At 71.0% G+C, this 114,801-nt stretch carries 94 protein-coding genes and 6 pseudogenes (2 of these 100 running past the window's edge); 59 read left to right on the top strand and 41 right to left on the bottom strand.

Annotation, left to right across the window (positions count from 1 at the left end; translation table 11 throughout):
- The 8 genes and pseudogenes from ACFYXV_RS06975 to ACFYXV_RS06940 form a co-directional block, all read left to right on the top strand.
- A protein-coding gene (locus tag ACFYXV_RS06975; RefSeq protein ID WP_389382227.1) for an Hsp20/alpha crystallin family protein crosses the window boundary here: on the top strand, nt 1-191 show its end. The gene continues 244 nt to the left of window position 1, outside the view; 191 of the gene's 435 nt are visible here — the last part of the coding sequence; the start codon falls outside the window, past its left edge; its stop codon occupies nt 189-191.
- 105 nt (nt 192-296) lie between these two features.
- Nucleotides 297-692 (top strand): DUF2267 domain-containing protein, encoded by a 396-nt coding sequence (locus ACFYXV_RS06970; RefSeq protein ID WP_202198236.1) that lies wholly within the window; start codon nt 297-299, stop codon nt 690-692.
- A 58-nt stretch (nt 693-750) separates the two neighbouring features.
- Complete coding sequence (locus tag ACFYXV_RS06965) at nt 751-1,194, top strand: DUF2267 domain-containing protein (protein WP_073796623.1); 444 nt, start codon at nt 751-753, stop codon at nt 1,192-1,194.
- 491 nt (nt 1,195-1,685) lie between these two features.
- On the top strand, nt 1,686-4,949 hold the full coding sequence (locus tag ACFYXV_RS06960) for an ATP-binding protein (protein ID WP_389382226.1): 3,264 nt from the start codon (nt 1,686-1,688) through the stop codon (nt 4,947-4,949).
- Nucleotides 4,950-5,167: 218 nt separating this feature from the next.
- The gene (locus ACFYXV_RS06955; RefSeq protein ID WP_079196087.1) at nt 5,168-6,454 is read left to right on the top strand and encodes a hypothetical protein; all 1,287 of its coding nucleotides are present in this window, start codon (nt 5,168-5,170) and stop codon (nt 6,452-6,454) included.
- On the top strand, nt 6,441-6,854 hold the full coding sequence (locus ACFYXV_RS06950) for a hypothetical protein (protein WP_389382225.1): 414 nt from the start codon (nt 6,441-6,443) through the stop codon (nt 6,852-6,854). The genes ACFYXV_RS06955 and ACFYXV_RS06950 overlap by 14 nt, the downstream gene beginning before the upstream one ends.
- Nucleotides 6,855-6,894: 40 nt before the next feature.
- Complete coding sequence (locus tag ACFYXV_RS06945; protein WP_389382224.1) at nt 6,895-7,446, top strand: RICIN domain-containing protein; 552 nt, start codon at nt 6,895-6,897, stop codon at nt 7,444-7,446.
- Nucleotides 7,447-7,680: 234 nt separating this feature from the next.
- Nucleotides 7,681-7,866 (top strand): annotated as a pseudogene (locus ACFYXV_RS06940) (transposase); the annotation flags it as partial.
- 73 nt (nt 7,867-7,939) lie between these two features.
- Here the strand turns inward: ACFYXV_RS06940 and ACFYXV_RS06935 are convergent.
- From ACFYXV_RS06935 to ACFYXV_RS06925, 3 genes and pseudogenes are all read right to left on the bottom strand, one after another.
- A complete protein-coding gene (locus ACFYXV_RS06935) occupies nt 7,940-8,245 on the bottom strand; it encodes a putative quinol monooxygenase (RefSeq protein ID WP_389382223.1) in 306 nt (101 codons plus the stop codon).
- Between the two features lie 172 nt (nt 8,246-8,417).
- Nucleotides 8,418-9,224: pseudogene (locus tag ACFYXV_RS06930) on the bottom strand (IS5 family transposase).
- 207 nt (nt 9,225-9,431) lie between these two features.
- On the bottom strand, nt 9,432-11,216 hold the full coding sequence (locus ACFYXV_RS06925; protein WP_389382222.1) for a PucR family transcriptional regulator: 1,785 nt from the start codon (nt 11,214-11,216) through the stop codon (nt 9,432-9,434).
- A 516-nt stretch (nt 11,217-11,732) separates the two neighbouring features.
- Here ACFYXV_RS06925 and dnaK point away from each other — a divergent pair.
- The 10 genes from dnaK to ACFYXV_RS06875 all read left to right on the top strand — a co-directional run bounded on the left by dnaK (nt 11,733) and on the right by ACFYXV_RS06875 (nt 24,365).
- On the top strand, nt 11,733-13,634 hold the full coding sequence (dnaK, locus tag ACFYXV_RS06920) for a molecular chaperone DnaK (protein WP_266494789.1): 1,902 nt from the start codon (nt 11,733-11,735) through the stop codon (nt 13,632-13,634).
- An 8-nt stretch (nt 13,635-13,642) separates the two neighbouring features.
- A complete protein-coding gene (locus ACFYXV_RS06915) occupies nt 13,643-14,251 on the top strand; it encodes a nucleotide exchange factor GrpE (protein ID WP_266494792.1) in 609 nt (202 codons plus the stop codon).
- A 6-nt stretch (nt 14,252-14,257) separates the two neighbouring features.
- Complete coding sequence (locus ACFYXV_RS06910) at nt 14,258-15,205, top strand: DnaJ C-terminal domain-containing protein (protein WP_385957561.1); 948 nt, start codon at nt 14,258-14,260, stop codon at nt 15,203-15,205.
- Complete coding sequence (locus ACFYXV_RS06905; RefSeq protein WP_389382221.1) at nt 15,205-15,612, top strand: chaperone modulator CbpM; 408 nt, start codon at nt 15,205-15,207, stop codon at nt 15,610-15,612. Before ACFYXV_RS06910 ends, ACFYXV_RS06905 begins: the two co-directional genes overlap by 1 nt.
- Nucleotides 15,603-18,242, top strand: coding sequence for an ATP-dependent chaperone ClpB (clpB, locus tag ACFYXV_RS06900; RefSeq protein WP_375970997.1), 2,640 nt, complete (start codon nt 15,603-15,605; stop codon nt 18,240-18,242). Before ACFYXV_RS06905 ends, clpB begins: the two co-directional genes overlap by 10 nt.
- Nucleotides 18,239-18,697: a thioredoxin gene (gene trxA, locus ACFYXV_RS06895; RefSeq protein WP_189733880.1), complete on the top strand. Its 459-nt coding sequence runs from the start codon at nt 18,239-18,241 to the stop codon at nt 18,695-18,697. The genes clpB and trxA overlap by 4 nt, the downstream gene beginning before the upstream one ends.
- Nucleotides 18,698-18,764: 67 nt before the next feature.
- Nucleotides 18,765-19,028: a UBP-type zinc finger domain-containing protein gene (locus ACFYXV_RS06890; RefSeq protein ID WP_189733877.1), complete on the top strand. Its 264-nt coding sequence runs from the start codon at nt 18,765-18,767 to the stop codon at nt 19,026-19,028.
- Nucleotides 19,028-20,779 (top strand): cyclic nucleotide-binding domain-containing thioredoxin-disulfide reductase, encoded by a 1,752-nt coding sequence (locus ACFYXV_RS06885; protein WP_189733875.1) that lies wholly within the window; start codon nt 19,028-19,030, stop codon nt 20,777-20,779. The genes ACFYXV_RS06890 and ACFYXV_RS06885 overlap by 1 nt, the downstream gene beginning before the upstream one ends.
- A 131-nt stretch (nt 20,780-20,910) precedes the next feature.
- Complete coding sequence (locus ACFYXV_RS06880) at nt 20,911-22,044, top strand: hypothetical protein (protein WP_189733873.1); 1,134 nt, start codon at nt 20,911-20,913, stop codon at nt 22,042-22,044.
- Between the two features lie 149 nt (nt 22,045-22,193).
- A complete protein-coding gene (locus ACFYXV_RS06875) occupies nt 22,194-24,365 on the top strand; it encodes an FUSC family protein (RefSeq protein WP_389382220.1) in 2,172 nt (723 codons plus the stop codon).
- Between the two features lie 15 nt (nt 24,366-24,380).
- Here ACFYXV_RS06875 and ACFYXV_RS06870 read toward each other — a convergent pair whose 3' ends face one another.
- Together ACFYXV_RS06870 and ACFYXV_RS06865 are read right to left on the bottom strand one after the other, a co-directional pair.
- Nucleotides 24,381-24,875 (bottom strand): phosphate-starvation-inducible PsiE family protein, encoded by a 495-nt coding sequence (locus ACFYXV_RS06870; RefSeq protein WP_301364511.1) that lies wholly within the window; start codon nt 24,873-24,875, stop codon nt 24,381-24,383.
- Nucleotides 24,876-25,086: 211 nt separating this feature from the next.
- Entirely contained in the window at nt 25,087-25,698 is a 612-nt protein-coding gene (locus ACFYXV_RS06865) for a response regulator transcription factor (RefSeq protein WP_389382219.1), read from the bottom strand.
- Between the two features lie 521 nt (nt 25,699-26,219).
- Here ACFYXV_RS06865 and ACFYXV_RS06860 point away from each other — a divergent pair.
- Nucleotides 26,220-27,539: a hypothetical protein gene (locus tag ACFYXV_RS06860; RefSeq protein ID WP_389382218.1), complete on the top strand. Its 1,320-nt coding sequence runs from the start codon at nt 26,220-26,222 to the stop codon at nt 27,537-27,539.
- A 266-nt stretch (nt 27,540-27,805) separates the two neighbouring features.
- A pseudogene (locus ACFYXV_RS06855) lies at nt 27,806-27,982 on the top strand (pirin family protein); the annotation flags it as partial.
- A gap of 581 nt (nt 27,983-28,563) precedes the next feature.
- Here ACFYXV_RS06855 and ACFYXV_RS06850 read toward each other — a convergent pair.
- The gene (locus ACFYXV_RS06850) at nt 28,564-28,974 is read right to left on the bottom strand and encodes an NUDIX hydrolase (protein ID WP_389382462.1); all 411 of its coding nucleotides are present in this window, start codon (nt 28,972-28,974) and stop codon (nt 28,564-28,566) included.
- Between the two features lie 1,213 nt (nt 28,975-30,187).
- On the opposite strand from ACFYXV_RS06850, the gene ACFYXV_RS06845 reads away from it, so the two are divergent.
- A complete protein-coding gene (locus ACFYXV_RS06845; RefSeq protein ID WP_389382216.1) occupies nt 30,188-34,600 on the top strand; it encodes a hypothetical protein in 4,413 nt (1,470 codons plus the stop codon).
- 153 nt (nt 34,601-34,753) lie between these two features.
- Nucleotides 34,754-35,362, top strand: coding sequence for a hypothetical protein (locus ACFYXV_RS06840; RefSeq protein ID WP_389382215.1), 609 nt, complete (start codon nt 34,754-34,756; stop codon nt 35,360-35,362).
- Nucleotides 35,363-35,915: 553 nt separating this feature from the next.
- Here ACFYXV_RS06840 and ACFYXV_RS06835 read toward each other — a convergent pair.
- The 3 genes from ACFYXV_RS06835 to ACFYXV_RS06825 form a co-directional block, all read right to left on the bottom strand.
- Complete coding sequence (locus ACFYXV_RS06835) at nt 35,916-36,821, bottom strand: tyrosine-type recombinase/integrase (RefSeq protein ID WP_389382214.1); 906 nt, start codon at nt 36,819-36,821, stop codon at nt 35,916-35,918.
- A gap of 298 nt (nt 36,822-37,119) precedes the next feature.
- Entirely contained in the window at nt 37,120-37,353 is a 234-nt protein-coding gene (locus ACFYXV_RS06830; RefSeq protein WP_158734305.1) for a helix-turn-helix domain-containing protein, read from the bottom strand.
- Nucleotides 37,354-37,516: 163 nt separating this feature from the next.
- Entirely contained in the window at nt 37,517-38,671 is a 1,155-nt protein-coding gene (locus ACFYXV_RS06825; RefSeq protein ID WP_389382213.1) for a tyrosine-type recombinase/integrase, read from the bottom strand.
- 94 nt (nt 38,672-38,765) lie between these two features.
- Here ACFYXV_RS06825 and ACFYXV_RS06820 point away from each other — a divergent pair.
- Nucleotides 38,766-38,930 (top strand): annotated as a pseudogene (locus tag ACFYXV_RS06820) (pirin); the annotation flags it as partial.
- A 290-nt stretch (nt 38,931-39,220) separates the two neighbouring features.
- Here ACFYXV_RS06820 and ACFYXV_RS06815 read toward each other — a convergent pair.
- The 3 genes and pseudogenes from ACFYXV_RS06815 to ACFYXV_RS06805 form a co-directional block, all read right to left on the bottom strand.
- Nucleotides 39,221-39,730 carry a hypothetical protein gene (locus ACFYXV_RS06815; protein WP_389382212.1) on the bottom strand — a complete coding sequence of 170 codons (510 nt, stop codon included), beginning with the start codon at nt 39,728-39,730 and terminating at the stop codon, nt 39,221-39,223.
- A 469-nt stretch (nt 39,731-40,199) separates the two neighbouring features.
- Nucleotides 40,200-41,222 carry a hypothetical protein gene (locus ACFYXV_RS06810; RefSeq protein ID WP_389382211.1) on the bottom strand — a complete coding sequence of 341 codons (1,023 nt, stop codon included), beginning with the start codon at nt 41,220-41,222 and terminating at the stop codon, nt 40,200-40,202.
- A gap of 25 nt (nt 41,223-41,247) precedes the next feature.
- Nucleotides 41,248-41,765: pseudogene (locus tag ACFYXV_RS06805) on the bottom strand (MFS transporter); the annotation flags it as partial.
- Here ACFYXV_RS06805 and ACFYXV_RS06800 point away from each other — a divergent pair.
- Nucleotides 41,766-42,007 (top strand): annotated as a pseudogene (locus tag ACFYXV_RS06800) (GNAT family N-acetyltransferase); the annotation flags it as partial.
- A 346-nt stretch (nt 42,008-42,353) separates the two neighbouring features.
- Nucleotides 42,354-42,887: an NUDIX hydrolase gene (locus ACFYXV_RS06795; RefSeq protein WP_266782126.1), complete on the top strand. Its 534-nt coding sequence runs from the start codon at nt 42,354-42,356 to the stop codon at nt 42,885-42,887.
- Here the strand turns inward: ACFYXV_RS06795 and ACFYXV_RS06790 are convergent.
- Nucleotides 42,857-44,158, bottom strand: coding sequence for a helix-turn-helix domain-containing protein (locus ACFYXV_RS06790; protein ID WP_389382461.1), 1,302 nt, complete (start codon nt 44,156-44,158; stop codon nt 42,857-42,859). The genes ACFYXV_RS06795 and ACFYXV_RS06790 overlap by 31 nt on opposite strands.
- Before the next feature lie 796 nt (nt 44,159-44,954).
- Here ACFYXV_RS06790 and ACFYXV_RS06785 point away from each other — a divergent pair.
- The 3 genes from ACFYXV_RS06785 (at nt 44,955) to ACFYXV_RS06775 (ending at nt 47,191) form a co-directional block, all read left to right on the top strand.
- The gene (locus ACFYXV_RS06785; protein ID WP_389382210.1) at nt 44,955-45,110 is read left to right on the top strand and encodes a hypothetical protein; all 156 of its coding nucleotides are present in this window, start codon (nt 44,955-44,957) and stop codon (nt 45,108-45,110) included.
- A 90-nt stretch (nt 45,111-45,200) separates the two neighbouring features.
- The gene (locus tag ACFYXV_RS06780; protein WP_389382208.1) at nt 45,201-46,412 is read left to right on the top strand and encodes a JmjC domain-containing protein; all 1,212 of its coding nucleotides are present in this window, start codon (nt 45,201-45,203) and stop codon (nt 46,410-46,412) included.
- A complete protein-coding gene (locus ACFYXV_RS06775) occupies nt 46,346-47,191 on the top strand; it encodes an aldo/keto reductase (protein ID WP_389382207.1) in 846 nt (281 codons plus the stop codon). The genes ACFYXV_RS06780 and ACFYXV_RS06775 overlap by 67 nt, the downstream gene beginning before the upstream one ends.
- On the opposite strand, the gene ACFYXV_RS06770 is transcribed toward ACFYXV_RS06775, so the two are convergent.
- Entirely contained in the window at nt 47,182-48,039 is an 858-nt protein-coding gene (locus ACFYXV_RS06770) for a hypothetical protein (RefSeq protein ID WP_389382460.1), read from the bottom strand. The genes ACFYXV_RS06775 and ACFYXV_RS06770 overlap by 10 nt on opposite strands.
- A gap of 95 nt (nt 48,040-48,134) precedes the next feature.
- Between ACFYXV_RS06770 and ACFYXV_RS06765 the strand changes: the two genes are divergently transcribed.
- Nucleotides 48,135-48,302 carry an SDR family oxidoreductase gene (locus ACFYXV_RS06765; protein WP_389382206.1) on the top strand — a complete coding sequence of 56 codons (168 nt, stop codon included), beginning with the start codon at nt 48,135-48,137 and terminating at the stop codon, nt 48,300-48,302.
- Nucleotides 48,303-48,331: 29 nt separating this feature from the next.
- A complete protein-coding gene (locus tag ACFYXV_RS06760; RefSeq protein ID WP_389382205.1) occupies nt 48,332-48,769 on the top strand; it encodes an NUDIX domain-containing protein in 438 nt (145 codons plus the stop codon).
- Between the two features lie 121 nt (nt 48,770-48,890).
- Here the strand turns inward: ACFYXV_RS06760 and ACFYXV_RS06755 are convergent, their stop codons facing one another.
- Nucleotides 48,891-49,325, bottom strand: coding sequence for an NUDIX domain-containing protein (locus tag ACFYXV_RS06755; protein WP_389382204.1), 435 nt, complete (start codon nt 49,323-49,325; stop codon nt 48,891-48,893).
- A gap of 278 nt (nt 49,326-49,603) precedes the next feature.
- Between ACFYXV_RS06755 and ACFYXV_RS06750 the strand changes: the two genes are divergently transcribed.
- The 3 genes from ACFYXV_RS06750 (at nt 49,604) to ACFYXV_RS06740 (ending at nt 52,532) form a co-directional block, all read left to right on the top strand.
- Nucleotides 49,604-50,011 carry a hypothetical protein gene (locus ACFYXV_RS06750; protein ID WP_385469006.1) on the top strand — a complete coding sequence of 136 codons (408 nt, stop codon included), beginning with the start codon at nt 49,604-49,606 and terminating at the stop codon, nt 50,009-50,011.
- Nucleotides 50,012-50,163: 152 nt separating this feature from the next.
- Nucleotides 50,164-51,258, top strand: a complete 1,095-nt coding sequence (locus ACFYXV_RS06745) for a PLP-dependent cysteine synthase family protein (RefSeq protein WP_389382203.1) — start codon at nt 50,164-50,166, stop codon at nt 51,256-51,258.
- Nucleotides 51,255-52,532, top strand: coding sequence for an MFS transporter (locus tag ACFYXV_RS06740; RefSeq protein WP_389382202.1), 1,278 nt, complete (start codon nt 51,255-51,257; stop codon nt 52,530-52,532). Before ACFYXV_RS06745 ends, ACFYXV_RS06740 begins: the two co-directional genes overlap by 4 nt.
- A 68-nt stretch (nt 52,533-52,600) precedes the next feature.
- Here ACFYXV_RS06740 and ACFYXV_RS06735 read toward each other — a convergent pair whose 3' ends face one another.
- The 7 genes from ACFYXV_RS06735 to ACFYXV_RS06705 form a co-directional block, all read right to left on the bottom strand.
- Entirely contained in the window at nt 52,601-53,338 is a 738-nt protein-coding gene (locus ACFYXV_RS06735; protein ID WP_389382201.1) for a DUF1775 domain-containing protein, read from the bottom strand.
- 270 nt (nt 53,339-53,608) lie between these two features.
- Complete coding sequence (locus tag ACFYXV_RS06730) at nt 53,609-54,721, bottom strand: type IV pilus twitching motility protein PilT (RefSeq protein WP_389382200.1); 1,113 nt, start codon at nt 54,719-54,721, stop codon at nt 53,609-53,611.
- Nucleotides 54,718-58,629 (bottom strand): hypothetical protein, encoded by a 3,912-nt coding sequence (locus ACFYXV_RS06725; protein ID WP_389382199.1) that lies wholly within the window; start codon nt 58,627-58,629, stop codon nt 54,718-54,720. The genes ACFYXV_RS06730 and ACFYXV_RS06725 overlap by 4 nt, the downstream gene beginning before the upstream one ends.
- Nucleotides 58,626-59,150: a type II secretion system protein gene (locus tag ACFYXV_RS06720; RefSeq protein WP_389382198.1), complete on the bottom strand. Its 525-nt coding sequence runs from the start codon at nt 59,148-59,150 to the stop codon at nt 58,626-58,628. The genes ACFYXV_RS06725 and ACFYXV_RS06720 overlap by 4 nt, the downstream gene beginning before the upstream one ends.
- Nucleotides 59,147-59,581 (bottom strand): prepilin-type N-terminal cleavage/methylation domain-containing protein, encoded by a 435-nt coding sequence (locus ACFYXV_RS06715; RefSeq protein WP_389382197.1) that lies wholly within the window; start codon nt 59,579-59,581, stop codon nt 59,147-59,149. The genes ACFYXV_RS06720 and ACFYXV_RS06715 overlap by 4 nt, the downstream gene beginning before the upstream one ends.
- On the bottom strand, nt 59,578-60,789 hold the full coding sequence (locus ACFYXV_RS06710) for a type II secretion system F family protein (RefSeq protein ID WP_385469031.1): 1,212 nt from the start codon (nt 60,787-60,789) through the stop codon (nt 59,578-59,580). Before ACFYXV_RS06710 ends, ACFYXV_RS06715 begins: the two co-directional genes overlap by 4 nt.
- A gap of 93 nt (nt 60,790-60,882) precedes the next feature.
- Nucleotides 60,883-62,724: a GspE/PulE family protein gene (locus ACFYXV_RS06705; RefSeq protein ID WP_389382196.1), complete on the bottom strand. Its 1,842-nt coding sequence runs from the start codon at nt 62,722-62,724 to the stop codon at nt 60,883-60,885.
- A 254-nt stretch (nt 62,725-62,978) separates the two neighbouring features.
- Between ACFYXV_RS06705 and ACFYXV_RS06700 the strand changes: the two genes are divergently transcribed.
- The 3 genes from ACFYXV_RS06700 to ACFYXV_RS06690 all read left to right on the top strand — a co-directional run bounded on the left by ACFYXV_RS06700 (nt 62,979) and on the right by ACFYXV_RS06690 (nt 65,011).
- Complete coding sequence (locus ACFYXV_RS06700; protein ID WP_389382195.1) at nt 62,979-63,302, top strand: type IV pilin protein; 324 nt, start codon at nt 62,979-62,981, stop codon at nt 63,300-63,302.
- 181 nt (nt 63,303-63,483) lie between these two features.
- A complete protein-coding gene (locus tag ACFYXV_RS06695; RefSeq protein WP_389382194.1) occupies nt 63,484-64,302 on the top strand; it encodes a prepilin peptidase in 819 nt (272 codons plus the stop codon).
- Nucleotides 64,303-64,459: 157 nt separating this feature from the next.
- Nucleotides 64,460-65,011, top strand: coding sequence for a PadR family transcriptional regulator (locus ACFYXV_RS06690; RefSeq protein ID WP_385469043.1), 552 nt, complete (start codon nt 64,460-64,462; stop codon nt 65,009-65,011).
- An 83-nt stretch (nt 65,012-65,094) separates the two neighbouring features.
- Here the strand turns inward: ACFYXV_RS06690 and ACFYXV_RS06685 are convergent, their stop codons facing one another.
- Entirely contained in the window at nt 65,095-67,083 is a 1,989-nt protein-coding gene (locus ACFYXV_RS06685) for an FG-GAP-like repeat-containing protein (RefSeq protein WP_389382193.1), read from the bottom strand.
- 148 nt (nt 67,084-67,231) lie between these two features.
- Nucleotides 67,232-68,380 (bottom strand): hypothetical protein, encoded by a 1,149-nt coding sequence (locus ACFYXV_RS06680; RefSeq protein WP_389382192.1) that lies wholly within the window; start codon nt 68,378-68,380, stop codon nt 67,232-67,234.
- Between the two features lie 368 nt (nt 68,381-68,748).
- Between ACFYXV_RS06680 and ACFYXV_RS06675 the strand changes: the two genes are divergently transcribed.
- The 3 genes from ACFYXV_RS06675 (at nt 68,749) to ACFYXV_RS06665 (ending at nt 71,442) form a co-directional block, all read left to right on the top strand.
- The gene (locus tag ACFYXV_RS06675; protein ID WP_389382191.1) at nt 68,749-69,390 is read left to right on the top strand and encodes a hypothetical protein; all 642 of its coding nucleotides are present in this window, start codon (nt 68,749-68,751) and stop codon (nt 69,388-69,390) included.
- A 104-nt stretch (nt 69,391-69,494) separates the two neighbouring features.
- Nucleotides 69,495-71,048 carry a prepilin-type N-terminal cleavage/methylation domain-containing protein gene (locus ACFYXV_RS06670; protein ID WP_389382190.1) on the top strand — a complete coding sequence of 518 codons (1,554 nt, stop codon included), beginning with the start codon at nt 69,495-69,497 and terminating at the stop codon, nt 71,046-71,048.
- A gap of 4 nt (nt 71,049-71,052) precedes the next feature.
- Nucleotides 71,053-71,442, top strand: a complete 390-nt coding sequence (locus ACFYXV_RS06665) for an excalibur calcium-binding domain-containing protein (protein WP_389382189.1) — start codon at nt 71,053-71,055, stop codon at nt 71,440-71,442.
- Between the two features lie 115 nt (nt 71,443-71,557).
- On the opposite strand, the gene ACFYXV_RS06660 is transcribed toward ACFYXV_RS06665, so the two are convergent.
- On the bottom strand, nt 71,558-72,259 hold the full coding sequence (locus ACFYXV_RS06660; RefSeq protein ID WP_389382188.1) for a M24 family metallopeptidase: 702 nt from the start codon (nt 72,257-72,259) through the stop codon (nt 71,558-71,560).
- A 259-nt stretch (nt 72,260-72,518) separates the two neighbouring features.
- Here ACFYXV_RS06660 and ACFYXV_RS06655 point away from each other — a divergent pair, with 259 nt between their 5' ends.
- Nucleotides 72,519-72,833, top strand: coding sequence for a hypothetical protein (locus ACFYXV_RS06655; protein WP_385469064.1), 315 nt, complete (start codon nt 72,519-72,521; stop codon nt 72,831-72,833).
- A gap of 435 nt (nt 72,834-73,268) precedes the next feature.
- Here the strand turns inward: ACFYXV_RS06655 and ACFYXV_RS06650 are convergent, their stop codons facing one another.
- A complete protein-coding gene (locus ACFYXV_RS06650; protein ID WP_389382187.1) occupies nt 73,269-74,360 on the bottom strand; it encodes a DUF1152 domain-containing protein in 1,092 nt (363 codons plus the stop codon).
- The gene (locus ACFYXV_RS06645) at nt 74,357-75,805 is read right to left on the bottom strand and encodes a coproporphyrinogen-III oxidase family protein (RefSeq protein WP_389382186.1); all 1,449 of its coding nucleotides are present in this window, start codon (nt 75,803-75,805) and stop codon (nt 74,357-74,359) included. Before ACFYXV_RS06645 ends, ACFYXV_RS06650 begins: the two co-directional genes overlap by 4 nt.
- Nucleotides 75,806-76,024: 219 nt before the next feature.
- Here ACFYXV_RS06645 and ACFYXV_RS06640 point away from each other — a divergent pair, with 219 nt between their 5' ends.
- The 4 genes from ACFYXV_RS06640 to ACFYXV_RS06625 are packed head-to-tail and all read left to right on the top strand — an operon-like array spanning nt 76,025 to nt 80,896.
- Nucleotides 76,025-77,278, top strand: coding sequence for an ATP-grasp domain-containing protein (locus tag ACFYXV_RS06640; RefSeq protein WP_389382185.1), 1,254 nt, complete (start codon nt 76,025-76,027; stop codon nt 77,276-77,278).
- A 5-nt stretch (nt 77,279-77,283) separates the two neighbouring features.
- On the top strand, nt 77,284-78,573 hold the full coding sequence (locus ACFYXV_RS06635; protein WP_389382184.1) for an acetyl-CoA carboxylase biotin carboxylase subunit family protein: 1,290 nt from the start codon (nt 77,284-77,286) through the stop codon (nt 78,571-78,573).
- Complete coding sequence (locus ACFYXV_RS06630; RefSeq protein WP_389382183.1) at nt 78,570-79,832, top strand: MFS transporter; 1,263 nt, start codon at nt 78,570-78,572, stop codon at nt 79,830-79,832. The genes ACFYXV_RS06635 and ACFYXV_RS06630 overlap by 4 nt, the downstream gene beginning before the upstream one ends.
- A complete protein-coding gene (locus tag ACFYXV_RS06625; protein ID WP_389382182.1) occupies nt 79,829-80,896 on the top strand; it encodes a peptidogalycan biosysnthesis protein in 1,068 nt (355 codons plus the stop codon). The genes ACFYXV_RS06630 and ACFYXV_RS06625 overlap by 4 nt, the downstream gene beginning before the upstream one ends.
- Here ACFYXV_RS06625 and ACFYXV_RS06620 read toward each other — a convergent pair.
- Entirely contained in the window at nt 80,856-83,117 is a 2,262-nt protein-coding gene (locus ACFYXV_RS06620) for an ADP-ribosyltransferase domain-containing protein (protein WP_385470591.1), read from the bottom strand. The two genes, ACFYXV_RS06625 and ACFYXV_RS06620, sit on opposite strands and share 41 nt — an antisense overlap.
- 160 nt (nt 83,118-83,277) lie before the next feature.
- On the opposite strand from ACFYXV_RS06620, the gene ACFYXV_RS06615 reads away from it, so the two are divergent.
- Nucleotides 83,278-84,423 (top strand): glutamate--cysteine ligase, encoded by a 1,146-nt coding sequence (locus ACFYXV_RS06615; protein WP_389382181.1) that lies wholly within the window; start codon nt 83,278-83,280, stop codon nt 84,421-84,423.
- Between the two features lie 19 nt (nt 84,424-84,442).
- Here the strand turns inward: ACFYXV_RS06615 and ACFYXV_RS06610 are convergent, their stop codons facing one another.
- A complete protein-coding gene (locus ACFYXV_RS06610; RefSeq protein WP_389382180.1) occupies nt 84,443-84,865 on the bottom strand; it encodes a YjbQ family protein in 423 nt (140 codons plus the stop codon).
- Nucleotides 84,866-85,011: 146 nt separating this feature from the next.
- Here ACFYXV_RS06610 and ACFYXV_RS06605 point away from each other — a divergent pair, with 146 nt between their 5' ends.
- Nucleotides 85,012-85,167, top strand: a complete 156-nt coding sequence (locus ACFYXV_RS06605; protein ID WP_383350596.1) for a DUF6131 family protein — start codon at nt 85,012-85,014, stop codon at nt 85,165-85,167.
- 36 nt (nt 85,168-85,203) lie between these two features.
- Here ACFYXV_RS06605 and ACFYXV_RS06600 read toward each other — a convergent pair whose 3' ends face one another.
- A complete protein-coding gene (locus ACFYXV_RS06600) occupies nt 85,204-86,094 on the bottom strand; it encodes a YihY/virulence factor BrkB family protein (protein WP_385470585.1) in 891 nt (296 codons plus the stop codon).
- A gap of 118 nt (nt 86,095-86,212) precedes the next feature.
- Between ACFYXV_RS06600 and ACFYXV_RS06595 the strand changes: the two genes are divergently transcribed.
- The 5 genes from ACFYXV_RS06595 (at nt 86,213) to ACFYXV_RS06575 (ending at nt 93,391) form a co-directional block, all read left to right on the top strand.
- Complete coding sequence (locus ACFYXV_RS06595) at nt 86,213-86,806, top strand: VanZ family protein (protein WP_389382179.1); 594 nt, start codon at nt 86,213-86,215, stop codon at nt 86,804-86,806.
- A gap of 101 nt (nt 86,807-86,907) precedes the next feature.
- Nucleotides 86,908-89,541, top strand: a complete 2,634-nt coding sequence (gene lanKC, locus ACFYXV_RS06590; RefSeq protein ID WP_389382178.1) for a class III lanthionine synthetase LanKC — start codon at nt 86,908-86,910, stop codon at nt 89,539-89,541.
- Nucleotides 89,538-89,678: a SapB/AmfS family lanthipeptide gene (locus ACFYXV_RS06585; protein ID WP_366104031.1), complete on the top strand. Its 141-nt coding sequence runs from the start codon at nt 89,538-89,540 to the stop codon at nt 89,676-89,678. The genes lanKC and ACFYXV_RS06585 overlap by 4 nt, the downstream gene beginning before the upstream one ends.
- Before the next feature lie 75 nt (nt 89,679-89,753).
- Nucleotides 89,754-91,613: an ABC transporter ATP-binding protein gene (locus tag ACFYXV_RS06580; RefSeq protein ID WP_389382177.1), complete on the top strand. Its 1,860-nt coding sequence runs from the start codon at nt 89,754-89,756 to the stop codon at nt 91,611-91,613.
- A complete protein-coding gene (locus ACFYXV_RS06575; RefSeq protein ID WP_385470577.1) occupies nt 91,610-93,391 on the top strand; it encodes an ATP-binding cassette domain-containing protein in 1,782 nt (593 codons plus the stop codon). Before ACFYXV_RS06580 ends, ACFYXV_RS06575 begins: the two co-directional genes overlap by 4 nt.
- A 15-nt stretch (nt 93,392-93,406) precedes the next feature.
- Here the strand turns inward: ACFYXV_RS06575 and ACFYXV_RS06570 are convergent, their stop codons facing one another.
- From ACFYXV_RS06570 to ACFYXV_RS06560, 3 genes are all read right to left on the bottom strand, one after another.
- Nucleotides 93,407-94,015 (bottom strand): LuxR C-terminal-related transcriptional regulator, encoded by a 609-nt coding sequence (locus tag ACFYXV_RS06570; RefSeq protein ID WP_385470575.1) that lies wholly within the window; start codon nt 94,013-94,015, stop codon nt 93,407-93,409.
- Between the two features lie 127 nt (nt 94,016-94,142).
- Complete coding sequence (locus ACFYXV_RS06565; protein ID WP_385470573.1) at nt 94,143-94,967, bottom strand: DUF1206 domain-containing protein; 825 nt, start codon at nt 94,965-94,967, stop codon at nt 94,143-94,145.
- 5 nt (nt 94,968-94,972) lie between these two features.
- Entirely contained in the window at nt 94,973-95,422 is a 450-nt protein-coding gene (locus tag ACFYXV_RS06560; RefSeq protein ID WP_389382176.1) for an SRPBCC family protein, read from the bottom strand.
- A 208-nt stretch (nt 95,423-95,630) separates the two neighbouring features.
- Here ACFYXV_RS06560 and ACFYXV_RS06555 point away from each other — a divergent pair, with 208 nt between their 5' ends.
- The gene (locus ACFYXV_RS06555) at nt 95,631-96,185 is read left to right on the top strand and encodes a hemerythrin domain-containing protein (protein WP_389382175.1); all 555 of its coding nucleotides are present in this window, start codon (nt 95,631-95,633) and stop codon (nt 96,183-96,185) included.
- Between the two features lie 106 nt (nt 96,186-96,291).
- Nucleotides 96,292-97,356, top strand: a complete 1,065-nt coding sequence (locus ACFYXV_RS06550; RefSeq protein WP_389382173.1) for a mechanosensitive ion channel family protein — start codon at nt 96,292-96,294, stop codon at nt 97,354-97,356.
- A 149-nt stretch (nt 97,357-97,505) separates the two neighbouring features.
- Here the strand turns inward: ACFYXV_RS06550 and ACFYXV_RS06545 are convergent, their stop codons facing one another.
- From ACFYXV_RS06545 to ACFYXV_RS06525, 5 genes are all read right to left on the bottom strand, one after another.
- Complete coding sequence (locus ACFYXV_RS06545) at nt 97,506-97,628, bottom strand: hypothetical protein (protein WP_260145957.1); 123 nt, start codon at nt 97,626-97,628, stop codon at nt 97,506-97,508.
- Between the two features lie 70 nt (nt 97,629-97,698).
- On the bottom strand, nt 97,699-98,163 hold the full coding sequence (locus ACFYXV_RS06540; RefSeq protein ID WP_385470564.1) for an ATP-binding protein: 465 nt from the start codon (nt 98,161-98,163) through the stop codon (nt 97,699-97,701).
- Between the two features lie 121 nt (nt 98,164-98,284).
- The gene (locus ACFYXV_RS06535) at nt 98,285-99,238 is read right to left on the bottom strand and encodes an anti-sigma factor RsbA family regulatory protein (protein ID WP_389382172.1); all 954 of its coding nucleotides are present in this window, start codon (nt 99,236-99,238) and stop codon (nt 98,285-98,287) included.
- The gene (locus ACFYXV_RS06530; RefSeq protein WP_389382171.1) at nt 99,235-99,543 is read right to left on the bottom strand and encodes an STAS domain-containing protein; all 309 of its coding nucleotides are present in this window, start codon (nt 99,541-99,543) and stop codon (nt 99,235-99,237) included. The genes ACFYXV_RS06535 and ACFYXV_RS06530 overlap by 4 nt, the downstream gene beginning before the upstream one ends.
- Nucleotides 99,544-99,551: 8 nt before the next feature.
- Nucleotides 99,552-100,487: a SigB/SigF/SigG family RNA polymerase sigma factor gene (locus tag ACFYXV_RS06525; protein WP_385470558.1), complete on the bottom strand. Its 936-nt coding sequence runs from the start codon at nt 100,485-100,487 to the stop codon at nt 99,552-99,554.
- Nucleotides 100,488-100,648: 161 nt separating this feature from the next.
- On the opposite strand from ACFYXV_RS06525, the gene ACFYXV_RS06520 reads away from it, so the two are divergent.
- Nucleotides 100,649-100,996 carry an STAS domain-containing protein gene (locus tag ACFYXV_RS06520; RefSeq protein WP_385470556.1) on the top strand — a complete coding sequence of 116 codons (348 nt, stop codon included), beginning with the start codon at nt 100,649-100,651 and terminating at the stop codon, nt 100,994-100,996.
- Here ACFYXV_RS06520 and ACFYXV_RS06515 read toward each other — a convergent pair.
- A complete protein-coding gene (locus ACFYXV_RS06515) occupies nt 100,991-101,476 on the bottom strand; it encodes an ATP-binding protein (RefSeq protein ID WP_389382459.1) in 486 nt (161 codons plus the stop codon). The genes ACFYXV_RS06520 and ACFYXV_RS06515 overlap by 6 nt on opposite strands.
- Before the next feature lie 183 nt (nt 101,477-101,659).
- Here ACFYXV_RS06515 and ACFYXV_RS06510 point away from each other — a divergent pair, with 183 nt between their 5' ends.
- On the top strand, nt 101,660-105,127 hold the full coding sequence (locus ACFYXV_RS06510; RefSeq protein ID WP_389382170.1) for a HAMP domain-containing protein: 3,468 nt from the start codon (nt 101,660-101,662) through the stop codon (nt 105,125-105,127).
- A 49-nt stretch (nt 105,128-105,176) separates the two neighbouring features.
- A complete protein-coding gene (locus ACFYXV_RS06505; RefSeq protein WP_385470552.1) occupies nt 105,177-107,600 on the top strand; it encodes a SpoIIE family protein phosphatase in 2,424 nt (807 codons plus the stop codon).
- A 108-nt stretch (nt 107,601-107,708) separates the two neighbouring features.
- On the opposite strand, the gene ACFYXV_RS06500 is transcribed toward ACFYXV_RS06505, so the two are convergent.
- Together ACFYXV_RS06500 and ACFYXV_RS06495 are read right to left on the bottom strand one after the other, a co-directional pair.
- Entirely contained in the window at nt 107,709-109,268 is a 1,560-nt protein-coding gene (locus ACFYXV_RS06500) for a mucoidy inhibitor MuiA family protein (protein WP_389382169.1), read from the bottom strand.
- 7 nt (nt 109,269-109,275) lie between these two features.
- Entirely contained in the window at nt 109,276-111,468 is a 2,193-nt protein-coding gene (locus tag ACFYXV_RS06495) for a DUF4139 domain-containing protein (protein WP_389382168.1), read from the bottom strand.
- Between the two features lie 203 nt (nt 111,469-111,671).
- Here ACFYXV_RS06495 and ACFYXV_RS06490 point away from each other — a divergent pair, with 203 nt between their 5' ends.
- The 3 genes in view from ACFYXV_RS06490 to ACFYXV_RS06480 are tightly spaced (each overlapping or abutting the next) and all read left to right on the top strand, a layout consistent with a single transcriptional unit that may run on beyond the window.
- Nucleotides 111,672-113,108, top strand: coding sequence for a uracil-xanthine permease family protein (locus ACFYXV_RS06490; protein WP_389382167.1), 1,437 nt, complete (start codon nt 111,672-111,674; stop codon nt 113,106-113,108).
- Entirely contained in the window at nt 113,105-114,553 is a 1,449-nt protein-coding gene (locus ACFYXV_RS06485; protein ID WP_389382166.1) for an amidohydrolase family protein, read from the top strand. Before ACFYXV_RS06490 ends, ACFYXV_RS06485 begins: the two co-directional genes overlap by 4 nt.
- A protein-coding gene (locus ACFYXV_RS06480; RefSeq protein WP_389382165.1) for a sulfite exporter TauE/SafE family protein crosses the window boundary here: on the top strand, nt 114,550-114,801 show its 5' portion. It continues 459 nt past the right edge of the window; only the first 252 of its 711 coding nucleotides appear in the window; its start codon is at nt 114,550-114,552; its stop codon lies off the right edge, out of view. Before ACFYXV_RS06485 ends, ACFYXV_RS06480 begins: the two co-directional genes overlap by 4 nt.

Here is a 114,801-nt window from a genome sequence, read left to right as displayed (position 1 = left end):
TGGAGCTCTCCGAGCGCCCTCTCGGTGTCTTCTCCCGTCAGATCATGCTGGCCGACACGCTCGACACCGAGCGCATCGAGGCCGACTACGACGCGGGTGTCCTGACCCTGCGGATCCCGATCGCCGAGCGCGCCAAGCCTCGGAAGATCGCCATCGGCGGCGAGGCGGGCCGCAAGCAGATCTCCGGCTGATCCGGCCGGTACCTGCGGCGGAGGACGGGGAACCCGATCCCCCTCCGGCACCCCGTCCTCCGCACCCCTTGGCCCCTTTCACCCCTCCCATGGAGGTGACGTGAGATGTCGATGCGCCGGGAAGCGTTCCTGGACCACGTCCAGGAACGCGGCGAGTACCGGACCCGGGAAGAAGCCGAACGCGCAGCCCGCGTCGTCCTCGCCCTGCTGGGCGCCCACCTGGTCGGCACCGTGCGGGCCGAGCTCGCCGCCCGGCTCCCCGAGACCTACGCCCTGATCCTCCTCAACCCCCTGCAGGCCGCGGAGCCGCTCTCCCCCGAACGCTTCGTCCGCGCGACCGCAGCCTGGATCGAAGGCGCCACCGAGACGACGGCCCTGTGGGACATCGGCGCAGTCCTCTCCACCGTGGCCGCCGCAGCCGGAGACATCCTCATCCGGGACGTCCTGCTCCAGCTCCCGCCCGGCTACGACCTCCTCTTCGGCCACCCCCAGCCCACCTGACCGGCCGACACCACCGGCCGGACACCGAACCAGCGACGAGAAGGGCAACCGCAGCACCATGTACGACCAGCCTCGACCGCACCAGGCCCACCCCGCCATGACGTTCGACCAGATGCTGGAACGCGTGCGCTACGAAGGCGCCTACCCCACCCGCGAACGCGCAGAAGAAGCCGTCCGCACCGTCCTGGCCGCCCTCGGCCGCCAGCTCGTCGGAGACGAACGCCTCGACCTCGCCCAGGCCCTGCCCGTCGAAGCCGCCCTGGCCCTGACCGCCCAGATCCCCGCCACCGAACGGCTCACCGGCTGGAGCTTCATCAAGGACATGGCCGCCCGCGCCGGCACCAGCCCGGCCGTTGCCCGCTGGGACACCGGCGCCGTACTCGCCGTCGTCACCCGCCTCACCGGCCCCGACCTCCTCACCCGCGTCCTCCACCAACTCCCCACCGGCTACGCACTCCTCTTCGGCCAGGCCGAACTTCGCCAGCCACAGCCCGCAGTGTGATGCGGTGGTTGCAGGAAAGCCCAGGCCGGCACCCCGGGCCGGCTCTCAAGGCCGCAGGTGCCGCAAGGTGAACTCCGGCGTTGCGGGGCGGCGCCCGGCTCGGGTTCAGGCCGGGCGAGCGCGAGACGGGTCCGGGCCTTCATCAGCCCGCCCGCCTCCCACCACGTCCTCATTCGCGAGCACCGTACGACGGCTTCCGCAGCCGCCCTCGTGACCTGTCATGGAGCCACCACCCGGACCGTACGGTCCTGCCACTGATTGCGTCCGGCTGTTCCCTTCCTGGCATACGTCGGCGTGTTGGGTGCAGACGCGATCCGAGGCGCGGCCGTTGGTACATTTGGCCGATCATGATGGAGGTGGGAGTTCTCGGGCCGCTCGATGTCCGGGTCGGCGGGCGGCCGGTGACGGTCGGGCGCCGACATGCGCGGACCGTCCTGGGAATCCTCCTTTCGGCCCGGGGTCGAAATGTCCCGGTCGACCGGCTCGTCGACGTGCTCTGGACGCAGCGGACACCTGCCAAGCCCACCACCTCTCTGCACTCCTACGTCTCCAACCTTCGCGGCATCCTGGAGCCGGACCGGCCCGCCCGTACCCCGTCCCGGATCCTTGTCAGCAGTCCGGAGGGGTACGCGCTGCGGCTTGACGACGACGCCGTGGACGCGTGGCGCTTCGAATCGGCGGTGCGCCGCGCCAGGGCGGTGTCCTGCGCCGAGGCCGGTCCGCTGTTGGACGAGGCGCTCGGCCTGTGGCGGGGAGACGCCTACGGGGAGTGGGGGCCCGGCTCGTGGGCGGACGGGGAGATCGCGCGGCTCGACGAACTGCTGCTCATGGCACATGAGCTGGCGATGGCGAGCAGCCTCGGGGCGGGTCGCCCGCACGAGGTGGTGCCGACCGCGGAGGCGCACGTACGCCGTCATCCCCTGCGCGAGGAGGGATGGCGCCTGCTGGCTCTGAGTCTGTGGGCGACCGGGCGTCAGGGCGACGCGCTCGCGGCGCTGCGGCGCGCGGCCGCCGTGTGCGCCGAGGAACTCGGGCTGGACCTGGGAGCCCGGCTGGTCGAGTTGGAGAGGGCGATCCTCCGCAGCGACCTGGATGTCCTGTCGGCCGCGGTTCCGGCCCCGGCCACCCCGAGCACGTCCATCGCGGTGGTCGAACGGCCATCCCCGAGAGCCGTACCCGTAGTTGGGGTCACCGGTGCGCCAGGCGTACCCGCCGCTGTCGGCAGCGGAGCGGCGCCCGCTTCGCCCGCGCCCTTCGTCGGGCGGCACCGCGAACTGGAGGTGCTGGAACAGGCAGCCGGGGCGGGCCTTGGGGGCGGAGCGGTCGCGCTGGTCGCGGGCGAAGGCGGTGCGGGGAAGACCGCCCTCCTGGCCCGTTTCGCCGATTCACTGCGGGCGCGGGGCTGGACGGTGGTGGCGGGCCGGTGTCCGGACGACGCGGGCGTCCCGGCGGCGTGGGCCTGGACGGAGGCACTGGGTGAACTGGCGCGCCTCCTTCCGCCGGAGCACGTGGGGCCGTTGTCCACGCTGATCGACCCTCTGGGCGCCACGGTCCCGCCGCACGGCGACGCTACGGCCGGCCGGTTCCGGCTGCACACCGCGTTCGCCCGATGGCTGGCTTCGGCAGCGGCGAGCTGCCCGCTCGCCGTGATCATCGACGATGTCCACGAGGCCGACGAGGAGACGCTGGCCCTGCTGGGCCGGGCCGCCGGCGTCCAGGGTGTCCCGTTGCTGGTCGTGGCCGCCTACCGGCAGGGGCATGCCGACAGTCGTCTCGCACCGACGATGGCCGCACTCGCCCGCCGTGATCCCTTCCGCGTCGTACTGACCGGACTCGACGTCACCGAAGTCCGTACGCTCGTGCGCTCGCTCTGCGGCCGGGAGGTGGACGCCGAGGTGGTAGCCGTCCTGGCGGAACGCACAGGCGGGAACCCCTTCTTCGTCGGTGAGAGCGCCCGGCTGCTGACCGCGGGCGGCGACGACGCGGCGCAGGCAGTCGCCCGCGTGCCCGACGGCATCCGCGACGTCGTACGCCAGCGGCTCGCCCGACTGCCCCAGGAAGCCGCCGATGTCGTACGGCTGGCCGCAGTCGCAGGCAGCGAAACCCATGTCGCGGTGCTGCGCGAAGCCTCCGGACTGTCACCGGCCGCGGTCGTCGGCACACTGGAGCTCTGCATCGCGGACGGACTGCTGACCGAACGGGCCCCCGGCCACGTCTCGTTCACACACCCGCTGCTGCGCGACACCGTCTACGGCGATCTCACCGGACTGCGCCGCGGCCTGTTGCACGGACGACTGGCCGACACCCTCGCCAGTCTGAGACCAGACGACCTGCCCGCCCTCGCCGTCCACTTCACCCGGTCGGGGGACCCGGCGAAGGCACGGCAGGCGGTGGCATTCGCGCTGCGTGCCGCCGAACTCGCCGAGCACCGCTACGCCCACGACGTGAGCGTCGACCTGCTCCAGCAGGCCCTGGAGGCCGCCGAACTGATACCGGCCGGCGCCGACGAACGGGCCGAGCGCGCGGTCGGCCTGCTCGGCGCCCTGCTGCGTGCCCACGTCCGGGCCGGGTCCGGTGACGCGGCCATCGTCACCCGTCACCGTGCCCTCGAGGTCGCCGAACGGGCCGGTCGTGAGGACCTCGCCGTCGCCGCGTTCACGGCGTGGACCGAACCCACGCCGTGGCTGACCCGGAGCCACCAGGGCGTGGACCTGCACGTGGTCGACACTCTGGACCGGCTGACCGTCAGGCCGGGCCTGGAACCCGCGGACCTCGCCCGGCTGCTGCAGGCGCGGGTGGACGAACTGCCCGAGGACACCGACGGAAGGGCCCGGGAAGCGGCCGAGCAGCAGCTCGGTCTCGCCCGCGGCGCAGGGGACCCGAACCTGCTCGCGGCCGCCCTCACCACGATGACGAAGCTGCTGCCGCACGAAACGCAGGCCGCTCGGTGCATCCCCGTGGTAGCCGAGTTGCGGGCACTGACCAAGAGGCACGACCTGCCCGCCCACCGGTGGGTGTGCGAGCAGGTGGACGCGATGATCTCTGCCATCGGCAACGATGCGGAAGCCGTCGAGCGCCACGCCCGCCTGGGCCTGGCCGTCGCACGCCGGTACCGCATGCCGGAGGCCGAGGCGGCCAGCCTCTCCACGCTGGCCATGCTCGCCCACGCCCGGGGCCACTTCGCGCAGGCGGAGGACCTGTACGGGCAGGTCCGGGAACGGCTGATCCGGCACAACGCCCCGCGCGCCGCCGACCTCCATGCCCGGGGCTTGATCACGATCCGGCTGAGCCAGGGCCGGGTCGCGGAGATCGAACCGCTGGCCCGTACGGTGGCCGCCGCCTGGGGCACGCGCGGCGGAGAGGCGCTGGCGCTGGTCCTCGCTCTCCAGGGCAGGTTCGAGGAGGCGCGCGCGGTCCGCTTCGATCCGGATCCCGTGAAGGACCACTTCTACGGGGTACGCCTCGGAGCCCGCGCCCGACTGGCTTGTCTGCTCGGCGACACCGAGGCGGCAGCCGCGCTCGTCCCCCTGCTGCATGCCGTGCGGAACCAGCTCGGTTCGGCCGCCACCACCGCCTTCTGCACCCGCCCCCTGGCCCTCGCGCTGGGCGAGCTGCATGCTCTGCTCGGTGACGTGGCCGCCGCGCGATCGGCCTTCCGGGAAGGCGGCGAAGTGGCCGCGATGTGGGGGTCGGAGTACGGCGAAGCGGCTGCCGCGGAAGGCATCAGGTCCCTGGCGCGGGCTCACGCAGTCTGACCGGACCAGGCGCTTGGCAATCCCGGGGCAGGGCGGCCGGGGCTGATGCCAAGCGGATGCCCAGCCGATGCCAATGCCCGAGTGCCAGCATGGTGATCAACACGGAGTCGGCTGTGCCGGGTACCCCTTGTGGACCGTTCCCGGCGGCATCGCCGGCGGCCGAACGCCCGGCACGCTCCCGCGCCGCTCCGTATCCCCGTCTCAAGGAGAGTTCCACCATGGCCCTCATCTGTGGTCACGATGCGCCTGCCTACGGCCTGCCCCTGTGCGAGCACATCCGGTCCGCCACCGCGGTCCCGCTCGACTACTACGTCCACTACACCGGTCGGGGCGTGGAGCGGCAGCGCATCTGTGGAATCTGCCGCAACGAGGCCGCCACGGCGGTGGCCGCGGCGGTGTGCGAAGACTGCTTCGACGCGACCGAGGGCTGCCCCACCGGCGTGGTTGGTCTCCCGCAGACCATCGACGCGTCCCGGCCGGTTCCGGGCATGGTGCAGACCACGCAGTTGCCCGCCGAGGCCGGCCCGGTGTCGGACATCGCGCCGACGGAGCACGGTTTCCTGCTCCTGTGCGACGACGGGCGAATCCTGCGCTGGGACACGGACTCCGGCACCTGCACCGATGCCGCCCGCAGCACGGTCACCGTGCCGGCCGACGCCAGGCCCTGGGTCGGGCGTGAACAGGCCCTGCGGCTGCACGCCTCCCGCGACGGTGCCTTCGCCGCCGTCGTCGTCGACCACGGCCGCACGGGAGAGGTCGTCGACCTGTCCACCGGAGCCGTCACCCTCTCCCTGGAGAACGACGGGTATTACAGCCACACCGTGCCGTTCTCCCTGGCGTTCACCGAGCACGGCGGACGCACCGTGGTCCTGTACCGGAGGAAGTGGAGGGTCGTCGAGGCCGCGGACGCGGCGACGGGCGCCCAGGTGACCCGGATACCGATGGTGGAACCCCACACGGCCTGGGCGGGCTACTTCCACGGGGCGCTGCACGTCAGCCCCGCGGGCACCAGGGTCGCGTCGGACGCCTGGTGGTGGCAGCCCGTCGGCCGGCCCTTCGCCTGGACCCTGGAGCGGTGGCTCACCGACGGCGAAGGCGCTTGGACCGAGGGCACCGACCGGTGGGAGCTGCCGAGGTGCGAAGACCACTGGAACCGTCCGGTCGTCTGGCTCGACGAGGAGCACCTCGTCCTCGGAGGTCTGGGCGACGACGGGCAGGAAATGGCCCCGGGTGCCCGGGTCTTCCTCCTCGGCCGTGAGTCCGGCGAGAGCACCGTCAAGGAAGTCGCGACGTTCGGCGGACCGGACGGCCGCTTCTTCGCCGCGGACGGCCTGCTGTTCTCCTCCTCGCAGGCCGGCCTGGAGATCTGGGACCCGACCAGCGGCTCCCGCCTCGGCACGCTCGCCGGTTTCCGGCCCACCCACCACGACCTGGCCCGCGGCGAACTCGTCGAACTCTCGGCCATCGGGCTGCGGCGCTGGAGCACGGCCCATGCCGCACGCTGACACCCCCACCCCGGTCCCGCGACGGCCCAGGGTCCGCCGCCGCTGGAGGGCTCCTCGGATCCCGGCACGCAGCATCACCCGCGAGCACATGGACGCCCTCCACGACTTCCTGCTCCGGCGCACCGTCTACCTCCTCGAAGCCCACTCGCCCAGCACCGAGGAACATCGGATGGCCGACACCCTGCACCGGGCCATCGACCAGACCTGGGCGGAGCTACAGGACTGCTACGACTTCTACCACCGCGGCGACGCCGACATGGAGATCGAACTCGCCGGGACCTGGAACAGCCTGCGCATGTTCGGCATCTCCTGGATGCGGGCCCCGGACTACGACGAGCGCCTCTGGCCCCCGGCCGAATACGAAAACCTCCTCATCACCTCCATCCCCACCGAACACTGAGAACGCCCCCAAACGTCGATCCGTCCATCCCGGAGCATCCATGCAGTCCCGTTCCCTGCCCTCCCACCGAATGCCGGCCGTATTCGCCGCAGCCTTCGCCGCCGTCCTCATCGCGACGGCGCCCGCCCGGGCCAATCCCGTACCGAACCACGACTACGCATTCGAAATCCGCCCGCTCCACACCTCCGGCAAGTGCCTGGAGGTCGCGGACGACCGCACCGACAACGGGGCGCCCGTCCGGCTCTGGGACTGCTCCGGCCGGCCGAACCAGCAATGGAGGATGTCCCTGGACCGCACCTTCCCGGGCCGCTACTTCATCAGGAACGTCCACAGCGGCAAATGCCTACAGATCGGATTCCTGTCGCGGGTCAACGGATCCAGCGTCAACCAGTGGGACTGCAACGGGAACCCGAACGAACGCTGGAGCCGTACCGACCGAAACCCGGACCCGATCGCGGCGGAACGGCTGAACCAGGGCCCGGCCCTCTGCCTCGACGTCGCCGACCGGCGGACCGATGACGGAGCGCCGCTCCAGGTCTGGTCCTGCCACGGCGCCGCAAACCAGCAATGGGTGTGGAACCTCAAGCTGTAGCCGTGCCCACTGCGATTTCGGTCTGCCGAAGCAGGGCCTGCGGGTCAGGAACGGACGGCAGCCCTCAGGCACAGTGCCGAGGAGCCCCGGCTCATCACCGGGACCACGCGGGCGGCGGGACGGTTCGGGGCCGTCGCCACAACAACGGCAGTGCTCCCCCGACTGGTTCGAGCGCCTACCAGCGAACTACTTTAGACCATTTCAGTTGGCTTGCTCTTTCGGCAGTCTGGGGTGATGACTGCTGCGCTTGTCGAGCGGATGGCGCCGGAAGACTTGTGGGAATTGTTCCAGCGAGTGGTGCCGCCGGCACCGGTTCGCCCGCAGGGTGGAGGCCATCGCCGGCGCGGGGACCGCGAGGTGCTCGCCGCGATCATCTTCGTGGCCACATCAGGCTGCACATGGAACAAACTGCCGCCCGGCTTGTGGCACCTCTTGTTCGGGCGCCGGCCGGGACCGGTCCGACGCGCCGGGCGTGGACAAGGCAGTTTGGTCTTCAGGGGAGTTTGTGGGCGAGGACGTCCAGTTGCTCGACGGAAGGCGGTTGGGCGAACAGTTCGCCGGCTCGTTCCGCCAGGGCGCTGCCCAGGCGGCCGTCGAGGTGGGCCTGGCGTGCGTCGTCGTGGGGGAAGGCGTCGAAGATGGCGAAGGTGGACGGGCGCAGGCGTACGGCGAACCAGGCGACGGTGCCGGGCTCCTCCTGCACGATGGCAAGGCCGTCGCGGAGAAAGGCGGCGACCTCTTCCTCCTTGCCGGGCTGGGCCTCGACCTGTACGTGTAGCGCGACGTTGATGTCAGCCATGAGGGGACTCCTTTCAGGTGCTCGGTCGCCCGGGAGCGGCCGGGCACTGCCGTGACCGGATGGCGTCGAACGGGTCTCCTGTACGGCCGCGCCGATGCCTCATATTATCCATTTTGTCACCTTTTGCGATTTAGGAGACTTTATGCATCGCTTTCTTTCTGTAGACGCCATTTCACTTGGCCGGTCTGCGGTGACATATGAGGGTTGCGGCGATGACAGCGAAGGCCAGGAAGTGTTCCGGCTTACGCTCGTAGCGGCGGTGCAGGCGTCGGCAGCCGGACATCCGGGACACGGTCCGCTCCACGACCCAGCGATGTCGTCTCCCAGGCGCTGGGACGACTCGATGCCCTTGCGGGCGAGGCGGTGCCGGATGCCGCGGGATGCCAGCCATCGCCGCAGGTGGCGGTAGTCGTAGCCCTTGTCTCCGTGCAGTTTCCCAGGCCGTCGGCGTCGCGGGCCGCGATGGGAGCGGATGGGCGGGAGGCCACGGACCGGTGGGATGAGGGCCTGGCTGTCGTGGAGGTTGGCGGCGGAGATGCCGATAGGCAGGGGCAGGCCCTGCCGGTCGACGATGAGGTGGATTTTAGATCCTTTCTTGCCGCGGTCGGCCGGATTCGGTCCCGTCAGCTGCCCCCTTTGAGGGCCCGAACGCTGACGGAGTCGATCGCATACCGCGTCCGGTCCAGCCCTGGGCGCCGAGTTCGTCCAGGACCAGGCAGTGGAGTTTGACCCATACCCGGGCTTCGGTCCACTCGGTGAACCGGCGCAAGGCGGTCACCGCAGACAGCCGGAAGCCGGGCGGCAGTTTGTTTCATGTGCAGCCTGATGTGGCCACGAAGATGATCGCGGCGAGCACCTCGCGGTCCCCGCGCCGGCGATGGCCTCCACCCTGCGGGCGAACCGGTGCCGGCGGCACCACTCGCTGGAACAATTCCCACAAGTCTTCCGGCGCCATCCGCTCGACAAGCGCAGCAGTCATCACCCCAGACTGCCGAAAGAGCAAGCCAACTGAAATGGCGTCTTACGGCACGGCTTGGATCGTCCCCGCACGACTACGAACGCCTCGGGGCCGCACCGGACGCGCCGTCTTGTCCGACCGGTTGAGGACCAGCACTGCCGGGCTGTGCAGCCGGCGTACGCGTTACTGTGGCGCGTGGACATTCGCGCACGACAGTTGCAGTGCGCTTCAGTCGGATCCGCCCAGCACGATCTTCCACACTCGGGTCGCTACCTGGAGGTTGAGCCGGTCCTCGACGTTCGCGAGGTCGTTGCCGCTGATGTCACGGATGCGCTTGAGTCGGTAGCGCAGCGTGCTGCGGTGGATCGCGAGGGATTCGGCGGTCTCGTCGTAGTTGCCGCCGCAGTCGAAGTACTGGGACAGCGTCTCCACCATGGCCGTGTGGTGCAGGGAGTCGTAGTCGATCAGCTGCCCGAGCCACTCGTGGACGAACGTCTCCAGTTCCTGGTAGTCGTTGCCGGGTCCCAGGATGCGGTAGAGGCCCAGTTCGTCGAAGAACGTCGTGCCGTAGTGCTCGCCGCGGGAGTGGCGGCGCACTTCCAGGGCTCGCTGCGCCTCCTGGTAGCGGTGGGGGATGTCGGCCAGGGAGTCGCAAGGGGCGCTCACCCCGATGGTCCCGGACCGTGTCCCGGTCTCCCGGGCGAGCGCCTCGTACAGCGCGCGGGCGTGCGGCCTGTCGTCGGTGACCAGGACCACGTGGTCGGAACGCCGGGTCAGCAGCGAGTGCATGCCCACGGCAGAGGCCGCCCGGCCCACCGTCTGCGCGAAGGGACCGTCCGCGGTCCGGTTCGACCACTGCACCACGACGACGTAGTGGCGGCGGTGCAGGTCGTGTCCGACTGCCTCGGAACGGGCGTAGGCGCTCGCCTCGTCCGTCCCTGTCAGGAGGTCGTCGGCCAGCTCACGGTGCAGCCTCGACTCCACTTCGGCCAGATTGCGCAGGTGCGCCAGCTCCGGGGCGAGCCACGCGGCGCCGTCCTGCAGTGCGCGCAGGGTGTGTTTGTCGGCCTCGCCCCGGACGTCGACGAGGGCCAGCACGCCCAGGATCTCGCCGTGCGGGCGGATCAGAGTGACCAGCCGGTCCTTCATCCGCACCGGCCCGGCCCGACTGGCGACGGCGTGCAGCATTTCGTCCTGGCGCACGGGGTCCGGTTCGGGATAGGGGTCGGGGCGATCGGGACCGGTCCAGGACCTCAGCCGCCCGAAGCGGTCCTCGACCAGCGCGGGGAGTCCGGTGAGCCCGTGCAGTGCGCGGGTGATGGCTTCCTCGCCGCCGCCCGAGACGGCGACGTCGGCCATGAGCGCGTGAACAGCCTGCTGGTACCCCAGCTCGGCCACGACGGAGATCAGCCGCCCCTGGAGGGCTGTCCGCTCCTCCCTCAGCCGGTGCAGCTCCAGCGCGTCCTCACGTCGGCGGCGGTGTGCGAAGGCGACAGACAGTGCAGCGGCGGTGTGCCGGACGAACGTGGCGAGCAGGAGGCGCTCGGCCTCGGTGGGCCGGGAGCGGGACGTCACCACGAGGTAGCCGTGGAGTCTCTCGGGCCCGCGTAGCCCCAGGGCCCGGCCCCAGGGCCAGCCGGGCACGGTCACAGGGCCGTCCGCCCCGGCCAGCTCCCGCACCCTCCGGTCCACGGCCATCGCATGGACCTGCCCGTTCCGCGGGCTGGGGACCAGGTCGCCGTCCATTTTGAGGTATCCGGCCTCGGTACTGTAGGGCCCAGCGGCGTCTATGTGGTCCATGGCCAGGCTCAGGATCTCGCCTTCGTCCAGGGTGTCGAACAGGGCGCCGGAGAGCACCATCAGCGCGTGGGGGACACGGTCGGCCGGGGTTGGATCGGGTGGGCGGGGCCCACGCCGCGCGGCCATGGGGATTCGCCTGCCGCTGCCCAGCGGAAGGCGGCTCTCCCTGTCGCAGCGGCGGCAGTACAGGTTGTGCGCCCGGCTGCTGGCCATGGGATCACTCCGTTCTCTTCGAGCCTACAGCCGAGCGGCGGTGCTGGTCGGGTCGGCTCATACGAGAGGTTCGGATTCTGCCTCTCGTACTCGTGGGGCGACCGGACCCGTGCTTTTCCGACTTGCCAGGCGCAGGCGTGGAGCCACTGGGCACGCCACCCTAGGGAGTGTTCGAAACCGTCCGCGCACCGGTAGGTAGCGCCGGGTGGTGACCGAGCAGCTCCGCAGGCCGGTTGCCCCGTACAAGACGTACTGGGACGCCGCACGCGCCGTTGACCACCTCTCCGGCCACGGGTTTCCCGTGGCCGGAGAGCCCCGGTGTCCTGCTCGGGTCGCTGTTCGGCCTGGTGAACCGGCTCGACCCCGTCGTCTCCGCCCTGCTCCTCGTCGGGGAGGTCTCCGACGAGGCCGCAGGGCTGATCGGCGGGATGCAGACCACTGGCAGAGGTCCCACCCGTACCCGAACGAACGTGATCCGGACAGTCGGCGCAGGCGCCGTACCGGGAGGAGTTCCTCATGGCCAAGGCAGTGGGCATCGACCTGGGCACCACCAACTCGGTGATCGCCGTGTGGGAGGGCGGAGAGCCATCCGTCGTGCCCAACAGCGAGGGCAACCGCACGACACCGTCCGTGGTGGGCTTCACCGACACCGGGGAACGTCTGGTGGGCCAGCTGGCCCGGCGCCAGGCGATCCTCAATCCCAAGGGCACCATCTACTCGGCCAAGCGGTTCATCGGCCGGCATTTCGACGAGATCTCCGACGAGGCCCGGGCGGTGGCGTACGACGTCGTCGAGGGCGACGGCGGGGCGGCCCGCTTCAAGGTGCGCGACAAGCTGTACGCGCCCGAGGAGATCAGCGCACAGGTGCTCCGCAAACTCACGGACGACGCCTCCAAGCAGCTCGGGGAGCGGGTCACGGAGGCGGTCATCACGGTGCCCGCCTACTTCAACGACGCCCAGCGCACCGCCACCAAGGACGCAGGCCGGATCGCGGGACTGGAAGTGCTGCGGATCATCAACGAGCCGACGGCGGCCGCCCTCGCGTACGGCGTGGACAAGAAGGAGCACGAGACCGTCCTCGTCTTCGACCTGGGCGGCGGCACCTTCGACGTGAGCATCCTCGACGTCGGCGACGGCGTGGTGGAGGTGCGCTCCACCGCAGGCGACAGCCACCTGGGCGGCGACGACTTCGACCGGCGCCTGGTGGACCACCTCGCGGACGACTTCCAGAAGGAGAACGGCATCGACCTGCGACAGGACGCGCAGGCGCTGCAACGCTTGTTCGAGGCGGCGGAGAAGGCCAAGACCGAGCTGAGTTCGGTGACGCAGACGCAGGTCAGCCTGCCGTTCATCACCGCCGACGCCGCCGGGCCCAAGCACCTCACCGACTCGATCATGAGGTCCACGTTCGAGCAGATCACCGGCGACCTGGTGGAACGCTGCCTGGGACCGGTCCAGCAGGCCATCGCCGACGCCAAGGTCGGCGAGAGCGACATCGACGAGGTCATCCTTGTCGGCGGATCCACCCGCATCCCCGCTGTCCAGACCCTGGTCCGCCGACTGACCGGCGGCAAGGAACCCAACATGAGCGTCAACCCCGATGAGGTCGTGGCCCTCGGTGCCGCGATCCAGGCAGGTGTGCTCAAGGGTGAGGTCAAGGACGTCCTGCTGCTCGACGTGACCCCCTTGTCGCTGGGCGTGGAGACACGCGGCGGAGTGATGACGAAGATCATCGAGCGGAACACCACCATCCCGGTGCGCCGCAGCGAGACTTTCTCCACCGCCGAGGACAACCAGCCGGCCGTCGACGTGGTCGTCCTCCAGGGCGAGCGCGAGCTGGCTGCCGACAACCGGGTGCTGGGCCGGTTCCAGCTCACCGACATCCGGCCGGCGCCGCGGGGCGAAGCACAGATCGAGGTCACCTTCGACATCGACGCCAACGGCATCCTCGAGGTCAAGGCCCGTGACCGGGACACCGGCAAGGAACAGGGCATCACCATCAGCGAGAGCTCCAACCTGGACCGCAGCGAGGTCGAACGCATGGTCCAGGAGGCCGAAAGCAACCAGGGCCAGGACAAGGCACTTCGCGAGGCCGTCGACGCCCGCAACGAACTCGACGCCGTCGCGTACCAGGTCGAGAAGCGTCTCGCCGAACTGGGCGACGCAGCGCCCGCGCACGAGAAGGCACGCGGCGAGATGCTCGTGTCGGACGCCCGGGCGGCGGTCAAGGAAGAGGCGGGCGTGGAACGTGTGCGCCCCCTGACCTCCGAACTCCAGCAGGTGCTCGCCGGGCTGGCGGCCCACCAGGGCGCGGCCACTACGGGCGGAGGTCCCGCCCAGGACGCCGCCACCGGCGGTCCCACGAGTGGCGGTGGCGGTGACGATGATGTCATCGACGCCGAGTTCGACAAGGGCTGAGGCGCGCCATGCCCACCTACCCCCAGGAACCCGACCGGGCCGCGCCGGATCCGGCCGAACCGGTCCCGGAAGGAGCCGGACCCCCGCCTCGCGGGGACCTGCCCCAACCGGGCCCGTCCCGGCACGGAGCGGCGAACGGCGAACCGGGACCCGATGCCGCCGGCCCCGCGTCCGCCGAGGACGAGTACACGACCGCGATCCAGGAACTGGAGGACCGTTGGCGGCGCGCACTCGCCGACCTCGACAACCTCCGCAAGCGTCACGCCAGGGAACTGGAGCGCGAACGGGCGGTGGAGCGCGCCCGCACGGCGGCCGCGTTCCTGCCCGTCCTCGACAACCTCGAACTCGCCCTGACCCACGCGGGCGCCGATCCGGGCGCGATCGTGGAAGGCATCCTGGCCGTACGCGACCAAGCGGTGAACGTCCTCGAACTGCTCGGCTACCCGCGACACGCGGAGACCGGCGTCCCCTTCGACCCCGCCCGGCACGAGGTGGTCGGCGTCGTCCAGGACCCCGACGCCGCACCGGGCACGGTCGTCCAGGTACTGCGCCCCGGCTACGGGGACGGCGAGCGGCAGCTCAGGCCCGCCGCCGTGACCGTCGCGAAGCGGGAGTGACCGGTCATGGCGCAGGACTACTACGAGGCGCTCGGGGTGTCGCGGTCCGCGAGCCAGGACGAGATCCAGCAGGCATATCGAAAGCTCGCCCGCAGGCACCACCCCGACGTCAACAAGGACCCCGGGGCGGAAGAGCGCTTCAAGGACCTCAACGAGGCATATAGCGTCCTGTCCGATCCCAAGACCCGGGCCCGCTACGACCGCTTCGGCGAGGATTTCCGCAAGATCCCGGAGGACTTCGACGAACGGGCCGCGGCGGGAGCGGGCGGCGGCTTCCGCGGTCGGACGACCGCAGGCGGGGGCGGCCCTCGGGTCCGGTACGCCGGCTTCGGAGACGACTTCGGAGCGGAGGGCATCGACATCGAGGACCTGTTCGGCTCCATGTTCGGAGCCGGAGCCGCCCGAGGGAGCGTCCCCGGAGCGGACCAGGAGGCCGAACTGTCGCTCACCGTCGAGGAGGCGTACCGAGGCGGCCGTCGCACCGTCACGCTCGCCGGTCCCACGGGGCAGCCGCGGCGGTACGAGGTCGACGTGCCGCCGGGCGTCACCGACGGGCAGCGCATCCGGCTGGCGGGCGAGGGAGGCCGGGGCAGTGGTGACGCCGCCGCGGGCGACCTGTACCTGCGCGTGCGTATCCAGCCCCATCCCCGGTTCCGGTTGGACGGCCGCGACGTGCACGTCCAGGTCCCGGTGGCCCCCTGGGAGGCGGCCCTGGGTGCGACCGTGCCGGTGCCCACCCCCGGCGGCGGCACGGCCAAGGTCACGGTGCCCGCGGGCTCGTCCAGCGGCCGTCGGCTGCGGCTGCGCGGCGAGGGCATGCCGAACCCGCGCGGCGCGAACGGCGACCTGTACGCCGAACTCCGCATCGTGGTGCCACCCACTCTCGGCGACCGGGAGCGCGAACTGTTCGCGGAGCTCGCCGCCGCCTCCTCGTACGACCCCAGGAGGACGTGATGAACGAACCACCCGCGGGAGCGTCAGGCCCCGGCCGGGCCGGCGCGGGCAGCCGTCCGGTACGAACGGGCGCCGACCTCACCGCCTCGACGGCCGTCCGGTACGCGCTCGTGCCCGCCCCCAGGCTCTCCCTCGACGCCGTGGCCCGTCGCTCGGGCCTCCACCCCGATCTGATCCGCCGGTTCGTCGCACTCGGCCTGATCGACGCCGGACGCGACGCCGCGGGACACCTGGTGTTCGACCCCACGGCCCCGGCGGTCCTCGCCCGCATCCAGCGGCTGCGCACCGGACTCTGCCTCAACTACGCATCCATCGGCCTGGTGCTCGATCTGCTCGACCGCATCAGCCTGCTCGAAGCCGCCCTGCGCGGCCGCGGCACGAGGAGTGAAACACCCCCATGGACATGAACCGTCTCACCCAGAAGTCCCAGGAAGCCCTCCAGGAGGCCCAGACCGCGGCCGGTCGCATGGGGCACACCGAGGTCGACGGGGAACACCTGCTGTTCGCACTCCTCGATCAGGAGGACGGTCTGATCCCGCGGTTGCTGGAGCAGGCCGGCAAGGAGCCGAAGGGGCTGCGCGAGGCCGTGCGCGAGGAACTCTCCCGTCGCCCGAAGGTCACCGGCCCCGGCGCGGCGCCCGGCCAGGTCTTCGTCACCCAGCGTCTCGCCCACCTGCTCGACGCCGCCGAGCGGGAGGCCAAACGCCTCAAGGACGAGTACGTGTCCGTGGAACACCTCCTGCTCGCCCTGGCCGAGGAGAGCTCTTCGACCGCCGCCGGGCGACTGCTCAAACAGGCCGGCATCACCAGGGACTCGTTCCTGAGCGCGCTCACTCAGGTCCGCGGCAACCAGCGCGTCACCTCCGCGAACCCCGAAGTGGCCTACGAGGCCCTGGAGAAGTACGGACGCGACCTCGTCCTCGAGGCTCGGTCCGGTCGGCTGGACCCGGTCATCGGCCGTGACGCGGAGATCCGCCGCGTCACCCAGATCCTCAGCCGCAAGACCAAGAACAACCCCGTCCTCATCGGCGACCCCGGCGTCGGCAAGACCGCCATCGTCGAGGGCCTGGCCCAGCGCATCGTTCGCGGCGATGTCCCCGAGGGCCTGCGCGACAGGACGGTGTTCGCCCTGGACATGGGCTCCCTGGTCGCCGGCGCCAAGTACCGCGGCGAGTTCGAGGAACGCCTGAAGGCCGTACTGTCCGAGGTGAAGGCCGCCGAAGGGCGCATCCTGCTCTTCGTCGACGAACTCCACACCGTCGTCGGCGCGGGAGCAGCGGAAGGAGCCATGGACGCGGGCAACATGCTCAAGCCGATGCTGGCCCGCGGCGAACTCCACATGATCGGCGCCACCACCCTCGACGAGTACCGCAAGCACATCGAGAAGGACGCCGCCCTCGAACGCCGCTTCCAGCAGGTCCTGGTCGAGGAGCCCAGCGTGGAGGACACCATCTCCATTCTGCGCGGACTGCGCGAACGCCTCGAGGTCTTCCACGGCGTCAAGATTCAGGACACCGCGATGGTCTCCGCGGCCACCCTCAGCCACCGTTACATCACCGATCGGTTCCTGCCCGACAAGGCCATCGACCTCGTCGACGAGGCGTGCGCCAGGCTGCGTACCGAGATCGACTCGATGCCCGCCGAACTCGACGAGATCACCCGTCGTGTCACGCGGCTGGAGATCGAGGATGCCGCTCTGTCCAAGGAGACCGACCCCGCCAGCAAAACACGCCTGGAGGAGCTGCGCAGGGAACTGGGCGACCTGCGCGGTGAAGCCGACGCCAAACGCGCCCAGTGGGAGGCCGAACGGCAGGCGATCCGCCGCGTGCAGGAACTGCGCCAGGAACTGGAACAGGTCCGCCACGAGGCCGAGGAGGCCGAACGCGCCTACGACCTCAACCGCGCTGCCGAACTGCGCTACGGCCGCGTCCGCGACCTGGAGCGCCGACTCGCCGCGGAGGAGGAGCAACTGGCCGCCAAACAAGGGCAGAACCGGCTGCTGCGCGAGGTCGTCACCGAGGAGGAGATCGCCGAGATCGTCGCCGCCTGGACCGGCGTCCCCGTCGCCCGCCTCCAGGAGGGCGAACGCGAGAAGCTGCTGCGCCTCGACGAGATCCTGCGCGAGCGCGTCATCGGCCAGGACGAGGCGGTCAAGCTCGTCACCGACGCCATCATCCGTGCCCGCTCCGGCATCCGCGACCCCCGCCGTCCCATCGGCTCGTTCATCTTCCTCGGCCCCACCGGCGTCGGGAAGACCGAGCTGGCCAAGACCCTCGCCCGGACCCTGTTCGACTCCGAGGACAACATGGTCCGCCTCGACATGAGCGAGTACCAGGAGCGGCACACCGTCAGCCGGCTCATGGGCGCACCGCCCGGATACGTCGGCTACGAGGAGGGCGGCCAGCTCACCGAGGCCGTGCGCCGCAAGCCGTACTCGGTCGTCCTGTTCGACGAGGTCGAGAAGGCGCACACCGATGTCTTCAACACGCTGCTCCAGATGCTCGACGACGGTCGCATCACCGACGCGCAGGGCCGCACCGTCGACTTCCGCAACACCGTGATCATCATGACGTCCAACATCGGCTCCGAGCACCTCCTCGACGGCGCCACCGCCGAGGGTGAGATCAAGCCCGACGCCCGCGCCCTGGTGATGGGCGAGCTGCGCGGGCACTTCCGCCCGGAGTTCCTCAACCGCGTCGACGACATCGTGCTGTTCAAGCCGCTCGGTGAGCGGCAGATCGAGCGGATCGTGGAGCTGCAGTTCGACGAGCTGCGGCGGCGGCTCGCCGAGCGCCGCATTTCCGTCGAACTCACCGACGCTGCGCGGGTGGTGATCGCCCATCAGGGCTACGACCCGGTGTACGGGGCCCGGCCGCTGCGGCGTTACATCTCCCACGAGGTCGAGACGCTGGTCGGACGCGCCCTCCTGCGCGGCGACGTCCAGGACGGTGCGACGGTGCGCGTCGACGCCGAGCACGGAGAGCTGGTGGTCACCTACGACCAGCAGGAGGACGACCGGGAAGCGAGGGCGGCGTGAACACCACCCGGACGACCACGGTGACCTGCCCGAACTGCGGTCGCGGCAACCGGATTCCCGTGGCTGCCGAGGGACGGCCCCGATGCGGCCACTGCAAGCAGCCCCTGCCCTGGGTCGTCGACGCGGGCGACGGCGACTTCGCCGAGGTCGCCGACAACGCCACGGTGCCCGTCGTCGTCGACCTCTGGGCCACCTGGTGCGGCCCCTGCCGCATGGTCAGCCCAGCCCTCGAACAGGTCGCCCGGGACCTCGCCGGACAGATCAAGCTCGTCAAGGTCGACGTCGACCAGAACCCACGGCTCAGTCGGCGGTTCGAGGTGCAGGCGGTGCCGACCCTGCTCGTCCTGGACCGGGGCGAGACGGTCGCCCGGCAGGCCGGCGCGGCACCCGCTCACGTCCTGCGCTCGTGGGTCGAGCAGGCGATGGCGGGCAGGCAGACCACTGCGGGAGGGTGAGGACGACGGCGCTGAGGAAGATCGTCGCCCGCGGCCGATCAGGCCCGTTTACGGAAGGAAAACTCTCATGGCCACGATTGTCGACCCGCACCTGGCGATGGTGCGCCCAGTGACGCCGCGTACCCCGGAGGGCTGCGAGGAGTGCCTCAGGGAGCATTCGCCGTGGCTACACCTGCGCCTCTGTCTCACCTGTGGGCACGTCGGCTGCTGCGACTCCTCCCCCCTCAAGCACGCCAGACGGCATGCGGGGAGCGTCGGTCACCCCGTCGTGCAGTCCTTCGAGCCGGGAGAGGACTGGCGCTGGTGCTACGTTCACGAGGCCCTGGTCTGATGAGCACGGCCGAGCACGAGAACGGTGCGGTCCGCGAGACACCTGATCGGTACGGGGCGTTCCCCCGCCTCACGCCGGAGCAGCTCGAGGACCTGACTGCGCACGGTGAGCGCCGCAGGACCGCCGAGGGCGAGGTGCTGTACCGCGAGGGCGAGCCGTTCCGGGAGTTTCTCGCGATCCTCAGCGGGACCGTCGAAATCCTCCACGACCAGGGCGGCCCCGACGAGCGGACGGTGGCGGTCCACGGACCCGGCAGGTTCCTGGGCGAACTCGGACTGCTGGAAGGCCAGGCGGCGTTCAACACCGCCGTGGTGCGCGAGGCCGGCGAGATCCTGGCCGTACCGGTGGAACGGCAGCGCGCCCTGGTCGGCAGCGACCCCGTCCTCGGCGATCTGATCCTCCGCGCCTACCTGGGCCGCAGGTTCCTGCTCATCGGCCTCGGTGCAGGCTTCCGGATCCTGGGGTCGTGCTACTCACGGGACACCCTGCGGCTGCGCGAGTTCGCTGCCCGCAACCGGCTGCCCCACCGCTGGGTGGATCTGGAGAGGGACAAGGAGGCCGAGGCGCTGCTGCGCCGGTTCTCCATCCGTCCCGAGGAGACACCGGTGGTCCTCTGGCAGGGGGAGCGGCTCCTGCGCAATCCGAGCAACGCCGAACTCGCCCGGCTCATCGGACTGCCCGCCCCCTCGCCCGAGAACGAACGCTGCGACGTCATGGTGGTCGGTGCGGGCCCCGCAGGACTCGCCGCCGCCGTGTACGGTGCCTCCGACGGTCTCACCACGGTCACCGTCGACGCCGTGGCCACCGGAGGCCAGGCCGCGACCTCGTCCCGCATTGAGAACTACCTCGGCTTCCCGTCCGGCATCTCCGGGGGCGAACTCATCGAACGTGCGGTGCTCCAGGCCCACAAGTTCGGCGCCCGCCTCATGGTGCCGGCGGAGGTCAGCACGCTCACCCCGCAGGACGATGAGTACGTCGTCACCTTCGCAGACGGGTCCCGGGTTCAGGCCGGCGCCGTGGTGCTCGCCTCGGGCGTGCGGTACCGCAGGCTCGAAGTGCCCGGCATCGACCGCCTGGAAGGCATCAGCGTCTACTACGCGGCGACGGTCCACGAGGCCAGCCTCTGCCGGGCGGACCCGGTCGCCGTGGTCGGCGGCGGGAACTCCGCCGGGCAAGCGGCGCTGTTCCTCGCCCACCACGCGTCCGGGGTCCACCTCCTCGTCCGGGGCAGCGACCTCAACGCGGACATGTCGCGCTACCTGGTGGACCAGGTGGAGCAGCACCCCAAGATCGAGGTGCTGCTCCACACCGAAGTACGGGGCGTCGCAGGGGAGGAGCAGCTGGAGTCGCTGACGGTGGAGGACAACGCAAGCAATGAGCGCCGTGAGCTACGGGCCGCGGCGCTGTTCGTGTTCATCGGGGCCCGGCCGCGCACGGAATGGCTCAAGGGCGTGCTGGCCCTGGACGAGAAGGGCTTCGTCCTCACCGGCGCCGACGCCCGGGCGGTGGCCGACGCGAACCGGTGGGCCTCGCTGGGCCGCGATCCGATGCTGCTGGAGACCAGCCTGCCCGGGGTCTTCGCCGCCGGGGACGTCAGGAGCGGCTCGGTGAAACGGGTGGCCTCGGCGACCGGTGAAGGCGCCATGGCGATCCGCCTCGTGCACGAGCACCGGGAAAGGAGGGGAAACCTGGTCACCGCCGACTCCGAAGGACGTCGGCCGGTAGCGGGCAGGTCCGTGCCCTCGCGCTGACCTTGTCCCTGTCGGACCCCACAGGTGGCCCAACCCGTAAGAACAGCGTGTCACCACGGCTTCGCCTTCACCCCGGGGCATCCTGTGAACCCCTGCAATCGCGGAGGGCAGCCGAGGAGGATGGTCCGGTCGTGCGGGTGTCGTCGCAGGGCGTTACGGTCGTAGCTCTCCTGGCGGATCCGGACGCGCCCACGGACATCGCTCAGCGCATCGCCCGGATACTTCCTGATCGGCTCGCCGAAAAGGCGGGCCAGGGGCGTCGGTTCGACGTCAAGGTGGTCAGTGAGCCATTCACCTCAGGGTCCGAGGACCCGCCTACTTTGATGCGCCGGATCATGGACCGCGGAAGTGCGGAGAACTGGGACATCGTGGTGGCCCTCACCGACCTTCCGCTGCACTCACACGGGCGCAAGATCGTTGTCGATCTGAGCCACGAACACGGCTTGGCGCTGCTGTCCCTTCCTTCCCTGGGGGGCTTGCGGCTGCAGACGAGGGCTCGGCGGGCGGTGGAAGAAGCCGTGCTCGGCCTGGTGGGTCCGCAGGCCACCGGGGCTGAGGGGCTTCCGCCGAGTCAGCCGCTTCTGGGTCCTTTTGCCGGTCGGCTCGCGCCTATCCATCGGGGCCAGGTCGGTGACGAGGAGACTGCCGATCTTCGATACGTCGTCAGCGGGCCGCGCGGCTACCTGCGGGTGCTCGTCGGTATGGTCCGCGCCAACCGGCCCTGGCGGTTGGTATCGGGCTTGTCGAAAGCCCTGGCGGCCGCACTCGCCACGGGGGCCATCGGCACCCTGGACTCCACCACCTGGAGCCTCTCCGGGGCCCTGAGCGCGCCACGCCTCGTGATCGCCATGGTCGGGTCCGTCGGGCTCATGATCGGCTGGCTGATCGTGGACGGGGAGCTGTGGCATCGACCGACAGAGGGCTCGCCGGAGGCGAGGCAGAGGGCGCGGCTCTACAACACCTCAACGGTTCTCACCGTCGGTATCGGGGCGCTCGTCTGCTACGCGGGATTGATGGTCATCAACTTGGTGTGGGCGCTGTTCATCCTCAACGACCGAGTGTTCGCTTCCATGACAGGAACCCCGCTGCACGCCACGGAGTACTTGACGTTGTCCTGGTTCGTCGCTTCGGTCGCCACGGTGGCCGGCGCGCTGGGATCAGGTTTGGAGAGCGACGAGGCGATCCGCGCAGCCGCCTACTCCACGCGCGAAAAGGAACGTCGCCAGATGCTCCAAGGCGACCACGGTGACCAGCTGGTGACCTGAGTCGGAGATGCGTCGGTGATCGTTCGGTTCCGAAGACGTCGCCGGTCGATCGCCGCCCCCGAGGGCCACGAGGACTCCAGCCTCATGCTCAACGGACTCGTCGGCGTGCCCGCACGAGCCGGCACGAGGGTCGGGCTAGGCTCCTGCTCGTGACCTGGCTGCGGGCCCTACGGGAAGTCGTGCGATCCGGGCTCACGATCGAGGAGGCGCGACTGGAGCCCCTGCTCGCGCTGCGCACGGCTGTCGGGGTGGCGATCGTCATCGGGCCGGCGCTGTGGCTGGCCTCCCCGGCATACGCCGCGTCCGCCGCCCTCGGTGCCTACTCCGCGGGCGCAGCTACTTTCCAGCGCACCTGGCGTCCCCGCAAAGTGATCGCGCTCGGCGCGGGCGCCGGTCTGGCGCTCAGCACCTTCGTAGGCTATCTGGCGGCGGGCCGACTCGCGATGTTCCTCCCACTGCTGGCCGTATGGGCCTTTGCCGCAGGGATGGCGTGGGCCGTCGGATCGACCGCCGGGATCGTCGCAGCGACGACGGTCGGCAGCATGCTGGTGACCGTCACCCTGCCCACGAGCGTCGGGCGGGCTCTGGAGCACGCCGGGATCATCGCGCTCGGGGGCGTGGCGCAGGCCCTGCTGATCCTGCTGTTCCCGATCCGCCGTTGGGGGGCGCATCGTGACGCGCTCGCCGACGCCCTGGCCGCCGTGGCGGACTACGCCCGCCGGCTGCGGCACGACCCGACCGCCCCGTTCGACCCGGAACCGTTGATGACGGCGCGGGACGCGGCCGCCGTGACGCCGTCGCAGGCCCGCACCCGTCCCTCCGTACTGCACGGTCCCCGGGGGCTCGCCGAGCGCATTCGGCCCGTCGTCGCCGCACTCGCCGATCCGGACGTCGGCGCCCCGGCGGAGGGGCCCGGGCGTGACCGAGCAAGGGAGTTGCTCGACGCGGCCGCCGAGGTCCTGGATGCGGCCGCCCGTTCGATCCGCCGCGGCACTCCCGCCGAGGTCTCGCCCGGAAGCACGGACGCCCTGTGCGTCGACGAGGAGCACGAGGTGCTCGAGGGCCCCGCGCGGCAGGCCGCCGAGCGGCTCGTGGAACTGCTCGGCGAGGCCTTGGAGATCGCCCGGTGCGGCACGCGCGGGAGGACACCCACGCCGCTCAACCCCGCGGACGCCCAGTTGCTGGTGCGTCCGACGATGTTCCGGCTGGTCCCGGTCGTGGCCCGGGCGGTCCGACGTGAGCTCCGCCGGGACTCACCCGTGTTCCGGCACGCCGTCCGCCTGGCGGCGGTGGCCACGCTCGGCTACCTGATCGCCGCCCGGCTACCAGTGGGCCACGGCTACTGGGCGCCCATCACCTCGGTGATGGTGATGCGGCCGGACTTCCACCAGACGTACGCGCGGGCGGTGGCCCGTTTCGCCGGGACCCTGGCGGGGGTCGCGCTCGCCACCGGGATGGTGCGGGCCCTGGGCCCGGACGCCCATGTGTTCGGCCTGCTGGCGGTGGTCTCGGCGGGCCTGTCGTACACGCTGAACCGTACCGGCTACGCATACTCCCAGTGCTTCACTGCCGCATACGTCGTTTTCCTGCTCGGCATGGGCGGCCAGGCATGGGAGCAGACGGTCCCGGAGAGGGTGGTGCTCACCCTGCTCGGCGGGGCCCTGGCCATGCTGGCGTACGTGGTGTTCCCCGCATGGGAGACGCCCCGGCTGCCGGACCGGCTTGCGGACTGGCTCGCCGCGGACGGCCGTTACGCGGCCGCGGTGTTCCGCAGCTACGCCGAACCGACCCGGGAACATCACGCCGACCTGCGCAAGGCACTCCTGGCGAGCAGGGAGGCACGTGCCGCCTGGCAGGAGACATACGACCGGGCGAGGCAGGAACCGGTCCGCCCCAGGGGCCTGACGTCGCGCGAGGCGGAGGAGGCGCAGGAGGCGCTCAAGGGGTTCGACCGGGCGGCGATGCTCATGGAGAGCCACGTCCCGCGGGCCGACAGCCGTCCTGTCCCCGAGGCGGAGCGGTTTGCCGAGGCCCTGGAGGCGGACACCGCGCAGGCGGCGGTCGACGTGCTTGAGCACAGGAGTATGGACTGGGGGCGCGTGGAGGAGGCGCTCCACGCGTGGCAGGACGCCCCTGTGGACCGGAGCCCCGTGGTGCGGCGCGGGGCGGAACTGCAGAAGCGAGCCTTGGAGGACCTTGCGACGGCCGTCAGCCGTACAGCCTTGGAACGCGACATGGGCTCTGCTCGCGAGCAGCAGCGGACGCGAACGGCCTTGGCTGCGGAAGATGACGAATCAGCACAACCGCACCGGGGTGGGTGACAGCTTCCGCGACGGTCAGTGTCGCGCCTCCGGGGGTGTGAAGTAGTCTCCCGGCCGTGTCGAGCGCCGCCACACGTACACTGCTGTCGCCATGACGAGGATCAGCCCCGCCAGGATGAGCAGTTCGATCCCTTCGACTTGCCACCGGAAGGACTTCTCCGCCTCGGCCGTCACGATGAGCACCTTGCGGACGCCGGCGATCAGGCCGACGACGAGGAACGGCTCCGCGTCGAGGGTCTGGTTCCTGATGGTGAGGCGGACGGTGTGGAGCAGCTCGGCCACGATGAAGAGCACCAGGCTGCTGTCCAATGCGGAGAGAACGATCGTCTCCTCACGGTACGGCCCCTGGATCGACTTGATGACGTCCTGGACGACCCCGACGGTCAGGAGCCCCGCGAGCAGTACGAGGAGCGCCGCAACGACGAGGTGAATGCCGTCCTCGACGAGCTGTAGGAGGCTCTGTATGCGGCCGCCCTCGTTCTTCGGGAGAATGGATCGCACAGTTCCCATGCTAGGGGCGCGGCGGTCCGCAGGCGCGGCGTGCTGCCGAACGCGCGGACGAGTGGATCCCGCACTGTTGGGGGCGTGCTGGCCGCGCCCCGGCTTCGCCAGGTCCGGATGCAATGACTGGCGTAATCGCGGAGACCATCGCCGGGCGATTCTTGGCGGAAGCGGACGTCCTGAGCGGCCAGTCACCCCCCGACCGGCGGGCGCCGCCGGGTCACAGGGCGCCGTGCCGGAAAGCGTAGGCCACCGCCTGGGTGCGGTTGCGCAGGCCCAGCCGACCCGTCACCCCGCTGATCACCTGCTTGATCGTACGCTCGGAGTAGTTCAGCCGGCGCCCGATGTCCGCGGTGTCCAGGCCCTCCGCGAGCAGCCGCAGCACCTCCACCTCCCTGATCCCCAGCCCCGAGAACGTAAGCCCGGCGGGTTCCAGCACGCTGCTACGCAGACCGAGCACCTGGTCGATGAGTGCTCCTTGGAGCCCAGACGGCAGCACGGCGTTGCCCCGGGCCGTCTCCCGGACGGCCTCGGCCACCGCATCGAATCCCGCTGCGGTGCGTGCCACCACGCTGCGCAGACCGTATTGCACGGCGGGCAGGACATACCGGTCGGGGACCTCGCCCGTCACCAGCACTGCCCCGGCTCCCGGATCGTGCGCGTCGGCGGCCAGCGAACGCAGGAGATCCAAGGTGGCGCCGGTGAACCGGTCAGCGAAGACGAGGTGCACATCGGCCCGGTGCCGCTCTGCAGCGGGCAGGGGCCGCAGCCCGGCGTAGTCGCGCAGCCGCGCCCGCGCACCCTCTGCCGTCAAGGCGTCCTCGGCGGTCACCAACACGCCCACCGGCCCGCACCGGGGGCTGCCGTGCCGGGAACCGCCGGGTGCGGACCTGCGGCTGCGCGGAGGTGCTACCGCTCCTACCCTGTCGGCGGGAACGGATGAGGTGGCCGGAGCCGGGACGGGGAGGGTGAGGAGCACGGGGGTGCACCGCCGATCTGGTGTTCGGGCCGACGGCCGGAACCGGGGCCCGCGGGAGGGGTTGTTGCGGCCGCGGCCGGTCTGCGCGGCGAACCACCACAGCCGCCGCCGAGGTCTCTCCCACCCTGCCCTGGAACGCCTGGCATCGGCTTGGCATCCGCTTGGCGTCGGCCTGTCGCGACGGGAACTGCCCCGTCCGAACATGTGGTTCCCGTCTGCGCCCGACTCTGCCCGAACGGACGCGGGAAGGCGTTCGATCAGGCCGCCGCATGCTGCACCGGGCCGGAATCGAGTATTCCGTCGGATGGAATGGGACGACCGGTGGCCGACCCTGCGGCAACCCGCCCGGAACACCACTTCGAGGAGACACCACCATGGCACTCGCCTGCGGCCACGACGCCCCCGCCTACGGCCTCCCGGTCTGCGAGCACATCCGGACCGCGACCGACGAGGTCGACTTCTCCATCCACTACACCGGGCACGGCCTCGAGCATCAGCGGATATGCGCCCTGTGCCGCGAAGAAGCCCAACACGGCCGGCCGGTCACCACCGGCCGCATCTGTGAGGACTGTTCGGACACCTCGTACGGGAGCGTGGTCGACTCCGTCGGGCGCCCTGAGACCATCGATGCCTCCCGCCCCGTCCCGGGCGCCGGACCCCTGGTCCCGTTCCCCGCGGACACGGGTACGGTCCTGGACCTCGCTCCAACCGAGCGGGGACTGCTGCTGCTCGCGGCCGACGGGCGGATCCTGCTGTGGGACGCCGAGGCGGGCTCCTGCACGCACCTGGCCACCACCGGCGTCAGCGTGCCGGCCGATGCGGAGCCGTGGAACGGGCACGACAAGGCCCTGCGGCTGCACGCCTCCCGCAACGGCCGGTTCGCCGCCGTCGCCGTCGACTTCGGCCGCACCGGCGAGGTGATCGACCTGACCACCGGAGCGGTCACCGCGGTCCTGGAGAACGACGGGTACCACAGCGAGACCGTCCCCTACTCCCTCCTGTTCACCGAGCACGCCGGCCGCGACGTCGTCCTGCACCGCACCCGGTGGAACCGGATCGCGGGCACGGACCCGGCGAGCGGCGAGCCGGTCCTCCTGATGCCGGAGTCCGAGAAGGAGGCCGCCTGGGCGCACAGCTTCCACGGCGCGCTCCACCTCAGCCCGGGCGGCACCCGCCTGGCTTCGGACACCTGGCTGTGGCACCCGCTGGGCCAGCCCGTCACCTGGGACCTCGCCCGGTGGTTCGCCGACGGGGAGTCCGCCTGGCACGGCGAGCAGCCCGCCGTCGAATTCCGGCGGCTGCCTCCTTGCGAGTACCACTGGAACCGGCCCATGGTCTGGCTGGACGAGGCGCGGATCGTCCTCGGCGGGCTCGGAGACGACGACGAGGCAGTGGTCCCCGGCGCCCGCGTCTTCGACGTCACCCGCATGGTCGACCTCGGCGTCCACGGCTCGGGGCCCGACGAGACGGCGACGTTCGGAGGCCCGGAAGGCCGGTTCTTCGCCGCCGACGGCCTGCTGTACTCGGCAGGCGGACCCGGCCTGGAGATCTGGGACCCCACCTCCGGCGCCCGCATCGGTTCCGTCCCCGGCTTCCACCCCACCCACCACGACACCGTCCGCCGCGAACTCGTACAGCTCACCGCGGACGGCGTCCGCCGCCGCCCGACGACCGAAAGCCTGCCCACCGGCTGAAGGACGGAGGCCTGTGTGCTGCGCGGACAGCCACCACTCCTGTCAGAGGGTTGCAGTCTGCCGCTGTTCAGGCGGGAGCTTGATCCGTGACTGGTCCGGAGACGGAGGCTGAGAGACCGAATCGACTACCTCGGGTAATTGTGGGGAGTCGTAACCACGTCGGGCGAGATGCCGAGCAACTCCTGGTCAGGCCCGTGGCCGTGGTGCCCTGATGCTGACTTTTGCTGACTTTGAGGGACGCGTAACGCTCTGACCTGCGGAAACGTGAAGCGATCCAATGGTTCTGGAACTGGATCGGACGGTCACACGATGATATCGCGCAAGCTCGCGAAGACTGGATGAACGGGTCCCGATTCGGTGAGGTGAAGGGCTACGACGGCCCTCCGATTCCGGCTCCCGAACTCCCGCCGACGCACCTGAAAGCTAGGGGAAGGGTGCGTTGACCTGCTGGTCTGTGTGGGGCGAGGGTCGGGTGCGGTGCTCGCTCCCGGCCCTCCGCTTTTGACTTCGCAGGGGAGGTCGTCGGACATGGTGTGAGAGCCTTCGACGCCGATGGTCGAGTCTCATGTGTTGCAGGCTGTTACCAAGTTTGGTCGAACGAATGCTGACCTTTTGCTGACTTTACTGACGAGCAGTTAGATCTGACCGCTGGCTGGTCGAGTCCTCTTACCTCCGAAGGACAGTGGTGGCCGCCGCTGCGCCGTCGGATCCTACGATCGTGCCGTCGGGCCCGGCTGGGGCGCGCGATCCGTGGATGGAGTGTGCGTGGCGGATCTTGTGCACAAGTGACAGCGCCCTCGCTTGACCAGTCCCCTCCATCAGTCTGTGACGGAACGTCGTGCGCGCCGGACGCCTACGGCTTTGAGGTGACCGGATGCTTCAGCTGAGCACCCTCTCTGAAGAATCTGGCGGGCGCGTCCATAGGTCCTGGAACCCGCCGGGGCGCGGGCCGCCGAGAGAGGGCACCACGCCCATGGGCTGCTGCTCCGGGGTGCCGAGGCATTCTCGTCCTGGGTTGCCGTGGTCAAGATCGAAGGACAACGTCCAGGTGTTGCTGGACCGGCTTAAAGAGTCCGTACGGGATGTACTGCGGGATCTCCGACAGGGTCACCCACGCAACCTCAGCGATTTCGTCAGCGTCCGCCACGTGCGCGGCCCCGCCGACCACCTCGCAGGCTGTGTAGGACACTTGCCGACTGGTGATGGGATGGACCCGCTCGCCCAGCCGAACAACGGGGATCACGTCCAGGCCGGCTTCCTCCTTCGTCTCGCGGACGGCGGCTTCGTCGCATGACTCGCCCGGTTCGACTTTGCCCGCCGGGAATTGCCACGAGAGTTGGCCCTCTGCAACTCGTCGCCGTACGAGCAGTACTCGACCCTCATGAACCACAACGGCCCCGGCAACCCGACGCTGAGGTGGAGCATTGTAATTCAGCGACGTCTCTCGGTCACTCACGGCAGCCGCCGTCGTCCGGGGTGAGGAGGAGTTTGAGCGTCGGCGGGATGCCGGGGCTTGGTGACTTTCGCGAGCCCCCCGGTGTTACTGCGGTGAGTTGCATGGGTGCGGCCCTCCGATCCTCATCCCTCGAAGAGCATTTCTTCCACTCCGGTTGGCGCCGCTGCCTCCTGCTGTGCGCGCTCGAACTCGAGCTGCCATGCCCGCGCCTCTGCGTATGCGACGTGGACCATGCTGCCCGGGCACAGCACCAGTGCCCGGGGTTCGATCTTGTGGTCCTTGACCGATCCGTACCCGATCCGTTTGGTAGGCAACAAGGCGTGCGGAACGGAGCAAGAGGGGCATGGAGCCTTCGGGAGGGTCGCCATGTCACCAGGATGGCCTAATTATTCCCGGCGCGGCAGGGAGCGCACGAGCGCGTACCGTGGCACACGGGTGAGCAGGTTCCTGTCGCCCGTCTTGACTATTTGGGCCGAGCCTAGATGACTACCAGGCTGATGGCGCCGGTGCCCGGCTTGCCGGGACCACTGCTGGCTTTGGTGACAGTTCGGCAGGTCCGGTGGTGTCGCGCCATGAGGCCTAGCCGGCGTTCGAAGCCTGAAGTTGCTCTGACAACGCGTTGTACCAAGCAGCGGGTCTGGCTGGGCGCTGGGCTCAGGCGGCGTCGCTGGTCACGGGGGGCTGCCTCCGCGAGCCGAACGTCGAGCCGAAGCTGCGACAGCGCGTCGTAGGTACGAGCAGATACGGGGCCCTTACCTCCGACCGAGTGGGGGCAAGCCTGCCCAGGGAAGGCGCTCCCGCTGGGGCTCGTTCTATCCGCGACGGCCGGTAATCACCGCAGAGCCATCCAGCGGGGTAGAAGCGCATAGGTGCCCCGCATGGCTCCCCCCGGTCCCGCAGCTGTCCCGCTAGGCGATCGGCGCTGCCCCCTCACCGCCGGCCTTGTGCTCGGGACGGACTCTGGCGCCCGTCGGGGGCATGCTGCTGCAGCTGGGGGTGGCGAGCCGAGGGCCCCCGCTTCAGCGCGGTGACGTGGTCACGGCCTGCAGGGCTGTCTGCCGTGTTCTCGCGACGTACAGCTGGTGCACTTCCGCAAGTCGGATCCTGGACGAGCGCAGAAAGAATAGGGTTCTTGGTTGTTGGCTCCTACGGGTGAGGAGTCTGTTGTCGTGTCCTGGGGAAGTGATGCGCAATGGGGTTGTCCGGTGGGTCGGCAGACAAGGCGGGTAACCGCTACGAGGACTGGTGGACCGCGCTGAGGGTGGCGGAGATCCTTCGTGGAGAAGCCTCCCGGATTCGCCTGGAGCCTCCAGGGCGGGCTGGCGAAGGCATTGAGTTCGAGATCGAGGCCAGCGACGGTACCTGGTGCGACCAGGTGAAGGACGTGCCGTCCAAGGGGCCCTGGAAGCTGCGGGCGACGGGAACGATTCTCCAGGCCGTCGTCGGGCATCTCGCGAGCGGCAAGAAGGTGAGATTTGTACTCTCGACTGGCTCGCCCGAACTGCGCGAGCTTGCCGACCGTGCCAGGGCTGCTGTCACGCTTGCTGAGTTCGAAGAGATTCTCACCAAGGCCCAGGAGCCTCACTTCACGGCTTTGCTCGGCATCTTGACTGGAGATGGCGAGCCTATAGCCCGGGAAACCGCCTGGCGGTACCTGCAGTGTGTGTATGTGGAGCACCACACGCCTGAGAACCTGCGACGGCTGGTCCACCTCACTTACGAGCAGCTGTTCGTAGGTGCTCCGGAGAGCATCGTCAGGCAGCTGAGTGGATACCTGGATGAGCACTTGCATCAGTGGCTCACCGGCCCCAAGATCCGCAGCCATTTGCTCTCACTTGACGGGGTTCGACCCCGCCGGTTGGCGGGAGACGGCAATACTCTCCATGCCTTGGCAGACACTGCAGACAGGTTCCTGCGACGGGTGCGCCGTAGCACTCCCAACTTCGGATTGGCCGCACGTCCTCACGTTGATCAGCTTTACGACCGGCTGAAGGTTGAGGGCGGCCCGCAGGTCGTGCTGTGCGAGGGACAGGCGGGCTCGGGTAAATCGACGGTTGCTGCGGATGTACTGGAGCGGCTCGCAGCCCGGGGGTGGCCGGTCGCTGCCGTCAACATGGACGCAGCCGACCCGACGGTGCAGACAGCAAGAGACCTGGGCGCGAAGATGAACCTGCAGGACTCGCCGGGGATCTTGCTGCCTGGAGTCGCAGGCGGAGGGCCAGCGCTCCTCGTCATCGATCAACTGGACGCTGTCAGCCTGTACAGCGGTCGTATGTCAGATGCTTTCGAGGCTGTGGAGGACGTTCTCGCCCAGCTCTCGGTCACGCCGAATGTCAAAGTGCTCTTGGTGGCCCGTACCGTCGACATCGAACAGGACAGCAGGTTGAGGGCACTGACTGCTGACACTGCGCGAGTGACGAGATTCCCGGTGGGGGAACTGGCTGAAGAGTCAGTGCGAGCCATCCTCGCCGCGGGTGGGAATGAGCCCGACCGCATGCGCTCGGAGACGCTGGAGCTGCTGCGCACCCCGCTGAACCTGGCGGTCTTCGGCAATCTCTCGCCTACAGCCCGTGCAGTGCCCTACCGGACATTGCAGCAGCTCTACGACGGCTACACCAATGAGGTGCGCCAACGTGTGGAAACGCAGATCGGACGACTCGACTGGATGGGGATCACGGGCACCCTGTGCGCCTTCATGAGTGAGCAGGAGAGCCTGCGGGCGCCGCTTTCCCTCCTTGACGGCTATCCGAAGAGGGAAGTCCGGGCCCTGGAGTCGCAGGGAGTTCTGGTCAGCGACGAGGAACGTACCGGGTTCTTCCATGAGACCTATTTCGACTACCTCTTCGCCCGGCCCTTCCTCACTACAGGAAGGGACGTCCACGACTTCTTGGCCGAATCAGGACAGCATCTCTTTCGGCGAGCGCAGACGCGACAAATCCTCGAGCACCTGGCTGGCACAGATCCCGATCGGTTCCGTGAGACCACTGTTCGGCTACTCAGCTCCACCCGGATCCGCTCCCACCTGCACGACGTGATCACGGCCCTCCTCGGTCAGCTCGACGCCACCCCGGTGGACTGGCTGGCCGTCGAACCGTTCGCCTGGGGCACAAGCCCGGTGGCGCGCAAGGTACGCCGGTTGCTGGCGCTGCCGGCCTGGTTCGATGCCGCAGACCACGACGGCAGGTGGGAACGCTGGCTCGGCGAAGCCGAAACCGTCGATGCCGCCTTTGCGGAACTGCTCGTCGCCGCACGGCACAGGCCACAGAGAGCAACAGAGCTGGTACGTCCCCACATTGGTACTACGCCCGAGTGGAGACAGCGCCTCCTCGCACTCGTGGAATGGTCCCTTACTCCAGGTCTGGTCGACCTGGCCGTCGACTTGATCCAGGCAGGGCAGGTCGATGAGGCACGCGGACGTATCGCGGGCAACAGTGACTTCTGGTCTTTGCTCTACGCCCTTGCCCAGACCGATCCCGTTCCGGCAGCCGCACTTGTCGGCGCCTACCTGGATCGGGCGCGAGCCCGGGCCTCCCGTGACGGCATCAACGACCCCTTCGGTGACGAGTATCTGTCGACTCATTCACAGACTGCTCCTACAGTCCTGTCGCGGATCGCTGAGGCTGCGCCCAAGGCATACACGGACAACGTTCTGCCTTTCGTCATTGGCACCGCCGAATCCGAGGATGCCTCCGATCGGCAGTCGGGCAGCCGCTGGACGTATCGCCGAGTGGGCGGCGGAAGCGTTGACTCAGAGATGCTTTCTGCCCTCGCCACTGCCTTGTGCGCGCTGCCGGCCGCTGACCCGACTGCCGCAGCCGACACCTTGTCGAAACTGAGCAGGTCTACAACTGAAATCGCGTGCTTCCTGACCTGTCGTCTTCACAGTGCCGGAAGCGCAGCCGACGCGGCGATTACGTGGCTCTACAGTGACCACCGGAACCTCAGTCTGGGCTGGGTGGACAGTCCGCGTTGGGCATCCCGCGAACTCATTGAGGTCGCCACACCCAACTGTACCGACGGCACGCTCGATCGTCTGACCGAAGTGCTTCTTGGGTACTACCCGCAGACGGAGCGTCGACGCGAAAAGGGTTGGCCCAGCCGGTGGGGCTGGGCACAGTACGAACTGCTGTCCGCCATCAGTCCCGCTCGACGCAGCGACAAGGTCCGAAGGAGGCTCGACGAGCTGGAACGGAAGTTCCAGGGCGTTACCCCGAACCCACCGTCGGGGATCGTTACCGCGTGGAGCGCTTCTCCAATCAGCGACCGCGCGGCGGAGCTCATGACCGACGAACAATGGCGCCGAGCCCTGGACAAGTACGCCCGAACTCAGCCCGATCGCTTCTGGCCGCCCCAGGGCGGCGTGCACGAGCTCGCCAACACGCTCGGCACCCGAGCAGGACAAGAGCCTTCACGCTTCGCTGCCTTCGCCCTCACTTTGGGGCCCGACTCGCCCGGGGCGTATTTGTGCGCGATCGTGCAAGCAGCTGCACCCCACCTGGACACGGCCACATGGGAAAGGCTGATCCTCCATACCCACCAGACCCTCGGGCAGGAAGCCGCGTTCACCGTCTGTCATGCCCTGCAGTCCACTCCAGACCACTACACCTCTGCCCTGCTCCCCGTCCTCACAAGCTACGCAACGGCCTCCCAACCAGAACGCGACACCAGAGAGACGGACGAGGACGGGACACGCACCGATCTGCTGACCGCTGGCCTGAACTCCACCCGCGGCCAAGCCGCACTCACGTGTGCAGCGCTCTTGTTCCACGGCGCCCACCACGTGCCCGAACTCAGACCCCTCATCCTCCGGCTGGCTACCGACCCCGTACTCGCCGTCCGTGTCTGCGCCTCCGAAGCCGTCCGCGCCCTGATGAACCACGATCCACAGACCGCACTGGACACGGCCTGTCAGCTGATGACACATCAGGATCGCAACGTCCACAACGCAAATACGTCTCAACTTCTACTCATCCACGCCCTGGCCCGCGACCCCTCGCGGTTCGCCCCATACCTCGGCGACGCCCTTGACGCTCCACAGCAGATCGCGGAACTTGCGGGGCAATCCTGGGCCGTGGCGGCACTTCAAGGAAACCTCGCGCCGGACCTGCCCGCCACCGTGCTGCACCTGCACACCGCGGCCCGCCGCGGCGCGGCCACGGTCTTTGCCGGCAACCCCGAGCACTACACGCGACTACTGCCACTGTTCGAGGACAACGACCAAGGCGTCCGTAACAACGCCTCCGCCGTGATGAGACACGCCTTCGACCTGCTGCCATATCAAGCAGACGAGCTCGTCCAGGCGTTCATCACCAGCGAGGCGTTTGCCGGCAACCTCGGGCACCTCGCCTTCGCCTTCCATGACCCGGCCGGCCCCCTGCCGGCGGTGGCACTGGACGCCTGTGAGCACATTATTGGCCAGGCAGGCACCAGCCTGTCCGACATCCGAACCCGTCACGCAGTTCACGGCCACTACATCGTCACGGCGGTTGTACGCCTGTATCGACAAGGCCCAAGCTCCATGCGCGCCCGCTGCCTGGATATCATCGACAGTCTTTCCCGCGCCGATGTTCAAGGTCTCCACGCAGCCTTGGAAGGTGAGCGCTGACTCTCGCGTTGGGCAACGCGGATCCGTTGGGGACACGGTCGCGTCCCTTCTCATGGTGTAGCTGATCATCCGATGGCGCCGGGCAGGCAGGGGTCGTAGTCAGTAGCAGGTGCGAGCATGGGCGAGAGGCAGGCATAGGACAGGGGGGCACGGATGGATCCGGAGGACTTCTTCGAGGCTCGCCCAGGTAGTTGGTTCGGCGGACATGGTTCCCTGACGCTCGACGTGCAGCTGGTGGAGGACCTACGGCGGGGGCCTCTTGCCGATCGGTCGGACCTGGAGGTGGGACTGGCCCTCACCAGGCTCCTCCATGAGGACTTCACCACCTGCGGGACAGGCGGCGGTCAGCGCCTGGACGACGAGTCCGTGATGCTTGCGATCAAGGCCCATAGGGTCGTTCTGGAACGCCTGGGAATGGAGCCTCCGCGGCTGCCGTTCCGCAACTTCTCTTCGTTCGGTGACTACTGGCGCCGAAACGGTATGTCTGGAGGCGGTGGGTGGGCCGCGCGCCGCGAGTGTGTGGAGAGCCTGCTGGGGCCAGCCCGGGATGCCCTGGAGCGGCTGGAAGAGGCCGAGTACGAAGCCCAGTTCAAGAAGGGGCCCACCGGCCGGTTCAAGAACCTCATATTCGCCGCGGACGGACCCAAACCCAAGATCGTCTTGCGGGATGCGGTCAACAACGATGTGGAGATCGTCTCGAACGCCGATAACTGCCTGGTGTTCACCGACCCGTTGTCGCCGTATGGCCTGACATGGGCATGAGCCGGACCCCGGCCGTTTCCAGCAGCGCGTCCACGGCGTCCGTGTCGGCCGCCGTTGCCAGTCGTACGCGGGTGCTCCTGGGGGCAGGCCATCCATCCCGTAGCCGACCAGCAGTCAGTCGTACGGGCCTGCTGCTGCCCTTCTTCGCCACGCGCTTGGCCACCGACAACCCCCTGGAAGCAACGAACGGGAACGGCGCTGAGCGCCACGAGGATGTTGTCCATCGCCAAGGGCGTTCAAGGAGCGTTTACCGGCCGAATGTGTACGACGTGTCGGCCAGGTAGTTCGGCACGACCGTGTCGCACAAGCGAGATCGCGGCGCGCTCGGAGCGGCAGGCGCTGACCCAGTCACGTCCTGACCTGAGCGGGCCCACCACGCTGCCCTGCTCGCAGGCGTCTGGCCCCCAGCCACAGGAAGTGCGGCACCTGGTCACCCGGTTCGGTTTCCGCCGCAGAATGAGTGCAGCGGCAGCAGACGACGTCACCGGCGCTCTCACGTGGCCGGAGCGCCGGTCTGCAGGTCTGTCTCCGCAGGCCAGCCCGGTTGGTGAGTTCAAGCTGCCAGGCCAAGGTCGAGGAGCTTCGCGGCTTGCCCGAGGGTGCCAGGCATGAGGTGTCGGTAGGTTTTGAACGTGATCTCGATGCTTTTGTGCCCCATCCACTCGGCTACATCCGTGATCGCAATGCCATGAGTTAGACAGTTCGACGCGAAGAAGTGGCGCATGCTGTAGATGACCATGCCGTCGGGGATGTCGAGAGCCTGTGCCTTACGAAGGCGCTGCCATTGGTTCTGAAAGAAATACGGCTGGAATGCTTGGGCTTGGTCTTTAGGGTGTCGAAGTAGGTAGCCGTCGGTGGTGCCGTGATTCTCGGCATGCCATTCGATCGTCTCTCTGACTCGCATCGGCAACGGGACGTCGCGATATTCGCCTTTCTTTCGATGTTTGATCGGGCCGTACTTCCGTGTGGTTTGGTTTACTTGCTCGGTGACTCGGTAGACGTCATCGGCCACGATGTTGTTCAGGTTGACCGCGGCGGCTTCGCCGTTGCGCAGGCCGCAGCCGCTCATGAGGTCTACGAGTAGGCGGAAGGAGTCGTCGCCCTGGCCGCGTAGCGATGCCAGCTGGGGTGCCGTAGGAATCACTGCGCGCGCGGGGGAGTATTGGGGATGCTGGACCCCAATGATCGGGCTTTCTTCGTAGACTCCTAGGCGGTGAGCGTCCAGAAGGATGGTGGCGAGCTTGTCGAAGGCGTTTGACTGAGCGGCTGAGCCTACGTCGTGCGCTTCCATGTGTCGCACGAATTCATCCACAACTTTGTGATCGAATGAATCCATTCGTCGACTGCCGAAGAACGGCAGCAGATGACACCCGAGAAGCGAGTCGAGTTGCCTGACGGAGGACTCTGCCAAATGTCTTTGGCCACCTCGCCATTCGGTGGCGTACTCGGAGAACGTCATCCGTCCGTATCTTGTGGCGCGTTCCGCCTTTGACTGTCTTCCCGTGCCCCTCCTTGCCCGATACGCCTCGGTGAGCCTTCTCATGGCTGCGTCTTGGGTGGCGAATCCGGACTCCTGAGTTTGGCGTCCCGAGGGGTTGCGGTATCGGATCTTGTAATCGTGGGAACACTTCGACCATCTACTCATCGGGTGGTCGCAGGATTTGAAGAAGGTTCCCATTCCCCGGGGCAGGCTTCTTGCTGTCACAACTTCTTCTATCTGGTCCTGTGTGCAGTCGGTCGTGAACGTATTGCGTCTCTCAGTTGAGTGGGACGCTCTGTTGGTCGATCCATCTTTGGACCTCGGATACGCGGAACTGCATCTTGGCGTTGCGCCCGGTGCCAAACTTGTATGCAGTCAGGCCGACTCGGGCTGCCTCGCGGTACACCCATGGAACCGACATGTTCAGGTGTTGTGCCAGTTCCCTTGCTGTCATGAACTGCGCTGGCATGCCGCTCCCTTCGTCGCGGACTGGGCGTTCTTGCTTTGCCATGGTCCGCAGAATCCCCGGTTTCGGAAACCGGGGATCGTCGGCTATGTAGGGAGGGCATCCTGCGCGTCGGGTACCTGTGCTCTTTGGAGGAAGTCTTCGACAGTGAGCGGCGTGCGGAGCGGTCGTGACCGTACCGGCTGCCGTGCCAGCGAAACGCACAGCCTCATGCGGTGAGCCCCAGGTCCAGGAGCTTGGCCGCGCTACCGATCGAGCCGGGCATGAGGTGGCGGTAGATCTTGAACGTGATCTCGATGCTGTTGTGCCCCATCCACTCGGCGACGTCGGTGATGGGGATGTTGTGCCGCAGGCAGTTCGAGGCGAAGAAGTGGCGCATGCTGTAGATGACCATGCCGTCGGGTATGTCGAGATCGCCCCGTCGTTTCAATCGCTGCCATTGGTTCTGCAGCAGGTAGGGCTGAAAGGGCCGTGTGGGGTCACGGGGGTGGCGAAGCAGGTAGCCGTTGACGTTGCCGTACGTATCGGCGTACCACTCGATGGTGTTCCTCGTCCGTGCCGGCAGCGGGACGTCCCGATACTCGCCGGCCTTCCGGTGCTTGAGGCGGTCGTACGTCTTCGTGGTCTGGTTGACCTGCTCCGTCACGCGGTAGACGTCATCGGCCACGAGGTTCCTGAGGTTCACTGCGGCCGCTTCGGCGTTACGGAGGCCGCAGCCGCTCATCAGATCCACCAGGAGCGTGAGGGTGTCGTCGCCGGCGACACGTACCGCCTGGAGCTGCTCAGGGGAGGGGATCACGGCCCGCTTGGGGTCGTACTGGGGAGGCTTGACTCCTTCGAGCGGGTTGTCGTCGAAGAGTCCCAGTCGATGTGCGTCGAGGAGGATCGACTTCAACTTGTCGAAGGCATTCGACTGGGCTGCGAGGCCGACACCGTTTCGCTCCATCATGCGGATGAACCCGTCGACGACCTTGTGGTCGAAGCTGCTCATCCTGCGGCTGCCGAGGGCCGGGAAAATGTGGTGCTGCAGGAGTGAGTCCAGGTGACTGAGGGACGCCGGCGCCAGGTGTCGCTGGCCGTCCTTCCACTCCGCCGTGTACTCCCGCAGCTGCATGGGACCGTACTTCGCGATGCGCTCGGCTTTGGCGTTGTGCCTCGGAGCAGCTTTCCTGGCCTTGTAGAGAGCGGCCAAACGGTTGATCGCCTCGTCCTCCGTGGCGAACCCCGACTCCTCGGCCTGTCTCCCGCCGACGTCCCTGTAGCGGACCTTGTAGGGGTGGAGGCACTTGGCCCACCGGGAAGGGGAGTGCTCGCACTCCTTGAAGAAGCTGCCCATGCCTCGCGGGAGCGTCTTGGCGGCCATCGCTGCGGCCTCCTCGGATTCCGATGCTGACAGTTTGCTGACCGTCAGCGATCCGGGACCCATTTGACCTGCGAAAACGCCGTGCTGCACCGAGATGTTCTGGAACTGGATTGGCCGGAGCAACGAGGAGATCGTACAGGCCCGGAAGGACTGGATGGAGGGCACCCGCTACGGCGAAGTAAAGGGCTACGACGGCCCTCCGATCCCGGCGCCTGCACTCCCGCCGGGGCCCCTGAAGGCGCGCGGACGGGTGCGCTGACCTGCGGTTTCCTGGAACGGATCGACGAGTCGAGATCAGTCGGGGCGAGGCCGCACTCCGCACGGAGATCGTTTCGGCGGCGCGGGCGACGGGGGCTCCGAAGGCTCTTCTCGGAGCCCTCGACGTTTCCCAGGTATGACCAGCTGGGGTCAGCTTTGCCAGGACCAATGCTGACCCAATGCTGACTTTGGTGATGAATCGTCAGGTGGGTGACTGTCTTGCGGCGGCCGTGAAGAAGGCGTGGCACGGGCTCGCAGATCCGGCGCGCCACCCTGTACGGAGCGTCACTGTCAGAGGTTTTGACGCATGGCTTCGATGCATGTGGCGCGTGCGGAGTTGGATCGGTCGCGGGGGTAGGCGGTCCCTAGGTTCATGCCACTGTCTGTCTCGATAGGAGGCTGTTGCCACGCCTCGCTCATGTGGACGCCAGCCTCGGAGCGCGCGGCGGCGACGAGGGCGGCGTACGGTTCGGCGACCTTGGAGGCTTCGATCTGGAGCCAGGCGTGGTGGAAGGTCATGCGGGCGAGAAGGGAACTGGCCTCGTCGGTCAGCTCCCGTCGGGCGTCTGGAGAAGTCGGCCGTCGGCGTATGCGGTACGGCATCTCCAGATATTCCTCGACAGCCGTCAGCGCTTCGGCGAACGTCTTGGAGCGGCGTTCACGCCGTGCTGCACGCTGGTTGAGGGTGAAGGTGATGTAGACGCCGACCAGTGCGATGACGGGAACGATCAAAGCGGTGGTCTGGGCCCACGTCCAGCTGCCCGCCTGCGGCGTGGCCGAGATGATGACGACGGTGCCCACGTGCTACTCCCTGGCAGGCCGTGTGGTGCGTCCTCGATGAGCCATTCGCCCCCGTTGTCTCCACCGGTGAGGCGCCACCAGTGCTCGATGAACAGATGAGTCCGGACGATCTCGAACAGGTCGAGGAGGCCCTTCGAGCTTGTCCACCGCCGCTCCTCAGGATCGTATGGCTGCCAGAGGCACAGGGCGTCGTCCGCGCCGTGCCGGTGCTTTGATGCGGCGCCGGCCTTTGCGTAGACCCGCGGAAAGTCCCGAGGGCGCTGCCCGAACGTGGGGTAGGGCGGCTCGTCGAAGAAGCGGACGGTCACTGGCACAGGAGCCGGCTCGCCGATCACGTCGAGTCCGTTCAACCGATAGGTGAGCCGACCTCTGCCGTACGCATGCCGGAGGTCGTCGCCGAAGCGATGCCGAGCGTCCCGTTCCAGTGGGGACCACCAGGCAGGCTGAACCCCGTACCAGATCCCCATCACTACGGTGCCCAGGCCCGGGTGGTGGTAACTCGAGGGCCCGCCAGCCCGAGTCCGGATGCCGCACTCCCGGTGAGGATCACGTCCCGGCGGAGGCGGGCGGCCTCTTCCTGGGTCGGGTCCGCATCCGGAACGATCTCGGGGAAGATCTTGCTCAGAACGTGCTGGGCGCTCACCGGTCGGTTCTCGGCTTCGTGCTCTATGGCGAGGTCAATGTATTCCCGGGCTGTGTCGAGCCGTTTGCGGACCTCGCCGATCGGCAGGTTGAGCGGGATGAGGCCAGCGACACCGGCCGGGTCGTCAGTCTGCCCGGATTTGAGCTTCTGAGCCGCGTGGATGAAGAAGGCTTGGAGTGCCTCGGCCAGTGGCATCGGGGTCGTGATGCATTCCAGTGCGAGCGCTTTGATGTTCCAGGAGCAGAGCGGCTTGCTGTGGGTGCAGTTCCAGTGCTTTAGCAGTCGCACCGTCCGGGCGAACGTGTTCTCTGTCTTGTCGATGGCATCCAGCACCATCTCGGTGTGCGTGATCGGATCGGCCCGGTCCCACTTGTCGGCGATCTCCATGTTGGGAATGACGAGGCCCTTGCCGGAAGGGTGCGGGATCGCGGTCATCACGTCGGCTGTGAAGTCCGGTTGGCCCGCGGTCACCGGGTCGCCAAAACGCACGAGCACGGCACGTCGTCGCCCCGCGACTTCTACGGTGAGCTTGGGGAACTCGTCGGCCAGATCCTCGCGTATCGCGTCCCGCGCGCGATCCATCAGGGAGAGTGCATCGTCGCCGTCGGGTCCGAATCCCTGCGCGTCCTCCGGGCTTAGCTTGGCGCCGAGGTCGACATCGGTCAGGGGAGTGTTGGCGTCACCGTGGGCGACACTTCCATTGAAGTAGATGGCTGAACCTGGGAAAGCACGTCCAAGTGCATTGGCCAGGAGCTGTCTTCGGCGCTTTGCCTCGGCGAGCTCGTCGTCGGTGACCTCGATCTGACGGCGGGCCTCTTCGAGGAGTTGTTGCAGAGACTTCTCTTTCATTAGTACTCCCTTCGTCTCGCCCGGGTTATCCCCAGTTACGCGCCGTCTGCACCTCCATTGGGCATATGACCGCAAGAATTGTCGAGATGGGTAACAGAGCGGCCCGGGCGGCGAAGAGGTGTGCGTAGCCGCCCAGCGGTCCGGCGAGTGCGGCGCCTGCGCATGGGGCGAGGGCTGCGGCGATGTGAGCGGGGGCGCCCAGGAGATCCGATAGGCGGTCTTAGTTCGTGGTGCCCCAGCGGTCGGCGACGGCGGTGGCCTGGAGGAGGGTGAGATTGCCGCGGACGATCCCTGCCAGGACGGCGAGGACGACCAGCATGGGCATCGAGCATGGGATGAGGGTGAGGGCGGCCGTGGTTGCGCCGCCGAGTGCGATGAGGGTGGCTGTGCGGGTCGTGACGGAGGCGCGGGCCGAGGTCTGTCCTGCTCCGCCGAGTCCTAGTGCCCAGAAGGCTGTTGACGCGCTGACGCCGCGCTCGGTGAGGAGCGGGATCAGGCCGATGACCACGCGTACATGGCGAAGCTGGAGAGGGTGAAGGCCGAGTCCACCCGGCGGCCCGCGGCCAAGGGGAAGCCCACGTGCTACTTGACGCGTTCATCGCTCGACCGAAGCGGCCGGCATCTGGACCATCCAGTCCGGCATCTTCCCCGAGAACGCCGCAAGCCTCGCCCTCCATCGGCGCGCAGGCTTCCGCATCATCGGCACCCGCGAACGCATCGGCCGCCACCAGGGCCGCTGGCGTGACGTGGTCCTCCTCGAACGACGCAGTCCCCACATCACCTGACGCGACGATGAGTGCATCGCACGAAGCCGCCGGGGTGGGGGTAGGCCGCCGTTGGAGGCGAGGAGTCGACCGGCCTGGGCCTTGGGCGGGTAGCGGCTCACCGGTGCCGAGTGCGCGGAAGCCCCGCTGGGCGGTCCCTTTCGTGGTGATCCTATTCCTGCCCTGATCTTCGGGACCTCGAACCGGACTCGTACTCTCGCTGTCTCCTTGGCCGGGTCCAGCCGCAGCGCCAGAGTGCAGACAGGACCCCGTCCATATTCGTCACTGTGACGTGAAATTGCCCGAACCAGGCTTCATTTCAAACTGGTTCTGCGATGCTGGAGGCCGATCGAGAGGGGCCGCAGCGATGCAGTGGAAGATCCACGGTGAACGTCCGATCTACGAAAACAAGTGGGTGAACCTGTGGCTCACTGATGTTGAAACGCCGGACGGGAACCGCTGGGAACACCACGTCGTCAAGCTCCGCCACCTAGCCGTGGCTGCTGTCATCAACGACCGCCAAGAGGTCCTGATGATGTGGCGCCATCGCTTCATCACGGATGCGTGGGCCTGGGAGCTGCCCATGGGCCTGGTGGAGGCGGACGAGACCCCCGGCGAGGCTGCTGCCCGTGAAGTCCTTGAAGAGACCGGCTGGCGTCCCGGCCCGATGAAGCCGCTGATCTACGCCGAACCGGCGAACGGCATCACGGACTCCCAGCACCACTTGTTCCGCGCGGACGGTGCGACGTACGACGGTCCGCCGACCGAGAAGAACGAGTCGGACCGGGTCGAGTGGATTCCGCTGGCGAACATCCGAGGCATGATCGACCGCCGCGAGATCGTCAGCAGCGGCTCTCTCGTCGGCCTCCTCTACGTCCTGATGGACGAAGGGGTCCGCTGACCCGGCGGGGGAAGCACCGCTCGTAGACGTGCCTCGAAGGCAACCGCGGCCGGCACCTCGCGATAGGGCGCAAGCTGCTCGTAGAACTCGCGAAGGTGCCCGGCCACCCGCTCGGACGACACCGCTGCGGCGGGAACCAGCGCCTCTATCGCGGTGTGGCAAGCCTGGTCGAGCTTGCCCCGCTGGAGCTGCGTACGGGCCAGCCAGAAGGCATGGAACGCCCGGCCGCGCTGGTTCGCAGGATCCTCCCGTGCCAGCGCATCCGCGATCAGAGGCTCGGCGATCGCCGCCTCGCCGAGACGGCCGTGGGCAATGCCGGTGTCCACGATGAGCTTCGGCTCATCGAAGTACGTCACCCATGCCGGGTCCGGGTCCCCGTCATGGATGCGCTCGAACTGGCTGTGGGCCTCCGAGATCGCTGTGTGCGTAGCCTTCCGGTCCCCCAAGGTCGCGTGGGCGAAGGCTTCGCGCATGGCCAGCATCGCCCGCACCCTCGGCGTCGTCCCCCTAGCGGCGCGGGCTTGGTCTTGGGCAGCAGACACCAATGCCAGCGCATCCGCAGGCTTGTCCTGGTAGGTCGCTTGCAGGCTCATGCAGGCCAGCACGTTGGCCATGAAGGGATGGTCGTCAATCTCCCGGGCCAGTTGCAGAGCTTCCGAGAAGTACGCGCGGGCCTGGTGGTACTGCCGAGCATCGAAGTACGTCCACCCGGTCAGCCGCGCCAGCTCCGCCGCGACGCCGTACAGGCCGTGCTGTATCGGCGTCGGCCGGCGGTCCTTCAGTAGCCCCTCGACGTATCGGAGCTGGCCGACGACGGCCGGTCGAAGGGTCTCCCCTCCGTGCTCGTCGTCGCGTCGCCAGTAGTCCTCGATCGACGACCGGAGCGCTTGGAGAGTGGAAGGGCTCGGGCTGCTCCCGGCCGCCATGGCAAGGATGCTGTCCACGTCGACCCCAGGTAAGGCCGCAAGGCGCCGGGGTTCAGCGGGCGGGTGCACGGGCTCCGTTGGTTCCCGCTCGGCGACCGTGAGCACGGCCGGCGTTTCCCACTCTCGTCGGGCAAGCCCGAGCATGTGCCCCGGGATGCGCAGGCCGTCGGCAATCCGCTCGATCACGTCCATGTGGAGGAGCTGCCGCCGGCCCGCGATCACTTCACCGACCCGGCTCGGCGTGAGCTCGCAATGGCGCGCGATCATCGACGGGTAGATGCCTGCACGAGCCTTGACCAAGCGAAAGACCTGAGCGAAGTCACGTACCCGGCACGCGTCGATCATCTCGGGATCGGTGAGCAGAGTCGCCGGGAGTTCCTTCGTGCGACGTGACTCGGGCAACGGGCACGCTCCGGAGGAAGACTACGGATCGCTTCAAGGTCTCAACGGACGGTGATGTTACCCAAGTTGGGTAATCCACTGGGCCTTTCTGCCGCATCGCACTGATCGCGATCCTTCTGCACATGGCGAAGCGACCGAGGATGACCGCCTTGAACGATTCGGCGGGCACCCCTGACACCGAGCGAACGGCCCTCAGTGAAACCTTTGACCTGGGCATAGAGCCCCGCGTCCTGATGAGCATCCGGGTGTCGCGGGACTCGGGCCGGACGTGGTCGCCGGGCACAAGGGTCCTGGAAGGTGACCCGTTCGACATCCTCTCCAATCCCGGCCGATACCCCCCATGTGAGTGCCCGCGCTGTGGACGGAAGGCGTCGTCGGCGCGTGCCCTTCGGCCGGCATCCATCGTGCCGGGGGCGGCGTAGTGACCGCCTTCCGACAGTGATGGCCCCCTTAGAGCGGGAGACCCGGGTGCGTGGTCGAGCACGGCGGGGCTGGCGCGAACAGCTCGCCGTACTCCTCTGCGCCGTTGCCGTCACTGTCTTGGTGGTCGCCCTGGCCATCGCCGGTGATCCCAGACGCTGACCGTCGACGGGCCTCAGGGAGAACCCGTTCACTCGACCGTGGCCTCGCGCCACCTCCATCTCCTCGCAGGCCCGAAACAGCAGGGCTGGTGAGGCACGCCCCATCGGGGCTGGGCCGGCACCCGTCGGCCCTGGAATTCCAGGAAGTGGAGACACACATGGCAGCGCAGAAGGAAGACCTGCTGGTCGGCGTCGCGAGCCTGATCAAGGTCCAGGACCGCTTCACCGCTGCGGCGGCGGAGTCCGACTCCACCGGCACCTCCGCGGGCGACGACGGCGAGAACCGCGACGGCCTGAACCTCCCGCAGGAGTAGCACCACCAGCACGCCAAAGCACCAACCGGGGGTTCGTCATCCACGGCGGGCCCCCGGCCCTCACGCCCATCACGCAGACCGGAGGAACACGTGGACCACCACTTCGTCACCGCGATGGAGAAAGCCCTCGGCTGGGACGGCCCGAGGGAACTCGGAGCCGCCTTCGCCCGGGGAGCGATCGAGGATCTCAATCTGCTCGATCGCCTGCTCAACCCCAGGAAGCTGCTGGACCTGGTGATGCGCCGCAGCGTTACCACCCCCCAGTTCCGCATCTTCCAGGACGGCGCCGAACTGCACCCTGGCCGCTACATCCACCCCTCCGTCACCCGGCGGGGACAGGCCATCCCCATGGCCGACATGCACCGTGTCGGTGCGCTGATGCGCGAAGGCTGCACCATGGTTCTGGACGAAGTCGACTTCTTCGACCCGGCCATGGAAGCCACCTGCCGTGCGCTCCAGTGGTGGGCCCGTGAGCTGGTTCAGGTCAACGCCTACCTGACGACCCAGGACGCCAGCGGCTTCAAGCTCCACTGGGACGACCACGATGTCGTGATCGTCCAGCTCGCCGGCCGAAAGAGTTGGGAAGTCCGCGGTAGCTCGCGCAAGGCTCCGATGTATCGCGACTCCGCCCCCAACTCTGAGCCCAGTGACGAGATCGTCTGGCAGGGCGCCATGGAGCCGGGCGACGTGATGCACATCCCGCGCGGCTTCTGGCACCAGGCCACCCGGGACGACCAGGGCGACGGCTACAGCCTGCACGCCACCTTCGGCATCGTGAAGCGTGTCGGCGTGAACTGGCTGGCCTGGCTCGCCGACCAGGCCCGCACGAAGGAGCTGTTCCGGTACGACCTGGACCGCTGGAACTCGCCCGGCCAGTGGGATGGGCAGCAGCGGCTCTTGGCCGACGCCGTCGCCGAGATGGCTACGAAGCTGACCCCACAGGACTTCCTGGATGCCCGCGAGCGCGAACGCCTTGCCGCTCGGCACGTCCCGGCCACCGGTCTGTTCGGCAAGCCTGCGGCCGTCGTGTGCGTCACCGACTTCGAGCCCGTGATCGAGCAGCGCCGCGACACCGTGGACGTGCTCGCCGCGGGAAAGAAGCTCACGTTCACCGGCAAGGCGTACCCCGCCCTTGCGCTGCTGCTGAGCGGCCATCCCGTCGATATCGCCGGCGCCGCCGAGAAGACCGGCCTGGACGTGGAACAGCTCGCCGAGATCCTGCTGAAGGAGGAACTGTGCACGGAACTGACCCCCGCCTTGTCCTCGGCCTACACCGGTCTCGTCACCACCGGGACATCCTGACGGCCGCGCTCGAGCTCGGCGTCACCGCCCTGGACACCGCGGCTCCCTACCTCGGCTTTCGCTCGCACTCGGTGCTGGCAGAGACGGCGGCCGATCTGCTGCCGAAGTTCACCCTGTCCACGAAGGTCGGCTTCTTTCCAGGTACTGAAGGTGCAGAGCACTCCCTAGACCCGGTGCGGCTGCGCGTCGCCGTCGAGAAAGCTGCCCGGGAGCTCGGCAGGGAACCCGACACCGTGCTCCTCCACAACCCGGAGCGGAGCCTGACGGGCCAGTCTCCGGCCGATGCTCACGCCCTTCTCGGCGATGCCTGCACCACCCTGGCCGACGCCGCCCGCGACGGTCTGTGCCAGAACTGGGGTGTGGCTTCCTGGGATCCCCGGCTGGTCAGCGTGGTCCGGGTGGACGACCTGCCATCTCCGGATGTCCTCATGGTCCGAGCAGGGTTCTTCGCAGGGATAGACCTGCTCGACGACACGGCCGTCCTACGCGATGTCTGGAGAGCGGGCGAGACCTGGGGCATGAGCCCCTTCGGCGGCGGTCACGGGAAGGTGTGGGAGGAGTTCGACCCTCGCCCGTTCCTGCGACCGCATCACGGGAACCTGTCCCGCATACAGGCGGCGTTCCGGACCGCGTTCCACCTGCCCAGCGCAAGTGCGGTGGCCGTCGGCACCGACAACCCCAGACACCTGGCTCAGCTGGTCCAAGCCCTGGGCGCCGAGGTGGACACCGCCGCCGTCAGCCGCTACCTCCGCGCCCTCCACTCACACCGTCAGAACTGAAGCTCGGCCACCAGCCGCTCGGCCTCCTTCCGGGCCGGTGCCAGCAGCGGATCCTCCTCGTACGCGTGAGGGCCGACGATCTTCGACAGGAAGAACAGGGACATCAGCTTGCCGTCCCGGCTCTCCAAGTCCGCACGCCGCTCTCGGTGAACGCGGTCCGCGAGCGCCGGGACGGCCAGCGCGTTGCCCCACAGCGTTGCGGCGTCCAAGCCCCGGGGCGCCATGCCCCAGTCCTCCCAGTCGATGATGGAGAACTCCGGTCCCATCACGTTGGCCCAGGTCAGATCCGCATGAGCCGGCGCCCACTGCTCGATCTGCGTATCGGCGATGCCGGGGAAGACCTCCCCGAGGGTCTGCGTCACCTCCTCCTGCGTGATCGTCACTGTGTCCGGGGTCGCGATCCGCGGCGTCTGCTGTGCGGCAAGGGCGTCCAGCGAAGAGGTCAGCGCCTCCCACCACGCATCCGGCAAGCCCGGGTCTGCGAGCACCAGGGCACCCTTGCCGACAGGCGGCGACGCAGTCAGCTCCAGCTCATCTGCGCGCCACATCACCGGCTCGCCCGGCTCGCGCCACGCCACGCCCTGGTACCACTCAGGCATCGCGATCCCTTGCAGCACCGCGGCGGCCTCGGTCCCGTTCCAGCCCTGCGCGCCGATCCGCTCGAACCCCCGCCGCTCGATGCGCACCCATGTACCCCGCTCCGTACGACCGCCCAAGGAACGGCGCTTGCGTACCAGAGTCTGCCGATCCAATTCCACACGCAGAGCCGCTTCTACGCGCTCCAGCACGTCTTCCACCGGCTGACGGCGCAGATCCGCCTGGGCAGCAACGGGCAGGGAACCAGTCATCACGACCTCCTTGGCGAACGGATGACCGTAGCAGAAGGAAGCCCACTGGAACGATTCGTCCGTCAACACAGAGAGCTTCAACCTCACTCTCGTCGATGCCCGTTGGAAGTACGCGGCCGGAGGACCAGATCAAGCGCCAGTGCGTCCCCCGCCGTGGCCGGCCCGAAGACGTCGCGGCCCTGGTGGCGTTCCTCGCGGGCCCCTCCGCCTCGTTCATCACTGGCCAATCCGTCCACGTCGACGGAGGCTGGCTGCTGCACTGAGACGCCAACAAGCAAGGAGACAGACCGAGATGAAGGAACGAGTCCGCGCCGTCCTCGTCACCGCTGACGACACGATGCTGGTCATCCGCCGCACCAAGCCCGACATCCCTGAGTACTGGGTGCTCCCAGGCGGGGGCGTCGAACCCAGTGACGAGTCGAGGGAGGCCGCACTCCATCGGGAGATCCACGAGGAGATCGCAGGGAAGGCCGACATCGTCCGGCACCTCCACACGATGCAGACGGACGGCGAGCGTCAGCTCTTCTACCTTGCCCGCATCGTCACCTGGTCCTTCGAGGACCGCACCGGGCCCGAGTTCAGCGGCGAGGGCCGGGGCGAGTACGCGCTGGAGGAGATCCCGCTGACTGTGGACGGGCTCGACCGCATCGACCTCAAGCCCGAGGAGATCGCCCACGTCCTCCGGGGCGCCATCGGCGCCGGCAGCCTTCGAGCCGAGCCTGCGAAGTAGCTGTTCGTCTTTGTGGACTTGCCGTCGGGACCGGCGCCGAGCTGCGTCGGCCCTGACGGCTCCTGCGGTGTGCTGCGGCCGCTGGTTGCTGTGAGGACGTCCCCGCCCCCACGTCCAGTGGTTAGTCGGACAGACGCCCCAGCAGCGCGCCTTGGCCGGACTGGAGAATGTGCGCGGCCTCCAGCGGGATCCAGAAGCACTCGAAGTGGGTCGGCTCCTGCTCGCCGTCGTGGTCTTCCTGGCTCATCCACCTGTCGGGCGTGGGTTCGGTCAACTCCAAGTGGAAGACGTGCCGGTGCTGGATCTCGAACCGGTACGGGCTGATGTCGTACTCGGTCTCGCCGAGCTTGCGGACGATCTTGAAGTCCGACAGGCCGGTCTCCTCGCGGGCCTCGCGCAGAGCAGCGGCTTCCGGGTTCTCACCGAGGCGGATGCTGCCTGCGGGCACCTGGATGCCGACCTCCTCGTAGGAGTAGTCGGTGTGGCGGAGCACCAGCAGGTGTCCGTCACGGACGACGTAAACGAGGACCTTTTCCTTCGTGACCTTCTCGGGCATGGCGGCGACCTCGGCTTGGGGTGCGGGGACTGGTTCGGGGGCCAGGCCTCGTGGAGGCCGGGACTGTCTGTCCGCGGGCGCTGATCGTTTCGGCTGTCCGCGGACCGGCGCAGGCGTACGGGTGATCTTTACCTGCGCGGGGTGGACTGAAGCTCGCCCACCAAGCGCCCGGCCTCCCTTCGGGCTGGCGTCAGCAGCGGATCTCCTTCGTAGGAGAGGAATCCGTGCTCCTCCCGATCGGCTCGCCTGTCAGGCATCGGGTGGCGACTCAAGGTAACGTGACCATCACTGTGTGGAATCCCGCGTGGTCCCGTGACCGCCGCCATGGCGGTGCCTGGGTCGTCGCCTTGGTGGCGTCGGCCCTGGTCGCGTTGCTGTTCAGCGTGTGCGACAGCGGTGGCCACCATCGCGTCGCCGTCCCTGACCGCGTGACGGGCGCGAGCACCGTGATGACCGGTGGCTGTCCCGATCGGGACCTGCCGTGCGCCCACGTCCACGACGAGCACGTCGCCGCCCCGGTGCCGGAACTCCGCGCCCCCGCCGCCCCGGCCGAAATCGCCTCCGCCGTACTGGTGGTCCCGCCCGCAGCCGGTATCGGCACTGCGGCTGCGGACGCGTCCGCCGCCCCACCGGCAGCCGACTCGGGACGAGCCCTGCTCTGCAAGGTGTGCGTCACCCGGACCTGACCGGTCCGGGCTTCCCCGCCCGCGCGGCCGCATGCCGCCGTGGCCCGGGACGCCTCCGCGCTCACTCCGGTTCCAGCATGGCCTGACGCCGTCCCGTGTCGCCCGTAGGCGGCTGCGCCGGTGCGCCGTGCCGTACGAAGGACAACCGCACCATGACCGAACCGTCCCTGCCCGCCGCCCCGCACACCGTGCTCGAAGCGGTCGGCAACACCCCCGTGCTGTTCATCGGCGAACCCTTCGCCACCGCCCCGCGCGGCTTCTGGGCCAAGCTCGAAGGCTTCAACCCCGGCGGCATCAAGGACCGCGCAGCCCTCCACATGACCGACCGGGCCCGCGCACGCGGCGAGCTCCGCCCCGGCGCCCCGATCATCGAGTCCACTTCGGGAACGCTCGGTCTCGGTCTCGCCCTCGCCGGAGTCCTCCACGGCCACCCGGTCCACCTGGTCACCGACCCGGGCATGGAACCGATCATGGAGCGCATGCTGGCCGCCCACGGCGCGGAACTCCACGTCGTCCGCGAGCCGCATCCCGAAGGGGGCTGGCAGGAGGCCCGGCGGCAGAAGGTCGCGGAACTCCTCGACCGGCACCCCGGCTCCTGGTGCCCGGACCAGTACCACAACCCCGACAACGCCGCCGCCTACCGCACCCTCGCCCGTGAACTGACCGAGCAGCTGGGCGACATCGACTTCCTCGTGTGCGCGGTCGGTACCGGCGGCCACTCCGCCGGCATCGCCCGCGGCCTGCGCGAGCGCACCCCGGGGCTGCGGCTCGTCGGTGTCGACACCATCGGGTCCACGATCTTCGGCCAGCCGGCCCGACCCCGGCTCATGCGGGGTCTGGGCTCCTCGATCTACCCGCGCAACGTCGACTACGGCGCCTTCGCCGAAGTCCACTGGGTGGCCCCGGCCGAAGCCGTATGGTCCGCACGCCGCCTGGCGGAGCGCCAGTTCGCCACCGGCGGCTGGAGCGTCGGGGCCGTAGCCCTCGTCGCAGGCTGGATCGCCCGTACCCAGCCCGTGGGCACGCGCATCGCCGCCGTCTTCCCGGACGGCCCGCACCGCTACTTCGACACCGTCTTCAACGACGACTACTGCCGGGCCAACCGGCTGCTCGGCACCACCCCACCCGCCGAACCGGACACGCTCGTCTCTCCCTTCGGCTGCGAAGTCACCCGCTGGACCCGGTGCTCGACCGTCGTCGACCCCATGCCGACCGCCGGCATCTCCGCCATCGGAGCCGCCCGGTGAAGCGCACCTGGAGCCAGTACCGCTCCTTCGATACCACGGTGCAGCTGCTGCTGGTCAACCAGCTCACCATCAACCTCGGCTTCTACATGCTCATGCCCTACCTGGCCGCCCACCTCTCCGGCAGTCTCGCGCTCGCCACCTGGGCGGTCGGCCTCGTCCTGGGCGTACGCAACCTCTCGCAGCAGGGCATGTTCCTCGTCGGCGGCATGCTCGCCGACCGCCTCGGCCACAAGCCCCTCATCGTCGCCGGCTGCACCCTGCGCACCGTCGGCTTCGCCGCCCTCGCCTTCGCCGAATCACTGCCCGCCCTGATCGCCGCATCCGCCGCCACGGGCCTCGCGGGGGCCCTGTTCAACCCCGCGGTACGGGCCTACCTGGCCTCCCAGGCCGGGCAGGAGCGCCGGGTCGACGCCTTCGCCCTCTTCAACGTCTTCTACCAGACCGGCATCCTGCTCGGCCCCCTCGTCGGCCTGGCCCTGACCTCGGTCTCCTTCCCCACCACCTGCGCGGTCGCCTCGGCCCTCTTCGCCGGCCTGACCCTGCTGCAACTGCGCCGCCTCCCGGAGAACACCGCGGCGCCGCGCGAGGACCGGCCCGCCCTGCGCGAGCAGGCCGGCGCCGTGTTCCGCAACAAGCCGTTCTGGCTGTTCTCCCTCGCCATGACCGGCTCGTACGTCCTGTCGTTCCAGGTGTACCTGGCCCTGCCGCTGGAGACCCGGCGCCTCACGGGCGACGGCCCCCTCGCCACCGCGGCCACGAGCGCGCTGTTCGTCGTCTCGGGGCTCGTCGCCCTCGTCGGCCAGCTCCGCATCACCGCCTGGTGCAAGGCCGCCTGGACACCGGCACGCTGTCTGACCGCCGGCACGGCCGTCATGGCCGCCGCCTTCCTCCCACCCCTGCTCACGGTCGGCCACCCGCAGGCTGCACACACGTGGTCGGCGGCCCTCACCGTCACCCCGCTCCTGCTCTGCGCGGCACTCCTCGCCCTGGGAACCGCCGTCCTCTGTCCGTTCGAGATGGACACGATCGTCTCCCTCGCCGGAGGCCGCTGGGTGGCCACGCACTACGGCCTCTACAACACCGTCTGCGGAATCGGCATCACGCTCGGGAACCTGGTCACCGGCGCACTCCTCGACACCGCACGGACCGCCGGCGTTCCGGCCCTGCCCTGGCTCGTCCTCGCCCTGGTCGGCGGAGGCTGCGCCGCGGCGCTCGCCGCGCTCGGCCGCACGGGCAGGCCGGCCACACCCGAGCCCGTACCCGCACCGGTCTGACCACGAGCCGGGGCAGGTACGGGCGAGTACCCGCCCCGGCGCCGAGGCCCAGCCCCCTGCCGGTGCCGTCAGGCCCGGCTGCGGTTGCGGCGTACCCACCAGAAGGCGCCGGCGGCAGCGAGCAGCAGTACGGCGGCGATCACGCCGACGACGGCCCCTGCGCCGCCGCCCGAATCCTCGTCGCCGGTCGCCTGCGTGCCGGCTGACGCACCGGGCGCCGTGGGAGCCTCAGCCGAGGGCCGAACGGAAGGGGCGGCAGAACTCGTCGCCGGTGACGGCGAGGGACCGGGAGCGGCCGACTTGGCTCCTGGAGCTGCGGCCTTCAGTTCGAGCACGGGGGCGGGATTGTCGACCTTTTCGCCGTTGGCGGGCACCTCGATCCAGCGGGAGACCTTTCCGTCGCCGTAGGTCTCCAGCGTCTTGAAGGCCAGGGACTTCTCGTCCGGCAGCTGGCGCACGGTGATGCTGTACTCGGCGTCCGTACCGGTCGCCAGAGCCGGGCCGCCGATCGAGTACCCGTCCGGGGTGGCCGTCAGCTTCCACTCCTTGGGGGCGTCCTTCACCGCCACGGCGTCCGGAGCGATGCCTTTCGGCAGCACCACCCGCAACTCCGAAATCCCCGCGGTTTCCGACTCGGCCTCGGAGGTGAAGGACAGCGTGACGTTCTCGGCGAGCGCACGCGGATCGGAGGCCGTGACCCCTGCGTGCGCGGCTGCCGGTCCGGCGGCGACGCCCACGACGACCAGGGCGCCGACTGCCGCGAGGCCCAGCCTGCGGAGCCGGAGCCGGGTGTGTGACCTGTTCATGATGGAGGAACCCTCTCGGTACGCGGGACGGGCCTCGAACTGCGTCCGAAGGGCCCGCCGGGGTCAGGGGAACGTCTCCTGCACCTCTGGCGGGAGGCCCTCTGCGCACCACCGCGTGACAGAGCGTCGTCGCCGCCACCGGCCGCACGTCCAAGTCCATGTCGGGTTCATCATCGGCGCCCGCCTCCGCCGTCAGACCGCAACTGTCAATTGCGGAGCATTCTTTGAAGATGCGCTCACGGGTCTGTCCCGCACGTGCGAGGCACTCGGTCAGGTGCGGCCGGCCGGGGCGTGGGGTCGCCGGATCTCCTCCGGGTGGGCCGTGTGCAGCAGGGCCTCCTCGTAGGTGACGGTGCCCGCCGCGACGAGGGCGTTGATGCCGGTTTCCAGGGTCTGCATGCCGTCACGGTGGCCGGTCGAGATCATGTTGCGGATCTGGCGGGTCTTGCCCTCGCGGATCAGGTTGCGGATCGCCGCCGTGCCCACCAGTACCTCGAACGCGGCCACCCGGCCCCCGCCGGTCCCGGGGATGAGCGTCTGGTTGAGGATGCCGACCAGGGTGTGCGCCAATTGCAGGCGGATCTGCGGCTGTTGCCCGGCCGGGAACACGTCGACGATGCGGTCCAGCGTCTGCGACGTGTCGTTGGTGTGCAGGGTGGCGAACACGAGGTGCCCGGTCTCGGCGATGGTCAGGGCCGCGGAGATGCTCTCCGGGTCGCGCATCTCGCCGAGGAGCAGGACGTCGGGATCCTCGCGCAGGGCGGCGCGCAGCGCGGCGGGGAACGAGTCGGTGTCGGTGCCGACCTCGCGCTGGTTGACCGCCGAGCGCTTGTGCCGGTGCAGGTACTCGATCGGGTCCTCGATGGTGAGGATGTGCACCGACCGGTGCGTGTTGACGTGGTCGAGGAGCGCCGCCAGGCTCGTCGACTTGCCCGACCCGGTCGGCCCGGTGACCAGTACGAACCCGCGCGGCATGGCCGCCCACCCGATGACGGCCGGGGGGAGCCCGAGCTGCTCGGACGACGGCACGTCGAACGGGATGATCCGCAGCGCCAGTGCCGACGCGCCGCGCTGCACGAAGGCGTTCCCGCGCAACCGGGCCTTCTCCCCCCAGCTGAACGCGAAGTCGACCTGCTTCTCCCGACGGAACCGTTCCGTGAGTTCCCTGCCCAGCACCCCGGTCACCAGGCGGTCGGCCTCCGGCTCGGTCAGCGATGCCCCCTCGACCGGTCGCAGGGCGCCGTCGACGCGGAGGAACGGCGCCGAGCCGGTGGTGAGGAGGAGGTCGCTGCCGCCCCGCTTCAGGAGTTCGTCGAGCAGGTGGTCGATGATCGCGGCGCTCGGCCCGGACATGGGGGTCTCCAAGGTGGTGTGCTCGTTCATGGCAGGACCGTCCACTGCTTGACGGTTCCGGCGTGTCCGTCGAAGGACACGGCGGCCCGGACGAGGGGGCCGGACAGCAGGGCGATCCCGGTCCCGGCGAGGTGCCCGCCCGCGCCGCCGGTCCCGGCGGTGACGGTGTAGGTCACGGTCAGCCCGGCCGGCAGGGAGGCTGTGGTCAGGCCGCAGGGCGCCAGGTCGACCTGGTCGGTCACCGGACCGGCGGAGCCGGGATGGACCGGCAGGTTCAGCGAGTTGGCGCCGGTGCAGGTGCTGCCGGTGAATTCCACCGACACCTTGACCGACTGCACGTCGCCGTCCTCGTGGTGCGCCACCTGCAGGACGACGTGGTCGAGCGGCGCGTCCGGTGCCGGTGCCGGTGCCGGTGCCGGCTGGGCGTAGCCGCCGAACGTGAGGGACGCCCGGCCACCGCCGGGGATGGTGGCGTCCGCGACGTCCACGGGTGCGCCGGGGGCCCGGGGCGTGAACCCGGTGATCGCGGTGGCCGACGCAGGCTTCGCGATCACGGCCGGATAGGTCGTGAACAGCACCGGCTCCGGCGGGATTCCGATCACCGGGCGGAGGTACCCGCCGGCCGGGCTGATGCCGAGATCGATGGTCCGGGCGATGATGCCGCGGGTGACCACCTGCGAGCCGACCTGGCTCATCGACAGGTCGACGGCGGCGGTCGGCGCGTAGACGGTGCCGTTGACGACCAGCCGGCTGTGAGCGGTGGCCGTGTCGGCGTCGTCGGCCGACTTGAGCACCGCGCAGCGGTTGCCCTCGGTGAGACAGCCGGACAGGGCCCTGATGGACGGGGCCCGGAACACGATGTCGAGCTCGACACCGTCGAGCCGGTCGGCGGCCTCGCTACTGCCCGCGCCCAGTTTCGCCACGTAGTCGACAGCGAGCCTGGACAACTGGTCGGCCCTACCGACCCCGCAGGCGCCGAGGTCGACCACGTCGGCACCGAGTGCCCCCGCACGGGCGGTCAGGGCGTGGTCCGTGTCGCAGGCGGTACCCGTGCCCGAGACGGTCAGTGAGGTTCTGGGCGGCTCCGCCGGCGGGGGCGGCTCCGCCGGCGGTGCCGGTGCCGGTTCCGGTGCCGGGGTGGTGTCCTCGTCCTGGTGCGCTACGCGCAGCACGACCTTGTCGATCACCGCCCCCGCCGGCAGGGGCGGCATCGCGAACGCGCCGAGCCGGATCGATGCCGACGGGGTGGCCGTGGCGAGCGTCGCGGTCGAGGTGGTGGCGTCGATCGCCCCCGCGTTCCTCGGGTCGAGGAACGCCGCGGCGGTGGGCGTCGCGGTGCTGATCGTCTGGGTGGGCCGTACCGGGACCGGGGGTCGGTGGGACAGTTCCAGGGTGACGCCGTCGAGCTGATCGGTGGCGGTGGTGCTGCCGGCTCCGAGGGTGGCGGTGTAGGTCACGACCAGGCCGGCCAGCTGGGCGGGGTCCGTCAGCCCGCAGATGGCGACCAGGTCCAGGGTGTCGGTGCCCAGGGCGCCCTGGCGCGCGGCGAGGTTCTGGGGGGTGGTGCAGGAGCGGGGTATGCCGGGCCCGGACAGGGTGACCGCGGCCGTCGGCGGCGGACCTCCGGCCGCCCCGGGATCGTCGCGGTGCGCGACGTGCAGCAGGGCCCCGTCCAGGACCGAGCCGGGCGTCACCGCAGGGGTGTCGTAGCCGCCGAGGAGGATGGTGGCGGACGGCCTGGTGGCCGGGTCGAGCGTGGCCCGGGCCGTGTCGGCGCCGTCGATGGCCCGGGCATCGGCCGCGGACATGAACGTCGTCGACTCCGCGCTCATCGCCGGCCGGGGCGCCGGCGGGGTGGAGACGATTTCGAGCCATATGCCGTCCAGGGAGTCGGCGCCCGCGGTGCCGCCCGCGTTGAGTCCGGCGGTGTAGGTCGCCGTCAGGCCGGTGAGCTGTGCGGGGTCGGTGATGCCGCATGCCCTCAGGTCGACGCGGTCGTCGCCCGGGCCGGCCCGCGCGGTGAGCGGCAGACCGGTACAACTGCCGGCGCCGCCCGCGGCGGTGACGCTGACTCTGGGCGCCGCCGCGTCGCCGGTCTCCTGATGGGCCACCCGCAGCACGGCGGAGTCGATCGTCGACCCCGGTGGCAGGGGAGGCTGGACGAACCCGGCCAGGGTGATCGACGCGGACGGGGCCGCCGTGGCCAGATCGGCGCCGGCCACCGACGCTGCCGGCTGTTCGCCGATCTCCAGGGCATTGCCGGGATCGGTGCCGGCAGCGGTGAACCCGGTGGATGCGGTGACGGCGGTCGGCTTGAACGTGGTCGGCGTGCGGTAGGCGACCTCCAGCCGGATGCCGTCCAGACGTTCCGTGGCGGTGGTGCCGCCGGGGTCCAGGGTGGCGGCGTAGGTCACTGTCAGGCCGGCGAGCCGGGCCGGGTCGGTGAGCCCGCACGCGCGCAGCAGGTCGACCGGGGGGTCCTCGGCGAGCGCCGCGTGCCGGGGCGGATTGTCGGTGTGGCAGGTGTCCGCGCCGACGGCGGTGGTGACCGTCACCGCGCCGGGCTCGGTCAGACTGCCGTCGTCCTCGTGCGTGACCCGCAGCGTCGCGCCGGTGATGACCGAGCCCGGCGGCACCCGCGGGGTGAAGCCGGCGAACTGCACCGAGGCCGACCGGCGTTTCGCCGGGTCGAGGACGGCGTCGGCCGTGCAGCTCGCGGTGCCCGTCGGCTGCGGGCACCCGGGCGGGGTCGGACGTTCACCACTGGTCAGGGCATGCCCCGGGTTGGCGAAGCCGGTGTTCGCGACCACCGCTGTCGGTCGCAGTGTGTGGGACGGCTTCGGGGGCTGGACCCCGTAGACCGCCACCTGCTGCGCGTCCGGGGTCACCGGGGCGCACAGTTCGACGTGCCCGCGGTCGACCTGGAGCCGGCTGCCGCCGCCCATCATGACCTGGACGCCTTCGGGCCGCGTCGTGGCGCAACCGCCCGGGTCGGGAACGGCCGGGCGGGTGGGGGCCCCGGGATCCCAGCCCGCCTGCGTGCCGCCGACGACACTGACCGTGGGGTCGTCGACCGTCCAGACCCCCGCGGCGCCGGTGAAGGTGAAGTCGAAGTAGTAGACACCCGGCTGTAGCCATACGACGACGCCCGGGCAATCGCCACCGGTGAGGTGGGTGAGGGCGCGTGCGTCGTCGTAGTAGCCGGGCTGCAACCGCACGAGCCAGGAACCGGGGCCGGGGCATGCGGGCACCGTCCGCCGGACCGGGACGGCCGTGGCGGGCGGGGCGTGGTCCGGGTCGGCGCCCACGACCGCGTCGGCGGGGTCCGACGGGGTGTCGTTGGCGCAGCCGTGCGCGTACGGCGCCTGCGTCGGGGACAGCCGGGTCTGTGACACGGCACCGGAGCAGTCGCCGACGGCGGACACGTCGCCCGACACCACCATGGAGGCTCCGGCGCCGGTGGTGATGTTCGAGTGGGAGAACACGCTGCCCTGCACGCGCAGGCCCGGCGTGCTCACGTGGACGCCGTCCGTCGCCGCGTGGCCCAGGCTGCGCAGCGCGTCCTGCGGCTGGGTCGCGCGGGTGGTGGCGGCGGACGCGTTGAGGGGGTCGCAGTGGACGATCATCTGCCGGCCGTTGATCGGCGGGGCGGTGTAGGGGGCGCACGGGTTGCCCTGGGAGAAGTTCTTGATCGCGAGCTGCGTGGCACCGTCCGCGCTGTAGTCCCGCTTGCCCTGTTCGACGTACACGCCCGCGGCCTTCAGCCCGGTGGCGGCGAAGGACAGGAGCGACACCGTGACCAGGCTGAAGACGACGATGAAGGCCAGTGCGAGGATCAGTGACGAGCCCTGTTCCTCGTCGCGCAGGCGGCGCGGATCGGTGCGGCGCGGATCGAGGCGGCGCGCATCGGTGCGGCGCGGATCGGTGCGGCCGGTCATGACGCGCTCGATCGTCGGACGGCGGTGAGGGCCGCCGGGGGCGCGGCTGGGTCGCTCTGCACGGTCAGTGTTACCTCCATGGGCGAGGTGCACGGGGTCTCGGCACCGCAGATCAGAGTCACCGGACGGGTCGGTGCGGCACTGCCGAGACGGCCCAGCGACGTGGTGACGACGCCCGCGTCCGTGCACTTCACCCGGCTGAGGGCGCCGGTCGGTTGGTCGTAGGCGTAGACGACGTCGGTGCCGGGCCGGCTCAGGTGGACGATCACGCCGGCGGCGCCGCATGCGGGGTCGGTCGTGACCGTGTCCGCGCTGTGCACGTCGCCGTAGAAGTAGCGGCCCAGGGTGCCCACCGTGCTGGTGGCGGCCACCCGCTTCTCGGTGCCCGCGGTGAACTGCAGTCCGAGGACGATCGCCTTGGGCAGCAGGAGCCCGATGATCCCCAGGATGACGATCGTGACCAGCAACTCGGTCAGGGTGAACCCCGACTCCGGGCGCCCGTTCGGCCGTCGCGCCGTCATGACGGCATCGACTCCCGCTTGACCACTTCGAGCGTCGCGTCCCTGACGGGGTGTGGGCCGGTCGCGTGCACGGTGAGCGTCACCTTCTGGATTCCGGTGTCGGACGTCGGGCAGGACGGGCCGAACGCACCCACCCCGTCCCAGTACTCGATCTCGACGGTCACGGTGTATCCGGCCGGCGGCGTCGGGGTCCCGTAACCGCCGGCGCAGGACACGTACGGGGCGCCGACCACCTTCTCGGCGGCGCTGCGGATCACCGAGTCGGCGCCGGTCACCTTCTGCTGGGCGACCGAGCTGATGATCGCGGTGCCCATGCCCCCGAAGATGGTCACGAAGGCGACGCCCATGAGCACCACGGCGACGAGAACCTCGATCAGAGTCTCGCCCTCTTCGCCGCGGTGGCGCCGCGCGGGGCGCGCCGGGCCGGTCACTGGACTTCGACCTGGTTGTACACGCCGTAGATCGCCGAGAGGAGGGCGACGGCCACGAACCCCACGACGACCCCGACCACGATCACGATGGCCGGCTCGAACAGGCTGGTCAGCCGCTTGAGTTTGTGCTGCAGTTCCTTCTCGTAGAACTCCGACACGTTCTCCAGCTGGTCGTCGAGGGTCCCGGTCTCTTCCCCCACGCGCATCATCTGGGTGACCGCCCCGGGGAACAGCCTGGTGCGGGCGATCGGCCCGGAGATGCCGCCGCCTTCGAGCATCTCCACCCGCGCCCTCCCGAGGGACCGTTCGTACACCAGGTTGTTGGCGCCCGAGCCGGCCAGGCTGAGCGCTTCCGGGATGGGCACGCCGGCCTTGATCATCGAAGTCAGGATGCGGCAGAACCGTTCGATGACCATGTAGCGGACCACGTCGCCGACCACCGGCATCGCCAGCAGGAACCGGTCGCGGAGTACCCGTCCCCGCTCGGTCCGCAGACCGGCGGTCACTGCCGCGACGAGCGCGACGAGCACGCCGATGACGACCGGGTACCAGACCGTGACGAAGTCGGTGAAGCCCAGCAGGATCCGGGTCGGCAGCGGCAGTTCCGCGTTGAAGGACTCGAAGAACTGCTTGAAACGGGGCAGCACGAAGATGACGAGTACGAGGATGACGGCGACGGCCAGAGCCATCACCAGGCTCGGATAGGTCAGGGCGGAGCGGATGGTGCGCCGGCCCTCGACGTCCCGCTCGATGTAGCGGCCCAACTGGGCCATCACCACGTCGAGTTCGCCCGTCGCCTCCGCCGAGCGGAGGACGGAGACGTAGAACGGCGGGAGTGCCTTGGCGTGGGCGGCCATCGCGCCGGCGAAGCTCTCGCCGAAGCGCAGCGAGTCCATGACGTCGACGAGCAGCCTGGCCAGCTTCTTGTCCTTGGTCTCGGCGCGGATGATCTCCAGGGCGTCCAGGATGGGCACCCCGGCCTTGATGAAGGCGGCCATCTGCCGGGAGAAGTTGCTCAGTTCGACCAGGTCGACCTTTTCCGCGGTGAGTTCGAGCTGCAGCAGGTTGCGGCCCGCGGCCGTGACCGACTGCACGTCGTAGCCCTGCCGGGTCAGGCTGTCGGTCACGCCCTCGACACTGGAACCCGTGAGCACGCCGGTGGCCCGTCTCCCGTCCGCGCCGACCGCGACGTACTTGAAGGTGGCCATGCGGGTGCTCTCCTGGTTTCCGGTGACAGGGGTTCGCGTCGTCGGTGTGTGTGGGTGCGGCGACCGGCGAGCCGGGCACCGGGGGACCTTCGGCTAGACCACGTACACGCTGGACATGATCTCGGCGATGGTCGTGACCCCCTCCTCCACCAGACGGACGCCTCCGTCCAGGAGGCTGTCCATGTGCTGCTCGCGGGCGGCCTTGCGCAGGCTGCCGATCGGCGCCTTCTCGACGAGCAGCCGCTTGACCGTGTCGCTCATCACGAGCAGTTCGAAGACGCCGATCCGCTCCTGGTATCCGGTCCGGGAGCAGAAGTTGCAGCCCCGGCCCTGCCAGAATTCGATGTCGGCCGACCCGCCGGCCTTTGCGAAGAAGGCCAGTTCGTCCACGCCGGGCCGGTAGGGCTCGCGGCACTGGTCGCAGATCCGGCGCACCAGTCGCTGGCTGACCACCCCGGCGACCGTGGAGGTGATCAGGAACGGCTCGATGCCCATGTCGGTGAACCGGTGCAGCGCGGAGCAGGCGTCGGCGGCGTGGATGGACGACAGTACGAAGTGGCCGGTGAGTGCCGACTCGACCGCGATCCGGGCCGTTTCGCCGTCTCGGATCTCGCCGACCAGGATCACATCGGGGTCCTGCCGGAGGATCGAGCGGAGCCCGGTCGCGAAGGAGACGCCCGCCTGCTCGTTGATCTGGATCTGGTTGACCGACGGGACCACGTACTCCACCGGGTCTTCGATCGTGGTGATGTTGCGCTCGCTCTGGTTCAGCTCACCGAGCGTGGCGTACAGGGTGGTCGTCTTGCCGCTGCCGGTCGGCCCGCCGCAGGCGACCATGCCGTACGGGGAGCGCAGCAGGGACGCGAACCGTTCGTAGGTCGCGCCGGGCATGCCGAGCTCGGCCAGCCGCAACAGCGTGCGGTTGCTGTCGAGCAGCCGCAGCACCGCCTTCTCGCCCCAGATGGTGGGAGTGGTCGCGACCCGGATGTCGACCGACCTGCCGTCGATCTCGGTGGCGATCTGCCCGTCTTGCGGGCGCCGCCGGTCGACGATGTTCATATTGGCCATGATCTTGATCCGGCTGACCACGGACGGGCCCATGTTCTCCGGCAGGCTCAGTACGTCGTGCAGCGCGCCGTCGATCCGGTACCGGACCCGGACCCGGTCGGCGTGCGGTTCGATGTGGATGTCCGAGGCCCGGTCGCGCAGGCCCTGGGTCAGCATGAGGTTGACCAGGTGCACGACCGGCGCGTCCTCGCTCACCACCCTGGCACCGGAGCCCGCGCCCCGTCCGCTCTCGGTCGCCTCGAAGGCCTCGACCAGGCTGCTGACGCCGGCCAACGCCCGGTAGGCGCTGTCGATCGAGCGCCGGATGTCCGCGGGAGCCGCGATCGCCAACCGCACCCGGTCCGGCGCGACGGCCCGGCCGACCTCTTCGATCACGCGCGGGTCACCCGGGTCGCCCGCCGCGATCAGCAGCGTGCCCTCGGCCCGCCGTACCGCGACGACGCCCAGCGAGCGGGCCAGCGCCTCCGGCACCCGGGCGGCCGCCTCGGGATCGGGTTCGCTCTGGCGCAGGTCGGCGACGGGGACGCCGAGTTGAACCGACAGCGCCTCGATCAGTGACCGCTCGTCGACCATGCCGAGTTCGACCAGCAGGGCTCCGAGTCGCTTGCCCGACGCCGACTGCTGCAGGAGCGCCTCGTCCACCTGCGCCGGGGTGAGCAGGCCGCGCTCCACCAGCAGTTCCCCGATGCGCGGCCCCTTCAGGCCGGCGGGCGACGACTGCGCCGCGCCGGACGTCGCGTCCCGGGCCGGTTCGCCCGCCGGGACCGGGGACGGGGCCGGGCCCCGTGCTCCGCCGGGAAGGGTGCCGTCCTCGCCCGAAGGGCTCGTCGTCGCCTCGCGGCGCCGGAGAAGCCGGCGATTCGCCAAGGAACCCACCCCTACTGTCAGCGGTTGATTAGTCAGCGGGATACTACAACACGCCGTTGCGGCCGTCCGCCCTCCGGCGGGGGTGGTGCACGCCGGACTCGCCCCTTGTGGGTCCATCGCCCGCTCAGTAGTCTGCCGCTGATTAATCAGGATGTTACTAGCACTCGGTTCGCTGAACCGGTGGCCGTAGATGGAGAAAGATGCCCACATATCTGCAAGGCAAGTTGCGTCGGCGAACGCGCGCACGGAACGAGATGCCGGAAGCCGGCTTCACGCTCATCGAGCTTCTCGTGGTCATCGTGATCCTCGGCATCCTGTCCGCCATCGTCGTCTTCTCCGTCCGCGGCATCAACAACAAGGGCCAGGGTTCGGCGTGCAAGACCGACAAGTCCACGATCCAGACCGCGGAAGAGGCGTTCTTCGCCACTAACAACAAGTACGGCGACATGGCCAAGCTGGAGGCCGAAGGGTTCCTGTCCAGCCGTTCCCTCTGGCACCAGGTCACTCTGAGCAACAACGACAAGGCGTACGCCGTCGAGCTGGTGCCCGGCGAGACGAACCCCTGCAACGGCGTCTGATCCGGGGGGCCCTCACCGGACGTCGCGCGCCGGCGGCCGTCGGCCGTCGGACGGTCGGGTGCGCCGGGTGGCATCGGATGCGCCACCCGGCGGACCGCCGTCGGCGGCGGCCTGCGGTTTCCCTGGGCCATCGCCTTTTGCGGGTAGCGAATGATATGCGCGGTACGGCACCATTCCGCCCATGTCACCCATATTTGTCGTGATCATCGGTCTGCTCGGGCTCGCTGTGGGGTCGTTCCTCAACGTCGCCGTCTCCCGGGTGCCGGCCGGCCTCTCGGTCGTGCGGCCCCGCTCCGCCTGTCCGCGATGCGCCACGCCGATCGCGGCCCGGGACAACATCCCCGTCGTGTCCTGGCTCCTGCTGGGGCGACGCTGCCGCGCCTGCCGGGTTCCGATCCCCGCGCGCTACCCGCTCATCGAAGCGCTCACCGCGCTCCTGTTCGCCGCCGAGGCGCTGCGCTTCGGCCGGTCGGAAGTCCTGCCGGCCGTACTCGTCTTCACCGCGGGACTGCTGGCCCTGGCCGCCTGCGATGCCGAACGGTTCCTGCTCCCAAGGCGGCTGATCTACCCGACCCTCGGACTCACCGCGGCTTGTCTGCTCGCGGCCGCGGCCGCCACCGGCCAGTGGCACCGGTTCGGCGTGACCGCGGCATGCGGGGTGGGCGGGTTCGCCGTCTTCTTCGCGCTGCACTGGGTGCGGCCGGTCTGGCTCGGATTCGGCGACGTGCGCCTGGCCGGGTTGCTCGGCACCGGGCTGGGCTGGCTCGGTCCGTGGCATCTCGTCTTCGCGCTGCTGGCAGGCAGCGTCGCCGGGCTGCTGGTGGGCATCGCGCTCATGGCGGCGGGGCGGGCGACCCGCCAAACCCGTCTGCCATTCGGCCTGTTCCTCGCTGTCGGCGCCATCGCGGCCATCCTCGTGGGCGCGCCCGTCGTCCACTGGTACGAGGGTGTGAGTGACCTGCACGCGACGGGTGCGCCGCTCACAACGGGCCGCCACTGACCATCACCGCCGGGGCCGGACGCCGGTTCCCTCGTGCGAGCGCCTGCCGGACGACCGACAGGTGTGTTCTCCCGGGATCCGGCCCCCGCGCCGGCCCTTTTGGCTCCGGGCTCGGTCGGCATCGCAAATACCATCGACGATCCTTACCCTTGTCACCATGAAGGAACCTGATCTGCCGCTGGCCGAGTGGATTGTGCTCGCACTCCTGGCCGAACGACCCAGCCATGGCTTCGCCATCGCAACCCTCACCGCGGAGGGCGCAGAAATCGGTGAGTTCTGGTACATCTCGCGGCCCATGGTGTACCGGTCGATCACGCGGCTGGTCGAGCGCGGGCTGATCGCGCCGGTCGGCGCCGAGGAGAGCGATCGCGGACCGCAGCGCATGATCTACGCCGCCACCCGCTCGGCCAAGACGACGGTCGGCCGGTGGCTCGGTGAACCCGTGACGGAACTGTTCGACGTCCGCGCCGAGCTCACGTGCAAGCTTCTGCTGCTCCAGCGTCGCGGCACCAGCCCGGCGCGCCTGGTCGAGCGCCAACGGGTCGTCATCGACGAGATCGAGGCGTCGCTCCGCGCGAAGGAGCACGCCGCCGGGGACCACATCGCCCGTGCGAGCTACGCCTTGCGGCTGGAAGACGTCCGCGCCGCGCGCCGCTTTCTCGACGCCGTCGACGTCGACGGGAAGCGGCCGGCCGTCAAGACCGGCTGAGCACCGAGAAGGGCTCGGCGATCGCATCGTCGCGATCGCCGAGCCCGTCCGGCACGTCAGCGTGTCCTAGGGGGTGTCGTCGGCTACGGCACCTCGACGACGGTTTCGCAGGACCCGCCGGCCGCGATCGAATCCGTGCCCGGGAGCGTCGGACCGCCGTTGGCGTCGCCGGCGCAGACGTCCGTGCCGCTACCGCCGGAAAGGGTGTCGCTGCCCGCGCCACCGACCACGGTGTCGGTGCCGGCGCCACCGGAGAGCGCGTCATCGCCGGCACCGCCCTTGACGGCGTCGGTGCCGTCACCGCCGCTGATGGCGTCGTTGCCGTCACCGCCGTCGACGTGGTCGTTGCCGCTGCCGGCCGACACGGCGTCGTTGCCACCGAACGTGCAGATCGTGTCGTTGCCGCCGTTCCCGCTGACGGCGTCGTTCCCGTTGCCGGTCACGATCACGTCGGAGCCGCCGGTGCCGTTCACGATCCCGTTGCCGGTGATCGTGGCGGGGAGACCGTTGCAGCCGGCCGAGACGTTGATCGTCACGGTCGCGACGTTCGAGTCGACGGTGCCGTCGGTCGCCTTGTACGTGAAGCTGTCGCTTCCGACGTAGGCGCCGGTGGGCTGGTAGCCGAACGAGCCGTCGGGGTTGAGCGTCAGGGTGCCGTGCGCCGGCCCGGTCACGAGCGACGCCGTCAGCGTGTTGCCGTCGGGATCGGTGTCGTTGCCGAGGACGCCGGGAGCGCCGACGACGAGAGAGGTGTCCGCCCCGACGTGCTGGTACGAGTCGTTCGCCGCCGCCGGCGTCCGGTTCACCGTGTTGAGCAGCACCGAGGCGTCCTTGACGAACGTCGCCGAGCTGTTGCTGTTGGCGGTGACGACGTCGGGACGTCCGTCGCCGTCGAGGTCGGCCACCGCCGTGGCCTGCGGGTTGCTGCCGCCGCCCAGCCCGAATGCGAGCGGGCTGCCGAACGCACCCGTGCCGTCGCCCTCGAAGACGACGACCTCGTTCGAGCCGGAGCTGGAGGCCACCAGGTCGGCGTGGCCGTCACCGTTCAGGTCGGACACCGAGGCGGAGGTGAGGTTCGCCCCGGCCGACAGCAGGCTCGCGGTGCCGAACCCGCCCGCGCCGTCGCCGAGCAGGACGGCGACGCGCCCCGGCGTGCCGGGCGCCACGATGACGGCGTCCTGCCTGCCGTCCTCGTTGACGTCGGCGAGCTTGAGCCTCGTCGGCAGTGACATGCCGGCCGGGACGCTCGACGGCGAGCCGAAGCCCCCGTTCCCGTCGCCCGGCAGCACGGAGAGCGTGCCGGCCGTGTTGTTCGAGGTGACGAGATCGAGATGGCCGTCGCCGTCGAGGTCGGCGGCCGCGATGCCCTGCGGACCGGTCCCGCCGTTCAGTGCGAACCGCGTCGCCGCGCCGAAGGTGCCGTCGCCGTTGCCGAGCACCACCGCGACGTTGTTCGTGTTCGTGTTGGACGTCGCGAGGTCCGGCTTGCCGTCCTCGTCGAAGTCGCCCACGGCGACGCCGGTCGGGAAGCGCACGACACACGGGTTGTCGCCCGTGGTGTCGCACCCGGGCGTCGGGTTGAGCTGGACCGCGGCGCCGGCGCCGAGAGCGCCGGAGCCGTCGCCGAGCCAGACCAGGGCGACGTTGCCGCGCGCGTCCTGGCTGACGACGTCCTTGTGGCCGTCGCCGTTGACGTCGAGGATCACCGCCGAGCCGAGGAAGAGGCTCGACGAGGTCTGCGGCGCCGCGTACTTCGTCACGGAGCCGAAGCTGCCGCCGCCCGAGCCGAGGAACACGCCGAGGCCCTCGGTGCGGATCGCCGTCACGAGGTCCGGCGTACCGTCCTCGTTGAGATCGCCGATCGCGACGGCGGAGCTGCCGCGGCCGTTGTCGTCGAGGTTCACCGCGGTACCGAAGCCGGTCGTGTTGGCGCCGGTCGCGGAGGCCGGGGTGGCGGCCATGACGACGGTCGCCACCGCGAGGGCGAGAGCCGGGATTCGAAGTGCCCGGCCGCGCGGGACCGCGACTGAGCGGCCGTCCGGCGTGAGGTTCCGGCGTGGTGATCTGTTCATGGGTAGGGCCCCTCCTCAGGGCCTGGTACACGAGGAATGGGTGACGCGTTCGGCACGACGGCCGCCGACGGGCCAAATGCCGTGCCGGGACCGCCGGCGGGCGATGTACGCGCCCGGCCGACGGTCCGTTGCCAGCGTTCCGGGTCGCCTAGTAGCCGTAGGCGGAGAGGGTCGACTGGATGTTTCCGTCGGTGTCCCACTGGTTGTTGAACAGGTCGTTCCAGGCGGCCGCCGCGCCGGTGTTGCCGCCGGTCAGCGCGACGCCGAACTGCTTGATGGGCCCGTAGCCGGAGTACGCGCTCGAACTGACCTCGGTCCAGGTGTTGGGGTCATTGGCCGTGGTGCCGTTCAGCGAACTCGACGTCCAGCTCACGTTCATGACGTTCGACTTCGCGACCAGGCCGAGCTGGGTGTTTCCGCCGGCGTTCGCCGTCACCGCGCCGCGTACCTGGCTGATCCCCGATTCCAGGCGGACCTTGCACGCCGTGCCCGCGCTGTCGCACGCGCTTCCCCGGAACACGTTCTGGCCCGCCCCGCTGTCGGTCCACGTGAACCCGTTCTGGACCAGCGCCTGCTTGGACGCCGCACCGAACGGCGCGGACGCCGGATCGGCGACCGCGATCCGGTTGCCGCTCGTCGCCAGCCAGCTCACCACGCCCGGGATCGTCGTGGGCGCGCCGCCGGAGACCGGAGACGCGTCACAGCGAGGCGACTGCGCCTTGCCGTTGCCGCTGCCGTTGGCGTCCGCGCCGAGGGCCAGCGGAGGGCTTCCGGCGTTGGAGGGGTCATCGCCCTTGGTCGAGCCCGCCCAGCTGCCGTTGCAGCTGTAGATCGCCAGGCGGCCGATCGCCACGGCGTACTTGCTCGTGACGTCGCCGTTGCACTCGACGCTCCCGCTCGCCGTGCACGTCCCCCCGTCGGAGGTCGGGATGACCGCGTCCACGTTGGCCTCGTCCGCAGACAGGAACGCGTCGATGTGCAGCGGTCCGTTCTCGCAGTTGTTCGAAGAGGAGGGGTTGCACGTGGTGTAGGGGCCCGCGCTCTTGAGCTGCTGGCGCAGGCTTCCCGACGTGATGCCCCGCATCGTCGACGTATCGATCGCCGGCTTGTTCCAGAACCCGCCGATCTGCGAGGCGGGGTTCGCCGTGAACGGCGTGAACGACTGAAGCGACTCGATCGAGCCCTTCATGTCCTTCACGGCGGGGTACATGTTGTTCGCGATGCCGACCTGTGAACCCGTCGTGGCGAACGCCGCCGATGCCGTGGCGGTGATCAGCGCGGTCGCGAGGGCACCCACCGCGAACGCCTTCCGTACCCGGCGCATCATGGCGGGGCCGGAGTGCCGGCCGCTTCGAGCGCGGCTGGACCTTATTAGCATCTGCTACTCCTAGTTGATCTGGCTGGCGGCGGCTGCCGGACGGGCACCCTGTCGGTGGGATCAGGTGAATGCCGTGAACGCCTGGGCATCTGCCAGGTTTTCGGCATGACTGTGCCGCACAGGCCTAGATGGTGCTCATCGGGAACCCGGTAGTCAATGATTGACAACCATGCGTGCTGTGGATGTAATGCACGCATCCAAACTGCAACGGGCATGACGGGCACGGGTCGTCGGCCCACTGCGAGGCGCAGGAAAGGGGCCGGCGGCACGATGGGCAGAGGCATGGCATGGCAGTGGTGAGCAGACCGATGCGTTCGCGCGCGATCAGGCGAGGTGTGTTGGTTCTCGTACTGGTCGCGGTGGCGCTGGGCGTCGTGGTGTTCGTGCGCGGCGGGTCGGACGCCGCCCAAGCCCGGAGGCCCGAGCGCGAATGGTGCACGCCGGGCACGCCGCGCACCGCGCTGTGCCCGAACAACAAGGTGTTCGACGCGAAGGCGCACGTCACCCACGGCGACGCCTTCGAGTGCATCAACTTCGCCAGTCAAGCGGACGCCCAGGCGGTGCTGCGGGCCGACCCCGGCGATCCGAACCACCTTGACGACGGAGGCGGCGTCGCGTGCCGCGGACTGCCGGAACCCCGCGACACCAAGCCGGTCACCCCCCGCGCGCAGCAGTTCACGTGCGGTTCCGGTGACACCCGCAGCGCGCTCTGTCCGCAGCCGGATCGGGCCTTCGACGCCCGCTACTTCCTGCGTTACGGCAATGACGCCTACGACTGCCCGGACTTCGCCAGCCAAGCGGACGCGCAGGCCGTCCTGCGCTTCGCGCCGGCCGACCCGAACCACCTCGACGCCGATCGGAAGGGCATCGCCTGCCCGGACCTGCCGGCGCCCAAGGACGTCAAGCCCGTGCGACGGGGAACACCGTGATGCGGCAAGGGCTCGCGCGTGCGCTCCGGCCCGACGTGACCCATCGATCGAAGGAAGCTCCAACCGTCATGACACCAATGACAGCGGATCATCGCCCGTTCCCCTTGCGCGCCAGACGCCAGGACGGCTTCACGCTCATCGAGTTGCTCGTGGTCATCGTGATCCTGGGCGTCCTCTCCGCCATCGTGGTGTTCTCCGTCAGGGGCATCGGCGACAAGGGCCGCAAGGAGGCGGTCGCCACGGACGCGGCCACCCTGCGCACAGCGGAGGAGTCCTTCTGCGCGAAGCACGGACGCTACGGGACGGTCGATGATCTGAAGGCCGACGGGCTGCTGGCCGGCGATCCGGTCTACAACATGGTGACGGTCGGCGAGGAGAACAAGTGCGGTCGGGGCGAGAAGTCATCGTTCACGCTGTATGACACCTCACCGACGGAGAGTGCAGCGGACGAGGTCCCGGTGGGTCCGGGTCCGACCGACCTCGCGGTCGACGAGAAGGCCGATCGCGTGTACGTCGCGTCGAGCGGCAACAACACCGTGACCGTGATCGACGGCAAGACCGACAAGCTGATCGGTACTCCGATCAGCCTCCCCGCCGCCATCTCGAACCCGACCCGGATCGCGGTCCACTCCGACACGGGGAGGGTCTACGTCGGGGGCACGGGCGGCGTCGCGGTCATCGACACGGCCAACGGCAACCAGGTGACCCCGGTCGCCAACTTCGGGACGACCGTCAGCGGCCTGGCCGTCTCTCCCGAGAACGGAGACGTCTACGTCGCCGGCGGCTCGGCAAGCGGTTCGACGGTCGCCTACATCGCGGCCGGCACCTCGTCGGCGACGACGATCACGCTGCCCGTCACGGGAATCGTGAGTGCGACCAACGGGATGGACTTCTCCTTCGACCCCGCCCGCCACGCGGTGTACCTCGCCAAGAACAGCGTCGGATCCGGCGCCGCCCCCGCCGCCGGCATCGGCCTCTTCAGCATCTCCTCGCAGACCCACGAGGCCAGGCTCGTCGTGAGCTTCCCGACGACGTCGTGCCCCGGAAACGGACTCCAGTCCGGCAGCGTCCGCGGCAGCACCGTCGTCGATCCGAACCGCAACCGCGTCTACCTCTTTGCAAAGCGGTGCGACCCGGCGAGTCCCGAAAGCACGAAACCCCTCGCGACGACGATCGTCGTCAACCCCGCCGACGGTACTTCAACGGCGATCGACGACCCGACGGGAGCGACGTCCAATCCCCAATCCGCGGTCTACAGCTCCACGGCAGGGGCGGTCTACCTCTTCTCCAACAGTGGACCCGTGGCGCAGTGCGGCAACAGCGGGGGCCGCATCAGCCGCATCGCCGGGTCGGCGGTCACGGGGCAGGTATCGGTCTGCGGAATGTCGAGTGCCGCAGGGAACCCGGCACACAAGGTCGCCCTGCTGAAGAACTTCAACAGGATCTTCGTCGCACAGCTGTATCAGGGCGGCGCGAACGCCGCGCCCGGCGGCCTCGGTGCGGCCGACGGCACCACGCTGCTGTCGCAAGCCCCGCTCGGCACACCTCGTCACCTCTCCGCGCTGGCCGTGAACAACACCACGGCGAAGGTGTACGCGGTGTACGCGGCCGACCCGGCGAACGGAAAGCTCGCGGTGTACCGGACAGGATCGGCGTAGGACCATGTCAGACCAGTCACGCACCATGTACGAGGGCCGGCGTCCACGGCCACGACGGGGACGTCGTACCTCCATCGCGGGGGCGGTCGGTGTGATCGCGGCGATCACGCTGACCGCGTGCGCCGGGAACGAACCCCCGCAGCGCACGATCGACGTCACTCCGTACGTGCACCGGGGGCATGTGGCCGACTGCGACGCGTTCGAGGCACAGGCCGACGCACAATCGGTGCTGCGAGCGGACGCACTCGACCCGAACGGACTCGACCGGGACGGCGACGGCATCGCGTGCCCGAACCTCCCGAAGCCGACGGACAAGAAGCCGGTCCACCGGGACTTCGTGACCGACGTGGACGGCGCGCCGGTCGTCGAGACGATCAAGCCGCCGGCGCCGTAGCGAGATGGAGCGCCATGCCCGGTACGGACGTCATTTCGACGCGGCGCCGCACCGGGCATGGCCCGTCGCCCCTCCTGCCTGCCGGAGGGGCGATCCCGGATACGACAATGGCCGGTCAGACCAGGTCGAGCAGTTCCGTGTGCACGGCGGCGTGGCCGCGGTGTTCGTCGACGAGGCGGATCTGGAGGATCCAGTGGGCCCGCCACCCCCCGTCCACCGTCCGGCGCAGGGGCCGGTCGTTGCCGGGACCGATGAAGAGCTCCGGCCGTGTCGCCTCCGCATGAGGGGTGGGCGCGGTGCCGGTCAGCCGACCGCAATGCCAGGCACCCAGACTCAGGTCGGCCTTGGCCGCCATGCTCCGGACCTTCGCGTACAGCTCGCGGCCGGTGATGGAATCGTCGGCCCGGAGGGCATCCCGGGCACCGGTGGCCACGACGGCCAGGTCGTGCACGAGGCACCGGCGCACGGGGTCGTCCCCGAGGGCCACGGTACGGGTGAAGCCCGTCTCGTACGGGGCCAGCAGCGATTCGAAGTCCAGCACGACCAGGTCCTGCGCGCCGATGACCCGCTCCGGCCACGGTCCGCCCACCACGGTGTTCGATCCCGCCCGCGCGAACCGACGGCCGACCCGGCCCGCCCGTACGCCGAACACCTCCCGGGCGATCAGGGCGATCCGGTTGTCGATCTCCTCCTCGCTGCGCCCGGGCTTGATCACCCGAGTGGCGATCACGTGCCCGAACAGGCGCTGCGCCATGCGCTGGCCTTCCAGCAGGTGCAGGGCCCGCAGCCCCACGTCCATCCGGTCCAACGTCGCCATCGTGTGTCCCTGTTGTCAGCCCATGCCCGCGCCGCTTGCCGCCGGGCCCGAAGGGGGTGGTGACCGGTTGGTGTCGAGGGAGGAGCCCTGACCACCCGGCCGAAGCTAACAACGTCTGCCCGCGCGGCATCAGCGGTCGATCATCCAGCGTTGGGCCGATACCGGCCGCCCGCGTTGGTCCGTCATACGAGGGCCGGCGGCCGGCCGCCGTATAGCGCGCCGGGAGCTCTCGCGGGGAGCGCCGCCGTACCCTCGCGGGATGAGTGGCAACGAGATCAAGCTGAAGGCCATCGCGGCACTCACGGGTGTGCGCAGCGGGATCGGGACCGACTACGTCTCCTCGCTGCTCGGCGAGGTGACCCCGACCGAGTTCCTCGTGCCCGCCGATGCCGATGCCGCAGAGGTCGGATTCGCGATGCTGGATCAGCTGTCCGGTCCGCTCAGCGCCCTGATCAGCGGTTTCGTGCTGGCCTTCGAGGCCGTCGCGGACGCCTTCGACCAGCTGGAATCGGGGACGTCTTCGCAGGAGATCCTGCAGGAGCTCGCCCTGCACCTCGCGAGTGAACCCGACTGACCCGGCCTCCCGTCCGGCTTCGCGTCCGCCGGCCCGTGGGGACGGCGCCGTCGCGCTGTCAGGCCCCCGGCCCAGTGCGATCGGGTGATGGGTGACGGGTTCGACCGCCGGGTGGTGGAGGCGGCGGCAGCCGATGTCAGGCTGGCGGCAAGGGAGTTCGACGGTGCCGGTGAGAGGCTGACCACCGTCGGGCGGGGGCTCCCTGTGCCGCTCGCCGCCGAGGTGGACTGTCGTTCGTCGCGATCGCGGGTCCGGCGGCGCCCTCGGTCGCCGAGAGGGGCCGGCCGGCGGCCTGGACGCCCCTGAGCGAGGACCGGGCCCGGCTGCTTTCCCGAGGATCCGTCGCGCGTGCGTCGGCACGCGCGACGGATCCGTGAGGCGTCCGGCCGCTGATACGAGGAGCCTCCCATCCCCCGATGGACTCCTCGGCCGGGGTCAGGTGAGGGGGAGGAGGGGGGTGTCCGTGGCGAGGGTGGTCCGCAGGGCGGGGATGTCCCTCCAGGTGAGGCCCAGGGTTCGGGCGGCGTGGCGGAGGGTGATGTGGTCGGCTCCGTCGGCCGCTTCGCGAAGGGCCTTCACGGCCTCGTCCTTGCCGGGGGAGACGGGCCGCCGGGCCCGGAGCGGCCCACGGGTCCGTTCGCTGTCCAGGCCGGGGATGCCGGTGAGGCGGTGGGAGACGTCGGCGGCGGCCTTCAGGGTCGCCGGGTGCTCGGCCACGAGGGCCCGGGCGACCGGGTTGTGGCCGATGGCCTCCCGGAGCGGCAGCGGGTACAGCCGTGCGGAGGCGTCCGTGAGGCGGATGACGCCGTTGACGGTACGGACCGTGCCGCGGGCGCCGTGGATGGCGGCGGCCCACAGCGCGGACGCCTCGGAGGGGTGCCAGGCCAGTGCGCGGGCGGCCGCTGCCGCCGCGTCCCGGTCGGGGACGAGGGGGAGGCTCGCGGCGAGGCGTTCGAGGAGGATCCGCTCGCCGATCTCCCCGTCGAGACCGGGCCCCGCGATGTGGACGGTGGTGGGAATCCCGGTGAGCCGGCACGCGGCGAGGGTCAGGGCGTCACCGAACGGGCTGCACAGGCCGGGCTCGTCGCCGTGGGTCAGGATGTCGCCGCCGATGTCGACGATGCGGATCCGGCCGGCGCCCGCGGCTTCCGCCATGGACGCGATCTGCCGTGCCAGGGAGGACAGTCCCCGGGCGGGGTCGAGGAGCAGCAGCCGGGCCGGCAGGTCCCGGGCGAGGCCGGGCAGGGTGGATCCGGCCGGCGGGCGGGCCCGGGTGGCGGGCGCGAAGGCCGCGAACCCGCCCCGCTCGTGAACGAGCCCGTCGAAGTGCCGTTGCCCGAGGGGGCTGGAGGTGGGGTCGACCTCGGGGCGCTCCCACGCGTACGTGGCGATCAGCGGCGGATCGGCCGCGTGGGCCGGGCCCGAAGCGCCCGAAGCGCCCTCGCCGCCCGCCGCGAGCGTGCGGGCGGCGATGAGGGTCCCGACGGGGTCCCCTCCGCCGCCCGCCGCGACGTACAGATCGCTCACGCGGCTCCCTCGCGCTCGCGCAGGTCGACGCCGGTGATCCGCACCGGTGTCGCCCCCATGTTCTTCCGGGCGCGCTTGTTCGCCGCGTGGAGGTTCTCGTAGTACTCGCGGTCGAGGTCCTTGACGGACCCGGAATAGAACATCCAGGACAGCACGTCGCGGTACTTGAAGCCCTTGGGGGTCAACTGGACGCGCCGGCCGAGGCGGTGGACGAGCCCGTTGGACTCGGCCGCCTCCAGCACGGGTTCGAACTCGGCGGCGTGCTTCTGGTACCCGAAGCGGTCGAGCTCCGTGAGGTCGAGGTCGAACGTGTCGAGGACGAGGCGCTTGCGCACGATCTCCTCGCCGGTCAGTTCGAAGCCGGTGACGGGCGCGAGCTCGTGGTTCCTGGCCCTCTTGATGTAGTCGGCGACCTCGGCCGTCGAGGGCTTCACGCTGCCGCACATGTAGTCGAGCACGCTGTTGTACGAGCGGGCGCCGACACCGAGGCCGAGCAGGGGCACGCCGTGGAAGGTGAGCACCTTCTGGACGTAGCCGCCGCGACCGGGCTTCTTGTAGCGGACGGAGCCCTCCTGGACGTAGCCGTGGTCGAGGAAGACCTGCCGGGCGTAGTCGTAGCGTTCGTACAGCTCGGGCTGCCACATGTACTGGTAGGCGCCGGTCTTGGAGAACCAGGCATCCGGCCGCACCGTGAGGAAGTAGGTGCTGATGGTGGTGGGCTGGAGCGCGGCCAGCTCGTCCACGCTCTGGCGCCAGGTCTCGGGGGTCTGCCCCGCGAAGCCCATGATCAGGTCGGTGGACAGGTCAGGGAGGCCGAGCTCGTGCGCGGTGCGGACGGCGCGGCGGATGACGTCCTCGTCCTCGCCGCCGCGGCCCGCTTCGCGGATCTCGCGCGGGACGAGCGACTGGATGCCGACGTTGGCGCGGGTGAGGCCCATGCCGATGAGGGCCTTGAACTCCTCGGGCGCGTCGGCGATCGACGACGGGGTGGCCTCCACGGCGACTTCCTCGGCCGTGGACCGCCAGTTGGGGTAGATCTCGCCGATGGTGGTGAAGATCTGCTCGAAGTGACGGGGTTTGAGCAGTGCGGGGGTGCCGCCGCCGATGTAGATGGTGCGCAGACGCCGGGCCCGGATGATCTCCGCGTGATCGCGGATCTGGGTACAGAGCGCGTCGGTGTAGGCGTCGTAGACGTCCTCGTCGGTACTGATGATCGTGTAGAGGTTGCAGAAGCCGCACTTGCGGTCGCAGAAGGGGACGTGCAGGTACAGGTTGAGCTCGGGGACCTGGTGGTTGGCGAGGTCCGCCGCCCACACGTCGGGGATGCTCCACTTGCCCTCCGGGAGGGGGCGGTACGTGGAGCGGGGCGGGTACGAGTACTGGTAGGGCGGAATGACGCCCTGGTCGATGTGGTCGGCGAGCTGCTGGTGCAGGCTGCTGGTCACGGTGTTGCCTTCCCGTACGGGTTTGCAGGCGCGGGTTTCCCCACCCCGGCGATCCGATCACGGGACGCTTGGCCGGTTCCATCGGGCGGGCGCACCAAATCCCCCGCAACTACTGGCCAGTTCATTGGTGGTTGCTCCAAAGGCCGCCGCCAGACGGCGAGTTGTTTTCGTTGGTCAGGCCGATAGCCGCCACGCCCGCGCCGCGGCTTTGCTGGAGGAATGAAAATCGGGGCGGGCCCGCGCGGGCCGGGAGTGCTGGTGATCGAGCCGATGGGGAACGCGGGGCGTTTCCTCGTCGAGGCGGCCGACCGGTTGGGGGTGCGCCTGTACGCGGCCACCCACAAGGACGTCCACGACGGGTATCCGGACCGGCTGCGGGCCGCCCTCGCCGGGGTGTGCGCGACGGACCTGACCGACGCACCGAGGGCCCTGGAGGACATGGAGGCCTTCTGCCGGCAGCACGCCATCGCCGGAATTGCCCCCTGCTTCGAGTTGTTCACCCCGCTCGCCGCGCTGCTCGCCGAACGGACCGGCCTGCCGGGCAACGATCCGCGGCTCGCCCGCGCCGCCAGGAACAAGATCCTCATGGGCGAGGCGTTCGCGGCCGCCGGCATCCCCGCCCCCCGCTGGGCGCTCGCCCACGACGGCGCCGGGGCGCACCGGGCGGCGCGGGAGCACGGGCTGGGGTGGCCGCTCGTGGTGAAGCCCGCGGAACAGGGCGGCTCGTGGGGCGTGTCCGTGGTCGACGGGCCGGAAGGGCTCGCCGACGCGGTCGGCGCGGCCCGCCAGTACGCGTACGCACGCCCGCACGGCCTGGAACTCGACACGCGGGTCCTGCTCCAGGAGTACGTCCCGGGGGAGGAGTACTCCTGCGACACCGTGGTCGCGAACGGTGTGGCCTACCCCCTGCCCGTCGTCGCGAAGGACACCACCGACGGCCGGTACCGCATCGAGACCGGCCACACCTGCCCGTCCGGTCTGCCCGCCGCGCTGGTCAGGACGGTGCAGCACACCGCGGCTCGTGCGGCGCTCGCCGTCGGCGTCCGCAACGGGATCGCGCACACGGAGGTGAAGATCCCGCCGGGTGCGCGGACGCCGTACGTGATCGAGACCGGCGCCCGGCTGCCGGGGGACAACCTGTGCGAGATCGTCGAGGCCGCGACGGGCGTGAGCGAGGCCGTGGCCCAGCTCCAGGCCGTGCTCGGCCTGGTGCCCGACACCGTCCCCTCCCGTACGGACGCGGCGTCGATCCGGTTCCTGCTGCCGGAGCACGGCGGTGTGCTGCGGGAGGCGGTCGTCCCGGACCTGCCCGGGACGCACAGCGAGGTGCATCTGCGGCCCGGCGACGTGGTGCCGGAGCCGGCGGATTCGACCTGCCGGATCGCCCACGTGGTGGCCCGTGCGGAAACGGTCGGGCAGGCGCGGGGGCTGGCCGACCGGGTGGTCGCCCGGTCCCGAGTGGAAGTGGGCTGAAGCAGGTGCGGAAGATCGCGTTCTTGAGGTCGGTGGGCATCCGGCGCGCCGACCCGTACGTCCAGCGGGCCGTACGGGCTCTGGCGGCCGAGGGGATCGAGGCCGGGCTGTTCCACACCAGCGGCGCCGCCGGTGACGAGGACTTCCCCGGCCACCGGCGACGGCTCGATCGCGGGGTGACGCCGCGGGAGCTCGCGGACGCGGTGGCCGCCTGGGGGGCGGACGCGGCGGTGTCGATCTCGCTGCCGTGCGAGAACGCGCTGCGCGACGCCGCGGCCAAGGCCTTCCTGGACGCCGAGGGCATCCCGACGGTCATGACCCCGCTCGCGGCGACGATGCTGCTGGTGGACAAGTGGGAGACCAAGCAGCTCTGCGAGCGGGCCGGGCTGCCGGTGCCCGAGGGGTTCCGCGTCGACTCCGATCCGCTGTCGGGGCGGGGGCTCCCGGTGCCCGGGTACCGGGACGCGCTGCGCCTGAGGGCCGGACGGATCGGCTACCCGCTGATGGCGAAACCCCTGTGGGACTCGACCAGCACGGGCATCCGTACGGTGCGCGGCCCCGCGGACCTCGACGCGTACCTGGACACGTACCTCGACACCTCCCTCGACACCTCCCTCACGCCCGGCCCGCAGGCGGTGTCGGCGGTGGTGGAGCAGGTCGTCGAGGGCGACCTGTGCAGCGTGGACATCGTGGGGCGCCCGGGCTCGTACCGGGTCCTGCCCCTGTGCTGGACCGGACGTGCGGGGGCCGAGCCGGTGTTCACCTTCGCCGACCTGCGGTGGTGCGGTCCCCGGGAGGAGGCGGACGCCGCGTTCGGCGAAGTGGCCGGCACGCTGGTGGACCTCTGCGGCAGCCTGGGAGTGTACGGGTCGGTGAACGTCGACATGGTCTACACCGGCGGCCGGTTCGTGGTCCTGGAGGTCAACCCGCGCATCGGCGGCGCCACCACCCTCTCGTGCGCCGCGTCCGGCACCAACACCTTCACCTCCCTCGCCCGCATGGCTCGCGGCCTGCCCGTCCCCGGGGGCACGGCACGACGGACCGGCTGGGCGATCGAGTTCCTCGCCACGGACGGCATACCGGCGGCGGTGGTGGCCGAACTCCGCCGGAACGTCCGCGTGGTCACCGCCCATGAGCTGGTCATCGACGGCGCCTCCCACGGGGACATCGTCGTGATCACCCTCGCCGAGGGCGAGGAGGAGCGGACCGTGAAGACCCTGACGGAGCTGCACGGGGCGACCGGCTTCCCCGCGGCCGAGGTCCTGGTCAAGATCAGCACCTTGCTGAACCGGTGAGCGCGGCCACCGAGACCCGCCGCCCGCGCACCGCGGCGGACCGCCTCGGCCTGCCCGTACTGCGCGGGCACGGCCTCTTCATCACCGGCAACCTCATCGATTCCGTCGGCAACGGCATGCTGCTGCCGCTGGGCCTGCTGTACTTCACCGAAGTCCAGGGCCTGCCCCTGGCGCAGGTCGGCGCCGCGATGACGGTGGGGCAGGCCCTCGCCCTGCCCGTCACGTTCCTCGCCGGACGCCTCATGGACCGCGTCGGGCCGAAGCACGTGGTGGTGTGGGCGAACGTCCTCTCCGCCGCGGGGTTCGCCCTGTTCCTGCTCGCCCGCGAGCCGTGGCACGTCGCCGGCGTGTACGTGCTCGTACAGGCCGGCATCAACATGTACTTCACCGCGCAGCGCACCCTGATCACCCACGTCACCCGGGCCGGCGAACGCCGTTCCTGGTTCGCGTTCACCGGCTCGCTGCGCAACGTCGGGCTCGCCGCCGGGTCCGCGGCCGCCGCGGGCGCCCTGACCGTGTTCGGGAACGGCTCGCTGCGCTGGATGATCGCGGTCGACGCCGCCACCTACCTCCTGGCCGCCGCCTGCTTCGCCGCCCTCACCACCCGCCCGCCGCAGCCGGACGGAGCGCCCCCGAGCGCCCTCGTGACCCGGTCCGACCACACCCGCCGCTACCTCCTGCTCGTGGCCGTCAACCTCCCCTACGTCCTCGCGCAGGCCGCCCTCGCCGTCCTCGTCGCCGTCTACACCACGCGGGCGCTGGACCTCCCCGCCTCGGCGGCGAGCCTGCTGTTCGTCGTCAACACCGTGATCGTCTCGGCGTGTTCGACGGCCGTCACCGCGTACCTGGCGCCGAAGGTGCCCCGGCGCGCCGTGGCCCTCGGATACCTGATCATGGCCGTGGGGATGGCGGCGTTCGCGCTGCCCGCGCTGCCCGCGCTGCCCGGTGTCGCCGCCACCGCCTGGGCGGCCCTCATCGTGGCGATCGCCCTGTTCAGCGTGGCGGAGATCTTCCTCGGCCCGGCGCTGAGCGAGCTGTCCGTGAGCCTCACGCCCCAGGCCGCGGGTGGCTTCACGCAGGGCCTGTACCAGTTCTCGTGGGCCGTCGGCATGGTCGCGGCTCCCGCCGTGTTCACCCTGCTGCTGGAAGCCGGACCGCTCCTCCCGTGGAGTGCGGAAGCCGCCGCCTGCCTGATCGGCGCACTCGCCGCGCCCGCCCTCAAAGCCCCCAACCGCCACCGCCGAAGGAATCCGCGTTGATCACGAGCGTCATCGAGTCCGTCCACGAGGTCCCCGCCGCCGAATGGGAGCACCTCGCGCGGCCGGGCGGCCTCTACCTCTCCCACCGGTGGCTCGCCGGCGAGGAGGAAGACCCCACCGCCACCCGCGCGTACGCGCTCGTAAGGGACCGCGAAGGCGCCCTGCTCGCCGCCGCCCCCCTGCACCTGGTACGGGACGAGCCGAACGACGGCTACCGGCCCGAGACCGTACTGCCCCCGCACCTGCGGCCCCGCGTGATCGCCGGCGCCCGGCGCGGCTACCACAACACCCCGCTCACCGCCCCCGGCCTGGACCCCGGCCGGCGGGACGCCTGCCTCGCCCTCCTCCAGGACGCCGTACGCCGCTTCGCCGACCGGCACGGCACCACGCACTGGTGGCCCTACCTCACCACCACGGCCGCGGCCCTGCTCGCCCCCCTCTACCCGCGGCCCGCCCTCCACCTGGAGGACGACGCGCTCATCCCCCTCCCCGGTGCGGGCATCGACGACTACATCTCCTCGCTGCCCTCACAGCGCCGCGTCGGCGTACGCCGCGAACGCCGCCTGTTCGCCGCGGCCGGCCTCGACGTACGCCGACAGGTGCTCTCGGACTGCTTCGAGGACGCCGGAGTCCTCCTGGCGGGACACCAGCAGGACCACGGGCACGACCGGGACGGCATCGACGCGATGACCGGCCTGCTGAAACGGCAGGCGGTGGCGATGGGCAGCGAAGCGCGTGTGGTGGCCGCCTACGACGGACACCGGATGACCGGCTTCTGCCTCTACTACCACTACGGGACCACGACGTGGATCCGCGCGGTCGCCCTCGATCGCGAACACCCGGCGCCCCACCTGTACTTCAACCTGATGTACTACCTGCCGATCGAGGAGGCCTACGCCCGCGGCACGACCGCCCTGCACGCGGGCATGACGACCATCGAGGCCAAGCGCCGCCGCGGCGCCGAGGTGTCGGGCCTGTACGCCCTGGTCGACCGGCACCCCGCGGGGTCCGGAGGCCCCCGGGTCAGGACAGCACGGGATCCACGTCCGCTTCCGTCAGCCTGACCGTGCACAGCCCGCCGCGCTCGCTCTTCACGTCCGTCACCCTGAGCTGCGTGCCCGGCGCGAGGATGTACTCCTCCTCCCCGGTGAAGGCGGAGAAGCTCCTGATGCCGACCGCCTTGGCGGGCGTCACCTCGAAGAGCGTCCGCTTGCCGCGGCTGCCCAGGAAGGACCGGGCCACGCTCAGCTCGGAGGTGCACGAGGACACGCCCCACCAGGTCACCGTCCGGCCCACCGGGTACTGCGAGCGCAGGTCCAGCGACACACCGCGCCACAGCGGCTCCGTACGGGCGGGCAGTCCCGACACCGCCGAGAACAGCAGCCGCAGGTACGGCAGATAGGGCGTGACCCCGGTGCGGTCCGGGGAGCGCAGGACGGCGTTGATCTCGCGGTAGAACGCCGACTCGCAGGTGTAGAGGTGGAGCGCGGCGATCGCGTCCGCGGACAGACCTCCGCCGGACGCCTCGTCCGCCCGCCGCTTGCCGAAGTCCCGCGAGCGGTCGATGTGTCCGGCGAGCCCGGACAGCGTCTCGGCGACCGGCGCGACCGCCTCCTGGAAGCCCATCAGCGGGGTGGCGAACACACCGGTGATCGCCGGGAGGACCAGGCCCTCGTCCTTGACGCCGCTGAGCCGCTCCAGGTACAGCTGGTGCAGGTTCATGGTCGACTCGATGAAGGCCCCCATCCGGGCCGCCACACCCCCGTCCGCGCCGCCGGCGCCGCCCGAACCGGCCACCGCCGCCCCCTCGTTCCACCCCTTGCCCGGCAGCCAGTCGATCCCGTCGGAACCCAGCGACGCCAACGCCTCGTTCACCGTGGCGAAGTGGTCGCCCTCGCAGAAGATGTCGCCCTGCGCCGCCGGGTTCGCGTGGTCGATGTGCCGGACCTCGACGTCGGGGTACTTCTCCTGGAGCCGCAGGACGACCTTCTTGAGGGCCCTGGCGTGCGCACCCCACCAGGCGAACACGACCCCGCGGTCCTCCTCGCCGGCCTCCTGCTTGGCCTTGAGGATCTCCTCGACGATCCGCTCGGCGACGGGCCGCCAGAACGCAGTGTGGCGCTCGGCACCCATCGCTCCGTCGCCGCTGGCGGTCAGCGAGGCGTTCAGCAGCAGTACGCCCTGCGTGAGCATCGCCTGGAACCACTCCGGCGGCTGGACCGTCTCGTGCTCCCGCAACAGCGCGCGGACGTCGGCGATCGGGGTCTTCTTGGCGATGCCGTACTTCCACATCGCCGCCGCCTTGATGATGCAGCGGATGCTGACGACCCTGCCGAACTGGCTGTCCTTCCAGTCGTTGAACGTGTTGTCGAACATGGCGATGCCCGTCGCGCTCTCCGGGCGCGGGTACGGGTTCTGGCCGAAGACGACGACCTTCCACTGGTGCGGCGGATGCGGCTTGAGCGCCTGGAAGGTCAGCTCGCGGACCGGGACCACCTCGGGGCTGCGCCCCTTCCCGATGAACCGGGCGGCGTCCGGCTGCGCCTCGATGACGGGCTTCAAGAGCGGCAGCCAGGGCTCACCGCCGCCGTCGAAGAGCTCGGCGAGGCCCAGGACGTCGGCAGCGGGCTTCGGCGGCACGATGCGCACCCGCTCCTCGACCGGGCGCTTCTCGATGCCGCTCAGCTGCGCGGTGATCGTGGCCCGCAGCTCGTCGTCCTCCTCGAACCAGTGGTCCTGGAACAGCGTGTAGCCGGTCCACATCAGGTTGGCGCACACCCTGGCCGGCACCCGGCCGGTCTGCGCCCCCATCCCGACCAGCGCCACGGAGCGGATGCTGCCCGGTGCCTTCCGGTTCTGCCGGTGGACGGCCTGGAACGCGGCGGCGCACGCCAGGGCCACGTTCAGCGTGGCACTCACGTTCTGCGAGGACTCGACCATGGTCGGCGTCGATATCAGGAACCGGGGAACGGCCGTCCCCGAGGGGACGCAGACGGCGCTGCCCACCGGCATGGCGCCGGCGAACCGGTCGCGGACCGCCCGCCGCACCCGCAGCTGGATGCCCGATCCGAGGTGCCGTTTGATGGCGGCGTCCACCCCACCGTCCATCCGGCCCCGGGAGTTCGTCGGCGTGACCCAGGCGTCGACGTCCTCGTCGAGGATCGAGCCCCGGCGGATCTCGATCCCGGGGGTGTCCGCGAAAGCGGCCCGCCACGCCTCCACCACGCGCTCGTTGACGTCTGTCAGCACCACCCTGAGCACAGGCAGAGCACTGCTCTCGGTCATCGTCCACTCCTGTCGGAAAACGGCTCGTGCAACACCCCGAACGTAACGGCCGCCACTGACAGTTCTGCGTCCCGCGCATCCGGGTGACCTCGCGGATGGCCGCGGCGGCAGCGGGCATACGCCGGGGGATACGGCACGGAGAGCAAGCGAAAGGCCCCGCATGCGCAGCGTCGGCGTCGAGGAAGAACTGTTGCTGGTCGATCCGCGGACCGGCCGGCCGGCGGCCTCCGCCGGCGCCGTGCTGGCATCGGCCCTGCGGTCCGGCGGCCGGGCGGCGGGCGCGGGCGGAGAGATCCCGCTGGAGAGGGAACTCCACAAGGAACAGGTCGAGTGCGCGACGCGCCCGCTGACCCGGATGGACGAACTCCACCAGGAGATCCGCCGGTGGCGGGCCGAGGCCGCGCGCCACGCCGAGGCCGCCGGCGTCCTGGTGGCGGCCCTCGCCACCTGCCCGCTGCCGGTGGAACCCTCGCTGAGCGTGGGGGAGCGCTACCAGTGGATCGCCCGGCAGTTCGGCCTGCCCGCCCAGGAGCAGCTGACCTGCGGCTGCCACGTGCACGTGGCGGTGGAGTCCGACGAGGAGGGAGTGGCGGTGCTCGACCGGATCCGCCCCTGGCTGTCGGTCCTCACCGCACTGAGCGCGAACTCACCGTTCTGGCAGGGGGAGGACACCGCGTACGGCAGCTATCGCAGCAGGGTATGGAACCGCTGGCCCTCGGCCGGCCCGGTGGACCTCTTCGGCACGCCCGAGCGCTACCACGAACGGGTGAGGGCCATGGTCGCCACCGGGGCCATCCGGGACGAGGGGATGATCTACTTCGACGCGCGGCTGGCAGCCTCCTACCCGACGGTGGAGATCCGTGTGGCCGACGTCTGCCTCGACGCGTCGACGGCCGTGCTGCTGGCGGCCCTGGTACGCGGCCTCGTGGACACCGCGGCCCGTGACTGGCGGGCGGGCGAACCGTCCCCCGCGGTCGACACGAGCCTGCTGCGGCTCGCCGCCTGGCGGGCGGCCCGGTCCGGGCTCGACGGACCCCTGATCCACCCGGCCACCCTGCGCGAGGACTCCGCCGCGACCGTGGTCCGCGCACTGTACGGCCATGTCCGGGAGGCCCTGGAGGACAACGGGGACGCCGGTTTCGTCAAGGAGGGCCTGGCCGGGCTGCAGGCCCGCGGCAACGGCGCCCGCGTGCAGCGCGAGCTGCTGCGCGCGGACGGCGACCTGGCCTCCGTGGTGCTCCGGTGCGCCCGCCGCACCCTCGGGGACGAGACCGGGGCCGGCAGCGGCCCCGTGCGGTCCGGCTGACACCCCGGGCGGCCCCGGCTCAGCCCAGGAAGGACAGCCGTACCGTGCGGCGGGGGTTGTCCCGGTTGGTGTCCACCAGCACCACCGACTGCCAGGTGCCGAGCGCCAGCTCGCCCCCCACCACCGGAAGGGTGGCGTGGGGCGGTACGAAGGCGGGCAGGACGTGGTCGCGACCGTGGCCGGGGGATCCGTGCCGGTGCCGCCAGCGGTCGTCGGCGGGCAGCAGCGTGCGCAGGGCGTCCAGCAGGTCGCCGTCACTGCCGGCCCCCGTCTCGATGACGGCCAGTCCGGCCGTGGCGTGCGGAGTGAACACATTGAGCAGCCCGTCGCGGCCCCGGGCGGCGTCCCGCAGGAACTGCGCGCACGCCGCGGTCAGATCGTGGACGGTTTCCGCGGACCCCGTCGTCACGTCGAGGGTCCGTGTGGTGAACGTGTCGGTCATGCACCCATCCTGGCCGGGTCCCTCCCGCGTCGCGAGGTCGAGCCGGTGCGATGCCGATAGGGACGGAATTCGGGGGTACACGCCGTTCGAGGCGCCACGGCGGTCACCACCGCCGCGCCGATCCCCAACCTGAGGACGAGGGCATCATGATTCTCATCGGACTTATCCTCCTGGTCATCGGTTTCCTGACCGGGATCTCCATCCTGTGGACCATCGGCGTCATCCTGCTGGTCGTGGGCGCGGTGCTGTGGATCCTGGGCTCCGTCGGGCACGCGGTCGGCGGCCGGCGCCACTATTGGTGACCGCACCCCGCGGTGCGCACGGCACGGGCGGGCCCCTCACGGGGGGCCCGCCCGCCCGCGTGCTCCCCGGGCCCGTTCGGCGTTGAACTGGGCCCCGGTGAGCAGGGCCAGGTTGGCGATCCAGAGCCAGACGAGGAAGACCACGATGCCCGCCAGCGAACCGTAGAGCCGGCCGTAGGTGTCCAGCTCCGTGTAGAGCGTGAAGAGCACCGAGGCGGCCAGCCAGAGCAGGGCGGCCAGTACCCCGCCGGGCAGGCCCCGACGGGTGCCCCGGCTCCGGTCCGGACCGGTCCTGAAGAGGATCAGCACCAGGAGGGTGACGGCCGCGAGCAGTACGGGCCAGCGCAGGAACGCGATGGCCTCCGGCCCGATCCCCCCGGCGGTCCGCGCCAGCCAGCGGGCCGACGGCCCGGACACGACCAGCACCGCGGCGGCGACGACGAGCAGGACCAGCAGCAGCGCCGCGTTGATGAGCAGGGTGTGGGCCGCGCGCAGCGGGGGCCGCCTGTCGGGCACCCCGTGCATCGCGTGCAGGGCACGGCGGAACACCGCCAGGTAGCTGCACGCCGACCACAGGGCGCTCAGCAGGCCGCTGATCAGCAGGGCCCACATCGACGGCTGCTCCGCGGCGAGCCCGCCGAGCGCCTCGCGCAGCACCTGCGCCGACTGGGGCGGCGCGTACGAGGTGAGCTCGGTGATCAGCCGGTTCCGCGTGGCCCCGCCCAGCAGTCCCACGAGGGAGACCGCGATGACGAGCGCGGGCAGGAGCGCGAGGACGGCGTAGTACGTGAGGGCGGCCGCGTGGTCGGCGAGGTTGTCGGTCCAGACGCGTACGGCCGTACGCCGCAGCTCGGAGCGGGTGCGCGCCGCGAGGGCGGCCGCGGGCGGGCCGCTCCGGAGGGATGAGGTGCGGGGGATGTCGGTCACGCTGCGCAGGTGCCCGTCGGGCCCGGCCGCATGCGCCGGGCCGGGGCCCGCAGCCGGTCCTCGCGCACCGGGCGCCCCACCCCGAGTACGGGGCGGCCCGCAGGGTACACGGTCCCGCATGACATGGAGGCATGTGCGACAGAGTGCAGGCAAGCGCGTGGAGCGGACGCCCACCGCAGAAGACGTGACGACGACCGCACCGGTCCGGCGCGCTCCGGTCCATCCCGCCGTCCGTGCGTCGGCCATGGTGACCGCCTTCGCCGGAACCGTGCTGTTCGGCGTGGTCCTGGCCCGGCTGACGCTGGAACCGTCCGCCGCCTCGGCGGCCCTCGTGCACGCCAACGTCCGTCCCGGCAGCTCCATCAACGCCTACCTGGAAGGGACTTCGGCGACCGAGGCCGTGCGCCAGGTGGGCGGGAACGTGGTGCTCGGCCTGCCGTTCGGCGTGCTCCTGCCCGTGCTGCTGCCCCCGGCGCGGGGGCTGGTGCGGGTGGCCGTGGTGACGGCCTGCCTCATGACGCTGATCGAGCTCGTCCAGGGCGCCCTCGTCACCGGACGCGTCTTCGACATCGACGACGTCATCCTCAACACGGCCGGCGCGATGCTCGGATACCTGCTGCTCGGCCGCCGCCTCGGCCGGGCCGTTCATCCGCGCCGCCGGCACTGGTGGACCCGGTGGACCGGGAAGTCGCCGCGACACAGCGGGAGTTAGTGACTCGTGAGTACTGCACACCCCATCGGTGACAGGCGTGACTGTCGCCCTGTCCGCCCGACGTGACACCTTCGGATCTGCCGCCGACCGAGGGAGCAGGTGTGAACAAGGGGTACGCCGCCTTCTGCGACGCCGACCGATGGTTCTACGACGCGCCGTACCGGCGCGCCGGCGAGAGCTACCCGGCCGCGCTCGCCCCCGTTCCGCCGGGGTGGCGCTCGCACCGCAGCGGCGACTGGCTCGCCCTGCGCCCCGCCGACGCCGAACTGCCCGCACAGGGCTGGAAGATCCACGTCTCGGCCACGCTCGACAACGCCGAAGCGCTGCTGACGACGGTGTACGAGTACTGCACCGCCCGGCGCATCGCCTTCAAGTTCATACCGAGCCGCTACCTGCTGCACCTGCGCAACGCCAAGTACGCCGACCGCGCGGCGAGCGGCAAGTTCATCACCGTGTACCCGGCCGACGAGCAGCAGTGCCGCCGCATCGCGGAGGACCTCGACGCCGCGCTGGGCGGGGCGGCGGGTCCGTACATCCTCAGCGATCTGCGCTGGGGCGCCGGACCGGTCCACCTGCGCTACGGCAGTTTCACCCTGCGGCACTGCTACGACGAGCACGGCGAGCTGGTCCCGGCGATCGAGACCCCCGACGGGCGCCTCGTACCGGACCCGCGCGGACCGGTGTTCCAGCCGCCCGAGTGGCTCGAACTGCCCGCCTTCCTGGAGCCGCACCTCGCGGCGCGCTCCGCGACCACCCTCACCGACATCCCCTTCACGGTGGAGCGGGCGCTGCACTTCTCCAACGGCGGCGGCGTCTACGCCGGCAAGGACAGCCGCACCGGCGAGTCCGTCGTGCTCAAGGAGGCCCGCCCGTACGCCGGGCTCGCCGCCGACGGCGCCGACGCGGTGACCAGGCTGCACCGTGAACAGGCAGCGCTGGAACGGCTGTCGGGCCTGGACTGCGTGCCCGCCGTACGGGGCACCTTCACGGTCGGCGACCACCACTTCCTGGTGCTGCAACACCTCGACGGCAAACCGCTCAACACCTACTTCGCCCGCCGCCACCCGCTGATCGAGGCCGACCCCGGCCCGGCGGAACTCGCCTCGTACACCGAGTGGGCGCTGAAGATCCACCGCCGCGTCACCGAGGCCGTGGAGGCCGTGCACGCCCGTGGCGTGGTCTTCAACGACCTCCACCTCTTCAACATCATGGTGGCGGAGGACGAGAGCGGCGAACCGTCCGTCGCCCTGCTGGACTTCGAGGCCGCCGCGCACGTCGACGAGGGACTGCGGCAGACCGTGGCCAACCCGGCCTTCGTCGCCCCGGCCGAGCGGCGCGGATTCTCCGTCGACCGCTACGCCCTCGCCTGTCTGCGGCTCGCCCTCTTCCTCCCCCTGACCAGCCTGCTCGTCCTGGACCGGGCCAAGGCCGCCCATCTGGCGTCCGTGGCCGCCGCGCAGTTCCCCGTACCGAGGCGGTTCCTCGACGAGGCCGTCGAGGAGATCCTGTCCGGCGCCCCGCAGGGCGCGCCGGGCGGGCGCCTGCCCGCACCGCCCGGCCCGTACCTGCCCGTCGAGCCGGGGGACTGGCCGGCCGCCCGTACGTCGATGAGCGCGGCGATCCGCGCGAGCGCCACCCCGGAGCGCGAGGACCGCCTCGTGCCCGGTGACATCGCCCAGTTCGCGTCCGCGGGCGGCGGGACCGGCTTCGGCAGCGGCATCGCCGGGGTGCTCCACGCCCTCGCCGAGACCGGCGCCGACCCCTGGCCCGAAGCCGAGGAATGGCTGCTGGAGCGGACCGCGGAACCGGCCTCCGGCACCCCGCTCGGCTTCTACGACGGCCTCGCCGGCACGGCCTGGACCCTGAACCGGCTCGGACACGCGGAGCGCGCCCTCGCCCTCGCCGAACGGCTGCTGCACCAGCCCTGGCAGAGCGCCGGCCCCGACCTGCACGGCGGACTCGCCGGCATCGGCCTGGCCCTGGACGCACTCGGCACCGCGAGCGGCGAGGGCGGGCTGCACACCGCGGCCCTGCGCTGCGCCGAACTGCTCGCCCGGCCCGAACAGCGCCCCGCCCGCGCCGGACTGATGTACGGGAACACCGGCCCCGCCCTTCTCTTCCTGCGGCTGTACGAACGCACCGGCGACAAAGAGCTCCTGCTCCAGTCCGCACGGGCGCTCCACCGCGACCTCGACCGCTGCGTCACCAGCGCGTTCGGAACCCTCCAGGTGAACGAGGGCTGGCGCACGATGCCGTACCTCGGCCAGGGCAGCGTAGGGATCGGCATGGTCCTCGACGACTGGCTGGAGCACGCACCCGACGAGCGGTTCGAACAGGCCCGGCGCGAGATCGTGAAGGCGGCCCAGGCGACCTTCTACGCCCAGCCCGGGCTGCTGCGCGGCGCCGCCGGGATGATCCTCCACCTGGCCCGCACCACCACTCCCGGCCCGGGTACGGGCCCCGAGGACATCACCCGCCAGATCGACGCGCTGGCCCGGCACGCCGTGCCGTACCAGGGCCATCTGGCCTTCCCCGGCGAGCAGATGATGCGCCTGTCCATGGACCTCGCCACGGGCACCGCCGGCGCTCTCCTCGCCCTCGGCAGCGCCGCGCCCGGCGGGCGCGCGCACCTGCCGTTCCTCCCGCCGCTGCGGCACACCGCGGCGGCCCCAGAGCCGGCCCCGTCCGGGGCCGTGACCCATCGCACCACTCGACAGAAGAGGAATCTGACATGACGCTTCTCGACCTGCAGTCGATGGAGACCCCCAAGGAAGAGGTCACCGAGCTGCACGGCGGCGGTGGCGGTGGCGGCAGCCGGGCCAGCCTGCTGCTCTGCGGCGACAGCAGCCTGAGCATCACGACCTGTAACTGACACAGGTCACCTCGGGCCCGGGCGGTTCACCGCCCGGGCCCGCAGCCCGTACCCCGTCACTGGAGGCATCCGCCGATGAGCCCCCCCGACGCGGAGGCCGGTACGGCGCGGACGGCGGCCGTGGAACGCAGCGCCGACCGGGCTCTCGTGGCGGCGGCCCGCCACAGCGCCGGCCGCACCGCCGCCGTACTCGGATGCACGCTGGGGGCCGCCGCGGCGGCGCTCGCCGAACCCGCCGTCCTCGGCCACACCCTCGACCTGCTGCTGCGCCGCGCCGCCCCGGGGCCCGCCTGGACCCTGCTGTGCGCCGCGGTCATCGCGGCCGAGGTGGTGCTGGACGCGGCCGCCGCCCGGCTGAGCGGCGAGGTCGACGGCCGCTCCACCGCCCGCCTGCGCAGGCTCGCCCTCGCCAGGCTGCTGCGGACGGCCCCGCACCACGCGGCCCGCCACGCACCCGGTGAGACCGCCGCGCGGCTGACCGCGCACGCCACCGAGGCCGGCAGGGTCCCGGCCGCCGTCGCACACGCCGCCGCCGCACTGCTGCCGCCGCTCGGCGCGGTCACCGCCCTCTTCCTGATCGACCCGTGGACGGCGCTCGCCTTCCTCGCCGGCGTTCCGTTCCTGGTGCTCCTGCTGCGTACCTTCGCCCGCGACACCCACACCAGCATCGCCCGCTACCAGCAGGTCCAGCTGGAGACCGCCGGCCGGCTGACCGAGGCGCTGGCCGGGGCCCGCACGATCGCCGCCGCCGGCACCGCGGAACGCGAACGCGCCCGGATCCTCGCCCGGTTGCCCGAGCTGGGCAGCGAGGGCCGCAGGATGTGGCAGGTCTACGGCGGCACCACGGCGCGCTCGGCGGCCCTCATGCCGCTGCTCCTGTACGCGGTCCTGGCCGTCGGCGGCATCCGCCTGTCGGCCGGGGCCATCGGGGTCGGCGAACTCCTCGCCGCCGTACGGTACGCGGGCCTCGCGGCCGGCATCGGCGCCGTCACCGGCGGACTCGCGGCCGTGGTCCGGGGGCGGTCCGCGGCCCGGCGGACCGCCGCCCTGCTGGCCCTGCCCGTATTCGGCCACGGCCGGGCGCGGCTGCCGGAAGGCGGTCCGGGCACCCTGGAACTGCGCGGCGTCCGGGTCGTGCGCGGTGGTGCGACGGTCCTGCACGACATCAGCCTGGTGATCCCCGGAGGCGCCACCGTGGCCGTGGTGGGCCGCTCGGGGGCGGGCAAGACCCTGTTCGCCGCCGTGGCCGGGAGGCTCACCGACCCCGACGCGGGCCGGGTGCTGCTGGACGGGGTGCCCCTGCCGGAACTGACCGCCGAGGCGCTGCGCCGCGAGGTCGGGTACGCCTTCGACCGGCCGGTGCTGCTCGGGGACACGCTCGGCGGGGCGATCGCCTTCGGGGCCGGTCCGGATCCCGGTCCGCGAGAGGTGCGCGCCGCCGCCCGCGCCGCGGGAGCCGATCCCTTCGTGCAGCGCCTGCCCCACGGGTACGGCACCCGCCTCGCCGACGCCCCGATGTCGGGCGGTGAGGTCCAACGCCTCGGACTGGCGCGGGCATTCGCCCACGCGGGCCGGCTCCTCGTCCTTGACGACGCGACCTCCAGCCTCGACACCGTCACGGCCCGGGAGGTGGAGCGGGCCCTCGCCCGCGAGATCCGTCCCGGCACCCGGATCGTGGTCGCGCACCGCCTCTCGTCCGCCGTCCGGGCCGATCTCGTCGTATGGCTGGAGGGCGGGCGGGTACGGGCGACCGGACCCCACGCCGAGCTGTGGCGGCACGAGCCCGCCTACCGGGCCGTGTTCGCCGCCGGCGCCGCGAAACAGGACGGTGAACCGGGGACGGAGCGAGGCCCGGAGCGGGACACGAACCAGGACACGGGCCAGGGCACGGAGCGGGACACGGACCAGGGCACGGAGCGGGAGGCGGCGCGATGACCGGGGGAGGGGCGGCCCGGGGCCGGGTGGCCCCCGAGGGCAGGCGGTTCCTGCGCGGACACAGGAGGGCCCTCGGACGGCTGGCCGGGTGGTCCCTCCTGGAGTCCGCGCACACCTTCCTCGGCGGCTACGGCGTGGCCCGGGCCCTCGACGACGGCTTTCTCGCCGGCCGCACCGCCGCGGGTCTCGGCTGGCTGGCCGCGGCCGGAGCCGGGGCGCTGCTCGGCGGGTTCGCGCTGCGCGGCGTGTTCGCCGGGCTCGCGGACCTGGTGGAGCCGCTGCGGGACGGCCTGGTCCGGCGGGCGGTGCGGCAGGCCCTGGACCGGGCGGTCGCCGACCCGGCGGGCGCCGGCGACACGGGCGCCGTGTCCCGGCTGACCCAGCAGACGGAAATGGCCCGGGACTCCTTCGCGGGGCTGGTCCTGACGGCACGTTCGTTCGTGTTCACCGCGGTGGGCGCCGTCCTCGGGATGGCCGCACTCGCCCCCGTGCTGCTGCTGGTCGTGCTGCCGCCCCTGCTGCTGGGCGTGGCCGCCTTCCTGGCCACGCTGCGCCCCCTGGCCGCCGTACAGCGCAGGTCCCTGGACACCGACGAGGAGCTGGCCGACCGGGTGGGCACGCTCGCCGAGGGCCTGCGCGACATCGCCGCCTGCGGGGGACAAGCTCCCGCGGGGGCCCGGATCGAGCCCCTGATCGCCGCCCAGGAGCGGCTGGCGCGCACCCTGGCGGGCTGGGCGGCGCTGCGCACCCTGGCCCTGGGCACGGCGGGCCGGCTGCCGGTGATCGCACTCCTCGCGGCGACACCCTGGCTGCTGGGCCGCGGGATCACCGCCGGTACGCTGGCCGGCGGGCTCACCTACCTGGTGCAGTCCCTGCTGCCCGCCCTCAACTCCCTGATGACCGCGATGGGTTCCGCCGGGACCCGGCTGCTCGTGGTCCTCGAACGCTTCAGCGCCCCGCTGGTGGCGGACCGGGCCGGCCACGGCCCGGTGAAGCCGGACCGGCCCCCGCCGGGACCCTCCCGGACCGGCGCCGCGGCCGAGCTCCGGGGCGTCACCTTCGCCTACGGCCCCGGCGCGGCGCCCGTACTCGACGACCTCGACCTGGTGGTGCGCCCCGGGGAGCACCTCGCGGTGGTCGGACCGAGCGGAATCGGCAAGTCCACGCTCACCGCCCTGCTCGCCGGAATGCTGTCACCCGACGCGGGATCGGTCCTCGTCGCCGGAGCGGCCGCCCGCCGGGAGACGGGGGAGGGCGCCGCCGGGCCCGACCACCGGCGGACCCTGCTGCCGCAGCAGGCCTACGTGTTCACCGGCACGGTACGGGAGAACCTGACCCATCTCGCCGCGGCCCCGGGCGCCCCCGGACCCGGCGACGCCGACGTGCGGCGCGCCGTCCGCGCCCTCGGGCTGGAGGATCTGGTGGCACGGCTGGGCGGCCTGGACGGCGAAGTGTCCCCCCGGCTGCTGTCCCGGGGCGAGAGCCAGCAGCTCGCGCTCGCCGCCGCCTACCTCTCGCCCGCCCCCCTGCTGCTGCTCGACGAGGCCACCTGCCACCTGGACCCGGCCGCCGAGGAGCGTGCCGAAAGGGCCCTCGCGGAGCGCGGCGGCACCCTCGTCGTCGTGGCCCACCGCGTCTCCTCCGCGGTCCGCGCCGACCGGGTCCTCGTCCTCGACGGGACCCGCGCCGTCTGCGGCACCCATGAGGAACTCCCCGCCAGGTCGGCCTTGTACCGCGATCTGGTGGGGAGATGGACCCAGGGGCCGTCCGCGGAGTAGCGCCGTCCGCCCGGATCAGACCCAGCCGGCCCGGCGGGATATCCGGATCGCGTCGATGAGATTGCGCGCCCCGGTCTTGCGGGTCGCCGCGGCCATGTAGTTGCGTACCGTACCGCTCGCCAGGTGGAGCGTACGGGCTATCTCGGCGATCGAATCGCCCTCCGCGGCCCGGGTCAGCACGCTCAGCTCGCGCGGGCTCAGCGGCACGGGGTCGGCCTCCATGAACGCGGAGGCCAGCGAGGCGTCGATGAACCGTTCTCCCGCGGCGACCTTCCGGACCGCCCGTACGAGCCGCCCCGGCGAGCCGTCCTTGTCCACGTAGCCGCGCGCCTCAGCGCGGAACGCGCGGTGCAGCAGCCCGGGCGCGCCGGCGGAGGCGAGCACCAGGACCGGCGACGGGGGCGCGAGGGCCTGGTGGTCCGCGCGCTTGTCGGCGGAGAAGACGGCCGTCGTACCCGGACAGTCGAGGTCGACGACCGTCACGTCTGGTCGTAAGGATTCGGCCTGGCGCGCCGCGGCCCGCCAGCCGGCCGAGGTGACGTCGAACGGCCCTTCGGATCTCAGAAGGGCGGCCAGTGCCGACCTGACCAGGCTGACGCTGTGCAGGACGAGGACCTTCGTCATCGTGTGCGCTCCTCGGTAGACGTACCAACGGCACCACGGGTGCCCCCATTCAGGGCTGATGGAACGTCACTGCGGGGGGCGTGCAGGGGCGTACGGGCAAGTTGGCCGAGATGCCACGGTCTCCGTGTCAGACCTCGCGCCATCGGGCCATCGCCCAGGAGAACGCTCCGAAGAGCATCAGCCCGACGGCGACCGCGACCAGGAGCCAGGGCCCCGCCGAGGTCCCCGCGAACGACCTCAGGGTGTCGTCGACGCCCTTCGCCCGCCCCGGGTCGTAGCGCACCGCGGCGTACACGACGAAGGAGCCGGCCGCCGCGAACACGGCGCCCCGGGCCAGGCCGCCGCCCACCCCGAGGACGTCGACTCCCGTCCGCCCCCAGCCGGGCACCCCGCCCATCGCGAGGTGCTTGCGGAAGGTGCGCCGCGCCGCCTGCACCGCGATGACCACGCCCGCGACGGCGATCCCGAGGCCCGCCGCACCCGTCAGCCACTGGCCGGCGGGCAGCTCCAGGGCCCTGGCCGTCACATCGCGGGACTTCTGGTCCCCGGAGCCCGAGCCGCCGCCCGCCGCGAACGACAGGACGGAGAAGGCGGCCGCGGCGTAGAACACCGTGCGGCCGGCCGAGGCGAGCCGTTTCAGCGGCTTGCCGCCGTCCGGCCCCGCCGCCCCGAACACCGACTCCGACAGTCGCCACAGCATCATGCAGACGAGGCCTCCGCCGACGGCCCAGACCAGGACGCCGCCGAACGGCTTGCCGACCAGCTCCCGGAGGGCGCCCTCGCGGTCGGCCTCCTCGCCCCCGGCGTCACCGAAGGCCACGCGCAGGGCCAGCAGCCCGATCAGCGCGTACAGCACCCCGCGCGCCAGCAGACCGCAGCGGGCCGTGACCTCGCGGAACCCGCCGCCGCGCGCCGCCGCCGCGACCCCCTTGCCCGCACCCCCGCGTCTCATGGCGGTCAGACCTCGCCCCGCCACGCGCCCGTCTCGATTCCGCGCGACTCGATGAACAGCTTGAACCGCTGCAGATCGCCTGCCACCTGGCGTTTGACGAAGCCCAGCTTGTCCGCGGCCGTCTCGGCCAGGCCGTCGGGCACCCAGTTCATGTGCAGGACGACCTTGGTGGTGGTCGCGTCGATCGGCTGGAAAGTGACCAGGCCCGCCTGGCGCGCCTCACCGTCCACCGTCATCCACGCGACGCGCCGGTCGGGGAGCTGCTCGGTGATCTGCGCGTCGAACTCGCGCTGCACGCCGTTGACGTTCGTGACCCAGTGGGTCAGCGTGTCCGTGCGCTGGTGGATGCGGTCGACCCCTTCCATGAAGAGGGGGAAGTCCTCGAACTGCGTCCACTGGTTGTAAGCGGTTCGCACCGGGACGTTGACCTCGACGTACTCCTCGACGTGTGACACATGTACCCCTTCCCTGGCATCGGCGGGCCGGCACCGCGGGGTGCCGGTCGCCGCCTCCGGACCGTTCAGCGCCCGGCTACCCGCCCCCGGTCGGGCCATGCGCCGACCGCCGCGGCCCGCCCGTCCTCCCGTTAGCGCCGCGTGATCGCGGGTACGCGGGGAGCGACCGGCGGCCCCGCCGGTCGACCGATCGGGAAGGAGCGACAGCATGGGACGCGCAGGGGACGTCATCGCCGAACTGACCGTCGACCACCGCGAGGTGGACGGGCTGTTCGACCGGATCGAGCACACCGTCCCGGCGGGCGAACGGCAGAAGGCGGCCGAGCAGCTCACCATCGAACTGGTCCGCCACTCGGTGGCGGAGGAGGAGCACCTCTACCCGGCGATCCGGGAGCACTTCCCGGACGGCGACCTCATCGCGGACAAGGAGCTCGCCGACCACGCGCGCGTCGAGAAGCTGCTGAAGGACCTGGAGGGACTGGACGCGGCGGGCACCGAGTTCGACCGGCTCATCGCCGTACTGAAGGCCGAGGTCACCGCCCACGTCCACGACGAGGAGCAGAACCTGTTCCCCCGGCTGCGCCAGGCGTGCTCACAGGAGGCCCTGGAGACGCTCGGTGACCGGGTGCGCCGGGCCAAGAGGTTCGCGCCGACCCGCCCCCACCCCGGCGCCCTCCCGTCACAGCCGCACCACCGGCTGCTGTCCGCCGGCACGGGCCTGGTCGACCGCGCACGGGACTTCCTCAGCGGCCGCGGACACTAGGCCGCGGCCATCGGACGAACGGGGCCGGCGGTCGGGTTTCGTGTGTCGCCCCTCCTCGTCCGGGCATGCGCGGGGAATCCATGCCGCCTACACCCGTCGAGGAGACATGAACCACGCCCTGCGTTTGCTGATCGTCCTGGGAGGCTCGGTCCTCCTCACCGCCGCGGCCGGGTGGGCCGCCGACCTGGTGCTGCGCCGAGCCGACGCGCGCCACCCGGAAACGCCCCTGTGGAACTCGCTGCGCCGCTGCCGCCGGGCCCTGCAGATCGTGCTGTTCGCCGCCCTGCTCAGGGGGGCCTACCGGCAGACCGCCTGGCGGCCGCTGCGGGAGCACGAGGCGGCCGTCGGCCGGGTCCTGTCGCTCGCGCTGATCGGCGCCGGCGCCTGGCTGACCGTGGTCGTGGCCTCGGCCGCCGTGGAGTCCGGCTACGCGCGCTACGCGGCCGGCACCCGTGACCCCGCCAGGCTCCGCCGGGTCCGTACCCAGGTCACCCTGATCACGCGGGTCCTGACCGCCGTCGTCGCCGTCGTCGCGGCCGCGGCGATGCTCCTGACCTTCCCCAGCTTCCGCGCGCTCGGCACGTCCGTGCTCGCCTCCGCCGGCATCATCGGCATCGTGGCCGGCGTCGCCGCCCAGTCCACCCTCGGAAACCTGTTCGCGGGGTTCCAGATCGCCTTCGGCGACATGGTGCGCATCGGCGACACCGTCGTGGTCGCCGGCGAGTGGGGAGTGGTGGAGGAGATCACCCTCACCTTCCTCGCCGTACGGACCTGGGACGAGCGCCGCCTCACGATGCCGGTCTCGTACTTCACCACCCGCCCGTTCGAGAACTGGTCCCGCGGCGGCGTCCAGATGACCGGCACCGTCTTCCTCCACTGCGACCACAGTGCGCCCGTGGACCTCATACGCGACAAGGTGCACGAGATCCTGCACCACTGCCCGCAGTGGGACGGCCGGGGCTGGGACGTGGCCGTCACGGAGACGACCCCCTCCACCATGGTCGTCCGCGCGATCGTCACGGCCAAGGACGCCGACGACCTGTGGACGGTGCGCTGCGCCGTACGCGAACAACTGGTCGCCTGGCTCTCGGAGAAGCACCCGGGCGCCCTGCCCCGCCTGCTCCTGGCGCCGTCGCCGGAGGGCGGGGCGGGGCGTACCCCTCGACCGTAGGAGACCGTGACGACCGCACGGAAGCCGAGGGAACGGTTCGGGTCGAGGGCGGCCGTGCCGGGCACCGCGTGCGGCAGCCGGAGCGAGGCTCCGCGCACACCCCGTGGACGCCCGGCCGGCCCGGAAGCGGGGCCTGCCGGAGGCGGGGCCTACCGGTGGCGGGCGAGGGTGCGGACGAGGACCAGGAGGGCGAAGGCGATGACGATCAGGTGGACCCAGGCGGGGCCGGGCGCCGGGGTCAGGGCCAGGGAGGTGAGCGCGTTCGATGTCATACCGCGCGCTTGCCCCGGTCTCCCGGAACGACGCCCCCGTACGGGAACACGGGGCCGGCGGCCGACCGGGTCACCGGCCGGTGGGCCTGCCCGAGGTCAGCCGCGACGCGTCGATCTCGATCCAGACGGCCTTGCCGCTCTCGTGGGTGTGGGTGCCCCAGCGATCGGAGAGGCGCTCCACGATGTAGAGGCCGTGACCGCCCGGCAGCCCGCGCTGCGGCGACGGGTGGCGGCGGGGGAGCGTCGTCGAGCCGTCGAAGACCTCGATCCGCAGGACGTCACCGGCGCAGACCACGAGCTCGACGCAGCCGCCCGCGTGCAGGGACGCGTTGGTCAACAGCTCGGACACCAGGAGCAGGGCGTCCTCGGAGGTCTCGGTGCCGTCCCAGCCCCAGTCCCGCAAAGCCTGGCGGGTGAAGTCGCGGCCCTTGGCCACGTGGCCGCGGACGCCGGACAGGGCGAGGCGCCGGCGCTGCACCACGGCGGAAGGCCCGGCGGGCACCGGATCGCCGGTTCCCGGTCCGATGGTTTCCACTGTGCTACCTCACCCCCACCGTTGACGCTGGTCTCTCTGCCCGTCCGGACCCTTGTGGCCCCGATCGACGCCTGCCCGGTCCCCCGGGCAGGCCCGTGCCAGTTTAGGGGAACCGCCGGTCTCAAGAACATGCCATGTGCATCCTCAGAGTGAGGCCGCTCTGCGAGGAGCGGATCTCGACCAGGTCGCACAGCTGGTGGATCATCCACAGGCCGCGGCCTCCGTCGACCGATGCCAGGGAGGGGCGGCGGCGCCCCGCCAGCGGGTCGGTCAAGTGGCCGGCGTCGCGGACCTCGGCGACGACCCCGCCGCCGCCGGTCCGCCACAGCCGCAGCGAGCCGCTTCCGCCACCGTGGGCGAGGGAGTTCGCCGCGGCCTCGCTGACCGCGAGGACCAGATCACCGCGCCGGGCCGCGCCCAGGGCCGTGCCCAGGGCCCAGGCCTCGGTGTGGGCCCGTACCCCGCCCAGCTCCCCGAAGGTGTAGGCGAAGCGGGGCACGGCCCCGCCGGGTTCGGGCAGCGGGCCGTCCCAGTCGGCGCGGAGCGCCGGGGCGTCCGCGTACTCCGGGCTGAGGAGGTCCTTTCCCTCCGCTATGACCGTGGGATGGGTGCGCCTGGCATCGGACACCACCGCGGCGGGCAGGCCCAGGACGTCGTACGGGCACAGGACGGTCGCCCGCCGGCCCGCGAAGGCGGTGTTGATGAGCGCCTCGTGACGCGTGGCCTCCAGCACCTCGGCGGCCGAGCGGCCGGGCCAGATCGGCTCGCCCACGATCCGGGCGGGCCGGCCCTCCTGCCGGCCCGCGAAGTCCTGGAGGGCGGCCAGGATGCGGCCGGGATTGCGGCCGAGCCGCGTCATGTCCGCCCAGGTGACCTCGGCGGGGCCGACGTCGAGGCTCTCGCGCAGGGTGTCCAGCCGCGTGCCCGGCACGGCCACGAGCACCGGTTCGCCGGCCGCGAGGGCGGACCGTACGAACCCGCCCACTCCCGCCAGGTACTCCGCCTGGTCCCGGTAGAAGAGGGCGGGGTGGACGAAGTCCCCGGGAGAGACGGGCGCGGAAAGGTCGTTCATCATGCTGCGACCTCCAGCGCGGCACATTCGTCCGGGAACATCTCCACTACCTTGCGGAGCGAGTACGGCGGATGGTGGAGCACCAGACGGCGCCCCTGTCCCGTGACGGTGGCGTTCGCCCGCACGAGGGCGCCGACGGCGTCGGCGTCGAGGAAGGCCACGCCGGACAGGTCGATATGGACGACCGGGCCGGGGGTCCGGGTGACGACGCCGAGCGCCGCGGACAGGACCGGCCGCGTGTCGAAGTCGCAGCTGCCCTGCAGCAGGGTGCCGGGACGGTCACCCAGCGGCCGGGCGGTGAGCGGCATGGCGCTGCCTAGACCGAGAGCATTCCGGCGCGCAGGCTGGCCAGCGTCCGTGACAGCAGGCGCGAGACCTGCATCTGCGAGATGCCCAGCTCGGCGCCGATCTCGGCCTGCGTCTTCTCCTGGCCGAAGCGCAGCCGCAGGATCAGCCGGTCGCGCTCGTCCAGCTGCTCCAGCAGCGGGGCGAGGGTGTGGAAGTCCTCGAAGAGCTCCATGGCCGGGTCGACCTCGCCCAGACGGTCCGCCAGCGGCCGGGTCGTCCGGCCCGTCGAGCTCGCGGCCTCGTCGCCGTCGGCGCCGGCGGTGTCCAGCGAGCCGCTGGTGTAGCCGTTCGCGGCGACCAGCCCGTCGATGACCTCCTCCTCGGTCAGTTCGAGGTGCTGGGCGACCTCCTTGACCGTGGGGGCCCGCCCCAGGACGTCGGTCAGGGCCTCCTGGGCCTTGGCGAGCTCCGTGCGCAGTTCCTGGAGCCGGCGCGGTACGTGCACGGCCCAGGTCGTGTCGCGGAAGTAGCGCTTGATCTCACCCGTGATGTACGGGAGGGCGAGCGTGGAGAACTCGACCTCGCGCTCGGGGTCGTAGCGGTCGATGGCCTTGATGAGGCCGATGGTGCCCACCTGGATGATGTCCTCGATGTCCAGGCCCCCGCCCAGCACCCGGGCGCGGAAGCGCCGCGCGGCGAACTGCACGAGGGAGAGGTTCATCTCGATCAGGGTGTTGCGGGCGTACTGGTACTCGCGCGTGCCCTCCTCCAGGGAGCGGAGCCTCCCGAAGAACAGCCGCGAGAGCTCGCGTGCGTCGCCCGGCGCCATCTCCCGGGGATTCCTCACCTCGGGCAGCGCCACGTCCCGCTGTGGGGCTCCCGCGATCCCGTCGGCGGGTACAGAGGGCGTGAACTGCACGTCTGATGAACGAATGGGGCTTACGGCGGTGGCCGAGCGAGACATGGTGGCCGTTCCCTCCCGATTGACTGACGGCTGCCCGGGCGCTCATGCCCCGACTTTTCGTTCTTACCCGCCCGGCGCGAAAACTTTCTGATTCCGTACGATCCAGGGGAAGGCATACTCCCTTGCGGAGGCCGCATACGTGACGATCCGGGGAGGCGGACATGACCGGAGCAGGAGACTCGCACCGCGAAGGCGTGGTCGGGGAAGGCTACCCGGCCGGGGCCGGCTGGGTGGTGGCCGCGCGCGGGGAGCTCGACCAGGACACGCTGGCCCCCCTGGAGGAGGCCCTCGCCGCCGCCGCGGACCGGCACCCGCTGGTGGTGCTGGACGCGTCCGCCGTCACCTTCGGCGATTCGTCCTTCCTCAACCTGTTGCTGCGGGTGCACCATCTGACCTCCCTGCGGATCGCCGCACCCGCGGAGCAGCTGAGCCGGCTCTTCGCCCTGACGGGCGCCGATACGGTGCTGTCCGTGTACCCCAGCGTCGAGGACGCGCTCGGCGGGTCATGACGGGATCGGCCCGTCCATGCCCCCGTTCATGCCCCCGTCAGGGTCCGCCGCCGCGCCGGTGTGGGGGTCGGCCCCGCCGTAGGGGCGGAAACAGGCCGTGATCGCCTTGCCGCCGTGGCACGCGTGGATGTCCCACGAGTCCGCCAGGGTGGTGACGATCCCCAGCCCCCGCCCGGAGGTGGCGCCCGCATCGGCTTCGGCGTCGGCCGGCCGCGCGGCGGGCAGCCGCGGGTCGGAGTCGGCGACGCTGACATGGAGGCAGCGGCCGTCCCACGTGAGCACGAGGTGGGCGGTTCCGGCGGCGTGCAGGTGGGTGTTGGTGACGAGTTCGGAGACGCTGAGGAGGACGGAGTGCACCGTGTCCGCGGCCGAGTCGTCCCATGGCAGCGAGGCCAGGTGCCCGGCGGTCCACTGCCGCGCCGCCCGTACTCCCCTCGACACCGGAAACGAGCGTGCCCAGCCCACGGCCTTGACCGACACCGCACTCACCCCTTTCGTCCTTCGTGTCCTTCGTCACCGATTCGTCTACCCGCCAACCGCCCCGGCACCCGCGGTATCCCGGCAGTGTGCGGAAGCGCTGCTTCACAGTGATCCGTCGTGCCATAAGGTCCTTCCGGTCGGCGTTAACCTTCGTCGACCGGTCGTTTGGCGAGGGGTTGACGGATGGCTGAGCGGACGGGCCCGGAGTCACTGAGCGGTTCGCCGGGTCACTCGGACGGGACGGGGATCGGCGAAGCGGAGCTGCGCAGGCTGCTGGCCGGCCTGACCGCCGTACGGGACGGGGATTTCCGTACCCGGCTCCCCGATACCTCGGACGGACTGCTCGGTGAGATCGCCACGGTCTTCAACGGGATGGCGGACCAGCTGTCGCTGGTCACCTCCGAGGTGACGCGCGTGGCCCGAGAGGTGGGGACCGAGGGGACCCTGGGCGGCCAGGCCGACGTACCCGGAGTCGGCGGTGCCTGGCTGGACCTCACGGATTCGGTCAACTTCATGGCCGGAAACCTCACCGACCAGGTGCGCTCGATCGCCCAGGTCGCGACCGCCGTGGCCGAGGGCGACCTCTCGCAGAAGATCACCGTCACCGCGCGCGGGGAGATCCTGGAGCTGAAGGAGACCATCAACACGATGGTCGACCAGCTGTCCGCCTTCGCCGGGGAGGTCACCCGGGTGGCCCGCGAGGTGGGCACCGAGGGCCGTCTCGGCGGCCAGGCGGACGTCAAGGGCGTCTCCGGTACGTGGAAGGACCTCACGGAGTCGGTCAACGTCATGGCCGACAACCTGACCGCACAGGTCCGTTCGATCGCCCAGGTCACCACCGCGGTGGCACAGGGAGACCTGACGCAGAAGATCCGGGTGGACGCGCGCGGGGAGATCCTGGAGCTGAAGGAGACCATCAACACGATGGTCGACCAGCTCTCCGCCTTCGCCGCCGAGGTCACGCGCGTCGCCCGCGAGGTGGGCAGTGAGGGCCGTCTCGGCGGCCAGGCCGAGGTGGAGGGCGTCTCCGGCACCTGGAAGCGCCTGACCCAGAACGTCAACGAACTGGCCGGGAACCTCACCCGCCAGGTGCGGGCCATCGCCGAGGTCGCCAGCGCGGTCGCCGAGGGCGACCTGACCCGCTCGATCACCGTCGACGCCTCCGGCGAGGTCGCCGAACTCAAGGACAACATCAACTCGATGGTCGGCTCGCTGCGCGAGACCACCCGGGCCAACCAGGAACAGGACTGGCTCAAGTCCAACCTGGCCCGGATCTCCGGCCTGATGCAGGGCCACCGCGACCTGTCCGTCGTCGCCGCGCTCGTCATGGACGAGCTGACACCGCTCGTCGCCGCCCAGTACGGCGCCTTCTACCTCGCCGAGGACGGCCCCGCCGGCACCGTGCTCACCCTGGTCGGCTCCTACGGCCGCCCCGCCGGCACCGGCGAGGGCATCCGCTTCGCCCTCGGCGAGTCCCTGGTCGGACAGGCCGCGCGCAGCCACCGCATCATCGCCACGGACCAGGTACCCGGCGACTACGTCATCTCCTCGGGGCTGGGCCGCACCACCCCGGGCAGCCTGATCATCCTGCCTATCGTGGTGGACGACCAGGTCCTCGGCGTGATCGAGCTGGCCTCCTTCACCGCCTTCACCCCCGTACACCGGGACTTCCTCGGCCAGCTGCTGGAGACCATCGGCGTCAACGTCAACACGATCGTCGCCAACGCCCGCACCGACGAGCTCCTCGGCGAGTCCCAGCGGCTGACCGGCGAACTGCAGGCGCGTTCCGCCGAGCTCCAGGTACAGCAGGAGGAACTCCAGCGCTCCAACGCGGAGCTGGAGGAGAAGGCGGCCCTCCTCGCCAGCCAGAACCGCGACATCGAGGCCAAGAACCTGGAGATCGAGCAGGCGCGGCAGGAACTGGAGGACAGGGCACAGCAGTTGTCGCTGGCCTCCAAGTACAAGTCCGAGTTCCTCGCCAACATGAGCCACGAGCTGCGCACCCCGCTCAACAGCCTCCTGATCCTCGCCCAGCTGCTCGCCCAGAACCCCACCCGCAACCTCAGCCCGAAGCAGGTCGAGTACGCGGGCGTCATCCACTCGGCCGGGTCCGACCTGCTCCAGCTGATCAACGACATCCTCGACCTGTCGAAGGTCGAGGCCGGAAAGATGGACATCAACCCCGAGGCGGTGTCCCTGCCGCAACTGCTGGAGTACGTCGACGCCACCTTCCGGCCGATGACCACGCAGAAGAGCCTCGACTTCACCGTCACCACCGCGCCCGACGCGCCGCACGCCCTGCACACCGACGACTCGCGGCTGCGCCAGGTCCTGCGCAACCTGCTGTCCAACGCCGTGAAGTTCACCGAGCGAGGCGGCGTCGAACTCCGGATCGAACCGGCCGCGGCGACCGAGGTCCCCGCCGGAGTGCCCGGCCGCGGGCCCGTGGTGGCCTTCCGGGTGCGGGACACGGGCATCGGCATCCCCGAGCGGCAGCTGGCATCCGTCTTCGGCGCCTTCCAGCAGGCCGACGGCACCACCAGCCGCAAGTACGGAGGCACCGGCCTCGGCCTCTCCATCAGCCGCGAGATCGCCCAGCTGCTCGGCGGCGCCGTCACCGCGGAGAGCACCCCGGGACAGGGCAGCACCTTCACCCTCTACCTGCCGGTCAGCTGGGCGGAGTACGAGAAGGACCCGCTGCCCGAGGTGCCGTCGCCCGCCCCGCACGGAGCGGCCGGAGCCGCCGCTGCGGGTCACGCGCCCGCGCCGGCCGTCCCCGCGCAGCGGCAGTCCCGCCGCCTGCTGGTCATCGAGGAACGCCAGGGCGGCCTGCTGTCCCTCGTCGCCGAGAGCGCCGACCGGGACTTCGCCCCCCGCCACCGGCCGGCCGGGGAGCCCGGGGGCATCCAGGTCGTCGGCGTCACCAGCTCGCGGGAGGCCGCGGCCGCCCTCGCGGCGGACTCCTTCCACTGCGTCGTCCTCGAACTCGACATGCCCGACGGCGAGGCCCTGCGCTTCCTCGACGCCCTCGACGGAGACCCCGCGCTCGCCTCCCTCCCCGTCCTCGCGCACAACAACCCCCGCCTGAACACCGGCCAGGAGACGGCGCTGCGGGAACGGGCCGCGTCGCGCCGCCTGGAGCTGCTGTCCAGCCTGGACGAGCTCCGCGAACGCATCGTGCTGCACCTGAGCGCGGACCAGCCGGGGGACGTACTGCCCTTCGTCCACTCGGGCGCCGAGGGAACCCACACCCCCGCCCACGTGCTCGACGACGGCCTGGCCGGGCGCACCGTCCTCGTCGTCGACGACGACGCGCGCAACCTGTACGCCCTCAGCGGCGTGCTCGAACTGCACGGCATCCGGGTGCTCCACGCGGAGGACGGACGCAAGGGCATCGAAACCCTCACCCGCAACGAGGGCGTCGACCTCATCCTGATGGACGTGATGATGCCGGAACTGGACGGGTACGCGGCCACCGCCGAGATCCGGCGGATGCCGGCCCACACCGGCCTCCCCATCATCGCGGTCACCGCCAAGGCGATGCCCGGCGACCGGGAGAAGAGCCTCGCCGCGGGGGCCAGCGACTACGTCACCAAGCCGGTCGACGCCGACGACCTCATCGCCCGCGTCCGGCACTGGCTCACGAGATGACCGCCGCGCCGCAGACCGGGGACCGTCCCAGCAAGGAGCCGGAAACACCGTGAGCACCCCCGACACACAGTGGCACGGCGATGCGCGGGCACCGGAGGCGCTCACCGCGGACCCTTGCCGCCCGACGATCCCGCACCAGGCCCCGACACCTCTGGGACGCCTCGTCGCCACCGTGGAACGCCTGCGCGGCGAGGTGCGGGCGGCGCAGGCGGCCGCGGACGGCAGGGCCCTGGTCGAACTGGCCAAGGGCATCCTCATCGGGCAGCTGAGCTGCACCCCGGCCGCGGCGGCGCGACAACTGGACGAACTGTCGCGCGAGACCGGGCTCGCCACGCTCGACATCGCCGCGGACATCGTCAACCAGGCCGCCCGCGACCACGTCAGCGAGGTCGCCGCCGAGTTCGTCGAGCGCACCGCCACCCTCGGCCCGGCCGAGCCGTCCACCAGGGTGGCGGTCCGGCTGCGCACCGCCGAGAGCGGGATGCTGGCCGCCGCCGACGACACCCAGGCCATGGCCGAATCCCTCCTGACCAACGCCCTCAAACCCCTGGGCGCGATCGCCGTGGCCATGTGGACGGCGGCGCCCGACGGCTCGCTGGCCCTCGCCGGGTACGCCGGCTTCCCGCCCGGCGAGGCCGCGCGCTGGCGCCACGTCCCCCCGGGCGTCGCCACCGTCGCCCGCCTCGCGCTGCGCGAGCGCCGCCTGGTCACCCTCGACCGCCTGCAACGCGAAGGCCTGCCCTCGATCGCGCACCTGCACTGGCCCGACGGCGGACGGATGGCCGTACCGGCCGGCACGGGCGGCCGGATCCACGGCGTCCTCGAGATCTGCTGGCCCGGGCCCCTCGCGCCGCAGCCCCCGCGGATCGAGCGCCAGATCGAGGCCCTCGCCGAACTCTGCGCCCGCGCCATGGACTCCTCGCCCCCGGGCGATCCCGACCTCCCCGAAACGGTGCTCCCGGACGTCTCGGAGCTGACCGACCTCGCCGAGGGACTGCACGACCCCGCCGTCATCCTCACCCCCGTGCTCGACCCCGGGGGACGGCTGGCCGACTTCCGCATCCGCCACGCCAGCAGCCGTTTCGTCGACCCCGCAGGACGCCGGCGCGCCGACGTGAACGGCGCCCTGCTGCTGGAGGCCTATCCCATGGCCGCGGGCGAGAACGGGCTGTTCGACATCATCGAGCGCGTGCACGCCACCGGTGAACCCTTCAGGGCCGAACGCATGAGCCTGACCGCGCTCGTCGACCAGATCCCCCTGACCTCGGTCGCGGACATCAGCGTCAGCCGGCACGGCGCCGCCGTCCTGCTGATCTGGCGGATCGAGGACGAGACCGCACGACTGGCCGACCTCCTCCAGCACGCCCAGCGCCTGGGCCGGATCGGAGGTTTCGAGGAGAACCTCGTCACCGGAGAGATCACCTGGAACGCCCAGCTGTACGCGCTGCACGGCCTGCCGGCCGGCGCACCGCCCGTACCGCTGCGGGAACTGCCCGGCTACGCCCACCCCGACGACTCCGAGGCCCTGGGCCGCTTCCTGCGGGCCGTACTGCGCTACCGCCGACCCGCCTCCGTGGACCTGCGCCTGCGCAGGCCCGACGGGATCACCCGGCACATCCGCGTCGTCGCCGAGCCCGTCCTCGACGCCGACCAGCACCTGCACGCCGTACGCGGCGCCTACCAGGACATCTCCGCCCAGCACTGGACCGAGGTCGCCCTGGCGGCGACCCGGGACCAGCTCGCCCACACGGCGGCCGAGTCCGCCGAACGCAACCGCCTCGCCCTCCAGCTCCAGCACGCCATCATGCCTCCCACCCCGCCCGCCGTCGAAGCCCCGGGCCTGCGCGTGGCCGTCCGCTACCGGCCCGCGGAGTCCGAGTCGCTCGTCGGCGGCGACTGGTACGACACCGTGGTCCTGCCCTCCGGGCTGATCATGCTCTCCGTGGGAGACGTCGCCGGACACGGCATCGAGGCCGCCACCGGGATGGTCGTCCTGCGCAATGCCCTGCGCGGCCTGGCCGTGACCGGGGCGGGCCCCGCCCAACTGCTGTCGTGGCTCAACACGGTCACCCACCACCTGGCCAAGCACGTGACGGCCACCGCCGTCTGCGGGCTCTTCGACCCCCGTACCCGGGTGATGCGCTGGGCACGCGCCGGGCACCTGCCGCCCGTGCTCGTCCGCGGCGGCGAGCCCGAGGCCTTCCCGCTCATCGAGGGCCTGCTCCTCGGAGCGCTGCCCGACGTCACGTACGTCGAACGGGAGGTCCGGCTGGAACCGGGCGACACCCTGCTGATGTTCACGGACGGGCTGGTGGAGAGGCGGGACTCCTCCGTGGAGGACTCCCTGGCCCACCTCGTGGGCGCGGCGGCGAGCGGGGCCGGTGACCTGGACCACCGGTTGGACCGCCTGCTCGCCGAGAGCCGCTCCGACACCGACGACGACACCTGCGTCATCGGGATCCAGGTCGGCTGAGAGCACGGGCCGTGCCCGGGCGGCCTGCCCGTATCCGGGCCGGCTCCCCTGCCCGTGCCGATGCGACCGGCGATGCGCCCGGCGATGCGCCTGACCATGCGCGCTGCGTCAGATCCCCGCGACCTTGGCGCTCGCCGACAGCTCGTAGACCAGGGTGACCGTACGGCGGCCGCCGGGCGGCAGCCCGACCTCCCAGCGCGCGATGCCGTCGGCGTCGACCGCGTCGGGCCCGGGGGAGCAGGCCTCCTTGAGCAGGCGCACCTCCACCGCCGAGACCTCCGGGACCGGGATCCGCTCCCGTACGACGACCAGGCGTTCGCCCTCTTCCGCCGGCGCGGAGAACCGGGACAGGTGCACGCGGACCGTACGGGTGACCACCGTCCGCTGCGTGATCCCGGCGGTCGTCCGGGACTCCTCCGCCTCCCGGACCACGCTGTGGTCGTCGCAGCTGCCGAAGGCCAGCACGACCGGGGCGCCGGGCGCGGTGAAGTCCAGCGTGCCGCGACCGCCGAACCCGCCCGTACGGACCAGGTCCACGGGCCCGGCGAGCAGTGCGTGGCCGGAGCCGTTGCCGAACCGCACCACCCGGGTGACCAGCGGGGACAACTCCGGCGAGCAGGCGTACTCACTGCGCGCGGGTGCGGTGAAGGCGGACAGCGGCACCCGGTGGGCACGCCCGTCACCGGGTACGGAGACCGGTGCGGGGGCGCCCAGCACCCGCGCCTCACCGCCGTCGTCCACCCCCGGCAGGCCGAGCACCGGGGCCGGGCCGATGTCCCCGATCGCCTCCTCGCGCAACTCGACTTCCACCGTCCGGCGTTCGGCGGCGGTGCGGTCGCCCAGCGTCAGCCGGTCCTCGCCGAGCCGCGGCGGATCGGTGGCCAGCGCCGACCGGGCCGTCGACAGGGTCAGCCGTACGCCGGACCAGTCCTCTCCGGTGCGCTGCCAGACCATCGCGTCGGTCTCCAGCGTGAGGGAGTCGCCGTCGAGGACGGCCCGGTAGGCGGGCCGCCACAGCGCGCACGGGGTGAGATGGGTCAGGCGCAGCCGGCCCGGCCCGGCCGCCGCGGCGTCCACGGTCAGCTCGACATGGCCGAGCAGCTCGGCGGGTGGCGTCTCGGAGCGGGCCACGGCCCGGCGGACCTCGCCGAGTTCGGTGTCGAGCGCCGTCAAGCGGGCCTCGGCCGACCGGAGTTGCCGGCCGAACTCCTCGCGCTCGCCGTCCACCCGGTCCAGTTCGCGGGTCCAGCGGGGCCCGTCGGCCTCTCCGCAGCCGGCCCCTTCGCCGATGTCCCGCAGCAGATCGGCGGCGAGGCGGCCGAGCACGCCGAGGCGGGCGTGCAGCCGCTCGCGCCGCTGCTCCACGGAGTGCCGCTCGCCCTCGAGTTCGTGTACGCGGCGGCGCAGGGCGGAGTCGTCGGGGGACGGGAGCGGTCCGCCGGGGGTCCAGGTGCGGACCAGCCGTACGTCGAGCACGGTCGCCGCGTGCCCGGCGTCCAGCTCGGCATGGAGGGTGCGGTCGACGGCCAGTGCGCTGACCGGCCCGAGACGCAGCCGCTGGACTCCGGCCCTGAGGTCGAGAACGGCGGTGCGCTCGACGTGGGCCCTGTCCTCCAGGCAGGTCACGGCGGTGACGGGGAGGGCTATCGGCGTGGGGGCCGTGGACATGGCTGTGTCAGCTCCTGCGGTTGCCGCCGACCAGGCCCTTGCCGGCCGGGATGCGGATCTCGTAGCCGCCGTCGAGGGCGGTGGTGGCGCCGGCGGGCAGGTCCACCCGCCAGACACGGGTGCCCGGTGCGTGGTGCTCGGGTCCCGTGCCCTCCTCGGGCGCCGTCCAGTCGGCGCGTTCCTCGATCCGGACGTCCGGCTCGGTGGTGACCGGGACCCGCTCGCGGACCTCGACGGTGACGGGCCCGGCGAGCCGGTTGGCCAGCTCCACGTGGACGCGGTGGTCGAGCACGGTGGTGTTGCCCCGCAGGCCGGCGGTCGACTCGCGCAGGTTCGTGCGGCGGGTGACCCCGATGCCCTCGGCCGGCCCGAGTCCCACCCGGCGGACCCCGCCGGGGGCGAGCGTGGGCAGGGCCGCGGTCAGCAGGAACTCGTCGTCGACGGTGACCTCCACCGGCCCGGCCAGCAGGGCCTGGTCGGTGGCGTTGGAGAGCACCAGCGTCGCGTACACGGTCTGCTCCACGGACGGCACGCAGAGGTACTCGGTGCGCAGACCGACGGGTATCTCGCCGACGGTGACGGTGTGCCAGGTGCCGTCCGAGGGAACGTCGGCGCGGGCGGCGGCGTCGAAGCGGTGGTCGAAGGAGCCCGCCGACTCGCGGGGACGCACGGCGTGCCCGGGCAGCGGCAGCGCGGTCACCGCCTCGGCGCGGCGCCGGTGTTCGGCCGCGCCCGGGTCGAAGGAGGCGTCCGGGAACAGCCGGCCCTGGCGGCCGCCCCGTTCGCCGGGGCCGGACAGGACGAGCGCGGCGTAGTCGAGTTCGGCACCGCTCGGGCGCGGCGGACCGGCCGGCGGAGCCGGGGGCGGCGGCGGGGCCCCACCGGGGGCTGCGGGGGCCATCGGGGCGGCTGCCATCGGGGCGGCGGCGGGCGCGGCGAAGGATCCGCCGCCGGCCGGCCGGCCCGCGGCCCGTGACCGGCTCGGCGGGGTGGGGGCGGCGGAGCCGAAGGCCTGGGGCCGCAGGCCGTCCGCGCCGCCCGGAGCCGGGAACGAGGGCGGCGGAGCTCCGTAACCCTGGGGCGCCGGCGGCAGCGCCGGTGCCGGAACCGGCGCGGGCACGGGCACGGGCGCGGAAGGTGCCGAAGAAGCGAGCGCGGAACCGGCTCCGGCGGCCGGACGTGCGGCGGGCACGGAGGCCGGGGCGGCCGGGGAGGCCGGCCGGGGCCCGGCCGCCTCGTAGCCGGCGAACAGGTCGGCGAGCCCCGCCGGAGGCTCGCGCCAGCCGGACGGCGCGGGCGCGGCCTGACGGCGTCCGATCCGCAGTGAGCGCAGCTTCGGCAGGTCGGTGCGGCGCCGCAGGTCCGCGGTGGCCAGGGCGACGCGTACGCCGGTCCAGTCCTCACCGGTGCGCTGGGCGACCGAGGCGCGCAGGAGGAGCCGGCCGGCGCCCTCGCCCTGCCGGTGGGTGAGACGGTAGGCCGGAACCCAGACGGCGCCGGGCACCGCGTACTCCAGTTCCAGCTCCAGTTCCAGCGCCAGTTCCGGCTCCACCTCCGATCCCGGTGCCGCTTCGGCTTCCGCCTCCGTCGTGCCGGCGATGCGGTCGAGGGTCAGTGCCGCGCAGACCGTGGTCTCCACGTGCGCCGACGGCGCGTCGGTGGAAGCGCGGGCGAGACGGTCCGCGGCGACGGCGAGCTCGTGCTCGACGCGGCGCAGCGCCTCCTCCAGTTCGGCGAGACGCGCGTGCAGCCGTACCAGCCGGGCGTCCACGAACTCGGCGAGCTCCAGCCACGCGTCGACGGGGGTCCGGCGGTGCGGGTCCCCGCGCCTGCGCTCCGGCGGCACCGGGTGCAGGGCCCTGACCTCCTCGATCAGGCCCAGTTGCCGGTCGCGGCCGCCCTGCGCCGCCCCGCACTCCTCGCGCAGCCGCACGACCTCGCGGTGCAACGCGTCGGGTACGCCCGAGCCGAGGGGCTCGGCCCCGACCTCCACCCGCGCCTCGGTGACGCGCACGCCCGGGGCGTTCAGAACGCGGACCCGCAGGGAGCCCGGGTCCAGGGAACGGGGCAATCCGCTCACCCGCACCCGGCCGTCCGGCGGCATGCCGCCGCGCACCAGACGGCGGCAGACCGCCCCCTGCGCGTACACCACGACCGAATCGAGGGTCGAACCCCAGGTCCTTGCCGTCTCGTTCGCCATATGCCCCGCCCCCGCCCCCGTCGCGCCCGTGCCCAGGGAAGCCTACGCCCGCGGGCCGCGTGCCCGTCGCCGGAACCCTTGACGGCCGTCCGGGGCCCTCACATACTGACGGCCAAATCGATTTGGCCACATCGATTTGGCTCCCGTCCAGGGCTGGATCGCGGCTGAACCCGTACGTGTCGAACGCCGATCGGAGCTCGAACGTGTCAAGCCCCCGCCACGCCCTCCCCGGTACCCACCAGCCCCCGACGCCCGGCTCCCACACCGCCGGCCCCGAAGACGCCGGCCCCGATGGCCCCCGAAACGACGGCGTCCACCCCGTCGACGAGTCCCGCCCCCTCGGCCGGATCCTCCTCTTCGGCATCCAGCACGTCCTCGTCATGGCGGCCACCCCGATCTCGGCGATCTTCCTGATGAGCGCCACCCTCCGCCTCGACCCCCGCCTGACCGTCGACCTCCTCTCCGCGGCCTTCGTGCTCTCCGGCGCCGGCTCCCTCATCCAGTCCCTCGGGCCCTGGAAGTTCGGCCCCCGGCTCCCGTTCGTGATGCTCCCCGGCGGCGCGCCCCTCGTCCTCTTCCTCGCCATAGCCGATCAGCACGGCCTGCGCACGGCCACCGGGGCGGTCATCCTCACCGCGCTCTTCTCCTTCGTCGTCCTCCCCGTCTTCTCGCGGCTGCTGGCCTTCTTCCCCGCCCTCGTCATCGGCACGATGATCGTCATCGTCGGCGTCAATCTGGTGAAGGTGGGGGCCGTCCTCGTCACCGGCCGCCCCGGCGAGCCGGGGTTCGCCGATCCCGTGAACCTCGGTCTCGGCATGGCCACCATCGGCTTCACCGTCGTCTGCCACCTGCTGTTCAGCGGTGTCCTGCGCCAACTCGCCGTCATGCTGGGCCTGCTCGCCGGCACCGCGTTCGCGGCGGTCCTCGGCACCGTCGACTTCGGGCGCGCCGCCGAGGGCGGCCTGTTCAACGTCCCGCAGCCGCTGCCCTTCGGCTCACCGCGGTTCGACCTCGTCGCCGCGCTGCCGCTGATGCTCTACAGCCTCGCCTCCATGGCGGAGGCCACCGGCCAGACCGTCATCAACGCCGAGGCCGTGGGCAAGGAGATCGACCGGCGCACCGCCGTCCCCAGGACCATCCGGGGCGACGCGCTCACCTCCCTCGCCGGCGGTTTCCTCGGACTGCCGCTGATGGTGACGAGCGGCGAGAACATCGGGATCGTCCGCGTCACGGGCGTGCGCAGCCGCTTCGTCACCGCGGCGGCCGGCCTCGTCCTCATCGCCATCGGCTTCCTCGCGCCCGTGACCCGCGCCATCAGCGTCATCCCGTCCGCCGTCATCGGCGGCACGGCCATGGTCGTCTTCGCCGTCATCACCGTGCTCGGCATCCAGATGCTCGGCCGCTCGGACCTCGACCGGCACACCAACACCCTCGTCTGCGCCGTCGCCCTCGCGCTCGGCCTGTTGCCCATCCTCGTTCCCGGCGTGTACGCGGGCTTTCCGCCGAACCTCCGCATCCTCCTGGAGAGCGGCGTCGCCGTCGGCGCCTTCACCGCCGCCCTGCTCCATTTCCTCTTCCACCACATCAGGCCCGGTGACGCCGCGCGCGTCGCCGCAGCCCGTACGGAAAGCGACCGATGAACCAGCGCACCCACGACCTCACCCACGACGTCACCCACGACGTCACCCGCGACTTCGGCCACGACCTCCGCCGTGAACTCCTCGGCGGGTCCGGCCCCTTCCTCCTCGTACCGGACGCCGTGCTGCTGCCCGAAGGCCCCGCCGACGGCACGGCCGTCGTCGTCGCCGACGGCCTGTTCCGGGCCGTGGGACCCGCCGAGGAGCTGGAGCGCGCCCATCCGCGGCTCGACCCCGTCCGGCTGCCCGGCCATCTCCTGATGCCCGGCTTCGTCGACGCCCACCACCACCTCACGCAGAGCTTCGGCTCCGCGCTCGCCTACGGGGAGCCCTCGGAGATCTTCCGCCGGGTCTGGGTGCCGCTGGAGGGCGCCCTGGACGAGGAATCGGCGTACACGGCGGCCAAACTGGCGGCGCTCGAAGCGCTGCGCGGCGGGTTCACCACCGTCGCCGACGCCGGCAACCGCACCGGCGTGGACGTCGACGTCGTGGCCTCGGCCGCCCGCGACGCCGGCATCCGCTGCGTCCTGGGACTGGTCTGCGACGACGCCGCGACGGGCGACGCCTCCGTACTCGACGCCGCGGGCGAGCACTTGGCCCGGTACGAAGGCGACCCGCTCGTCCACGCCTCGCTCGCCGTCTCCGTGCCCGAGGCGGCCACCGATCCCACCCTCAGGGGCACCGCCTCCCTCGCCGCGGAAGCCGGGGCCACCGTGCAGATCCACGTGAACGAGCACCTCGCGGGCGTCGAGCGGTCGCTGGTGCGCCACGGCAGGCGCCCGCTCGAACACCTGCACCACATCGGCGCGCTCGGCCCGCAGCTGCTCGCCGCGCACGCCACCCTGCTCACCCCCCGCGAGCTGACCCTGCTCGCCGACACGGGGACCGCCGTCAGCTACAACCCCGTCGCCAGCGCCTGGAAGGGCAACGCCGTCGCCCCGGCCACCGCCATGGCCGATCGCGGCATCCGCTTCGGACTCGGCACCGACGGCACCCGGGGCGACGGCTTCCGGCTCGCCGACGCGGCCGAGTTCGCCCAGCGCATCGCGTACGGCCTCGCCACCGGCGACTCCTCGTGCGGCGCCGGCTGGACCTGGCTCGAACACGCCACGCGGGGCGGAGCCGACGCGGTCGGGCTCGGCGCCCGCACCGGCACCGTCGCGGCGGGCCTGGCCGCGGACTTCCTCCTCGTCGATGTCACCGGACCCGAACTCGCGCTCTCCTGGGACCTGCCGTGGGAGCTGGTACGGCGCGGCAACCGCGACCAGATCACCGCGGTGTTCGTCGCAGGCCGCATGCGCCTGTGGCGCGGCCTGCCCGCCGGATGGGACGGCCCCGCGCTCGTACGGCGGGCGGCCGAACTGGCGCGCGTCGCCGTGGAAGGGGCGCCCATCATCCGGGTCCACCCCACGTCCACGGCGGCCCGCGCGCGGGACACCGCACGATGACCGCCGGGGCGCTGACGGCGCTCGCCCTGACCGTGGCCCTCGCCGCCTTCGTCCAGGGCAGCAGCGGGCTCGGCTTCGCCCTGATCGTCGCCCCGGTGGCGGGGATCCTCGATCCCGGCCTGCTCCCCGTGTTCGTGCTGGCGTCGATGATCCCGCTGAACCTGTACGTCGCCTGGCGCGAGCGGTCGGCGCTGGACCTGCGCGGCGCCGGCTGGATCACCGCGGCCCGGCTCGCCGCGACCCCCGGC

It is taken from the genome of Streptomyces sp. NPDC002181, assembly GCF_042890485.1.
Taxonomy (GTDB): domain Bacteria; phylum Actinomycetota; class Actinomycetes; order Streptomycetales; family Streptomycetaceae; genus Streptomyces.
The sequence above is the reverse complement of the archived record's forward strand: the minus strand, read 5'-3'. Positions and strand labels throughout refer to the sequence as shown.

Bases quoted from the DNA above. Each gene is read 5' to 3' on its own strand.
- ACFYXV_RS06970 (WP_202198236.1), top strand. From the start codon at position 297: ATGTCGATGCGCCGGGAAGCGTTCCTGGACCACGTCCAGGAACGCGGC.
- ACFYXV_RS06965 (WP_073796623.1), top strand. From the start codon at position 751: ATGTACGACCAGCCTCGACCGCACCAGGCCCACCCCGCCATGACGTTC.
- ACFYXV_RS06955 (WP_079196087.1), top strand. From the start codon at position 5,168: ATGGCCCTCATCTGTGGTCACGATGCGCCTGCCTACGGCCTGCCCCTG.
- ACFYXV_RS06950 (WP_389382225.1), top strand. From the start codon at position 6,441: ATGCCGCACGCTGACACCCCCACCCCGGTCCCGCGACGGCCCAGGGTC.
- ACFYXV_RS06945 (WP_389382224.1), top strand. From the start codon at position 6,895: ATGCAGTCCCGTTCCCTGCCCTCCCACCGAATGCCGGCCGTATTCGCC.
- ACFYXV_RS06935 (WP_389382223.1), bottom strand. From the start codon at position 8,245: ATGGCTGACATCAACGTCGCGCTACACGTACAGGTCGAGGCCCAGCCC.
- ACFYXV_RS06925 (WP_389382222.1), bottom strand. From the start codon at position 11,216: ATGGCCAGCAGCCGGGCGCACAACCTGTACTGCCGCCGCTGCGACAGG.
- dnaK (WP_266494789.1), top strand. From the start codon at position 11,733: ATGGCCAAGGCAGTGGGCATCGACCTGGGCACCACCAACTCGGTGATC.
- ACFYXV_RS06915 (WP_266494792.1), top strand. From the start codon at position 13,643: ATGCCCACCTACCCCCAGGAACCCGACCGGGCCGCGCCGGATCCGGCC.
- ACFYXV_RS06910 (WP_385957561.1), top strand. From the start codon at position 14,258: ATGGCGCAGGACTACTACGAGGCGCTCGGGGTGTCGCGGTCCGCGAGC.
- ACFYXV_RS06905 (WP_389382221.1), top strand. From the start codon at position 15,205: ATGAACGAACCACCCGCGGGAGCGTCAGGCCCCGGCCGGGCCGGCGCG.
- clpB (WP_375970997.1), top strand. From the start codon at position 15,603: ATGGACATGAACCGTCTCACCCAGAAGTCCCAGGAAGCCCTCCAGGAG.
- ACFYXV_RS06890 (WP_189733877.1), top strand. From the start codon at position 18,765: ATGGCCACGATTGTCGACCCGCACCTGGCGATGGTGCGCCCAGTGACG.
- ACFYXV_RS06885 (WP_189733875.1), top strand. From the start codon at position 19,028: ATGAGCACGGCCGAGCACGAGAACGGTGCGGTCCGCGAGACACCTGAT.
- ACFYXV_RS06870 (WP_301364511.1), bottom strand. From the start codon at position 24,875: ATGGGAACTGTGCGATCCATTCTCCCGAAGAACGAGGGCGGCCGCATA.
- ACFYXV_RS06860 (WP_389382218.1), top strand. From the start codon at position 26,220: ATGGCACTCGCCTGCGGCCACGACGCCCCCGCCTACGGCCTCCCGGTC.
- ACFYXV_RS06845 (WP_389382216.1), top strand. From the start codon at position 30,188: ATGGGGTTGTCCGGTGGGTCGGCAGACAAGGCGGGTAACCGCTACGAG.
- ACFYXV_RS06840 (WP_389382215.1), top strand. From the start codon at position 34,754: ATGGATCCGGAGGACTTCTTCGAGGCTCGCCCAGGTAGTTGGTTCGGC.
- ACFYXV_RS06835 (WP_389382214.1), bottom strand. From the start codon at position 36,821: ATGACGTTCTCCGAGTACGCCACCGAATGGCGAGGTGGCCAAAGACAT.
- ACFYXV_RS06830 (WP_158734305.1), bottom strand. From the start codon at position 37,353: ATGGCAAAGCAAGAACGCCCAGTCCGCGACGAAGGGAGCGGCATGCCA.
- ACFYXV_RS06825 (WP_389382213.1), bottom strand. From the start codon at position 38,671: ATGGCCGCCAAGACGCTCCCGCGAGGCATGGGCAGCTTCTTCAAGGAG.
- ACFYXV_RS06810 (WP_389382211.1), bottom strand. From the start codon at position 41,222: ATGAAAGAGAAGTCTCTGCAACAACTCCTCGAAGAGGCCCGCCGTCAG.
- ACFYXV_RS06795 (WP_266782126.1), top strand. From the start codon at position 42,354: ATGCAGTGGAAGATCCACGGTGAACGTCCGATCTACGAAAACAAGTGG.
- ACFYXV_RS06790 (WP_389382461.1), bottom strand. From the start codon at position 44,158: ATGATCGACGCGTGCCGGGTACGTGACTTCGCTCAGGTCTTTCGCTTG.
- ACFYXV_RS06785 (WP_389382210.1), top strand. From the start codon at position 44,955: ATGGCAGCGCAGAAGGAAGACCTGCTGGTCGGCGTCGCGAGCCTGATC.
- ACFYXV_RS06770 (WP_389382460.1), bottom strand. From the start codon at position 48,039: ATGACTGGTTCCCTGCCCGTTGCTGCCCAGGCGGATCTGCGCCGTCAG.
- ACFYXV_RS06765 (WP_389382206.1), top strand. From the start codon at position 48,135: ATGCCCGTTGGAAGTACGCGGCCGGAGGACCAGATCAAGCGCCAGTGC.
- ACFYXV_RS06760 (WP_389382205.1), top strand. From the start codon at position 48,332: ATGAAGGAACGAGTCCGCGCCGTCCTCGTCACCGCTGACGACACGATG.
- ACFYXV_RS06755 (WP_389382204.1), bottom strand. From the start codon at position 49,325: ATGCCCGAGAAGGTCACGAAGGAAAAGGTCCTCGTTTACGTCGTCCGT.
- ACFYXV_RS06745 (WP_389382203.1), top strand. From the start codon at position 50,164: ATGACCGAACCGTCCCTGCCCGCCGCCCCGCACACCGTGCTCGAAGCG.
- ACFYXV_RS06735 (WP_389382201.1), bottom strand. From the start codon at position 53,338: ATGAACAGGTCACACACCCGGCTCCGGCTCCGCAGGCTGGGCCTCGCG.
- ACFYXV_RS06730 (WP_389382200.1), bottom strand. From the start codon at position 54,721: ATGAACGAGCACACCACCTTGGAGACCCCCATGTCCGGGCCGAGCGCC.
- ACFYXV_RS06725 (WP_389382199.1), bottom strand. From the start codon at position 58,629: ATGACCGGCCGCACCGATCCGCGCCGCACCGATGCGCGCCGCCTCGAT.
- ACFYXV_RS06720 (WP_389382198.1), bottom strand. From the start codon at position 59,150: ATGACGGCGCGACGGCCGAACGGGCGCCCGGAGTCGGGGTTCACCCTG.
- ACFYXV_RS06710 (WP_385469031.1), bottom strand. From the start codon at position 60,789: ATGGCCACCTTCAAGTACGTCGCGGTCGGCGCGGACGGGAGACGGGCC.
- ACFYXV_RS06700 (WP_389382195.1), top strand. From the start codon at position 62,979: ATGCCGGAAGCCGGCTTCACGCTCATCGAGCTTCTCGTGGTCATCGTG.
- ACFYXV_RS06695 (WP_389382194.1), top strand. From the start codon at position 63,484: ATGTCACCCATATTTGTCGTGATCATCGGTCTGCTCGGGCTCGCTGTG.
- ACFYXV_RS06690 (WP_385469043.1), top strand. From the start codon at position 64,460: ATGAAGGAACCTGATCTGCCGCTGGCCGAGTGGATTGTGCTCGCACTC.
- ACFYXV_RS06685 (WP_389382193.1), bottom strand. From the start codon at position 67,083: ATGAACAGATCACCACGCCGGAACCTCACGCCGGACGGCCGCTCAGTC.
- ACFYXV_RS06675 (WP_389382191.1), top strand. From the start codon at position 68,749: ATGGCAGTGGTGAGCAGACCGATGCGTTCGCGCGCGATCAGGCGAGGT.
- ACFYXV_RS06665 (WP_389382189.1), top strand. From the start codon at position 71,053: ATGTCAGACCAGTCACGCACCATGTACGAGGGCCGGCGTCCACGGCCA.
- ACFYXV_RS06660 (WP_389382188.1), bottom strand. From the start codon at position 72,259: ATGGCGACGTTGGACCGGATGGACGTGGGGCTGCGGGCCCTGCACCTG.
- ACFYXV_RS06655 (WP_385469064.1), top strand. From the start codon at position 72,519: ATGAGTGGCAACGAGATCAAGCTGAAGGCCATCGCGGCACTCACGGGT.
- ACFYXV_RS06640 (WP_389382185.1), top strand. From the start codon at position 76,025: ATGAAAATCGGGGCGGGCCCGCGCGGGCCGGGAGTGCTGGTGATCGAG.
- ACFYXV_RS06620 (WP_385470591.1), bottom strand. From the start codon at position 83,117: ATGACCGAGAGCAGTGCTCTGCCTGTGCTCAGGGTGGTGCTGACAGAC.
- ACFYXV_RS06615 (WP_389382181.1), top strand. From the start codon at position 83,278: ATGCGCAGCGTCGGCGTCGAGGAAGAACTGTTGCTGGTCGATCCGCGG.
- ACFYXV_RS06610 (WP_389382180.1), bottom strand. From the start codon at position 84,865: ATGACCGACACGTTCACCACACGGACCCTCGACGTGACGACGGGGTCC.
- ACFYXV_RS06605 (WP_383350596.1), top strand. From the start codon at position 85,012: ATGATTCTCATCGGACTTATCCTCCTGGTCATCGGTTTCCTGACCGGG.
- ACFYXV_RS06595 (WP_389382179.1), top strand. From the start codon at position 86,213: ATGACATGGAGGCATGTGCGACAGAGTGCAGGCAAGCGCGTGGAGCGG.
- ACFYXV_RS06585 (WP_366104031.1), top strand. From the start codon at position 89,538: ATGACGCTTCTCGACCTGCAGTCGATGGAGACCCCCAAGGAAGAGGTC.
- ACFYXV_RS06580 (WP_389382177.1), top strand. From the start codon at position 89,754: ATGAGCCCCCCCGACGCGGAGGCCGGTACGGCGCGGACGGCGGCCGTG.
- ACFYXV_RS06575 (WP_385470577.1), top strand. From the start codon at position 91,610: ATGACCGGGGGAGGGGCGGCCCGGGGCCGGGTGGCCCCCGAGGGCAGG.
- ACFYXV_RS06570 (WP_385470575.1), bottom strand. From the start codon at position 94,015: ATGACGAAGGTCCTCGTCCTGCACAGCGTCAGCCTGGTCAGGTCGGCA.
- ACFYXV_RS06565 (WP_385470573.1), bottom strand. From the start codon at position 94,967: ATGAGACGCGGGGGTGCGGGCAAGGGGGTCGCGGCGGCGGCGCGCGGC.
- ACFYXV_RS06555 (WP_389382175.1), top strand. From the start codon at position 95,631: ATGGGACGCGCAGGGGACGTCATCGCCGAACTGACCGTCGACCACCGC.
- ACFYXV_RS06550 (WP_389382173.1), top strand. From the start codon at position 96,292: ATGAACCACGCCCTGCGTTTGCTGATCGTCCTGGGAGGCTCGGTCCTC.
- ACFYXV_RS06545 (WP_260145957.1), bottom strand. From the start codon at position 97,628: ATGACATCGAACGCGCTCACCTCCCTGGCCCTGACCCCGGCGCCCGGC.
- ACFYXV_RS06535 (WP_389382172.1), bottom strand. From the start codon at position 99,238: ATGATGAACGACCTTTCCGCGCCCGTCTCTCCCGGGGACTTCGTCCAC.
- ACFYXV_RS06530 (WP_389382171.1), bottom strand. From the start codon at position 99,543: ATGCCGCTCACCGCCCGGCCGCTGGGTGACCGTCCCGGCACCCTGCTG.
- ACFYXV_RS06525 (WP_385470558.1), bottom strand. From the start codon at position 100,487: ATGTCTCGCTCGGCCACCGCCGTAAGCCCCATTCGTTCATCAGACGTG.
- ACFYXV_RS06520 (WP_385470556.1), top strand. From the start codon at position 100,649: ATGACCGGAGCAGGAGACTCGCACCGCGAAGGCGTGGTCGGGGAAGGC.
- ACFYXV_RS06510 (WP_389382170.1), top strand. From the start codon at position 101,660: ATGGCTGAGCGGACGGGCCCGGAGTCACTGAGCGGTTCGCCGGGTCAC.
- ACFYXV_RS06500 (WP_389382169.1), bottom strand. From the start codon at position 109,268: ATGTCCACGGCCCCCACGCCGATAGCCCTCCCCGTCACCGCCGTGACC.
- ACFYXV_RS06495 (WP_389382168.1), bottom strand. From the start codon at position 111,468: ATGGCGAACGAGACGGCAAGGACCTGGGGTTCGACCCTCGATTCGGTC.
- ACFYXV_RS06485 (WP_389382166.1), top strand. From the start codon at position 113,105: ATGAACCAGCGCACCCACGACCTCACCCACGACGTCACCCACGACGTC.